Annotated in this window: 103 protein-coding genes and 1 tRNA gene (2 of these 104 only partly in view); 61 read left to right on the forward strand and 43 right to left on the reverse strand. The window is 47.8% G+C overall.

Features of this window, described 5'->3' with window-relative positions:
- The 5 genes from XMG48_RS04220 to phaR all read left to right on the forward strand — a co-directional run.
- Nucleotides 1–318: the end of a saccharopine dehydrogenase family protein gene (locus tag XMG48_RS04220; protein WP_173480821.1), read on the forward strand. 924 nt of this gene lie to the left of the window's left edge; 318 of the gene's 1242 nt are visible here — the last part of the coding sequence; the start codon falls outside the window, past its left edge; its stop codon occupies nt 316–318.
- Nucleotides 319–384: 66 nt separating this feature from the next.
- Nucleotides 385–1014, forward strand: coding sequence for a LysE family translocator (locus XMG48_RS04225; RefSeq protein ID WP_173480822.1), 630 nt, complete (start codon nt 385–387; stop codon nt 1012–1014).
- A 2-nt stretch (nt 1015–1016) separates the two neighbouring features.
- A complete protein-coding gene (locus tag XMG48_RS04230; RefSeq protein ID WP_173480823.1) occupies nt 1017–2171 on the forward strand; it encodes an MFS transporter in 1155 nt (384 codons plus the stop codon).
- An 80-nt stretch (nt 2172–2251) separates the two neighbouring features.
- Entirely contained in the window at nt 2252–2503 is a 252-nt protein-coding gene (locus tag XMG48_RS04235) for a DUF6489 family protein (protein WP_173480824.1), read from the forward strand.
- Nucleotides 2504–2519: 16 nt separating this feature from the next.
- Nucleotides 2520–2972, forward strand: a complete 453-nt coding sequence (phaR, locus tag XMG48_RS04240; RefSeq protein WP_173480825.1) for a polyhydroxyalkanoate synthesis repressor PhaR — start codon at nt 2520–2522, stop codon at nt 2970–2972.
- Nucleotides 2973–3025: 53 nt separating this feature from the next.
- Here the strand turns inward: phaR and XMG48_RS04245 are convergent, their stop codons facing one another.
- The 5 genes from XMG48_RS04245 to XMG48_RS04265 form a co-directional block, all read right to left on the reverse strand.
- Nucleotides 3026–4924, reverse strand: coding sequence for a hybrid sensor histidine kinase/response regulator (locus tag XMG48_RS04245; RefSeq protein WP_173480826.1), 1899 nt, complete (start codon nt 4922–4924; stop codon nt 3026–3028).
- 70 nt (nt 4925–4994) lie between these two features.
- Nucleotides 4995–6035, reverse strand: coding sequence for an alpha/beta fold hydrolase (locus XMG48_RS04250; protein WP_173480827.1), 1041 nt, complete (start codon nt 6033–6035; stop codon nt 4995–4997).
- Complete coding sequence (locus XMG48_RS04255) at nt 6028–6861, reverse strand: hypothetical protein (protein WP_173480828.1); 834 nt, start codon at nt 6859–6861, stop codon at nt 6028–6030. The genes XMG48_RS04250 and XMG48_RS04255 overlap by 8 nt, the downstream gene beginning before the upstream one ends.
- A gap of 49 nt (nt 6862–6910) precedes the next feature.
- Nucleotides 6911–7792 carry a LysR family transcriptional regulator gene (locus XMG48_RS04260; protein ID WP_173480829.1) on the reverse strand — a complete coding sequence of 294 codons (882 nt, stop codon included), beginning with the start codon at nt 7790–7792 and terminating at the stop codon, nt 6911–6913.
- Nucleotides 7793–7872: 80 nt separating this feature from the next.
- Nucleotides 7873–8034: a carbon storage regulator gene (locus tag XMG48_RS04265; protein ID WP_173480830.1), complete on the reverse strand. Its 162-nt coding sequence runs from the start codon at nt 8032–8034 to the stop codon at nt 7873–7875.
- Between the two features lie 234 nt (nt 8035–8268).
- Here XMG48_RS04265 and leuC point away from each other — a divergent pair, with 234 nt between their 5' ends.
- The 17 genes from leuC to XMG48_RS04350 all read left to right on the forward strand — a co-directional run bounded on the left by leuC (nt 8269) and on the right by XMG48_RS04350 (nt 27319).
- Nucleotides 8269–9693: a 3-isopropylmalate dehydratase large subunit gene (leuC, locus tag XMG48_RS04270; RefSeq protein ID WP_173480831.1), complete on the forward strand. Its 1425-nt coding sequence runs from the start codon at nt 8269–8271 to the stop codon at nt 9691–9693.
- Between the two features lie 20 nt (nt 9694–9713).
- Entirely contained in the window at nt 9714–10361 is a 648-nt protein-coding gene (gene leuD, locus XMG48_RS04275; protein ID WP_173480832.1) for a 3-isopropylmalate dehydratase small subunit, read from the forward strand.
- Nucleotides 10362–10574: 213 nt separating this feature from the next.
- Nucleotides 10575–11660, forward strand: a complete 1086-nt coding sequence (gene leuB, locus XMG48_RS04280) for a 3-isopropylmalate dehydrogenase (protein WP_173480833.1) — start codon at nt 10575–10577, stop codon at nt 11658–11660.
- 84 nt (nt 11661–11744) lie between these two features.
- Nucleotides 11745–12857 (forward strand): aspartate-semialdehyde dehydrogenase, encoded by a 1113-nt coding sequence (gene asd, locus XMG48_RS04285; protein WP_173480834.1) that lies wholly within the window; start codon nt 11745–11747, stop codon nt 12855–12857.
- A gap of 57 nt (nt 12858–12914) precedes the next feature.
- Complete coding sequence (locus XMG48_RS04290; protein WP_173480835.1) at nt 12915–13880, forward strand: Asd/ArgC dimerization domain-containing protein; 966 nt, start codon at nt 12915–12917, stop codon at nt 13878–13880.
- Between the two features lie 108 nt (nt 13881–13988).
- Nucleotides 13989–16637: a FimV/HubP family polar landmark protein gene (locus tag XMG48_RS04295; protein WP_173480836.1), complete on the forward strand. Its 2649-nt coding sequence runs from the start codon at nt 13989–13991 to the stop codon at nt 16635–16637.
- Nucleotides 16638–16640: 3 nt separating this feature from the next.
- Nucleotides 16641–17477 (forward strand): tRNA pseudouridine(38-40) synthase TruA, encoded by an 837-nt coding sequence (truA, locus tag XMG48_RS04300; protein ID WP_173480837.1) that lies wholly within the window; start codon nt 16641–16643, stop codon nt 17475–17477.
- Nucleotides 17478–17571: 94 nt separating this feature from the next.
- Nucleotides 17572–18198 carry a phosphoribosylanthranilate isomerase gene (locus XMG48_RS04305; RefSeq protein WP_371731431.1) on the forward strand — a complete coding sequence of 209 codons (627 nt, stop codon included), beginning with the start codon at nt 17572–17574 and terminating at the stop codon, nt 18196–18198.
- A complete protein-coding gene (gene trpB, locus XMG48_RS04310; RefSeq protein ID WP_173480838.1) occupies nt 18182–19396 on the forward strand; it encodes a tryptophan synthase subunit beta in 1215 nt (404 codons plus the stop codon). The genes XMG48_RS04305 and trpB overlap by 17 nt, the downstream gene beginning before the upstream one ends.
- A 12-nt stretch (nt 19397–19408) precedes the next feature.
- Nucleotides 19409–20212: a tryptophan synthase subunit alpha gene (trpA, locus tag XMG48_RS04315; RefSeq protein WP_173480839.1), complete on the forward strand. Its 804-nt coding sequence runs from the start codon at nt 19409–19411 to the stop codon at nt 20210–20212.
- Between the two features lie 21 nt (nt 20213–20233).
- Nucleotides 20234–21109 carry an acetyl-CoA carboxylase, carboxyltransferase subunit beta gene (gene accD, locus XMG48_RS04320; protein ID WP_173480840.1) on the forward strand — a complete coding sequence of 292 codons (876 nt, stop codon included), beginning with the start codon at nt 20234–20236 and terminating at the stop codon, nt 21107–21109.
- A 22-nt stretch (nt 21110–21131) separates the two neighbouring features.
- Entirely contained in the window at nt 21132–22403 is a 1272-nt protein-coding gene (gene folC, locus XMG48_RS04325; protein ID WP_173480841.1) for a bifunctional tetrahydrofolate synthase/dihydrofolate synthase, read from the forward strand.
- Complete coding sequence (locus tag XMG48_RS04330) at nt 22385–22975, forward strand: SPOR domain-containing protein (protein WP_217362025.1); 591 nt, start codon at nt 22385–22387, stop codon at nt 22973–22975. Before folC ends, XMG48_RS04330 begins: the two co-directional genes overlap by 19 nt.
- Before the next feature lie 84 nt (nt 22976–23059).
- Nucleotides 23060–23581 carry a CvpA family protein gene (locus tag XMG48_RS04335; protein ID WP_173480842.1) on the forward strand — a complete coding sequence of 174 codons (522 nt, stop codon included), beginning with the start codon at nt 23060–23062 and terminating at the stop codon, nt 23579–23581.
- Between the two features lie 19 nt (nt 23582–23600).
- Nucleotides 23601–25121 (forward strand): amidophosphoribosyltransferase, encoded by a 1521-nt coding sequence (purF, locus tag XMG48_RS04340; RefSeq protein ID WP_173480843.1) that lies wholly within the window; start codon nt 23601–23603, stop codon nt 25119–25121.
- Nucleotides 25122–25130: 9 nt separating this feature from the next.
- A complete protein-coding gene (locus tag XMG48_RS04345) occupies nt 25131–26360 on the forward strand; it encodes an O-succinylhomoserine sulfhydrylase (RefSeq protein WP_173480844.1) in 1230 nt (409 codons plus the stop codon).
- A gap of 11 nt (nt 26361–26371) precedes the next feature.
- A complete protein-coding gene (locus XMG48_RS04350) occupies nt 26372–27319 on the forward strand; it encodes a tRNA-dihydrouridine synthase (protein ID WP_173480845.1) in 948 nt (315 codons plus the stop codon).
- Nucleotides 27320–27524: 205 nt separating this feature from the next.
- Here the strand turns inward: XMG48_RS04350 and XMG48_RS04355 are convergent, their stop codons facing one another.
- From XMG48_RS04355 to cysD, 11 genes are all read right to left on the reverse strand, one after another.
- Nucleotides 27525–27938: an Hsp20 family protein gene (locus tag XMG48_RS04355; protein ID WP_173480846.1), complete on the reverse strand. Its 414-nt coding sequence runs from the start codon at nt 27936–27938 to the stop codon at nt 27525–27527.
- Nucleotides 27939–28134: 196 nt separating this feature from the next.
- On the reverse strand, nt 28135–28545 hold the full coding sequence (locus tag XMG48_RS04360) for a DUF2185 domain-containing protein (protein ID WP_173480847.1): 411 nt from the start codon (nt 28543–28545) through the stop codon (nt 28135–28137).
- A gap of 8 nt (nt 28546–28553) precedes the next feature.
- On the reverse strand, nt 28554–29189 hold the full coding sequence (gene nth / locus XMG48_RS04365) for an endonuclease III (protein WP_173480848.1): 636 nt from the start codon (nt 29187–29189) through the stop codon (nt 28554–28556).
- 3 nt (nt 29190–29192) lie between these two features.
- Entirely contained in the window at nt 29193–29903 is a 711-nt protein-coding gene (locus XMG48_RS04370; protein WP_173480849.1) for an electron transport complex subunit E, read from the reverse strand.
- The gene (gene rsxG / locus XMG48_RS04375) at nt 29893–30549 is read right to left on the reverse strand and encodes an electron transport complex subunit RsxG (RefSeq protein ID WP_173480850.1); all 657 of its coding nucleotides are present in this window, start codon (nt 30547–30549) and stop codon (nt 29893–29895) included. The genes XMG48_RS04370 and rsxG overlap by 11 nt, the downstream gene beginning before the upstream one ends.
- 2 nt (nt 30550–30551) lie before the next feature.
- Complete coding sequence (locus tag XMG48_RS04380) at nt 30552–31604, reverse strand: RnfABCDGE type electron transport complex subunit D (RefSeq protein ID WP_173480851.1); 1053 nt, start codon at nt 31602–31604, stop codon at nt 30552–30554.
- A 9-nt stretch (nt 31605–31613) separates the two neighbouring features.
- Entirely contained in the window at nt 31614–33686 is a 2073-nt protein-coding gene (rsxC, locus tag XMG48_RS04385) for an electron transport complex subunit RsxC (RefSeq protein WP_371731432.1), read from the reverse strand.
- Nucleotides 33683–34276: an electron transport complex subunit RsxB gene (rsxB, locus tag XMG48_RS04390; RefSeq protein WP_173480852.1), complete on the reverse strand. Its 594-nt coding sequence runs from the start codon at nt 34274–34276 to the stop codon at nt 33683–33685. The genes rsxC and rsxB overlap by 4 nt, the downstream gene beginning before the upstream one ends.
- Nucleotides 34277–34285: 9 nt before the next feature.
- Entirely contained in the window at nt 34286–34867 is a 582-nt protein-coding gene (gene rsxA, locus XMG48_RS04395) for an electron transport complex subunit RsxA (RefSeq protein ID WP_173480853.1), read from the reverse strand.
- Between the two features lie 116 nt (nt 34868–34983).
- A complete protein-coding gene (gene cysN, locus XMG48_RS04400) occupies nt 34984–36639 on the reverse strand; it encodes a sulfate adenylyltransferase subunit CysN (protein ID WP_173480854.1) in 1656 nt (551 codons plus the stop codon).
- A 10-nt stretch (nt 36640–36649) separates the two neighbouring features.
- Complete coding sequence (cysD, locus tag XMG48_RS04405; protein ID WP_173480855.1) at nt 36650–37567, reverse strand: sulfate adenylyltransferase subunit CysD; 918 nt, start codon at nt 37565–37567, stop codon at nt 36650–36652.
- 230 nt (nt 37568–37797) lie between these two features.
- Here cysD and XMG48_RS04410 point away from each other — a divergent pair, with 230 nt between their 5' ends.
- The 8 genes from XMG48_RS04410 to XMG48_RS04445 all read left to right on the forward strand — a co-directional run bounded on the left by XMG48_RS04410 (nt 37798) and on the right by XMG48_RS04445 (nt 46245).
- A complete protein-coding gene (locus tag XMG48_RS04410; protein WP_173480856.1) occupies nt 37798–38583 on the forward strand; it encodes a sulfite exporter TauE/SafE family protein in 786 nt (261 codons plus the stop codon).
- A gap of 32 nt (nt 38584–38615) precedes the next feature.
- Nucleotides 38616–40271 (forward strand): nitrite/sulfite reductase, encoded by a 1656-nt coding sequence (locus XMG48_RS04415; RefSeq protein WP_173480857.1) that lies wholly within the window; start codon nt 38616–38618, stop codon nt 40269–40271.
- The gene (locus XMG48_RS04420; RefSeq protein WP_173480858.1) at nt 40258–40737 is read left to right on the forward strand and encodes a DUF934 domain-containing protein; all 480 of its coding nucleotides are present in this window, start codon (nt 40258–40260) and stop codon (nt 40735–40737) included. The genes XMG48_RS04415 and XMG48_RS04420 overlap by 14 nt, the downstream gene beginning before the upstream one ends.
- Nucleotides 40734–41357 (forward strand): phosphoadenosine phosphosulfate reductase family protein, encoded by a 624-nt coding sequence (locus XMG48_RS04425; RefSeq protein WP_173480859.1) that lies wholly within the window; start codon nt 40734–40736, stop codon nt 41355–41357. The genes XMG48_RS04420 and XMG48_RS04425 overlap by 4 nt, the downstream gene beginning before the upstream one ends.
- A gap of 10 nt (nt 41358–41367) precedes the next feature.
- Nucleotides 41368–42801: a siroheme synthase CysG gene (cysG, locus tag XMG48_RS04430; RefSeq protein ID WP_173480860.1), complete on the forward strand. Its 1434-nt coding sequence runs from the start codon at nt 41368–41370 to the stop codon at nt 42799–42801.
- A 241-nt stretch (nt 42802–43042) separates the two neighbouring features.
- Nucleotides 43043–44413 (forward strand): hypothetical protein, encoded by a 1371-nt coding sequence (locus tag XMG48_RS04435; protein ID WP_173480861.1) that lies wholly within the window; start codon nt 43043–43045, stop codon nt 44411–44413.
- 72 nt (nt 44414–44485) lie between these two features.
- Nucleotides 44486–45943: a hybrid sensor histidine kinase/response regulator gene (locus tag XMG48_RS04440; RefSeq protein WP_173480862.1), complete on the forward strand. Its 1458-nt coding sequence runs from the start codon at nt 44486–44488 to the stop codon at nt 45941–45943.
- 38 nt (nt 45944–45981) lie between these two features.
- Nucleotides 45982–46245 (forward strand): GIY-YIG nuclease family protein, encoded by a 264-nt coding sequence (locus tag XMG48_RS04445; RefSeq protein ID WP_173481161.1) that lies wholly within the window; start codon nt 45982–45984, stop codon nt 46243–46245.
- Nucleotides 46246–46463: 218 nt separating this feature from the next.
- Here XMG48_RS04445 and nhaD read toward each other — a convergent pair whose 3' ends face one another.
- From nhaD to XMG48_RS04465, 4 genes are all read right to left on the reverse strand, one after another.
- Complete coding sequence (nhaD, locus tag XMG48_RS04450; RefSeq protein ID WP_173480863.1) at nt 46464–47708, reverse strand: sodium:proton antiporter NhaD; 1245 nt, start codon at nt 47706–47708, stop codon at nt 46464–46466.
- A gap of 181 nt (nt 47709–47889) precedes the next feature.
- Nucleotides 47890–49647, reverse strand: a complete 1758-nt coding sequence (locus XMG48_RS04455; RefSeq protein ID WP_173480864.1) for a DEAD/DEAH box helicase — start codon at nt 49645–49647, stop codon at nt 47890–47892.
- A gap of 162 nt (nt 49648–49809) precedes the next feature.
- A complete protein-coding gene (locus XMG48_RS04460; RefSeq protein ID WP_173480865.1) occupies nt 49810–50430 on the reverse strand; it encodes a glutathione S-transferase family protein in 621 nt (206 codons plus the stop codon).
- Between the two features lie 4 nt (nt 50431–50434).
- Nucleotides 50435–51301, reverse strand: coding sequence for a hypothetical protein (locus XMG48_RS04465; protein WP_173480866.1), 867 nt, complete (start codon nt 51299–51301; stop codon nt 50435–50437).
- A 112-nt stretch (nt 51302–51413) separates the two neighbouring features.
- On the opposite strand from XMG48_RS04465, the gene smrA reads away from it, so the two are divergent.
- Both smrA and XMG48_RS04475 read left to right on the forward strand, forming a co-directional pair.
- Entirely contained in the window at nt 51414–51995 is a 582-nt protein-coding gene (gene smrA / locus XMG48_RS04470) for a DNA endonuclease SmrA (protein ID WP_173480867.1), read from the forward strand.
- Nucleotides 51995–53923, forward strand: a complete 1929-nt coding sequence (locus tag XMG48_RS04475; protein ID WP_173480868.1) for a GNAT family N-acetyltransferase — start codon at nt 51995–51997, stop codon at nt 53921–53923. Before smrA ends, XMG48_RS04475 begins: the two co-directional genes overlap by 1 nt.
- On the opposite strand, the gene XMG48_RS04480 is transcribed toward XMG48_RS04475, so the two are convergent.
- Nucleotides 53891–54694 (reverse strand): MOSC domain-containing protein, encoded by an 804-nt coding sequence (locus tag XMG48_RS04480; protein WP_173480869.1) that lies wholly within the window; start codon nt 54692–54694, stop codon nt 53891–53893. The two genes, XMG48_RS04475 and XMG48_RS04480, sit on opposite strands and share 33 nt — an antisense overlap.
- Before the next feature lie 6 nt (nt 54695–54700).
- Nucleotides 54701–55162 carry a DnaJ domain-containing protein gene (locus XMG48_RS04485; RefSeq protein WP_173480870.1) on the reverse strand — a complete coding sequence of 154 codons (462 nt, stop codon included), beginning with the start codon at nt 55160–55162 and terminating at the stop codon, nt 54701–54703.
- A 105-nt stretch (nt 55163–55267) separates the two neighbouring features.
- On the opposite strand from XMG48_RS04485, the gene XMG48_RS04490 reads away from it, so the two are divergent.
- Nucleotides 55268–55579 (forward strand): DUF6482 family protein, encoded by a 312-nt coding sequence (locus XMG48_RS04490; RefSeq protein ID WP_173480871.1) that lies wholly within the window; start codon nt 55268–55270, stop codon nt 55577–55579.
- A gap of 43 nt (nt 55580–55622) precedes the next feature.
- Here the strand turns inward: XMG48_RS04490 and XMG48_RS04495 are convergent, their stop codons facing one another.
- From XMG48_RS04495 to metG, 3 genes are all read right to left on the reverse strand, one after another.
- Nucleotides 55623–57017 (reverse strand): NAD(P)(+) transhydrogenase (Re/Si-specific) subunit beta, encoded by a 1395-nt coding sequence (locus tag XMG48_RS04495; RefSeq protein ID WP_173480872.1) that lies wholly within the window; start codon nt 57015–57017, stop codon nt 55623–55625.
- An 11-nt stretch (nt 57018–57028) separates the two neighbouring features.
- Nucleotides 57029–58594: a Re/Si-specific NAD(P)(+) transhydrogenase subunit alpha gene (locus XMG48_RS04500; protein ID WP_173480873.1), complete on the reverse strand. Its 1566-nt coding sequence runs from the start codon at nt 58592–58594 to the stop codon at nt 57029–57031.
- A gap of 309 nt (nt 58595–58903) precedes the next feature.
- On the reverse strand, nt 58904–60928 hold the full coding sequence (metG, locus tag XMG48_RS04505; protein WP_173480874.1) for a methionine--tRNA ligase: 2025 nt from the start codon (nt 60926–60928) through the stop codon (nt 58904–58906).
- 151 nt (nt 60929–61079) lie between these two features.
- Between metG and trmA the strand changes: the two genes are divergently transcribed.
- The 5 genes from trmA to XMG48_RS04530 all read left to right on the forward strand — a co-directional run bounded on the left by trmA (nt 61080) and on the right by XMG48_RS04530 (nt 65143).
- Entirely contained in the window at nt 61080–62174 is a 1095-nt protein-coding gene (gene trmA / locus XMG48_RS04510; protein WP_173480875.1) for a tRNA (uridine(54)-C5)-methyltransferase TrmA, read from the forward strand.
- A gap of 64 nt (nt 62175–62238) precedes the next feature.
- The gene (gene apbC, locus XMG48_RS04515) at nt 62239–63066 is read left to right on the forward strand and encodes an iron-sulfur cluster carrier protein ApbC (RefSeq protein WP_371731433.1); all 828 of its coding nucleotides are present in this window, start codon (nt 62239–62241) and stop codon (nt 63064–63066) included.
- A 74-nt stretch (nt 63067–63140) separates the two neighbouring features.
- Nucleotides 63141–63707, forward strand: a complete 567-nt coding sequence (gene dcd, locus XMG48_RS04520; protein ID WP_173480876.1) for a dCTP deaminase — start codon at nt 63141–63143, stop codon at nt 63705–63707.
- 1 nt (nt 63708) lies between these two features.
- Nucleotides 63709–64353 carry a hypothetical protein gene (locus XMG48_RS04525; protein ID WP_173480877.1) on the forward strand — a complete coding sequence of 215 codons (645 nt, stop codon included), beginning with the start codon at nt 63709–63711 and terminating at the stop codon, nt 64351–64353.
- Nucleotide 64354: 1 nt separating this feature from the next.
- A complete protein-coding gene (locus XMG48_RS04530; protein WP_173480878.1) occupies nt 64355–65143 on the forward strand; it encodes a hypothetical protein in 789 nt (262 codons plus the stop codon).
- Nucleotides 65144–65153: 10 nt separating this feature from the next.
- Here the strand turns inward: XMG48_RS04530 and arsJ are convergent, their stop codons facing one another.
- The 3 genes from arsJ to XMG48_RS04545 form a co-directional block, all read right to left on the reverse strand.
- A complete protein-coding gene (gene arsJ / locus XMG48_RS04535; RefSeq protein WP_173480879.1) occupies nt 65154–66353 on the reverse strand; it encodes an organoarsenical effux MFS transporter ArsJ in 1200 nt (399 codons plus the stop codon).
- 4 nt (nt 66354–66357) lie between these two features.
- Complete coding sequence (locus XMG48_RS04540; protein ID WP_173480880.1) at nt 66358–67638, reverse strand: TolC family outer membrane protein; 1281 nt, start codon at nt 67636–67638, stop codon at nt 66358–66360.
- Nucleotides 67639–67767: 129 nt separating this feature from the next.
- Complete coding sequence (locus XMG48_RS04545) at nt 67768–68952, reverse strand: pyridoxal phosphate-dependent aminotransferase (RefSeq protein WP_173480881.1); 1185 nt, start codon at nt 68950–68952, stop codon at nt 67768–67770.
- A gap of 135 nt (nt 68953–69087) precedes the next feature.
- Here XMG48_RS04545 and uvrB point away from each other — a divergent pair, with 135 nt between their 5' ends.
- On the forward strand, nt 69088–71118 hold the full coding sequence (gene uvrB / locus XMG48_RS04550; RefSeq protein WP_173480882.1) for an excinuclease ABC subunit UvrB: 2031 nt from the start codon (nt 69088–69090) through the stop codon (nt 71116–71118).
- A 135-nt stretch (nt 71119–71253) separates the two neighbouring features.
- Here uvrB and XMG48_RS04555 read toward each other — a convergent pair whose 3' ends face one another.
- Together XMG48_RS04555 and XMG48_RS04560 are read right to left on the reverse strand one after the other, a co-directional pair.
- Nucleotides 71254–72225 carry a TauD/TfdA family dioxygenase gene (locus tag XMG48_RS04555; RefSeq protein WP_173480883.1) on the reverse strand — a complete coding sequence of 324 codons (972 nt, stop codon included), beginning with the start codon at nt 72223–72225 and terminating at the stop codon, nt 71254–71256.
- A gap of 245 nt (nt 72226–72470) precedes the next feature.
- Nucleotides 72471–72547: transfer RNA gene (locus XMG48_RS04560), tRNA-Val, on the reverse strand.
- 282 nt (nt 72548–72829) lie between these two features.
- Between XMG48_RS04560 and XMG48_RS04565 the strand changes: the two genes are divergently transcribed.
- From XMG48_RS04565 to recD, 8 genes are all read left to right on the forward strand, one after another.
- Nucleotides 72830–73441, forward strand: a complete 612-nt coding sequence (locus XMG48_RS04565) for a chemotaxis protein CheB (RefSeq protein ID WP_371731439.1) — start codon at nt 72830–72832, stop codon at nt 73439–73441.
- A 53-nt stretch (nt 73442–73494) separates the two neighbouring features.
- Complete coding sequence (locus tag XMG48_RS04570) at nt 73495–75579, forward strand: CheR family methyltransferase (RefSeq protein ID WP_173480884.1); 2085 nt, start codon at nt 73495–73497, stop codon at nt 75577–75579.
- 87 nt (nt 75580–75666) lie between these two features.
- Complete coding sequence (locus tag XMG48_RS04575) at nt 75667–76083, forward strand: DsrE family protein (RefSeq protein ID WP_173480885.1); 417 nt, start codon at nt 75667–75669, stop codon at nt 76081–76083.
- A gap of 36 nt (nt 76084–76119) precedes the next feature.
- Nucleotides 76120–77256 (forward strand): sensor histidine kinase, encoded by a 1137-nt coding sequence (locus XMG48_RS04580; protein WP_173480886.1) that lies wholly within the window; start codon nt 76120–76122, stop codon nt 77254–77256.
- Nucleotides 77246–77983, forward strand: coding sequence for a spermidine synthase (locus XMG48_RS04585; protein ID WP_173480887.1), 738 nt, complete (start codon nt 77246–77248; stop codon nt 77981–77983). The genes XMG48_RS04580 and XMG48_RS04585 overlap by 11 nt, the downstream gene beginning before the upstream one ends.
- Before the next feature lie 57 nt (nt 77984–78040).
- On the forward strand, nt 78041–81439 hold the full coding sequence (gene recC, locus XMG48_RS04590; RefSeq protein ID WP_173480888.1) for an exodeoxyribonuclease V subunit gamma: 3399 nt from the start codon (nt 78041–78043) through the stop codon (nt 81437–81439).
- Nucleotides 81436–85104, forward strand: coding sequence for an exodeoxyribonuclease V subunit beta (gene recB / locus XMG48_RS04595; protein WP_173480889.1), 3669 nt, complete (start codon nt 81436–81438; stop codon nt 85102–85104). Before recC ends, recB begins: the two co-directional genes overlap by 4 nt.
- Nucleotides 85091–86935 (forward strand): exodeoxyribonuclease V subunit alpha, encoded by a 1845-nt coding sequence (gene recD, locus XMG48_RS04600; protein ID WP_173480890.1) that lies wholly within the window; start codon nt 85091–85093, stop codon nt 86933–86935. The genes recB and recD overlap by 14 nt, the downstream gene beginning before the upstream one ends.
- Here recD and XMG48_RS04605 read toward each other — a convergent pair.
- Together XMG48_RS04605 and XMG48_RS04610 are read right to left on the reverse strand one after the other, a co-directional pair.
- Nucleotides 86932–87798, reverse strand: coding sequence for a ribokinase (locus XMG48_RS04605; RefSeq protein WP_173480891.1), 867 nt, complete (start codon nt 87796–87798; stop codon nt 86932–86934). The two genes, recD and XMG48_RS04605, sit on opposite strands and share 4 nt — an antisense overlap.
- 41 nt (nt 87799–87839) lie before the next feature.
- Nucleotides 87840–88064 (reverse strand): DUF2798 domain-containing protein, encoded by a 225-nt coding sequence (locus XMG48_RS04610; protein ID WP_173480892.1) that lies wholly within the window; start codon nt 88062–88064, stop codon nt 87840–87842.
- Between the two features lie 183 nt (nt 88065–88247).
- On the opposite strand from XMG48_RS04610, the gene XMG48_RS04615 reads away from it, so the two are divergent.
- The gene (locus XMG48_RS04615; RefSeq protein WP_173480893.1) at nt 88248–88913 is read left to right on the forward strand and encodes a GntR family transcriptional regulator; all 666 of its coding nucleotides are present in this window, start codon (nt 88248–88250) and stop codon (nt 88911–88913) included.
- 180 nt (nt 88914–89093) lie between these two features.
- Here XMG48_RS04615 and XMG48_RS04620 read toward each other — a convergent pair whose 3' ends face one another.
- The 6 genes from XMG48_RS04620 to XMG48_RS04645 are packed head-to-tail and all read right to left on the reverse strand — an operon-like array spanning nt 89094 to nt 93929.
- The gene (locus XMG48_RS04620) at nt 89094–89936 is read right to left on the reverse strand and encodes a class III extradiol dioxygenase family protein (RefSeq protein ID WP_173480894.1); all 843 of its coding nucleotides are present in this window, start codon (nt 89934–89936) and stop codon (nt 89094–89096) included.
- A complete protein-coding gene (locus XMG48_RS04625; RefSeq protein WP_173480895.1) occupies nt 89929–90285 on the reverse strand; it encodes a protocatechuate 3,4-dioxygenase in 357 nt (118 codons plus the stop codon). Before XMG48_RS04625 ends, XMG48_RS04620 begins: the two co-directional genes overlap by 8 nt.
- Nucleotides 90286–90294: 9 nt before the next feature.
- Nucleotides 90295–91167 carry an amidohydrolase family protein gene (locus XMG48_RS04630; protein WP_173480896.1) on the reverse strand — a complete coding sequence of 291 codons (873 nt, stop codon included), beginning with the start codon at nt 91165–91167 and terminating at the stop codon, nt 90295–90297.
- A gap of 15 nt (nt 91168–91182) precedes the next feature.
- The gene (locus XMG48_RS04635) at nt 91183–92241 is read right to left on the reverse strand and encodes a 4-oxalomesaconate tautomerase (RefSeq protein ID WP_173480897.1); all 1059 of its coding nucleotides are present in this window, start codon (nt 92239–92241) and stop codon (nt 91183–91185) included.
- A complete protein-coding gene (locus XMG48_RS04640) occupies nt 92234–92911 on the reverse strand; it encodes a 4-carboxy-4-hydroxy-2-oxoadipate aldolase/oxaloacetate decarboxylase (protein ID WP_173480898.1) in 678 nt (225 codons plus the stop codon). Before XMG48_RS04640 ends, XMG48_RS04635 begins: the two co-directional genes overlap by 8 nt.
- Nucleotides 92912–92921: 10 nt before the next feature.
- Entirely contained in the window at nt 92922–93929 is a 1008-nt protein-coding gene (locus tag XMG48_RS04645) for an amidohydrolase family protein (RefSeq protein ID WP_173480899.1), read from the reverse strand.
- Nucleotides 93930–94072: 143 nt separating this feature from the next.
- Here XMG48_RS04645 and XMG48_RS04650 point away from each other — a divergent pair, with 143 nt between their 5' ends.
- Nucleotides 94073–95284 (forward strand): LysR family transcriptional regulator, encoded by a 1212-nt coding sequence (locus XMG48_RS04650; RefSeq protein ID WP_173480900.1) that lies wholly within the window; start codon nt 94073–94075, stop codon nt 95282–95284.
- A 126-nt stretch (nt 95285–95410) separates the two neighbouring features.
- Nucleotides 95411–96355: a Gfo/Idh/MocA family oxidoreductase gene (locus XMG48_RS04655; protein ID WP_173480901.1), complete on the forward strand. Its 945-nt coding sequence runs from the start codon at nt 95411–95413 to the stop codon at nt 96353–96355.
- A gap of 173 nt (nt 96356–96528) precedes the next feature.
- Here the strand turns inward: XMG48_RS04655 and XMG48_RS04660 are convergent, their stop codons facing one another.
- Nucleotides 96529–97464 carry an AEC family transporter gene (locus XMG48_RS04660; protein ID WP_173480902.1) on the reverse strand — a complete coding sequence of 312 codons (936 nt, stop codon included), beginning with the start codon at nt 97462–97464 and terminating at the stop codon, nt 96529–96531.
- A gap of 110 nt (nt 97465–97574) precedes the next feature.
- On the opposite strand from XMG48_RS04660, the gene XMG48_RS04665 reads away from it, so the two are divergent.
- Nucleotides 97575–99380 (forward strand): EAL domain-containing protein, encoded by a 1806-nt coding sequence (locus XMG48_RS04665; protein ID WP_173480903.1) that lies wholly within the window; start codon nt 97575–97577, stop codon nt 99378–99380.
- 80 nt (nt 99381–99460) lie between these two features.
- Complete coding sequence (locus XMG48_RS04670) at nt 99461–101086, forward strand: alpha-D-glucose phosphate-specific phosphoglucomutase (RefSeq protein WP_173480904.1); 1626 nt, start codon at nt 99461–99463, stop codon at nt 101084–101086.
- 110 nt (nt 101087–101196) lie between these two features.
- Here XMG48_RS04670 and XMG48_RS04675 read toward each other — a convergent pair whose 3' ends face one another.
- Both XMG48_RS04675 and XMG48_RS04680 read right to left on the reverse strand, forming a co-directional pair.
- Nucleotides 101197–101775, reverse strand: a complete 579-nt coding sequence (locus tag XMG48_RS04675) for a 2-hydroxychromene-2-carboxylate isomerase (RefSeq protein ID WP_173480905.1) — start codon at nt 101773–101775, stop codon at nt 101197–101199.
- A 65-nt stretch (nt 101776–101840) separates the two neighbouring features.
- Entirely contained in the window at nt 101841–103049 is a 1209-nt protein-coding gene (locus XMG48_RS04680; RefSeq protein WP_173480906.1) for an MFS transporter, read from the reverse strand.
- A gap of 96 nt (nt 103050–103145) precedes the next feature.
- Between XMG48_RS04680 and XMG48_RS04685 the strand changes: the two genes are divergently transcribed.
- The 3 genes from XMG48_RS04685 (at nt 103146) to purK (ending at nt 105704) form a co-directional block, all read left to right on the forward strand.
- A complete protein-coding gene (locus XMG48_RS04685; RefSeq protein WP_173480907.1) occupies nt 103146–104039 on the forward strand; it encodes an AEC family transporter in 894 nt (297 codons plus the stop codon).
- 103 nt (nt 104040–104142) lie between these two features.
- Nucleotides 104143–104631, forward strand: a complete 489-nt coding sequence (purE, locus tag XMG48_RS04690) for a 5-(carboxyamino)imidazole ribonucleotide mutase (protein WP_173480908.1) — start codon at nt 104143–104145, stop codon at nt 104629–104631.
- A gap of 2 nt (nt 104632–104633) precedes the next feature.
- Nucleotides 104634–105704 carry a 5-(carboxyamino)imidazole ribonucleotide synthase gene (gene purK, locus XMG48_RS04695; protein WP_217363821.1) on the forward strand — a complete coding sequence of 357 codons (1071 nt, stop codon included), beginning with the start codon at nt 104634–104636 and terminating at the stop codon, nt 105702–105704.
- A 75-nt stretch (nt 105705–105779) separates the two neighbouring features.
- On the opposite strand, the gene XMG48_RS04700 is transcribed toward purK, so the two are convergent.
- On the reverse strand, nt 105780–106277 hold the full coding sequence (locus XMG48_RS04700; protein WP_173480909.1) for a phasin family protein: 498 nt from the start codon (nt 106275–106277) through the stop codon (nt 105780–105782).
- Between the two features lie 189 nt (nt 106278–106466).
- Here XMG48_RS04700 and murI point away from each other — a divergent pair, with 189 nt between their 5' ends.
- Entirely contained in the window at nt 106467–107279 is an 813-nt protein-coding gene (gene murI, locus XMG48_RS04705; protein ID WP_173480910.1) for a glutamate racemase, read from the forward strand.
- Nucleotides 107276–107569, forward strand: coding sequence for an HlyU family transcriptional regulator (locus XMG48_RS04710; protein ID WP_173480911.1), 294 nt, complete (start codon nt 107276–107278; stop codon nt 107567–107569). The genes murI and XMG48_RS04710 overlap by 4 nt, the downstream gene beginning before the upstream one ends.
- On the opposite strand, the gene XMG48_RS04715 is transcribed toward XMG48_RS04710, so the two are convergent.
- Nucleotides 107547–108527 (reverse strand): diguanylate cyclase, encoded by a 981-nt coding sequence (locus tag XMG48_RS04715; protein ID WP_173480912.1) that lies wholly within the window; start codon nt 108525–108527, stop codon nt 107547–107549. The genes XMG48_RS04710 and XMG48_RS04715 overlap by 23 nt on opposite strands.
- 142 nt (nt 108528–108669) lie before the next feature.
- On the opposite strand from XMG48_RS04715, the gene XMG48_RS04720 reads away from it, so the two are divergent.
- The 4 genes from XMG48_RS04720 to XMG48_RS04735 form a co-directional block, all read left to right on the forward strand.
- Nucleotides 108670–109725 carry an efflux RND transporter periplasmic adaptor subunit gene (locus XMG48_RS04720; protein WP_173480913.1) on the forward strand — a complete coding sequence of 352 codons (1056 nt, stop codon included), beginning with the start codon at nt 108670–108672 and terminating at the stop codon, nt 109723–109725.
- Nucleotides 109715–112930: an efflux RND transporter permease subunit gene (locus XMG48_RS04725; RefSeq protein ID WP_173480914.1), complete on the forward strand. Its 3216-nt coding sequence runs from the start codon at nt 109715–109717 to the stop codon at nt 112928–112930. The genes XMG48_RS04720 and XMG48_RS04725 overlap by 11 nt, the downstream gene beginning before the upstream one ends.
- Nucleotides 112931–113040: 110 nt before the next feature.
- Nucleotides 113041–113289 (forward strand): hypothetical protein, encoded by a 249-nt coding sequence (locus tag XMG48_RS04730; protein ID WP_173480915.1) that lies wholly within the window; start codon nt 113041–113043, stop codon nt 113287–113289.
- Nucleotides 113290–113503: 214 nt separating this feature from the next.
- Nucleotides 113504–115343, forward strand: the 5' portion of a protein-coding gene (locus tag XMG48_RS04735) for a hybrid sensor histidine kinase/response regulator (protein ID WP_173480916.1). It continues 935 nt past the right edge of the window; only the first 1840 of its 2775 coding nucleotides appear in the window; its start codon is at nt 113504–113506; its stop codon lies beyond the right edge, outside the window.

The raw sequence follows: 115343 nt of genomic DNA on the forward strand, positions 1-115343 counted from the left end.
CCCAACTACACCGGTAAGACCTGTATAGGTGATCAGGTGAAAGGAACTAAAGATGGTCAAGAGCGTGAAGTGTTCATCTACAACGTTGCTGACCATAAAGATGCCTACAATGAGGTCGGTAGCCAGGGTATCTCCTACACCGCTGGTGTTCCACCGGTTGCAGCTGCGTTATTGATTGCGACGGGTGAATGGGATTGTAAAACGATGGTTAACGTAGAGGAGTTGGATCCACGTCCATTCCTGAATCATCTTAACCACATGGGTCTGCCAACATGGATCCGTGACGAAAATGGAGAGCGTCCGCTCGATTTCTCTTAATATCGACTAGCTCCCATCAAGCCCAGATGTTATAACGAAAACTTGTTATCGCACTGGGCTTTTTTAATGCTTGAACTCTTCCCTTGGGCCGCGTTTCTGGTGGCCATTACCCTATTAACACTGACCCCCGGTGTCGATACGATGATGGTATTGCGACGCTCTGTAGGCAGTCGAAGCCAGGGGTTTTTAGCCAGTCTTGGTATCTGCTTGGGGCTGTTTGTGCACGGAACATTGAGTGCATTAGGCGTGGCTGCCATTCTGGCCAGTTCAGAAACACTGTTCTTTTACATGCAGATGTTAGGAGCAGGCTATTTGATCTATCTTGCACTGCAAGCGTTTAAAGATCTGTTCAGAGGACGCGCATTGATTTTGGAAACTGCTACTAATGAAAGCGCTCTACGCTCGGCCTTCTACCAAGGTTTTCTCAACAATCTGTTAAACCCGAAAACCTTACTCTTCTATATGGCTCTGTTACCGCAATTTCTGGTATCGGGCTATTCACCTCTCCTACAGTCTCTGATGATGGCGTTAATCCATTTTTGTATTGCCATGGTCTGGCAGGGTGGTTTGGTATTAGGTGTCGATCGAGCCCGTCATCTTCTGTTCAATAGAGGTGTGATCAGAGCCTTAGATGGCTTAAGTGGAACTGTTTATCTGATGTTCGGACTACGCCTCTTACTTGGTGAGCGTAGTTAACGATGCGCCTTGAGCTAAGACTTTCACTCTTCTACTACACCTTCTTTTCACTGTTAGGCGTGGTGATGCCATTTTGGGCTCCCTATCTTAGCCATGAAGGTTTCAATGCTGAGGAGATTGGACTTCTATTAGGCGCGTTTCACCTCTCTAGGCTTTATGCTCCAAGTATTTGGGGCTATGTGGCCGATCGTCATATGGAGCGCATGCGGGTTGTTAAACTGGGTGCACTGCTGGCCGTATTAGCCTTTGTTCCGGTGCTGTTCATTGAGGGGTTTTGGCCGCTGCTGCTTGCGATGCTCTGCTTCTCATTTTTCTGGAATGCGATTTTGCCGCAATTTGAAGTAGTTACCTTAAGTCATCTAGGTGAGAAGCGAGATCGCTACGGGAAAATTCGTTTGTGGGGGTCCGTTGGGTTCATTGCGGCTACCTTGATCGGTGGTGAGTTGTTCATAGACGATCAGATCGAGTGGGTGCCTATTGGGTTGTTGGTGGTATTAATTGCTATCTACTTTGCAACCTGGACGGTTCCCAAGCCGGCTGCCGCACCGATCAATTCCGCCAAATCTGTCTCTGTTGCAAAGGTGATGAGACGTCCTGAAGTGATACAGTTCTTTGCACTGATCTTTTTTGCACAATTGGCTCACGGCCCCTACAACGGTTTTTACACCCTCTTGCTGCAGCAAGAGGGGTATAGCGGCTTATCCATAGGTTTATTGTGGTCTTTAGGCGTTCTGGCTGAGATAGCGATGTTCGCTGTGTTGCACAAATTGTGGCAACGCTTTTCGCTCGTAAGTGTCTTTATGGCGAGTTTAATGCTGGCAGTGCTGCGCTGGTTAATGATGGCAACCCTGTCTGACTCACTGCTAATTATCATACTCTCTCAACTGCTACATGCTGCCAGTTTTGCGGTGCTGCATGCCAGTGGCATTCGTATTGTGCAGCAGCTCTTTCCCGCTGGAAGCGAGGGCAGGGCGCAGGCTCTGCACTCTAGCCTCGGCTTTGGCTTAGGTGGTCTGTTTGGTTCCATCATTGCTGGCTACCTTTGGCACCACTTCGGTTCTGGCGTTAGTTTCATCTTTGCGGCGGCAGCCAGCCTCGTAGCTCTGTTGTTGATATCCTTCGGTAAGTTGCCGGCAAAAGTGCAGCAAAATAGCTAAAAAGGTTTTTTTGCAGTGCGAAAATAAACGCGTTATGCTCAAGCCTACAGGCTTCTTAAAAGTGCTGGATGGAGATCGTTATGAAAATCAGTGTAGATGTTGATTTAACCCCAGAAGAGTTTCGCCGCACCCTAGGTCTACCCGATGTGTCCGAAATTCAAAAAGAGTTAGTTGAACAGTTTAGACAGCAGATGCTTAATGGCGCAGATGGTTATGACGCTCTCTCTTTAATGCAGCCCTATCTAAATTCAGGCCTAAATTCGATGGAGGCCATGCAAAAGGCTTTCTTCGGAATGATGACCAGCAATACCAGTGATAAAAACGATAAATAATTGTTGAGGTACTTTTGTGCGCATTCTTCGTAAATATACAAACCGCCGTCTCTACGACACCTCTCGCAGCTGCTACGTGACCCTTGAAGATGTGAAGCAGCTGGTAATGAACGGTGAGACCTTTCAGGTTCAGGATTCTAAAACAGGCCAAGATTTAACGCGCAACATTCTCCTGCAAATTATCTCTGAGCAAGAGGCTGATGGGGGCGGTACCTTGCTAACCAATCAGGTGCTTCAGCAACTCATCCGCTTCTACGGTGATAGTATGCAGGGCATGATGAGCCAGTACCTAGAACAGAGCATCAGCGCCTTTCTAGAGCACCAAGATCGTATTCGAGACCAGATGGAGACGATGATGGGCGCTGCCAATCCATTAACGATGATGAACAAATTGACGGATCAGAACATGGCGTTTTGGAATATGTTCAATCCAGCGGCTAAGCAAGAGGGTGAGAAAGAGGAGAAATAGCTCTTTTCTTGGGTTCTCATTCGCAAAAAAAGAGAGCTTTTGCTCTCTTTTTGCTAATTAAGTGCCTGTTCTATCTGATCCAATGAGATCGGCTTGGTGATAACCTCTTTGGCGCCTTTATTAATCATCTGGTCTGTCTCTTTACCCGTAATGGCCGCCGTGCATCCCAAAATCGTCCCTTTGAAATCTTGTTTCGTTAGTTGCTCGATCAGTTCCAAGCCATTCATTTCTGGCATGTTCAGATCCGTAATCACCAAATCAAAACTATCTCTTTGTACAAGCTGCAACGCCTCACGACCGTTATCAGCAACCTCTACATGTGCACCAACTTTACTTAACATCTTTTGGGTCAGTAGCTGAAGCGTCTTATTATCCTCTGCAATCAGAATTCGCATGTCTGAAAAGTTGATTGAATCTCTTATCTGCGATGAATTTTTAATCTCAGGTTCATTAGCGGCAAATTCCAGTATGAATTTTGCACCCCCTAGCTCTGAAGTGCTGTAGTCCAATTTAGCCTCAATAGCATTGGCAATCTCTTTTACGATGTACAACCCAAGTCCTGTACCGTCCGCGTCAGTTTTGCCTCGATTAAATGGCTTTAATAGATCCTCTAATGATTCTTTAGGGATGCCTACGCCGTCATCTTCAACAACGATTTGCAACAGGTTTTGATCGCTTGCTTGTGTCAGAGAGACAGCAATCTGGTGACCCCCGCTGTGAATCGACGCATTCTTGATTAGGTTTGTGCAGATTTGTCGAATGGCTTGTACAGGCAGTGCAAATTGACCGCACTCATGTAAGCTGAGAGTCAATTGCTGTTGGCGTTGAAGCAGAAGTCCATGAAGCGATGCGCAAACACCTTGAATAATGGACTCCGGAGTTGCTGTTTTAAATTGAACTACTCGTTTTTCTGGTGCGCCAATAAAGCGAAGATCTTCTAAAACGTCCAGTAAGTTGCTGGCAGTCGATTTTAAATAGGTATCGATCTCTTCGCGGGGTATCGATTCATCTTTAAGTAGCATGTTGATCGATGCAATAGGGGTACGCAATTCATGTCCAACCACTGCGAAAAACTGTTTTTGTTGTTCCTGTTTAGCTTTGAGTTGTTCTAACGCAAGTCTGAGCTCTTTCTCTCTTGCTAATCGCTCTGTTTGATCCAGTACCACGCTTACCCAATGTTCACTCATTAGACTGTCCGCTGGGTTACAAATCGTTCTCACTTCAACAGGGAACTCTTGATCATCATTCAGTTTATAGAGGGACTCATGAGATAAGCTTTGGTCATAAACCCTATTCTTGATCTGGTTCTCTGAGCTGAGTAGATCCATTGACCAGATTGGCACAGCCTGTTGAGCATTTATCTTAACCCCTGTTTTTTCTGATAGATAAGGGTTTATCTCAACTATTTTTTCGGTTGCAGTTTCGGTGCGGTGAATGCCGATTTCTAGGTCGCTGAATAGGTCAACGAGTCGTTCTGCACGCAAAGCATGAATACGCCAGTATTCCCGTTCAATGAGCGTTTGAAGGAGGCAGAGGGTCTCCTCTTTGATGTCATCAAAGTGATTGGGCTGGCTGTCATAGACGGCAAAGTGAGCAAGGGTCCCCGCAGTGGGGTGGTTGATCGGTAAGCCAAGAAAGCTCTCTAATCCTGAACCCTCTTTTTTGATGAAGTCTTTCTGGACATCACAGGGTATAGAGACCTCTTTCCCTTTATAAACCAGTGCACAGGGTTGATCGGTCATGCAGTACACCCAGGGTTCAGAAGGCTCCTCCCCACGAAAAGCGGCATGGCCTTCAATCAGCTCAGCGTGGCTATCAACTAACACACCTACAAAAACCAGAGAGGGTGAATAGGCTTCACTGAAAGCCTGTGTGATCTTATTCAGAATATCGTGATGATCTGCTGTTTTTGACAGTTCAATCAGGCGGTCTATCAATTGTCGGTTTCGCATCTATTAACTCTAGTAGGGAATTAGGAAATATCCATTAATATTTGCAAAAAATAGGCCAACTTTTTTGCTGCTAGGATGTTAGATGCGATTCGATAGCGCTAATGACCTTATCTCGACAGCGATCACTGATGAAGGCGCCGATGTGACCGGCAGGAAGAGCCAACTCTTGGTAGGGGGTGTTGGGAGTAATGGCTGTTTGTAACGCTTGGCTTGAGGCAGTTGGTACCAAGTGGTCTTTAGTGCCAAAGATATTCAATATGGGGGAGCGAATGGACGTTAGCTTAACGGCTTTTGAATCGACATAGAATGAGCCTTGAATCAGTCCATTCCCTTTAAAAAATGTCTCTGCAAACTCTATAGCGGCCCGGCCTGCTAGATCCGGACTGTCATTGATCCACTGCTCCATGCGTAAGAATAGCTCGGCGCTTGTCGGGTCTTGAATCGAGCGGCTCAGCCCCATCTCTTTTACGACACCCAGTTGCAGTGGTTTGAGCGCAGCGTAGATCTGATTGAGAAACTGACCAGGAAGGTTTCCATAGGCTTTAACAAGCTGTTCAATGTTCGTTTCTCGGACCATTTCGCTAAGTGTAAACCCTTCGACACCAGTATCCACGGGTGTAACCAAAGTGACCAGTTTACGAACACGCTCTGGTTTTAAACTCGCATAAGCGAGAGAGAAAACGCCACCCTGGCATATGCCCATTAGGTCAATCTGTTCAAAACCGGAACGCTCTATAACGCACTGCACGGCGCTATCTAGATAGTCGCCAATGTAGTCATCAAGCCCAATATGTCGATCACACAGATCGGGATAACCCCAATCGATTAGATAGATATCACGCCCTTTGGCTCGTAAATCTTGAACCAGTGAACGGTCGGGGGCTAAATCGAGAATAGTGGGTCGATTAACCAGCGCGTAACAGATAATCAGCGGCGGCTGTCTGCGTCGTCCAGACTGTTTAAAGTGCAGCAGTCTCATCTTATCGAGGGTTAACACCACCTCGGCTTTCAGTGAGCTATCCTCCAAAGGGGGGAGTTCACTGAGTACCGCCATAGCCTTAGCCAGCTCTTTTTGTGAATCGAGCAGGGCTTGGTTATACCGATTAGCCATTGTGATCACCTGATTCGAGGGCAGAGAGCCGCTTCTCTAACTGTCGAATGCGTCTGCGTTGTTGATCGAGCTGTTCAATCAGTCTATCGAGTTGCTCAGGTGAGGGGAGTCCCGCTTGTTCTGTCAGTTGAGTCAGAAGTTGTTTCCAAGCCAGTTTTAGATCGGCCCATCCATTCAGCCACCCGCTTTGAGCTAGCTGCATCGAGGGCTCTTGGAATTGAACCTGGTAGGTGCTGTCGTAGATCTTACCCCAGAGCTCAATCTGATCCTTGGCAGAGAGTGAGTCATCGAATTGCTCTTGCCAGGTCTGCGTTGCCTGCTCAGTAATTTGATTCATCTCTTCGGTCAGTGTTTGGCCTGCTTGCTGCCACTGCATAAAGGATTCGATCAGTTGGTTAAGTTTTTCAAACTGAGGAGTGTTCAATGAGGATTTTAATTGCTCAAATTTAGCGAGTTGCTCCTCATTAAAGAGTGTCGATAAGTGGGTGTGAGTGAACAACAGCGGCGCCATCTGCTGTGGCAAACTAGCTTGTTGCAGAAGCAGCTGGACATTGAATTGATGCAACTCCTCTCTTAGCTTTTTCAGTTGCTCACTGGAGTCGGTCGCTTGATCCTGCAGTGCTTCTACTACACTCATCATCGCTTTGGAGTTTTGAGCAAGCGTTTTGATCCACTGGGCATGATTACTAGAGAGTTGCTCAGGGTGCGTTTGGAACTGATCCATTAGATGGTTCCACTCATTTAAACGAGTGGTATCGATAACAGATCCTGTCTGCTCGAACTGCTGCAGCCATTGATTGAACTGATCTAGAAGCGGATGGTTCACGCTAAGCCCTTATTTACTCTTTGACTCATACTAATTCACCCTGATTCAGTTATGAACCCTTCTGCGCATCCTCTTTTAGTAGATTGAGCAGTTTGCCCGCCGCATTAGAGAGTGTTCTGTCACGGTGGTAGATAAACCCAAGCGGCCGTTCAATGGCGTCACTGTCGATCACCACCTTATGCAGGTTGTTATCAATCATCGATTCTGGAAGTAGGCTCCAACCTAGACCAACACTGACCATCATACGAATGGTATCAAGGTAGTTGGTGCTGATACCTAAATTAGGCGTTAAACCTCGCTGGGCTAACTGCTCGTGCACAATCAGCGAGGTGAAGGTATTAGGTGCTGGCAGAATACCCGGGTACTGGTTCAAGGTTTCAAAATCGGTTGAGCCATGCTTAGCGATAGGGTGGTCGGTAGAGACACAGTAAAAGAGTCGATCTAGCCACAACACCTCCGAGTAAAGACGTGGGTCTGACTCTGGTGAAAGCGTGATCAGTGCCAGTTCAATGTCACCATGAAGCACCGCCTCATAAGCGACCTCTGATTCGTAAAAACGAAGATCTAATTCTACCTCAGGGTAATGAGTGGTGAAGCTGCGCAGGGTGTTTGGCAAACGATGAAGGCTAATATGGTGGCTTGCTGCGACAGACAGACGACCAGAGATGTCGCCCTTTATATTGTCGACGACGCGTTTGGCGTCTTCTAATTCCGCCAAAATACGGCGTGCCTGGGGGAGCAGTGCTTTACCGGCATCGGTCAATGCTATGGTTCGGCCAATTCGATCAAACAGCCGAGCTCCAACCTGTTCTTCTAGTTGAGCCACGCGTTTGCTGACCGCTGACTGAGTTATAAACAGTCGCTGTGATGCTTGCGAGAAGCTGCCTAGCTGAGCGGTCTCAACAAAGGCTTGTAGGGTAGAGGTATCCATAAGCCTAAGCTTACAAGAGAGCGGTTGAAATAGGCATAAAAAAAGCACCACAGAGGGTGCTTTTTGATCAAAGACTTATCTCAGGATTCGTCTTCTTCTAGTAGCTCTTCGCGAACGATGTGCACATCTTTTGGTGCTTCTATGCCGAGACGAACACTGCCGCCACCTGCTTCAACCACCATTACTTCAATGTTGCCATCAATAATCAATTTTTCGCCGACGTTACGTGTAAGTACAAGCATGGATAAGAGTCCCTTCTTAGGAAAAGTTAATCTGTTTTTTTTATGTGTTACCAATGAAATGTAGACCATATTTTGAACTTTACAAAAAAAAGATTAATTTTTTTAAAAATAATTTAACTATTCTTATTTGGAATGGAAATTATAAATAATAAGAGTTTGTCTATTGAAAGAGGTGTGGATAAAATTTAGACACTTTTAAATCCTTACGGATAGGTCACCAACCAGGAGAGAGAGATGGCTGGTAAAACACTTTATGACAAATTATGGGATGCCCATTTGGTGCGTCAGAACGATGATGGCAGTTCATTAATCTACATCGATCGTCAAATTCTTCATGAGGTCACTTCACCTCAGGCTTTTGAGGGCCTGCGTATGGCGGGTCGCAAACCTTGGCGTATCGATGCTAACCTAGCGACGCCTGATCACAACGTACCCACCACTGAACGAGCTGGCGGCGTCGATCAAATTGTCGATCCCGTTTCTCGTATTCAGGTAAAAACACTGGATGAGAACTGTGACGAGTACGGCATTGTTGAGTTCAAGATGCTTGATGAGCGTCAGGGTATCGTTCACGTTGTAGGCCCAGAGCAGGGTATGACTCTGCCAGGTTCTACCGTTGTCTGTGGTGACTCGCATACCTCTACCCACGGTGCTTTCGGTGCGCTAGCGCATGGTATTGGTACTTCTGAGGTTGAGCACGTTCTTGCGACTCAGTGTCTGATCGCTAAGAAGATGAAGAACCTTCTGATTAAAGTAGACGGTGATCTTGGTGTTGGCGTCACCGCTAAAGACGTTGTACTTCATGTAATCGGTGTTATCGGTACGGCTGGTGGTACAGGCTATGCGATGGAGTTTGGTGGTTCTGCAATACGCTCGCTCTCTGTTGAGGGTCGTATGACTATCTGTAACATGGCGATCGAAGCGGGTGCTCGTGTGGGTCTAGTGGCGGTTGATGACAAGACGATTGAGTACTTTAAAGGTCGTCCATTCTCACCAACCGCGGATCAGTGGGAAGCGGCTGTAGCAAACTGGAAAGATCTAGTCTCTGACGATGATGCTCAGTTCGATAAGGTCGTTGAGATCAACGCCGCTGATATCAAACCGCAGGTGACTTGGGGTACATCTCCAGAGATGGTTGTTGCTGTCGATGGCACTGTGCCAAACCCAGCGAACGCGAAAGATGCAGACGAAGCGAACTCGATTACTCGTGCGCTTGAGTACATGGGCTTGAATGCAGACCAGGCGATTACAGATATCAAACTTGATCGTGTCTTTATCGGTTCTTGTACTAACAGCCGTATCGAAGATATGCGCGCTGCCGCTGCAGTAGTTAAAGGCCGTAAGGTTGCAAGCACAGTGAAGCAGGCGCTTGTTGTGCCTGGTTCTGGTCTAGTTAAAGCTCAGGCAGAAGCGGAAGGCTTGGATAAGATCTTTGTTGAAGCGGGTTTAGAGTGGCGTGAACCGGGCTGTTCTATGTGTCTTGCGATGAACCCAGATAAGTTGGGTAATGGTGAGCACTGTGCATCAACCTCTAACCGTAACTTCGAAGGCCGTCAGGGCTTCGGTGGTCGTACCCATCTAGTGAGTCCAGCAATGGCGGCTGCGGCTGCGATTACAGGCCACTTCGTTGATGTACGCGATTTTGAGTTGAACTCTTAAGTTAGGGCGGAGATAAAGATATGAAAAAGTTTACGACTCACACCGGTGTTGTTGCTCCGCTTGATCGCGTCAACGTTGATACCGATATGATCATTCCAAAGCAGTTCCTTAAATCGATTAAGCGCTCTGGCTTTGGTCCTAATCTATTTGATGAACTTCGTTACCTTGATGAAGGTCAGCCAGATCAAGACTGTTCTGGACGTCCTATCAACCCAGACTTTGTTCTAAACAAACCAGAGTATGCAGGTTCTAGCATTCTGTTAGCACGTAACAACTTTGGTTGTGGTTCTAGCCGCGAGCACGCTCCTTGGGCATTAGATGACTACGGTTTCCGTGCAGTGATTGCACCAAGCTATGCCGATATCTTCTTCAATAACTGTTTCAAGAATGGTCTATTGCCGATCATTCTTACAGAGGAAGAAGTGGAAGAGCTTTTCCAAGCCGTTGCTGCAGCACCCGGTATGAGCCTAACGGTTGATCTTGAAAATCAGAAAGTGGTTAGCCCAGACGGCAAAGAGTACAGCTTCGAAGTTGATGGCTTCCGTAAGCACTGTCTGCTAAACGGTTTGGATGATATCGGCTTAACGCTTGAGCATGCGGATGATATCCGTGCGTACGAAGCGAAACGCCGTGCAGAAGCGCCTTGGTTGTTCGACGCGATTAAGTAATTCGGTCGCCGAAAAGGCGGCGGGGTCTGACCTCCGGTCTGACCCCACATTCACGTTACGCTCGGTGCTCTGGAAGTCAATTGAAAGAGTCGGGTCAGACCAGAGGTCAGACCCGGAGCATTGAGAAAGATTAATTTACGCTCGGTAGTCTGGAAGACGCTGAGAGAGTCGTGTCAGGCTGAAAGCCAGACACGGTAAATATGGAATAGAAAAATGAACGAAAACAAAGTTTTGATTTTGCCAGGTGATGGCATTGGTCCTGAGATTGTTGCTCAGGCGCGTCGTGTGCTTGAACTGGTTAACGATCAAGATAACCTTGGTCTTGAATTTGATGAAGCACACGTTGGTGGTGCTGCGATCGATGCGACAGGTGTACCTCTTCCAGAAGAGACCCTAGCTAAGGCGCATGACTCCAAAGGCATCCTTTTGGGTGCTGTGGGTGGTCCTAAGTGGGATACAAACCCTGATTTTCAGATTCGCCCAGAGAAGGGGCTTCTAGGTCTTCGTACTCAGCTTGGATTGTTCGGTAACCTGCGCCCAGCGATTCTTTACCCACAGTTAGCTCACGCGTCTACTTTGAAGCCAGAAGTGGTTTCAGATCTAGATATTCTTATCGTTCGTGAACTAACGGGTGGTATCTACTTCGGTCAGCCACGCGGCATTCGCACCACTGAAGATGGCCTACGTGAAGGTTACAACACTTACGTATACAACGAAGATGAGATCAAGCGTATCGGTCGTGTCGCTTTTGAAGCGGCAATGGCACGTGGTAAGAAACTCTGCTCTGTCGACAAAGCAAACGTACTAGAAGTGACGGTGCTTTGGCGTGAAGTGATGGAAGAGTTGAGCGCTGAGTACCCTGAAGTTGAACTAAGCCACATGTACGTAGATAACGCTGCAATGCAGCTAGTACGTGCACCTAAGCAGTTCGATGTGGTGGTAACAGGTAACATGTTTGGCGACATCCTTTCAGATGCTGCTGCAATGCTGACGGGTTCCATCGGTATGCTGCCTTCATCGTCTATGAACGTGAAGGGTCAGGGTATGTTTGAACCTTGTCACGGTTCTGCTCCGGATATTGCGGGTCAAAACATTGCAAATCCATTGGCAACCATCCTGTCTGCCGCTATGATGTTGCGCTACTCGCTTGATAAGGGCGAAACTGCGGATCGAATCGAAGCCGCGGTAAGTAAGGTTTTGGATCAAAACCTGCGTACTGCCGATATCTTCTCTGAAGGCATGACGAAGGTTTCGACAACTGAAATGGGTGACGCGGTGATTGCTGCGCTAAGCGCATAATCAAACGTTAACCGAGAAGGCCGGTTAGATCCGGCCTTTTTTGATAGAGCTATTGAATAGCGAAAAAGTTTTTTGAGGGTAAATATGAATCGTGTAGGTTTTGTTGGCTGGCGCGGTATGGTGGGTTCCGTTCTTATGCAGCGTATGCAGGAAGAGCGAGACTTCGATCAGATCGTTGAACCGGTATTTTTCACCACTTCTCAGGTAGGTGCTGCTGGTCCAGACATTGGTAAAGAGATTGCTCCACTTAAAGATGCATCTGATATTGATGCGCTAAAAGAGATGGACGCGATTATTACCTGCCAAGGTGGCGACTACACGAAAGAGGTTTACCCTAAGCTTCGTGCTGCTGGCTGGGATGGCTACTGGATTGACGCTGCTTCTGCTCTGCGAATGGATGATGAAGCGATCATTGTTCTGGATCCAGTCAATAGCGATGTAATTGAGAAGGGTCTAGCGAAAGGGATCAAAACTTACGTTGGCGGTAACTGTACTGTCTCTCTCATGTTGATGGGTCTAGGTGGTCTATTTAAAGCGGGTCACGTTGAGTGGGTCTCTTCAATGACTTATCAGGCTGCATCAGGTGCTGGCGCACGCAATATGCGTGAGTTGATCACTCAAATGGGGCAGATTCGCGATGGTTCAGAAGCGCTTCTGAATGACCCTGCATCGGCAATTCTTGATATTGATCGTCAGGTTGTTAGCACCATGCGTAACGATCTAGCCGTTGATAACTTTGGTGTGCCGCTTGCGGGCTCGTTGATCCCTTGGATCGATGTACCTGTTGCCGATGGTCAGTCTAAGGAAGAGTGGAAGGGCTATGTTGAAACAAACAAGATTCTTGGCCGTAACTCTAACCCGATTGCTATCGATGGTACCTGTGTTCGTATCGGTGCAATGCGCTGTCACAGCCAGGCATTTACAATCAAACTGAATAAAGATCTTCCAATGGATGAGATCGAGCAGATGGTTGCTGAAGCGAATGATTGGGTAAAAGTGGTGCCTAATGATCGTCAGATCACTATGGAAGAGCTATCACCAACCAAAGTGACCGGTACATTGAGTATCCCTGTGGGTCGTCTTCGTAAAATGAAGATGGGCAAACAGTACCTAAACGCATTCAGTGTGGGTGATCAGTTGCTTTGGGGTGCTGCAGAGCCTCTTCGCCGAATGCTTCGTATACTTCTGGCTCAATAAGCGTAACGAATCAATTAACGGCCCGCTCATTTGCGGGCCGATCTTTTTGGAAAAGCTATGAAACTATTTTTTGTTGGTGTCTCATCTCTAGTAGCCGACCAGTTTTTTGAACTCTTCGAAGATCACCCTCTAGCGAGCGAAATTGAGCTCTCTTTATGGGATGACGAGAGCGAAGCGGGTCGTTCATTGATGATTAACGGGCACTCCACACTGGTGCGTCCCGTTGATCAAGCTCCGTTTGCTGAAGCGTCTGTGGTTATTCTGGCTCAACCTGAGGCGAGTGCAGATCTTTTGGAGCGCGCTTCCTTGGGTGCTACATTGATCGATCTCTACTCTAACCTGTCTGCTGAATCGTCTCAGTTGGCCGTCGCGGGTCGTGACCGTCTGGAGTCTGGCGAGTGGTATCAGCTCGCTGAGCCTGTGCTAGTAGCAGTCTACAAGTTCTGCCAGGCGATTAGCTCTAAAGTTGAGCCTCTTCGTATGCACATTGCCGCGACTTTGCCTGCCAGTGTTCATGATCGCAAAGGCGCTGAGGCTTTAGCACGTGAAACAGCCGCACTGCTTAATGGTCGTGAAGCGACAGAGCAGTTTTTAGATGCAACCCTAGCCTTTAATGCATTGGCTCAGCCGTTTGTATTGGACGAACAAGGTGAATCAGGGTTAGAGCGTCGTATTGCTGAGGGTGCTGATGCACTGTTTGACGATGCCGAAGTAACGGTATCAACCGTTCAAGTGCCGATGTTCCACGGTACCTCTGCAATGCTGATGGTTGAGACACAAGCGGACCAATCGGTCTCTGATCTAGTAGCGCTCATTGATCGAGATAATGCGTTGCGTTTCAGTCACAGCCCCAACGCCTCTACTCAATCGATGATTGGGCAGACTGAGTGTTTGGTATCGCGCCTGCGTGTCGATGCACGTGTGGACCAGACGATTCAAGCTACCCTGATGTTTGATGAGAACCGTTTCGGCCGTGCCTCAGCACTTTTAGAGCTGCTTGCTACATTGGTAACTAAGCACTAATTTAAAAAATCTGCCCGGTAAACTTGACCCATTACCGGGTAGCAACAATACTTCATTCAATAGAGAGAGATTAATCCTTTCGGATTAATAGAGTGGAGTGAAGTTATTGTGCGTCGTTTAGCACTCAGTATTGCCGTTTCATCCGCATTGTTAGCCAGTCAGGCTAATGCCCTAGGCCTAGGTGAACTCAATGTAAAATCTGCATTGAACGAGCCGCTTCAGGCTGAAATTCAACTGCTACAAGTTCGTGATTTAAAAGCATCCGATATTCGTCCTAAATTGGCTGATGATGACGCCTTCAGTCTGGCTGGCTTAAGCCGATCTGGCGTGTTGAGTTCGGTTGATTTTGACGTTGAGCTCAATGCCCAGGGTGGTGCTAAAGTCGTCATTAGTTCGGACACCCCTGTTCGTGAGCCCTTTATCAGCTTCTTGATGGAAGTGAATTGGCCCAATGGTCGTCTTGTTCGAGAGTACACCCTGTTGTTGGATCCTCCTCTGTTTGTAGAGGCTGCAGCTCAACCGACACCCATATCCGTGCCGTCCACTCCAGTAACTGACTCACTTCAGAAAGAGGGTCTTAAGGCTGAACCGGAAAAGGTTTTAAAAGCGAACCCGGCGCAAACTGTCCAAACCACACTGAGAACTGAGACCTCATCAGCGAATCAGGTTTATGTCGATGTAAATGATACCCTGTTTGCATTGGCTCAAAGTAATCTTCCTGATGAATCCGTCTCGGTCAACCAGATGATGCTGGCGATTCAGCGTCTAAACCCTAGTAGCTTTCCGACCAACAATATCAATGTTCTTAAAGCCGGTACGGTCGTCACGCTGCCCAATAGTGCGCAAGCGAATGAGCTATCAGTTAGGCAAGCGGCTATCGAAGTTCGCAAGCAGTATGAAGATTGGAAAAATGGCAGACGTTCCTCCGCTTCTGCAGCTATTGAGAAAGCGGACGTTACTCCAGTTGCTAAACCAGAGAGTGAAGCTCCCTCGGCTCAAACCTCTGAAGTGGTTAATCCATCAGAGGCTAAATTGAAGTTGGTCTCTGTTGACGAGACACAAGATCAACCTCTATCAACCAGCAGTTCAGAAGCTGAGGCTAGTCAGACGGTATCAGATTCAGTAGAGGTCCGAGCTGATAGCGAACCCTCTAACTCTGTGGTTGAAACTGAAGAGGAGGGAGCTTCTCTCTCTTTAGATCAAGATTCTGTTGCTACGCCCGTTGAATCAACGCCTCGCGAACAGGAGCTTCAAGCACTCAATCGAGACTTGGAAAATCAGCTGCTTGTAACTCAGGAGAGTGTCGAGAAAGTTGAACGTGACAATGCTGATCTCTCTGCAAAATTGGACTCTATAGCTGAGCAGCTACAGACCATGCAGCGTCTAATTGAGCTAAAAGATCAACAGGTTGCGCAACTGCAACAGCAGTTGGAACAGCAGATGCAGCTAGCTCAACAGCGTAATGAGGACCCAGTCGCTGCTGTGATCGACTATGTTCGAATGAATCCTGAAATCGTTGGTGGCAGTGCTGTAGCCTTTCTATTGTTGCTGCTGTTGTTAATACGATCTTCAAGAAAGCCTGCGCCTTATCGTGAACCCGCGAGCAGTGCGGCAAAAGAGGATGAGGTTATCTCTGAAGCGCCTCTAGTACCTTCAGCATCGTCGACCCCAACTATGGCTGTCGTTGAGCCATCAGCTGTTGAACCCGCTTTGGAAACGTCGATTGAGCCAGTCATCGATCCAAAGCCTGATTCTGATTCAGAGAGTATCGCTAAGGCTGAAGCTGAGATTCAGTCGATGATCGATGAGGTGCTTCGAGCTCGTGCCAGTGAGCAGGCGGCCCAAGCTGAGATGGAAGCGATCAGCGATGAGGTTGCTGAAGAGTCACCGCCAAATGAATCCGTTGATGAATCATCAAATACAGGTGATCTCGCTTCAGTTGAACCTCAGCCTGAGGTCATTGATGATAATGAACTGGAAACAGAAACAGAAACAAGTTCTGACGCTGATGATTTCCTCTCCAGAGCTAATGCAGCTATGTCATCACCTGAAGAGCAAGAGGCGATGGTTAACGAAGCCGATGAGTCGCAGCCGGAAGATGATGATTTAGAGGAGTTTCTTGACTCTGAGCTAGAAGCCTCACTGGCAGATGCCGATTCGGTTGAATCGATTGTGGAGCCTGTAGAAGAGGAGAGTGCAGAGCTGCAAGACCTCGATTTTGTTATCGAGCCGTTTGATTCAGAATCTGACGAAGAACCACAAGAGAGCCAAATTCCGGGCGTTGATATGCCGCAAGCAGACTCAATGGATGAACCAGCGCACACTGACTCCATTGATGAGGACCTGGTCGCTCTAGAGGCAATGATGGGCGATGCCAGCGTTCCCGATGAGGCATTTGATATCGAGGTGGATCAAGATGTTGAAGCTGACGGACAGTCTGACGATCATTGGGAATTTGTCGTAGAAGAGAGTGATTCTGGGGCGCTGGACGGGGAGATCGAAAAGATTTTCGATGAAGTTGATGGCGATCTAGAGGTGGTAGAAGAGATTAATGACACCGCAGAGTCAGAAGATTTTGATACCCACTTCTACAGTGGTGCAGATGAAAACGAAACCCGATTAGATCTAGCAAGAGCTTACATTGAAATGGATGATTATGAGGCTGCTCGTGATATCCTTGTCAGTATGAAAGACAAAGGCTCTTCTGCTCAGCAGCAGGAGGTCGCAAACCTCTTGGATCAATTGGATAAAGCTTAGTTAATGAGCGATATTGAAAACATCAAAGGGGCGACGGAAGTCGCCCTTTTTCGTTACGCCCTTGGGATTGAGTACGCTGGTGCAAACTATCATGGCTGGCAGATTCAGGCAGATGAAGGGGTTGTCACGGTTCAGGAACGTCTGCAGCAGGCGTTAGCAAAGATTGCGAATCACGATGTGCATCTGGTCTGTGCTGGCCGCACCGATACCGGGGTGAATGGCTGTTATCAAGTTGTTCACTTTGATACACCCAATCAGCGAATCGATCGTGCCTGGGTGATGGGTACGAATCGACACCTCCCTGATGACATTGCGGTGCTTTGGGCAAAACCGGTGTCGGATCAATTTCACGCCCGTTTTTCTGCTCAAGCAAGACGCTACCGCTATCTGATCTACTCGGCACCTGTTAAACCGGCGATTCTCTCTAGAGGGGTTACTTGGACTCACAAGAGTCTTGATGTTGGGCGAATGCAATCGGCAAGTCGTTGTCTGATCGGTGAGCATGATTTCAGCTCTTATCGAGCGGTTGCCTGTCAGGCGAACAGTCCCGTTCGTACGGTGCATGATCTGCAGGTTTATAAAAGCGGTGAGATCATTGTGATCGATATTCAAGCCAATGCTTTTTTACACCATATGGTTCGAAATATTGCCGGTGTGTTAATGAAAATTGGTTCTGGAGAGGCTGAGGTAGAGTGGGCGGCTGAGGTGCTAGAGGCCAAAGATCGTCGCAAAGGTGGGGTGACCGCTCCGCCTTGGGGACTCTATTTTTGTGATGTTGAATACCCTGAAGAGTTTGCACTGCCGAAGGGTGGTACAGGGCCATATTTCTTGGGCCATTAGACTGACTAACTCTCTCTGTTTTGGTAGACTTTCCAACCGATAAATTGAGTGATCAACTCAGTTGTCTTTAACGACCTAATTTAGAGCCTCTATTGTGCGAACTCGTGTAAAAATTTGTGGTATCACCAATATAGATGACGCGCTATCGGCCGTTGATGCTGGGTGTGATGCGCTTGGCTTTGTTTTTTACGCTAAAAGTCCGCGAGCTGTTACTCCTGAACAGGCTGCTGAAATTATTTCCAAGCTGCCTGCGTTCGTTACCAGTGTGGCTCTGTTTGTGAATGAATCTGCTGAGGTCGTTAATCAGGTTATCGCCACAGCAGGTGTTGATCTATTGCAGTTTCACGGTGATGAGAGTGCTAAGTTTTGTTCCAGATTCTCTCGACCTTACATCAAAGCGCTTCGCATGAAGCCGGAGTTAGATCTAACGGCTCAGTTTGAGACGTACGCATCCTCACAAGGGATTCTTTTGGATGCTTATACCCCTGGGATACCTGGGGGTACTGGTGAGATGTTCGACTGGTCCAGAATACCAACTGAACTGGCAACCAAGATTATTTTGGCGGGTGGCTTGTCGGCAGAGAATGTTGCTGAAGCCATCGCTCAGGTGTCTCCCTACGCTGTTGATGTGAGTGGGGGTGTTGAGGCATCTAAAGGGATTAAAGATTCAAATAAAATGACAGATTTTATGAACGAGGTTTACCGTGCCAACAACAGATAATACACAGGTACAGCTACCCGATGAGAATGGCCACTTTGGTCAGTTCGGTGGTCGATTTGTCTCTGAAACGTTAATGGGTGCTTTGGAAGAGCTTGAAGAAGTTTACAGAAAGCTCTCTAAGGATCCTGACTTTCAAGAGGAGTTTGATAAAGACCTCGCTCACTACGTGGGTCGTCCCTCGCCACTCTATTTTGCTGAGCGCCTCACAGACAAAGTGGGCGGTGCAAAGATCTATTTGAAACGTGAAGATCTTAACCATACGGGTGCACACAAGGTGAACAACACCATTGGTCAGGCACTTCTGGCTAAGTTTATGGGTAAGCCGCGTGTTATCGCTGAGACAGGTGCTGGTCAGCACGGTGTTGCCTCGGCAACGGTTGCTGCTCGTCTGGGTCTTGAGTGTAAGGTCTACATGGGTGAAGAGGATGTTCGCCGACAAGCGCTAAACGTCTACCGCATGAAGCTGTTGGGTGCTGAAGTGATTCCAGTTACTTCGGGCACTAAAACGCTTAAAGATGCGATGAACGAAGCGATGCGTGATTGGGTAACCAATGTCGATAATACCTTCTACATCATTGGAACTGCTGCAGGTCCGCACCCCTATCCAATGCTTGTGCGTGATTTTCAGTGCGTCATCGGGCGTGAAACAAAACAGCAGTGTATGAATCAGATTGGTCGTCTACCGGATGCTGTTGTGGCTTGTGTGGGCGGTGGCTCGAACGCCATCGGTATGTTCCACCCATTCATTGAAGATGAGTCGGTTCGTATGATCGGTGTTGAAGCGGGTGGTCACGGTCTTGAAACGGGTGAACACGCAGCACCGCTAAGTGATGGTCGTCCAGGCGTACTGCATGGAATGCGTACCTACCTGATGGAAGATGATAACGGTCAGATTATCGGTACACACTCTGTCTCGGCCGGTCTTGATTACCCAGGTGTAGGTCCTGAGCACAGCTACTTGAAAGATATTAACCGTGCAGAGTACGTTGCGATCAATGATGACGAGGCACTCGATGCATTCCGTACGTTGACGCAGGTTGAAGGTATCATGCCAGCACTTGAATCCTCTCACGCGGTTGCTTACGCCATGAAGATGGCAAAAGAGATGAGTCCAGATCAAGTGATTGTTGTAAACCTATCGGGTCGTGGTGATAAAGATATACATACCGTCGCAGGCATCGACGGCATTGAGATGTAATTGGAGAGTTAAATGAGTCGTATTGAAGCCTGCTTTGCTGCCATGAAGGCAGAGGGACGTAAAGCGATTGTCCCTTATGTAACCGGTGGTGATTCAAACCCAAGCGTTACCGTGCCTCTAATGCATGCACTAGTTGAAGCGGGAGCGGATGTCATTGAGTTGGGTGTGCCTTTCTCGGATCCAATGGCCGATGGCCCCGTGATTCAGTTAGCCTGTGAGCGTGCCCTTGAGCACGGCACCAGTTTGACCGATGTATTGGCAATGGTTGCTCAGTTCCGTGAACAGGATCAGACAACACCGGTGGTTCTAATGGGCTACCTTAACCCTATCGAAGTGATGGGCTACGAAACCTTTTCTAAAAACGCTAAAGCGGCAGGTGTCGATGGTGTGCTAGTGGTCGATATGCCACCGGTTGAGTCTGCTGGCCTAATGGCGGCAATGAAGGCTGAGTCACTTGATATCATCTTCCTCATTGCACCGACAACCTCTCCAAAACGTCGTAAGGCGATCTGTGAGCAGGGCAGTGGTTATCTCTACTATGTATCGGTTAAAGGTGTGACTGGATCAAAAGCATTGAATGTAGATGAAGTAGGGGTCTACATCAGCGATATGCGCCAGGATACAGATCTGCCGATCTGTGTAGGCTTCGGTATCCGTGATGGTCAGTCTGCTGCAGCCGTCTCTAAAGTATCCGATGGTGCCATTGTCGGTTCCGTGCTGGTTAATCAAATTGCAGAACTGGCAAACACGCCAGAGAAGATTCCTGCTGCAGTTGCAGGTATAGTTAAAGAAATGCGTCAAGCGATCGACGCTTAAGTCGATCATTTAGGGAGTACCATGAGTAACTGGTTGGAAAAGATCGTACCGTCACTGGCACGTAATGATGAGAAAAAACGCAACAGCATTCCAGAAGGGCTTTGGGAGAAGTGTCCAAAGTGTGAAAGTGTGCTGTACAAGCCAGAGTTAGATAAGACCTTACATGTCTGCCCTAAATGTGATCATCACCTACGTATTGGCGCCCGTCAGCGTTTGAACTACTTCCTTGATGAAGGGTCAACGAAAGAGATTGCAGCTGATATTGAGCCAATCGATCGTCTTAAGTTCAAAGACTCTAAGAAATACAAAGATCGTCTAACGGCTGCTCAGCGCGATACCGGCGAGAAAGACGCATTGGTTGCGATGAAGGGTACCTTAGAGGGCAACCCAGTTGCTGCGGTCGCTTTCGAGTTCCGTTTCATGGGTGGTTCAATGGGTACAGTTGTAGGTGAGCGCTTTGTACGTGCTGCTGAAGTCTCATTGGCTGAGGGTATTCCTCTGGTCTGCTTCTCTGCTTCAGGCGGTGCTCGTATGCAAGAAGCGCTATTCTCCCTTTTTCAAATGGCTCGTACATCGGCTGTACTTGAAGAGATGCGTACCAAAGGTATCCCTTTCATCTCTGTGTTAACTGACCCTGTCTACGGCGGTGTCTCTGCCAGCCTTGCTATGCTGGGTGATTTGAACGTTGCTGAGCCTCGTGCACTGGTTGGCTTTGCAGGTCCACGTGTTATCGAGCAGACCGTTCGTGAAAAACTTCCTGAAGGGTTCCAGCGCAGTGAGTTCCTTCTAGAGCATGGGCAAGTTGATATGATTATTGAGCGCGGTGAGATGCGTAGCCGTCTTGCTAAAATGCTTCGTCAAATGCAGGGCCAGCCTGCTCAACAACTCGCCGACTAAGCGCTCAGAAGACGATTGGGTTATGAGCAAATTGAGCTCAACTAACAGTTTGGAAGAGTGGCTCGAAGTCATTGAGGCCGCTCATCCGTCTGAGATTGATTTGGGTTTAGATCGTGTTGCTGAAGTGGCCGGTCGCCTGAATCTGGATTTTTCTCGCAGTAAAGTCATCACTGTAGCGGGTACCAACGGTAAGGGTTCAACCTGCGCGATGTTGGATTCTATTCTTCGCGCATCAGATTTTACCACCGGTGTCTACAGCTCCCCTCATTTTTTAAACTACAATGAACGGATAAAGATCAACGGATTAGATTCATCTGATGAAGTCATTGTTGATGCATTTTGTCGGATAGATCAAGCTCGAGAAGAGATCTCTTTAACCTACTTTGAGTACGGCACACTGGCTGCGCTGATCATCTTTTCAGACCTGGCTCTTGATTATGTGATTTTAGAAGTTGGGCTCGGCGGGCGATTGGATGCCGTTAACATTGTCGATGCTGACATCGCTGTGATTACCTCCATTGCGTTGGACCATATTGATTGGTTGGGCGACGACATCGAGTCCATCGCGCGCGAAAAAGCGGGTATTTTTCGACCTAATAAACCAGCGGTCTGTGCGATGTCACCGGCAGCTCGATCGATTGTTCAACACTCGGCTGAACTGAATGCTCCGCTCTACCAATTTAACCAAGATTATCGATTAGATGACGCTCAGAAGGTCTGGAACTGGTCGGGTGTCGATCTGAAGGGTGAGCATATCGCTTACTTTGATCTGCAAGTGCCTCCTTTGCCACTGATTAATGCTGCGACTGTCCTGCAAGTATTGACGCTGATTGCTCCTGAGGTTTCCATTGAGTCGATCGCTAGTGGATTAGAGAGTGTACATCTCACCGGTCGCATGCAGAGTGAAACAATCGGTGTAACCGAGTGTCTGCTCGATGTGGCACACAATCCGCAAGCGGCTGAGTACTTAGCGGATCGATTGCAGCAACAGCCAAAGCCGTCGAAGCGAACCCTAGTGCTGGGTATGCTTAATGATAAAGATCGACAGGGTGTGATTGAGGCACTGAGGCCGATCACCGATGAGTGGTACTTGGTTTCACTACAAGGACCGCGCGCCAGTCAAGCTGAAGAGCTTGTGAATCTGGTTGGGGCAAACAACCCTCATCAATGTTTCGCGTCTGTATCCGAGGCGCTTGATCAATTATCAAACTCTACTTCAGAGAGTGAGCAGGTTCTGATCTGCGGCTCTTTTCTAACCGTTACGGAGGCCCTGAGTTGGCTCAAGACGCATTAATTCAGGCAAGTATTCGCCGTCGATTGTTAGGGTTGGGAGCGCTCTTGGTAATCTCACTCTCTATCGCTCCGCTGATCTTCGATGCCGCAGGCTATAAAGAGCGTAAAATTGTGGATCGTATTCCTCCTGCACCGACCTTGCCGCCCGTTATGGAAGCGGCTCCAGCGGTTGTTTTGGATGATACAATCAACGAACCCGAGGTGATTAACGAGCCAGCGCCAGTGGCTCAGCCCGTTGTGATAAAAGCACCCCCTGTAGAGGTGGTCGAAAAGATGAAGCAACGTGCTCCTGAAGAGGTCTCGCCGGCAGAAGATATGCCAGCTTTGGATGAGAACGGAATTCCGGCGGCCTGGTCTTTACAGTTAGCAAGTTTCAAAGATGAGCGAAATGCTAAGTCTCTTCGCGCTGATCTGACAAAAGCGGGATACAAGGTCTATATCCGTCGTGCCAACGACCTAGTTCGTGTCTACATCGGCCCAGAAATGCAACGTACCCGTTTAGAGTCGCTAAAAGAGTCGATCAAAGAGCAGTACTCATTGGATGGTATGATTGTGCGCTTTACAACTCAGTAAGCGATGATAAATAGATCAAGAGTTCATTGGGTAAACCGATCCACTCTGATAAAATGCAGCTGTTTTTAACTTTGGATAGAGAAGATGATCTGGACTGATTGGCTAATTATCGGCATCGTTGCCGTGTCCAGTCTATTAAGCCTCAAGCGTGGATTCGTGCGAGAAGCTCTATCACTTGTCACTTGGGTCAGTGCTTTTATAGTGGCGCGTCTGTTTTCAACCAGTCTGAGTACCTATTTGGTTGATTACATCGAGACCCCATCCCTCCGTATGTTGGCAGCCTTTGCCGCTCTATTTGTATTAACACTGATCGTGGGTGCCCTTGTCGGTAAATTGATTACCGCATTGATCAGTGCAACCGGTTTGTCTGCAACCGATCGTATCCTTGGAATGGGCTTTGGTGCCGTTCGTGGCGGTCTGGTTGTTGTTGTCATTGTTGCTCTGTTGGGGCTAACCCCAGCCGTTGAGGATCAATGGTGGAAAGATTCTCAGCTCATTCCTCACTTCGTTTTGATGGAGGAGTGGACCAAAGAGACTGCAAAAGAGATAGGTGGTGTAATCTGGACACTCAGCAGTGATCCAGCCAGCGCCAGTGCCGTGAATTAGTTCGATATAGGTAGATCGGATGTGTGGAATAGTTGGCATCGTAGCCAAAACCTATGTTAACCAGACAATTTTTGATGCGTTAACAGTCCTACAACACCGTGGCCAAGATGCTGCGGGTATGGTTACTTGTGAAGGTAACCGCTTTTATCTGCGTAAGGATAATGGCTTAGTCAACGAAGTCTTCCGTACACGACACATGAAAAAACTGAATGGCGAGATGGGTATTGGCCACGTGCGCTACCCAACAGCCGGTAGCTCAAGCTCAGCAGAAGCTCAGCCATTCTATGTCAACTCACCTTACGGTATTGCGTTGGCACACAACGGTAACCTAACCAACTCTGAGCAGTTGGCTGATGAGGTGTTCCGTTCTGATCTTCGCCACATCAATACCACCTCTGATTCAGAAGTGTTACTGAACGTTTTTGCCCATGAGCTGCAGTTGTTGGGCAAGTTACACCCAACCTCTGAAGATATCTTCAACGTCGTGGAAACGGTCCATAAGCGTTGTCAGGGTGGTTATGCCGTTGTTGCGATCATCACCGGTCTGGGTCTGGCCGCTTTTCGTGATCCTTTTGGCATACGCCCACTGGTTTACGGTAAGCGTGAAACCGAAGCAGGCGTTGAATACATGGTGGCCTCAGAGAGTGTTGCGTTGGATACTGCCGGCTTCGAGATGGTGCGTGATGTGGCGCCTGGTGAAGCGATCTTCATTACTCAAGAGGGTGAGATCTTTACCAAGCAGTGTGTTGAAACACCCGTGCTTGCTCCTTGTCTGTTTGAGTACGTCTACCTAGCTCGTCCAGACTCGATCATTGATGAGACACCGGTTCACAACGCGCGCATGGCGATGGGTGTGAAATTGGCGGATAAGGTGCGCCGTGAGTTCCCAGAGCACGATATCGACGTCATCATTCCAATCCCTGATACCAGCCGTACAGCGGCACTTGAGATGGCGAAAAGCCTGAAAGTGACCTACCGCGAAGGCTTTATCAAAAACCGTTACATCGGCCGTACCTTCATCATGCCTGGGCAGACTCAGCGTAAGAAGTCGGTTCGTCAAAAACTGAACCCGATTCAATCTGAGTTTAAAGACAAAGTGGTTATGCTGGTTGATGACTCTATTGTACGTGGTACTACGTCCGCTCAGATTGTTGAAATGGCACGTGATGCAGGTGCGCGTAAAGTCTACTTTGCCTCAGCAGCCCCTGAAGTTCGTTACCCCAACGTATTCGGTATCGACATGCCCAGTGCCAGTGAGTTGATTGCACATGGTCGTACTGCGGAAGAGGTGGGTAAAGAGATCGGTTGTGATTGGATGCTCTACCAAGATCTTGATGATCTAAAAGCCTGTGTCACAGATCTTAACCCTGCGATTACTCAGTTCGATACCTGTGTCTTCAATGGCGAGTATGTCACTGGAACAGTGACCAGCAGTTACCTTGATAACATCGATGCTAAGCGCAACGACGGTGCTAAGGCGAGTGCTGATGATGAACAGACCGAAGGAAACGAGTCTACCAACCTACATAAAGCTTTTTAAGGATGAAGCATGGGAAGTAAGCAGTTCGAACGACCTGAAAGGATTCAGTTCAGTGATGATCACTACGCGGTAGAGACGCTCGCAGTTAGAGCGGGTCAGTGGCGTAGTGAAGAGGGTGAACACTCCGACGCAATCTTCCCAACCTCTAGTTTTGTCTACAGCTCAGCAAAAGAGGCTGCTGATACCTTTGCCGGCAACATCGAAGGCAATGTCTACTCACGTTTTACCAATCCAACGGTTCAAGCCTTTGAGCGTCGTATTGCGGCGCTAGAGGGTGGGGAGCGCGCCATCGCGACCAGTTCAGGGATGGCGGGCATTATGAGTCTCTGTTTGTCATTAATGAAACATGGCGATCATGTGGTCTGTTCTCGCTCTGTGTTTGGTTCAACCGTATCACTATTTGAAAAGTACGTGAGTCGAGCGGGGATCGAAACGACCTTTGTTGACCCTAAAGATTTAACCGCATGGCAAGCGGCCGTGCGCCCTACAACCCGTATGTTCTTCTTAGAGACGCCTAGTAATCCTTTAGCCGAGGTGACGGACATACAGGCCGTTGCTGACGTGGCACATGCAGCGGGCGCTAAGTTGGTGGTGGATAACTGTTTTCTAACACCCGCTTTGCAAAAGCCACTGTCGCTCGGCGCGGATATTGTCATGCACTCGGCTACTAAACACCTTGATGGACAGGGGCGTGTTGTCGGTGGCGTTGTGGTTGGTTCAGACGCTGATATGGAAGAGGTGTTCGGGTTTATCCGAACAGCGGGCTCTTGTCTGAGTCCATTCAACGCATGGGTTTTCCAAAAAGGCTTAGAGACACTTCCACTGCGAATGAGAGCGCACAGCGAGGCTGCACTAGAGATTGCACAGTGGCTAGAGGCCCAGCCTAAAGTAGCGAGAGTCTACTATTCAGGTCTCGCTTCGCATCCACAACATGAACTGGCTGCTCGTCAGCAATCAGGATTTGGTGCGGTACTTGGATTTGAAGTTGCGAGCGATACCCTGAGTCAGCAAGAGGCGGCTTGGTCGTTTATCGACGCAACCGAAGTCATCTCGATTACCGGTAATCTAGGCGATGTTAAGAGCACAATCACTCACCCTGCAACGACGACTCACGGACGTATGTCAGCTGAAGCTCGTGCAGAAGCGGGTATTCAAGATAGCTTGATTCGTCTCTCTGTAGGCCTAGAGAACGTTGACGATCTCAAGCGCGATCTACAGCGTGGCTTAGACGCCATTTAAAATCGACTTTTATGCGTCTGATTGTTGCGCCGATGGAGGGCGTTGTTGATTACAGCATGCGTCGCCTCATCGCTCGAGTGGGCGGCGCCGATCAGATGGTCTCCGAGTTTGTGCGCGTTAACGACACGCTGCTTCCCCCTAAAGTCTTTCATAAACTGATCCCAGAGCTGAAACAGGATTATTGCGGTTACGGCGATACCCCTCTGGTTGTTCAGTTATTGGGTTCTGATCCTGAATCCCTGGCTAAAAATGCTTTAACTGCACTTGAGTTGGGCGCGCCTGCTATTGATATGAACTTCGGCTGCCCCGCCAAAACCGTTAATAAGAGTAGGGGTGGATCGATTCTCCTTAAGGAGCCCGAGGTCGTTCATGATGCCGTTAAAGCGGTGCGTGATGCGGTTCCTAGCCATATCGAAGTCAGCGCTAAAATGCGCCTAGGGTATGAAGACAAATCATTGGCAATCGATAATGCGCAGGCGATCGAAGCGGCTGGTGCGAGCTATCTTACTGTGCATGCCCGCACAAAGGTAGAAGGGTACAAACCGCCGGCACACTGGGAGTGGATCGCCAAGATTCGAATTGCGGTCTCGATCCCGGTGATTGCCAATGGCGAAGTCTGGAACGTCGAAGACTATGACCGATGCCGAGAGGTCAGTGGGTGTGAGGATGTCATGATTGGGCGAGGCTGGGTCGCTAACCCACTGCTACCGCTTCAGATTAAAGATAGAAGCTACCCGACCGATTTGGATGAGTGTTGGCAGCTGCTAAAGCCGAATATCCTTGAGTTTTATGATGATGTCTTCTCGTTAATTGAAGAGCGTCATGTGCATGGTCGTATTAAACAGTGGTGCAATATGCTGGGCTGGCACTATCCGCAAGCCAAAGAGCTATTCCAAGAGCTAAGAACAGAGCGGGATGCTGTGAAGATTGGGGATGTTCTTAAAAGCCGACTCCAGTAATCAGTTTTGGCTTTCATAACAGATCGCGGTTTATCGCTTCGCGCTAATTCGCTCCTACATCTCGTGACGGTGACTGGCTTTCAGCCTGTCATCCGCTGGTAGATTTTGCTCTATCTTCTGGAAGAAGCGGCAAGGGTCGATGACAGGCTGAAGGCCAGTCACGGTTAAAAAACGCGGCAAATGCCGCGTTTTTTTAAGTCTATTCTTAGCTAATCTCAATCCGACGTGCTTTCATCGCTTCTGGAATTTCACGGATCAATTCAACGTGAAGCAGTCCATTTTCCATCGACGCATTTTCAACGCGGACGTGATCGGCTAGTTGGAATCTGCGCTCAAAGTTACGGGCTGCGATGCCTTGGTAGAGGTAGGTACGCTCTACTTGATCTTCCGCTTTGTTACCACGAATCACTAGGTTGCCGCTCTCGCTGGTAATCTCAATCTCTTCGCGAGTAAAGCCGGCTACAGCCATAGTAATGCGGTAAGAGTTCTCTCCGGTCGCTTCGATATTGTACGGAGGGTAAGCTGATTGTTCGCTTCGGTTAGCGGTATCAATCATGTTGGCTAGGCGATCGAAGCCAATTGCTGAACGGTATAGGGGTGTTAGGTCAAAATTACGCATGGTCATATCCTCAAATTAAGCAATATGTAGTTCAAAGTTAAACCACCCAATCGGCGTGGTTAGGAAGTGCAGTACCTCATGGTCACTGCCTACATAGATTATTTGGGGATAGTAACTAGAAAATTCAAGAGCGGAATTTAACTGAATCGCGACCCAAGGGAGTAGGGTAAAAAGGGTCGCGATTAATAGACATTAATCAGTGGGTTGTTTCGTTACCGAACTGATCCACATCATTGGTGATCTCGACATCGACGTTAGCACTTGGAATCTTATAGTCGTAGACACGCTCCCAGCCTTCGGATTCAGGTGCACGCTCCCAGACAGTGCCAGCGTTGTACTCAAGCAGGGGCTCTAAGGAGGGGTCTATTTTCACGACTTTCTCTGTGGGCATGGGAATCATATTCACCTGTTCGTTGGCTAGAAACTCATCATCTTCATACCCAGTGAATAGTCGCCATCCGGTATCATTTAGATGCTCAGGGACGGTTTTATACATAAAACGAACCGGCAACTTTTCATCAATTACTAAACGAGACATCAGTGTTAAAAAGCCATTTTTGGTCTGGTTGGTTTCACCTTGGTAGGGCTTGTTGTCATCGTTGCTCATAATGGATCCTAGTAGTCTGTTTTCTTTTTGAATTCACACAAATCTTCAATGTTACAGGCGCCACATCGAGGCTTTCTAGCGACGCAGACATAGCGGCCATGCAGTATCAACCAATGGTGGGCATCGATTAAATACTCCTTTGGCACAAGGCGCAGCAGTCGCTTCTCGACCTCTAATACATTTTTACCTGGGGCGATCCCGGTCCGGTTGGAGACACGGAATATATGGGTATCAACTGCCATGGTGGGTTGGCCAAAGGCGGTATTTAGAATGACATTGGCGGTCTTGCGTCCAACGCCTGGGAGCGCTTCAAGATCTTCTCGGTTGTCTGGAACCACTGAGTTATGAAGATCGACCAGCATATGGCAGGTCTTCATCAGATTCTCAGCCTTGGTATTGAATAGGCCGATGGTCTTAATTTTCTCTTTAAGCCCTTCAATGCCCAAATCAATGATCGCCTGCGGTGTGTTGGCGATAGGGAATAGCTTGCGAGTCGCTTTGTTCACTCCAACGTCAGTAGCCTGAGCCGATAGAAGCACGGCTGCCAGCAGCTCAAACGGCGAACTGTACTCTAGTTCGGTTGTTGGATGTGGATTGTCCGCTTTTAGTCGCTCGAAGATCTCGATGCGTTTTAGTTTGTTCATCGCTTAGCCTGTTACGCGGACCCGTTTCGAACCCGTACTTACGGGAGCTTCGGTTGGCTCAGGGATTGGTTGTCGCTCTTTGATTCGCTGATCAATCAGGTTTTTCAGTGCGATCAAAAGGCCTAAACCGAGGAATGCGCCCGGCGGTAGAATGGCAAATAGGAAGTTAGGGTAGTCATCTGCCAGTGTAATATGCCAGTTCGTTGCCATCTCTCCGAATAGAAGATCCATGTTGGCAAACAGAGCACCGGTGCCCAGTAGCTCACGCATCGCGCCGAGAATGACCAAGACCAGCATAAAGCCAATCGACATAAAGAAGCCGTCAATAAACGACTCTTTGATCGCATTTCGAGAGGCAAAGGCATCGGCGCGACCCATAATCACGCAGTTGGTGACGATGAGCGGAATGAAAATACCCAAAATGGTATAGAGTTCATAAGTGAAGGCCTGCATCAGTAATTCGATGGCGGTGACAAAGGCGGCAATAATCATCACGAAAATGGGTAGACGAACCGTTTCAGGTGTTAGCTTGCGGAACAGTGATACCGTCAAGTTGCTGCCGGTCAGAACGACCAGTGTCGCCAATCCAAGTCCTAGCGCGTTAACCACCGAGTTGGTGACGGCGAGTAGTGGACAGAGTCCAAGTAGTTGAACCAGGGCTGGGTTGTTAGTCCATAACCCATTCTTAATCAGTGTCTGTGTTTCACTCTGCATAGCTCTTCTCACGATTCGCGGGTGACAATAACAGATTCTTGTGGGTCTCAAAGTAGTCTAACGCAACGCTGGTTGCTTTGACGACAGCCCTAGGTGTGATCGTTGCACCGGTAAATTGATCAAATTGACCGCCATCTTTTTTCACGGCCCAGTTTGAATCATCTTGACCCTGTCGACGAGTCCCTCTGAAGCTTTCTATCCAATCTGATTTAGCTCTATCGATTTTATCGCCAAGCCCTGGGGTCTCTTTGTGGGAGATGACTCGCACACCAGCAATGGAGCTGTCCGCATTGATTCCGACAATCAGATCAATGTCGCCAGAGTAACCCTGAGAGGAGGTGACCGGTAAAATAACCCCCACTACCTGATCGTTTTGTATCGCTTGGTAACCAGTGGTCCCAGTCTCGACGTTCAGCTGTCCTGCATCCAGTTCAATGCGATGGTCATACAGCTGTTCATCAATGCTCGCAGGGAAGATCTCATAGAGTGCCTTCGATTCAGCTTCACGAACGTTGGCATCAATACGATCGACCGTCGTCACTTGGGTAATGGCGATCACAGCAGCCGACAAAACGGCAAATAGACCAATACCAACCGCGCTCTTAGAGATGGATTGAGTGGTGGTAGGGTTCTCATTGATCTCCATACTCACTCTCCTTTGGGTCCAAGACGTGCACGTTTATGGCCGTAACTACGCGGTTGGGTGTAGTGGTCGATCATTGGCGCCGCTAGATTCATTAGAAGAACCGAGAAAGCAACCGCATCAGGATAGTTACCCCAGGTTCGAATAATGAAAATTAACAATCCGATACCCATACCAAAAACGATTCGACCGCGGTTACTGGTAGCGGATGAAACCGGATCCGTAGCGATAAAAAACGCCGCTAACATAGTGGCACCCAGTGTTAGGTGGTTAAACGGGTCAACAAAATTACTGGGATCGACACCATAAGCGATGGCACTCACCAAGCCTAGGGTGACAAGAATGCTGACAGGGGTATGCCAAGTGAATACCTTTTTGTAGATCAGGTAGATACCGCCCATAAACCATGCGGCCGAAAGGGCGTGATAGGCTGCGGCACCCTCAATCAGGGTTTGATTGCTACGCCACATCTCTTCTGTCGTAAAACCATCACGGTTGCGCAGAATATCCAAAGGGGTCGCCCCGGTATAGGCGTCCATCATCTCTGATGATCCGGCAAAGATCAGTGACAGTGACTCCGATAGAGCCGGAATGGACCAACCCTCACTGCCACTTAATACGTAGGGTAGGTTCCAGCTGGTCATCTGAACCGGGAATGAGACCAGCAGTAGGGCGTAGGCGACCATGGCTGGATTAAAGGGGTTATTACCAATGCCGCCATAGACCTGTTTAGCAAATAGAATCGCAACAAACATCCCAACAATACCGATCCAGAGTGGTGCTGAGGGCGGTATGGAGACAGCCAGCAATAGAGCGGTTACCGTAGCGGAATAATCGCCTAGGTAGCGCGATACGGGCAGTCCGCGCATCTTCAGAGCAAGCGCTTCAAACGCGAGTCCCGAGATTAGGCAGATCGCAATCTGAATCAAAGTGCCCCAACCAAAGAAGAGGGTCAGCGCGAGTATGCCCGGAATCATCGCCAGAATGACTAACTGCATGACCCCAGAGCTGGTATTGCTGCGGGTAACGTGGGGTGAACTCATCCGTATCAGTGACATCTTTTTATCCTACTCGTACGGTTTAAGTTGTGATTCAAGTTGAGCGAAATGGGTCTTGGCTGACTTAAGATCGGTTTTCAGAGCTTCTTGCTCTGTCTCGTCGTCACTCTTACTGATTGCACGTTCAATCTTGGTCACAGCAACCTTCGCCATGGCAACATCAATGCGCAGCTGTTTTAGATCAATTCCTGCTCTCTGGGCCAGTTCAATCAGAGCATTGTCAGCGTCAGCGTGTGCTTTGCTTGCCTCTTCTAGGCGAGACTTCAACGCTTCGATTTCGCTTTCGTCTCTCTCTTCGGCGGCCTCTGCCTTCTTCAACTTGGTGCGCATGATCGAAACTTGTTGCTTCAGCGCTTTAAGATCCGGTTTAGCCTCTTTAGGTTCACTCTTAGCTGGCGTAGATTGGGCTGCTTCCGTATTAGAGCTGTTCTGCAAGGCCTGTTCAGCCTCAGTCGCTGCCTGTTTTAGTTTATCGACAGTCACTTGCAGAGTTTCAACGCCATCCAGACCTTTATCTTGGGCATTTTTGAGGGCGACCTCGGCTTTCTTCAATTTGGTTCTGGCAACGGCTGCAGCCGTTTTCAGTGCCGCTGTGTCATCTTGCGTAGTTTCACTGCTGGACTGCTTCTTCCGTTCTGCTTGTGCTTTAGCCGCTTCGGCTGCTCGTGCTTTACGTCGTTCTGCTTTCTCGATTGCCTCGCGTTCTAGGCGAGCTTGTCTCGCTTCGAATCGCTCACGAGCATGGTCAGCTTTGCGTTGTTCAAGCTCTTCTGCACGGATTTCAGATTTAGCAAAACGATAGAATTGCACCAGAGGAATGCTGCTAGGGCAGACGTAGGCACAGGCTCCACACTCTATGCAGTCAAACAGGTTGTGGTTTTTCGCCTTCTCAAACTCTTTGCCTTTTGCAAACCAGTAGAGCTGCTGCGGAAGTAGTTGTGCAGGGCAGGCCTGTTCACACATACCACAACGGATACAGGGCTGTGCCGCAGGTGCTTCTGGCATCTCGCTATCGGTCGCCGCGATCAGACAGTTGGTTGTTTTGATGACCGGAATTGAATCGGTTTCTGCGGCAACCCCCATCATTGGACCACCCATCACCAGACGATGCATGGCGCCCGGTTTTAGATCAGCCGCCGAAAGCAGTTCTGAAAAAGGTGTTCCAATCAGTGTCCAGAAGTTCCCAGGGTGCTCAACCGCCTCACCGGTTACCGTCACTATACGTTGTATTAATGGTTCACCATGATTGATCGCGCGATGCAGCGCCTGAGCCGTCCCAACGTTTTGCACCACAATGCCGATGTCAGCCGGTATTTTGCCGCTCGGTACTTCTACACCGGTTAACAGCTGAATCAATTGGCGTTCACCACCGGAAGGGTATTTGGTCGGAACCACGACGAGATCCAGATCGATATCAGCCTCAGCGAGCGCCTCATTGAGGGCGCGAATCGCGTTGGGCTTGTTATCCTCTATACCGATTAGGGTATGAGTTGGCTCCAACAGATGCTGAATGATTTTAATACCTTCTAATATTTCAGAGGCGTGCTCACGCATCAGCATATCGTCAGCAGTAATGTAGGGCTCACACTCAGCCGCATTGATAATCAAGGTGGTGACAATGTGATCTGAACCCAAGTTCAATTTCACATCGGTCGGGAAGCCTGCACCCCCCATACCTGCAATACCCATTTGGCGAATCTGGTTAACCAGTGCAGAACGCTCTATGCCCTTGTAATCAATTGCCTGATGTTCAATCCACTGGTCTAGGCCATCTGATTCAATCACAATACACTCAGCGGTTAGACCCGACGCGTGCGGCACGGGTTGTGCTTCGATCGCGGTAACGGTGCCGGAAGTAGGTGCATGCAACGACGCGCTGATGCGCCCTACGGGTTCAGCGATGATTTGTCCTTTAAGTACTTTATCTCCAACAGAGACAACTGGGTCAGCGGCTAGACCAAGGTGTTGCTGGGTTGGAATGACCAAGCTTTTAGGAATGGGCATGGTCCGCACTGAAGCGCGAGTAGACTGCTTCTTATTTTCTGGCGGGTGAATGCCGCCGTGAAAACTGAATACCTTCACGATGGATTCTCCTCAAAGCGAGGCTGTCTATCCGTCGCAATCAGATTATTGGTTTGAGGTGGTTCTGGCCACTTCCAGTTCAGTGTTGTCGTCGCCACTGGCAACATATCAATACAGTCGACAGGGCAGGGCTCAACACAGAGATCACAACCGGTACACTCATCGACAATCACGGTGTGCATCAGTTTTGCTGCACCTAAAATGGCATCGACTGGGCAGGCTTGTATACACTTAGTACAGCCAATGCACTCATCTTCACGAATGTAAGCGACCTTGCGAACATCCTCGACCCCGTGCTCTGAGTCCAGAGGAATAGAATCAACGTTAAGCAACTCGGCCAATTGGTCAATGGTGGTCTGCCCACCAGGTGGACACTTATTGATCGCTTCACCTGCTGCGATACCCTCAGCGTAAGGGCGGCAGCCAGGGTGACCACATTGGCCACATTGAGTTTGTGGTAACAGGGCGTCAATTTGATCAACAATCGGGTCACCCTCCACTTTGAAGCGGACGGCTGCGAAGCCAAGAATGACACCAAAAATCAGTGCCAGAATGGCGAGAACAAGAATGGCTAGTGCAACGCTACTCATGCGGCCACCTTAGAACTGAACCAGGCCAGCAAAGCCCATGAAGGCGAGTGACATAAGGCCAGCCGTAATCATACCGATGGCTGGACCTTTAAAGGCAACTGGCACCTCAGCAACGGCAATGCGCTCACGCAGCGCCGAGAAAAGAATCAGTGCCAACGAAAAGCCAACTGCAGCACCAAAACCATAACCAATGGATTCGATAAAGTCGTTCTGTTTGCGAATGTTCAACAGTGCTACACCCAATACCGCACAGTTGGTGGTAATCAGTGGCAGGAAGATACCCAGTAGCTTGTAGAGCAGTGGACTGGTTTTATGTACGACCATCTCCGTGAACTGCACAACCACAGCGATCACGAGAATGAAACTGACCGTCTGTAGATAGATCAGATCAAATGGCAGTAGCAGATAGGTGTAGACCAAGTAGCTGCAGACAGAAGAGAGCGTCAGTACGAAGGTGGTCGCGAGCGACATCCCCATGGCGGTCTCTAGCTTGTTGGATACCCCCATGAAGGGGCACAAGCCTAGAAATTGAACCAGTACAAAGTTATTCACCAGTACGGTACTGATTAAAATTAATAGAAACTCAGTCATCGTCTATCGCTATGGCGTTGAAAGCAAAAAGAAGCTTAATAAAAACGGTTTAGAGTGTACCCTAAACCGCCTCTATAACCCAGTATCAACGGTTGTTTCAGGTCAATTAGACGTCGCTAAAGTAACTTTAGTTCAGTCAGTGACTGCAGAATCAAATCTACCTGTTTTTCGGTCGGTAGGGTGATATCGAGATAAACCTCAGCGTTTGCATGCGGTCCAATGACAATATCACTTCCATCCTCGATAGTACTGAGAACAACGAGTCCTGCCTCTTTTAACAGTACTGCATCGTCTAGTCGGCTGCTCACCGCCGGTAGAAGGCCTCTATCGAAGAGACGTTTCTCCAGAGTGAACAGCACCGAATTTGTGACATTCGGTAGTCCAACAATCAGAGCGTTATGGCCTAGGCGACGAGCTCGAAGGCTAGCATCAACCACCGTTTCAGAGTGTATTTCGTTGTTCTCAATCGGCTGCTCAGCGTCAACCATCATGCCCGCGGCAATGGTTCTATTGGTTAAGCGGTCAATAACAACAAAGGATCCGGTCGAACCATTTTCTAGGTAGGGATCCATCTGAATCGCGCGATCGAGTTGCAGACTGACTTCTGCAATCTCATTAAGCGTCAATGAATCTGCAGGCAAGGCCTCTTGGCTATTCACATCCACTTTGAAATGAATATCAGTGACTCGACCAGAGGATTTCGCTGCTGTTGTTTTAATGAGAAGGTTGTTGCCTACCTTAAGGGGAGATTGGTCCATCCAGATCAGTTTGGCTCTAAAGGCGTTAATGGGCTCGACCTCATCATTCGCCAGCACCAGCGTGTCACCTCGTGAGATATCGATTTCATCTTCAAGCGTCAGCGTGACGGCCATCGGAGCGAAAGCACGTTCAAGATTCCCATCCATCGTAACGATCGATTTAACCTTGGATTGCTTATTACTGGGAAGGACTTTGACCTCTTGACCTACCTCTATGGAGCCTGATGCGATGGTTCCTGCATAGCCACGGAAGTTTAAGTTAGGGCGACTGACATACTGTACGGGGTAGCGAAAAGCCTCAGACGTTGCACGTCCAGTATCTACATCCTCTAGCAACTCCATAAGGGTTGGACCTGAGTACCAGGGAGTGTTGATGGATGGATCGACAACATTATCACCCTGCAGTGCAGATATAGGGCAGAAGTGAATATCGGATAAGCCCAGTTTATCGGCCAAAGCGAGATACTCTGCCTGAATCTCGTTAAAACGATTCTGATCGAACTCTACGAGATCCATTTTGTTGATCGCGACGACAATGTGTTTAATACCCAGTAGGGAAACGATGTAGCTGTGGCGACGTGTCTGTGTCTGAACGCCGTATCGGGCATCGACCAGAATAATCGCCAAATCCGCTGTTGATGCGCCGGTCGCCATGTTTCGTGTGTACTGCTCATGACCGGGTGTGTCGGCAATGATGAACTTACGTTTTGCAGTAGAGAAATAACGATAAGCGACATCAATGGTGATGCCTTGTTCACGCTCGGCCTGAAGGCCATCGACCAACAGCGCTAGATCAGGTTGATCGCCGGTTGTGCCAACACGCTTACTCTCTTTATTGATGGCAGCAAGTTGGTCCTCATAGATCATTTTAGAGTCGTGAAGCAGGCGGCCAATCAAAGTGGACTTGCCGTCATCGACGCTGCCACAGGTGATAAAACGGAGCAGCTCTTTATTCTCGTGCTGCTCAAGGTATGCGTTAATATCACTGGCAATAAGGGATGATTGATGACTCATAATATCTATCCTAGAAATATCCTTCGATTTTCTTCTGTTCCATGGACCCTGCACCGTCATGGTCTATAGCGCGGCCCTGCCTTTCAGAGGTGGTAGCCAATAGCATCTCTTGAATGATCTCAGGCAGTGTTGTGGCTGTAGATTCAACGGCGCCCGTTAATGGATAGCAGCCTAGGGTTCTAAAACGGACCGATTTTTGTTCAGGTACTTCACCGTCATTAAGTGGTAAACGCTCATCATCGACCATGATGGTCATGCCATCTCTCTGAACCACTGGACGCGGCTTAGAAAAGTAAAGTGGTACTAAAGAAATATTCTCTAAGTATATGTATTGCCAGATATCTAGCTCTGTCCAGTTCGATAAAGGAAAGACACGAATGCTCTCGCCTTTATTGATCTCAGTGTTGTAGATATTCCACAGCTCTGGCCTCTGGTTTTTTGGATCCCAACGGTGGTTTTGGTCCCTAAATGAGAAGACGCGTTCCTTGGCGCGAGACGCCTCTTCATCACGACGAGCACCCCCAAATGCGGCATCAAACTGATACTTATTTAGAGCCTGCTTAAGGCCTTGAGTCTTCATGATGTCAGTATGTTTTGCGGACCCATGGACAAAGGGGTTGATGTTCATATCGACGCCCTCCTGATTGATATGAACCAACAGCTCCATACCCGCATCTTTTGCCATCTGATCTCTAAACTCGATCATCTCTCGGAATTTCCAAGTGGTATCGACATGAAGCAGTGGAAAAGGAGGATTGCCAGGGTAAAAAGCCTTACGGGCTAAGTGCAGCATGACTGATGAATCTTTACCGATAGAGTAGAGCATAACAGGGTTATTAAACTCAGCAGCCACTTCACGAATGATGTGAATGCTCTCTGCTTCAAGCTGTTTGAGATGGGTCAAACGATCCGAGCTAATAAGATTCATAGCGCCTCCTTAATTTCGAAAACGCATTATGCATACCAATTTATATAACCCAAAAGAATATATAAAAATTAAGATAGCAGTTTTGGTTATATAAAATTTATCATCTATAAATATTAGCTATATAACTGATTCGGATAATATTACGACTAAATATTATTTTGAGTTATATAGAAAGGTATATATATTCCATTTCGTAATTTATATTCTTATCTTTATAACGGAGCAACCACATGGAATTTGGATACTCTTTTGCTGGCCTTTTGGTTGGTTTCGTTATTGGTTTAACCGGTATAGGTGGTGGCGCGTTGATGACGCCTATATTAATTGTCGGTTTTGGTGTGCCTTTAATAGTGGCTGTGAGTACGGATCTTCTATACGCCGCATTTACTAAAGCGGGTGGCATCATTAATTACGCAAAGAGACAGTTGGTCGAGTGGCGTGTAGCGGCACTGCTGTTGTTGGGGAGTTTGCCAAGCTCATTTTTGACGCTGATTCTTCTCAGTCAGGTTGATTCGGTGGCAACTCTCGAATCAACCATCAACTTAACGCTTGGGATCTCTCTGTTACTCACCTCTATTGCAGTCTTCTTTCGTGAGGCAATTCGTCGTTTTTCAGACAAGCAGTCCGATACGACTTTTGCGCAAACACTTGTAAAGTTGCGTCCCTATCTAACGGTGCTATGTGGTCTCTTTTTGGGTGGGTTGGTCACACTTTCATCAGTAGGGGCAGGTGCGCTAGGAACCGCCATGCTGATCTTGCTCTATCCGCGTTTTTCAATGGGTACGATCGTTGGAACGGACTTAGTCCATGCCGTCGTGCTCACGGCTTTCTCAGGGTTTGGTCACATGCAGATGGGTACAGTGGATTTGGAGCTTTTGGCCTACCTATTAGTGGGCTCACTGCCCGGGGTTTGGTTAGGCAGTCGATTAGGGGCGAATCTATCTCCTAAATTGATGCAGCCGATTATCGGCAGTCTGTTAATGGCGATAGGTATCCGTTTCGTTTTAGCGGTTTAAAAGAATATTTCAGTAAAGGGTTAGGGTAGACGATGTATATCTATAACGACGTTGATCAAAAGATCGTTGATGAGCGTGTTGAACAGTATCGCGATCAAACCAAGCGGTACCTAGAAGGGAACTTGAGTGATGACGAGTTTCTAGCACTCCGTCTGATGAATGGTCTCTATATCCAGAGACAGGCACCTATGCTTAGGGTAGCTATTCCCTATGGAACGATGACCTCGACTCAGTTAAGAGCTTTGGCTGCGATCTCTAGAAAATATGACAGAGGCTATGGTCACTTTACGACGCGTACCAATATTCAATTTAACTGGCCAAAACTTGAAGAGGTGCCTGATATTTTGGCGGATCTCGCAAAGGTTCAGCTGCATGCGATCCAGACTTCAGGCAACTGTATTCGAAATACGACCACTGATCACTTTGCTGGCGTTTCCGCAACTGAAATTTCTGATCCTAGACCCTGGTGTGAGCTGATTCGACAGTGGTCGACTCTGCATCCTGAATTTGCCTATCTTCCACGAAAATTCAAGATCGCCATTACCTCAGGGCCAGAAGACCGTGCAGCCACTCAAGTTCATGATGTTGGGTTGCACCTCATTAAGAACGCTCAAGGCGAGCTAGGCTTCGAGGTATTAGTTGGCGGTGGTTTAGGGCGCACACCGAAAATAGGTAAGGTGATTCGTCAGTTCTTACCCGCTAATGAGGTGATCTCGTACTTGGAGGCAATCCTAAGGGTTTATAACTTAAAGGGGCGTCGTGATAACAAGTACAAAGCTCGAATTAAGATATTAGTTGATGCGCTGGGTGCTGATGCGTTTCGTGATCTTGTCGAAGAGGAGTGGCAGCATCTCAAAGGGAGTGATTTGCAAATTACTCAAGAGGAGATTGAACGGGTCAGTGACTTCTTCACGCCACATGACTACAACGCTCAAGCGGCTGCTGACACGACATTGGATCACTATCTAGAGACCCATTCAGAGTTTAAACACTGGTATCAGAGAAATACGCATCAGCACAAAGTGCCTGGCTATCGTGCAGTGACCGTCTCCCTTAAGCCGCAGTTAGGGGCGCCGGGTGATATCACAGCTTTGCAGATGGATCTGGTAGCAGAGTTGGCGGATCGTTTCTCCTTTGGACAGATTCGCTCAACGCATCATCAAAATCTTCTATTGGCCGATGTTGATCAGAGAAACTTGTACTCCGTTTGGGTAGCGCTCAGTGATGCAAATTTAGCTCGTGCCAATATCGGCACGCTAACCGATATGATTGTCTGTCCTGGGTTTGATTTCTGTTCTTTGGCCAATGCAAAAACCCTGAACATTGCTCAGCAGATTAATGATGCGTTTGATGATGTTGATTATCTGCATGATCTTGGAGATATACGCCTCAATATGTCGGGATGTATTAATGCCTGTGCCCATCACCATGTGGGCCATATCGGTATCCTAGGCGTCGATAAGAAGGGCGAGGATTGGTATCAAATTACACTGGGTGGATCGAGCGAAGCCGATGCATCACTGGGTAAAGTGCTGGGACGCGCTGTCGCTGCTGATGAGGTGGCCGATACGTTAAAACGTCTTCTAGAAACCTATGTGGAACTACGAAAGGGTGATGAGCTGTTTATCGATTGCGTGCGCCGACTAGGCGTTGAGCCATTTAAGGAGAGAATCTATGCCGTTGCTTAAGTATAAAACCTTAGTCAGTGATGACCCTTGGGTTTTTCAGGAAGAGTTATCAGACGTTACAGAGTCATCCATCGTTGTACCATTTACTCAGCTTATTGAACACGTGACGATTGCACAACCTCAGGAACGATTGGGCGTCAGACTCAGCAGTGAGGAGTCACTGGATGATCTGATTCCACGTTTAAATCAGGTATCGCTGGTTGAAATCTATTTTGAAGCGCTACGCGACGGTAGAGGCTTCAGTTTTGCTCGCCTGTTACGTCGTGAAGGTTTCCAGGGTGAGATACGTGCCAGCGGTGAGGTGAGCCGTGATCGACTGGATTATCTCTATCGGTGTGGCTTTGACTCAGTGCTGTTGCAGGCTCCGATCGATGCTGAACAAGCCCAAACAGCCTATCAAGAAATTTCCGTGCACTATCAGGCTGATGCGCGAAACGACCAACCCATCTATAGGCAGACATTATGAGCTTAGATATTAAAAAGGCTAATCAACAACTCGCCGGTGCAACCCCTCAAGCGATTGTCGAGTGGGCACTAGAGCAGGGTGATAACCCGATTATTACGACCAATTTTCGTCCCTATGAGTCGGTCATTCTGCATCTAGTGACCTCCATTAAACCGGATATTAAAGTGCTTTGGGTTGACTCAGGTTACAACACCTCGGCGACCTACCGCTTCGCCGAAAAGCTAATCCAAGACCTAAATCTGAATGTGATTACCTATGTGCCAGCACAAACAGCAGCGCATCGTAATGTGGTCATGGGTGGCATCCCTGACGTGGATAGCCCACTGCATGAAACCTTTACACAGCAGGTCAAAATCGAGCCATTTCAGCGGGCTCTTACTGATCTGAAGCCGGACGTCTGGTTTAACGCCATTCGAAAAGATCAGACTGAGTTTAGACAGTCACTGGACGTCTTAAGCCAATCAAAAGATGGTGTGCTGAAGGTGGCGCCACTGTTTGAGCTGACAGAGGCTCAACTTGAGTCCTATCTGCTAGAACACAATTTGCCGAATGAGCATGACTATTTTGATCCAACTAAAGCGCTAGAGACCCGTGAGTGCGGGCTTCATACGCAACTGTAGAGCCACTCTTATGGAATATTTACCGCTCTTTTTTGATCTTAAAAACCGACCTGTTCTACTGGTAGGTGGCGGCGACGTGGCTTTGCGTAAAGCACGGCTATTAACACGTGCTGGCGCGCTCATTCATCTTATAGCACCAGAGGTGTGTGAAGAGGTGAAAATGCTGGTTGAGCAGAAGGGTGGTCAGGTTGAGCTAGGTAAGTATCGTAAATCTCTACTGCAAGGCAGAGTCTTGGTCGTCGCCGCGACCGATTATCAGTCGCTCAATGAGTCGATCTCTTTTGACGCGCGTTCTGCTAATGTTCCGGTCAACGTTGTAGACAGTCCTGCACTCTGTACGTTTATCTTTCCGGCTATTGTCGATCGATCCCCAATCGTTGTCGGTATCTCTTCGGCGGGTAAAGCACCGGTCTTAGCGAGAAATCTTCGAGCACGACTGGAGACTCTCATCCCTCAAGGCTATGCCGACTTAGGTGCATTGGTGGGACGGTTTAGACAGCAGGTGAAACAGAAATTTTCCACCGTTGATGGTCGTCGCCTATTTTGGGAGAAGATACTGTCAGGCCCTGTCGCCGAAAAGGTATTTGCAGAACAGCAAGATGAGGCTGAGCAGTTACTTAGGTCAGCGATTGAAGCGGCCGAAGATAAAGCACCAATGGGTGAAGTCTATCTGGTCGGCGCAGGGCCAGGGGATCCTGAACTACTGACCTTTAAAGCACTGCGTTTGATGCAGCAGGCCGATGTGGTGTTGTATGACGCCTTGGTCTCACCGGAGGTGGTGGATCTTTGTCGTCGAGATGCCGATTTAATCTTTGTGGGTAAACGCCGTGATCAACATACCTTGCCACAAGAGGGGATTAACGAGCTGCTAGTCAAACATGCGAAACAGGGTAAGCGAGTGGTCCGCCTAAAAGGGGGGGATCCGTTCATCTTCGGCCGTGGCGGTGAAGAGCTTCAAACCTTGTCAGAGCAGGGAGTGCCTTTTCAGGTAGTGCCAGGCATTACAGCGGCCAGTGCCTGCAGTAGTTACTCGGGTATTCCTTTAACTCACCGCGATTTTGCTCAATCCGTTCGATTTGTAACCGGGCAGTTAAAGAGCCGACAAGCAGAATTAGATTTCTCAGATCTATTAGCTACGAATGAGACGCTGGTCTTCTATATGGGATTGCACACTTTGCCAGAAATCTCTGCGGGATTGATGGGTGCGGGTCGTTCAGCCTCTACACCGGTCGCCATTGTCTCTCGTGGTACCTGTAAGGATCAAAGAGTGTTAACCGGTACACTATCGACAATATCCGATCTACAAGAGAGTGCCCAACTTCCCGCGCCATCCATCATCATCGTCGGCGAGGTGGTTAAGCTTCACTCAGAACTGGCCTGGTTTGGTGAGGTTCATCAAGAGGCTAATCATGCTTTAGAGCAGGTACAGCAACTTTCCGCTTAATAGTTTGTAGGTTGGCATGGCTTTTGCTTAACCCACAGTAGATAGGCATCAAAGTTAATGATGCTCGAAACTGTTTAGGTTAGGTGTTGGATTATTCATGCTGAACTATTGTTTTTATTTATGCGTCGCGTTTTGCAAATATTTTGCAAAAGCTAAATCCCAGTTGTTGTTCTCTCTACTGATCTCAATCCCATTAACAGCGACTTCGGCGTCCCATAAGCCAGTGGATCCTAATCGGATAATGATTCTGTTTACTGGCCACGAACAGATCCCTTTTCAGCAAGAGGTTTTTCAGGGATTTATTGATGAGCAGTATCAGCTGCTGTTTGATCAATCTGAGTTATTCAAAAAAGAGGTTTACATCCACCGATTGGATGCTTTCAGAAGTGAGCCGGATTACCTTCGTCACAATATCGATTCCCTTTATAAAAATTACCCTAAACTACCCGCGACGATCATCGCCGAAGGCAATTTTGCCCTGCGAGTCGCTCAGGGTCTCTCCAGTAAGCAACCCAATGCAATTGACGTTGTTAGTGTTAACACCAACATGTCTGCACTTCCCGGTTTTTCGAAAGGGGAGCTGTTTGATCTAGAGAAAACGCTGGATTCAATCCCAAGGCTATTTCCAAACATCAAAGAGTTGGTTGTTCTTGCCCCAGCCTCACGTAGAGTAGAGGTTGAAGATCTATGGGATTTTAACTTTGCTGATCAGTTTGATTTAACCCTACTTGATGAGTCGTTAAGTTTTGATGAGACCCTATCCAGATTAAAACAGCTTCCTGCAGATCGAGTCATTTTATGGGTAGGGCGTGGTGCTGGTTCGGTCTCGGATGATGGATTGCCGGTACAGCTAATTAAACCGATCGTTGATCTTGATGTAGCCCCTTTGATATCGATGCAGAGTTCAAGCCTTAAGGCCGGTGGTTTAGGTGGCTATATGACCCTTTCTAAAGAGCTGGGTCAAAAGATAGCACTATTGGCTTATGGTCAATCTGAAGGTTATGAACCACCTAAAAAGCGCTTCATTCTAGATTACAACGAGCTAGAGCGTTGGCAGGCTGATACGTCCAATCTTAAGGGGCCAGTCACAATCATCAATGAGCCTCTCTCTATATTTACCGAGAGACACGTTCAGACATACATCGGCTTACTCTTATTGATTGTTGCACTGTTGTCAGCTCTGTTTGCCTGGTGGATTTGGCATCAGTTAACCGTTCGAAATCGTCAGCTATCCAAGATAGAGGCTCTAGACAGACAACTCCATTTAGCATTAACCACCTCTAAATTAGCGCTAATAGAGGAGAACGTTAATCATCAGACGGCTCATTGGATAATTGAACCCCCTAATGAGAATGTTGCTCCATTGGTCGGTAAGGCTAGATTAAATGCTACTGAGCCTAGATATCGCAATCAAATTACAGAAGCGCTTACTCAAATAGGATCGGTCGTTGAGTACCCGCTCTTCATAGAGGCGTTGAATAGAACTAAATGGGTTAGAAATTCGACGATTGCGGAGCACACCAATGCAAAGGGTGAACTGATTCGAATTCAGCTGTCACAGGATGTAACGGATATTAAAGAGAAGGAGCTGGCACTTGCAGAGTCGGTCTAACGGACTGAAAAAGTACTGCAGCAGCTTAACGATGTTTCTGAATATGGTGATATAGGACTCTTTCACAGTGACTTGATTAACGGTGTCGTAACGGCGAATGATGTCTTTAGATCCCTTTATGATCTCCCTAAAGATCAGTATCCAACAATTACTCAAGAGGATATCAACACACGTATCGCTGCGGATAGTGGAGAGGATCAGCTTAAAAATCGACTCCACAATTGGCAATCAAATAATTTTCAAAAGATTCAGAGAGAGTTGTTACTCCCCTCTGGTGAGAGGCGTTACCTTGAGTTGAATGCTCGTCCTGAAGTGAAAGAGGGTGTATTGCAGGGGTTTAGCGGCGCAGTCATCAATCGTACAGATGATGTTCTGCTAAGACATCAACTTGAGGTTACGCTTACTGAGCGCAGTCAGGCTGTTAAGCGGTTAGAAGAGACGCTGCAAAAACAGAAACAGATGTTTGCTGTTATTGGTCATGAACTTCGAACACCGGCTGCGGCACTGAATATGATGTTGGAAGCGGACAATGCGGCGATTACAGAGTCACTTGGTGATATTCGCTCTACCAGTCAGCATCTGCTAGCGGTATTGGATGATTTACGATCGGTGGTTGAACCAGAACTGATTCAAGAGAGAGAGCTCTCTAATGCTCGTCCTATAGAGATAGTAGAGCGATCACTGACACCACTTAAAACGATGCTCGATAATCAACAGATTCGATGCTCGGTTAAATCGAATGATATGGCAGGTCATCAATTCAATCTCGATCAGCGGGGTATTCGACAGGTTTTAACCAACTTGGTTAAGAATGCCGTTGTGCACGGGCAAGGAGGTATGGTTCAAGTTCAGGTCGAAGTAATTACTCCTTCATCAGCCGATGAGGGGGCTATGCATCAGCTTCGTATCTCTGTTGAAGATGATGGTCGTGGTATTCCTACCTCTCAGTATGAGTCGATTTTTGAACCCTTTGAAAGAGGCGATACAGATGCGGATGGAACCGGATTAGGGCTCTCAATCTGTCGTGAGATCATTCAAGCGAATGGCGGAACTCTGAATGTAAAAGAGAGTGAGGCGCTAGGAGGTGCTTGCTTCACAATCAATATGCCGGTTGAGCCTAAGCAGTCAGCAACCCCGGATGAGACAGCATCGATGGTTTCACTCGAGGGATTGAGTGTTTTGATGGCAGAAGACAATTTGATGCTCAGAAAGCTTAGTGAAAACTTACTGCAAAAATTGGGGGCTAACCCTGTTCTTGTGGAAAATGGCCAACTGGCTCTAGATCTGTTTAATGAACAGAAATGGGATCTGATCATAACGGATATCTTTATGCCGGAGATGAACGGTTATGAGTTGGTCGAAGCGATTCGTGCGACAGGAAGTGATGTGAAGGTGTTAGGAGTAACCGCCGCAACGGTCGGTAACGAACGAGATCTGTTGTTAAAGGCTGGCGCTGATGTCGTTATGGGTAAACCGATCACCTCTGAATCTTTGCAAAACGCTCTGTTGCAGTTACAGCTAAGGGTGTGATTATATCTAGGCTCTAATCTTTATTGAGTGCGTTTGGCTTGTCTCACTGGTTTGTTTACGTCGTTCGTTGTTCCGATAAAACCCTCTATACAGGGGTAACCACGGATCCCACTAGACGACTCCGTCAACACAATGGTGAACTGGTTGGGGGCGCTAAATACACACGAGCTAGACGACCTGTGGAGCTTATCTGGCATGAGCAACATGCAGATCGTTCAAGTGCCACGCAGCGCGAATACGCAATTAAGCGGATGACTTTACAGCAAAAAACTCAATTAATAGGGTCGTGTCAGTTAGGATGATCTTAGCTAACTGAATGGAATTTTTTTCAGTTGAACTCCAGACCCATGGGTCTAAACTGAATAGTGAAAAGTCTGAAGCTGATATCCAGCAGTTGGCTTGCCTGGCCCGGGTTTGAAGGGTATTACGAGTCGAAATATTGCTTTCGGCCAAGCGGGCGGCAACTCACTGTTTAGAAGTTATGGTTAACAGTAAGAGTGTCGCCCGTTTTCATTCCGCGTTAAACAAAATAGCTACCTAAAAGATAACTGCTCAGGTAACCAACTAAAAATGCAATCGATAGATAGACGACGTAACGTGCATAGCTTCCGAAATTTAGGATATCCACTTTAGACATTGCAACGATGCCGGCTGCTGACCCAATTGCCAGCAGCGAACCCCCAACACCCACAGAATAGGTTAAGGATAACCAGTCGGCTTTTGACATCTCTACTCCAGATTTGAGCAGTGCCGCTGTCAAAGGTACGTTATCGACAAAGGCTGAGAAGACACCCATCGCAAAGTTTGCAACGGTGATGGGTAGGACCTGATAGATGCCTACTAAACTGTCTAGGGTTCCAATCTCTTTGAGCATCCCCACCAATAACAAAATACCCAAAAAGAACATCAATGTATCGAACTCGATGCGTCTAACGTAGTCCAACAGGTTTTCACGAGTGTCCTCTTCGTAGAGAAAACGGCCCAGCAGAAACATGGTGGATAGTCCAAAAAGGAAGGTCAAAACCGGTGGGATGCCCGCAACAATATTGAGAATAATGGTCGAAATAATGGTTGCTAGAAATATAACTGCAATGACTTTACCGACCTTGTCGTCCTTGCGTGGGGTAGGGGTAATAATCACCTGACCTACCAAGGGTTTAGAGAGCATGGCCGCTAACAGCATGGTGCTTACGAAGGCTGGTACTGAAAGTAGCAGTAGGTCAGTAATCTCTACCTTGCCGGCTAGAAATACCATTAATGTGGTCACATCGCCGGTAATCAGCGATACACCACCAGAGTTGACTGCAAATACAACCAGCACAGAGAGTCTAAGGGTTTTTCGTCTCTCTAAACCTAGCGATAGTACCAAGGCAATGGAGACCAGGGTGGCTGTGATGTTGTCACAAAGACTTGAAAAGACAAAGGAGAAGATGCCGACCAGAAAGATGAGTTTGCGTTCACTGATTTGACTGGGTAGTAGCCGATATATAAGCGTCTCAATCAGTCCTTGATGGTTTAAAAAGGCGACAAAGGTCATCGCGGACATTAAAAATAGCCAAAGCCCTGCGATATCTAAAAGGTTTTCATTGAGCATATCCCTGAGTTGCTCAGGCGTAACACCTTGTTCAGGAAACAGGAAGATCAATATCCAAGAGAGCGTGCCTAGAAACAGAGTCGATTTCGCTTTGTTCAGATGAATTACCTCTTCAAACACAATGGCTAACAGTGCAATCAGAGCAAAAGCGATGAGAGTGTAGTGGAGCATAGATAATCCTTATCAGATATTGGCAAAGCTGTGCCTCTAAAGGATCGTCAGTTTACTACTTTAGTTGGATTTGATTATTAATAAATCAACGTATTAGGTGGGTTTTTAAGACTGGTTTTGCATAAGCTTATAGTTGGGTAGAGGAGGATACTCAGCCCCTTAGGCTGAGTATCGGATACCGTTAGGCTTTTTCTGCGCGTGGTTTGCGATTGCCTTTAGGTTTGCTGTTGCGGTCGCGCGGTGGTCCTTTACGACGCGTTGGTTTACCTGACATCTCATCCTGCCATGGGCGAATCGACAACTGTTTGCCGCAGACACGAGCATCGGCAATTTTCTTCAATTGTGCATGCTTAAGATCATTTGGAAGATCAATCGTTGAGAAGTTCTCGCTGATGCTGATACGTCCAATCAGATCACTGCTGATATTCGCTTCGTTTGCGATCGCACCGACGATGTTACCCGGCTTAACGCCTTGTTGGTGGCCAACGCCGATCCAGTAACGGGTCTTACCTTCGTCTGCACCAGAGTCACGACGAGGTTTACGATCACCTCTTTCACCGCGCTCGCCACGATCAGAGCGTTCACGACGTGGGCGCTCTTTAAAGCTGGGCTCCTTCTCATCAAGATAGAAGGGCTTATCTTTATAGATAAGCTGAAGTGCAGCAGCGGCTAGGGCAGAGGCTGTGATACCGCTCTCTGTCACGAGCTCAGTGATCAGGTTATGGAAGTCAGCCGTCTGTGGTTTATCAATCGCATTAACAAGACGCTCTTTTAGGCGCTGTGAACGCAATTGGTTCAGAGCTTTAGCATCGGGAAGTTCCAGTGTTTCAAGTGTTGAACGTGTGTGGCGTTCAATCGACTTAAGCAAACGGCGCTCACGATGAGTCACAAAAAGAACCGCATCACCTTGACGACCTGCACGTCCTGTACGACCAATACGGTGTACGTATGACTCAACATCGTAAGGAATATCGAAGTTAATAACGTGGCTAATACGCTCAACATCAAGACCGCGTGCTACGACATCGGTCGCCACGACAACATCAAGTTTGCCAGACTTTAGACGGCCTACAACGCGTTCACGTTGTGCTTGCTGAATGTCACCGTGCAGTGCAGCTGCATAGAAGCCTGCCTGAATAAGCTGTTCTGATAGCTCTTCAGTTGCTGTCTTAGTTCTAACAAAGATCAGTGCTGCGTCGTGCTCATGCATTTCGAGTAGGCGAGTTAACGCTTGGAACTTAGAGAGGCCACGAACTTCCCAAACGCGCTGGCGAATGGTGCTGGCTGTCTCAGTCTTGCTTTGAATCTTTACGTGCACAGGGTTTTGTAGGTAACGCTCAGTGATCGTTTTAATTTCACGTGGCATCGTCGCAGAGAAGAGTGCGATCTGACGAGTAGGTGGCGTGTGTTCAAGCACCCACTCTACATCGTCAATAAAGCCCATGCGTAACATCTCATCCGCCTCATCCAGTACCAAACACTTTAGTTTGTCTAGGCTAAGAGTGCCGCGACGAACATGGTCCATGACACGGCCTGGTGTACCAATAATGACATGCACACCCTTACGTAGAGAGCGAAGTTGTGTGTCGTAACCCTGTCCACCATAGATTGATAGTGTACGTAGACCAGGGATGTACTTAGAGTACTTTTCGCAGGCTTCAGCTACCTGAATGGCGAGTTCGCGAGTTGGAGCAAGTACCAATACCTGTGGGTGGATCTTGCTAGTATCGACGTTCTGTAGAAGCGGCAGAGCGAAGGCGGCTGTTTTACCAGTACCCGTTTGCGCTTGCCCTAGAATATCACGGCCATCAAGAAGGGCTGGAATAGCGCCGGCTTGGATAGGAGAAGGTGTTTCATAGCCTACGTCAGAGAGTGCGTCGAGAATAGGCGTGCTTAAGCCAAGATCACTAAATGTGATCGGCTGATCAGTATCAGACATCAGATTTCCTGCTTTTAGGGGATCCCGTTACCCGCGGCCCATAAGTCAAAAGCAGGTGGAGGATCGTTGAAAGAGGCGCAAATTATACAGACTTTAGGCTAATAAGCCAGCTGTTTATTTTTTAAACAACCAAAAGGCCCGCCATGAAAGCAAGCCTGAACATTATGTGCTAGGCATCTCTAGCCCTTTAGAGACAAAGTCAAAGGACTTCATTCGCTCAATATAAGCGGCCACATTGGGGTATTGATCAGGTTCTATTTTTTGAAATTCAAAGCGATTTGCCCATGGAAATATTGCGAAGTCAGCAATCGACAGTTGATCACAAACAAAGTCGCGTCCTTCCAATTGTTTATCCAGAACACCCCAAAGACGATGCGCCTCTTTGCAGTAGCGATCAACCGCGTAGGGGATAGGTTCCGGTGCAAATTTATTGAAGTGATGTGCCTGTCCAAGCATAGGTCCAAATCCACCCATCTGCCACATTAGCCACTGCATCACTTGCCAGTAGGCTTTAGGTTCTGTGGGCATAAACTGGCCACTTTTCTCGGCGAGATAGAGCAGGATAGCACCGGTTTCAAATAGGGAGATAGCCTCGCCATTAGGACCATCATGATCAACGATGGCGGGTATCTTATTGTTGGGACTGATGGCTAGAAATTCAGGTTTGAACTGTTCATCGTTAAGAATATCGACTCTATGGAGTTGATATTCGAAACCACAGGCTTCAAGCATGATTCGGATCTTATGGCCGTTTGGTGTGCCCCAGGTGTAGAAATCGATCATCTGATTAGCCTCGTGTGAAGTGTTGGTAAATTTTAATCAGCTCCTCTTCACTATAACTAACAATCACCAACTGTTGACCGGGTTTAATCAGGTCTGGATCCTGACCCAGCATTCCCTGTTGGTAGTTGTAAATGTAGATGTCGTTCACCTTAGAGTAGAGGAACTCGCCTAAGAAAGAGGAGCGTTGATTCTCAAGCACTTCGTCAGCAAGTTCTGGAATCTCTGCGATGAGCGTTTGTCCGTTCTCACCACTGAGCTTGATCCCTTCACGGAAGGTGTTGGTAAGGCCACGCTGCAATATGCCCCAGAGCCCTTGCATGTCGTTGGGGGTTACCGCATGAATGTAGAAGACACTGCCGGCAGCGATGTCGGGATTAGATAGAAGCTCTTTAAGACGAATTTTGTCTCCGGGTGACAGTGTTTTGGTATTGATAACATTGTCTTCAGAGATGAGTTTCATCATCTGATCAGGCTTCACCGATTCATTGCTGACGAGTGGCTGCTTCACAACAAGGGTTGAGGTTTGTACACCCTGGGTTTGAGCCTCATCAGCGGCCTCCATAGCTGTCTGAATGGTCTCTACTTGAGCGGCCTCACTCTTCATGTTGGGTAGTTCTAGCAGTTGATCACCGGTAACAAAGTTATTCGCTTGTTTAATATCGAGCGCTTCATCTTTGGTCTCTTCGGTCAGTGTTTTAATGACCTTTTTGGCCGCTTTTTCTGTCTCTGCAAGGGGCTGTTGTGAGGGGGTGCTTTGTGGTTGCACACTTTCGCCGGTTTGGGAGTCAGTGGATATTTCCGGTTTGTTCAGGAAAAGGTAAGTCGATACTGCAATGATAATCAGAATAAGAGCGATAATGACGCGTTGCATAGTGGTGTGTCCTTAACAGGCGACTGATTCGAATCAGGGTTGTTATTCGTTATTACAGCAACAATAATCACTTTATTGACCGGTTTAAAGTCTTTCTGCCGGTTTTGAGGTAATGAGTGTGTCTGATCAAGAGATTACAAACGATTTCACATCGTTAATGCTAGGTGAAGGAGTTAAACCGATTAAGGCAGAGGCTAAGGTCTCTGCGCGCGAGCACTTAAGACGTGGTGATATGCAGGCTCTTGAACAGCGTCGACGTGAGGCCGAAGGGGTTGATGAGCGCTTTCGATTTACTGACAATCAACTGTTGAACCCCTTGGACCCTGTCGAGTGGAAACGCGATGGCGTTCAAGAGGGGGTCTATCGCAATCTCCGTTTGGGTAAATACACTGTCGATGCGCGCCTTGATTTGATTAACAGAACGCTCTCTGAGGCCTGTGAAGAGGTGCCTAATTTTGTAAAGGAGTGTTACCGATTGGGTCTACGCACAGTCATGATTACCCATGGACGTGGCAAGCATCTGCAGGCACCTCAGAACAAGATGAAAAGTGCACTGACACTCTGGCTGCCAAACATTGATGAGGTGTTAGCCTTTCATAGCTGTCAGCCCCAGCATGGGGGGCTTGCAGCGATCTATCTGTTGTTACGTAAGAATGAAGAGCAGCGCCTCGCCAATCTAGAGCGTCATCGATAGTGGCCATCAACGATCGAAAACTGGTTTGGCTTCAGTGTGAGTCAGAAGTAGAGGCAGGTCAGGCGATCAATCAGCTTAAGGATCAACTCCCTCTCAACTCTATGAAAGGGTTGTTAGTCGGTCAGTCGCAAGAGGGTTTTAGTTCGATTAGAGCCGATCGATTAGCGACAGAGCTTGGTCAATCCATTGACTACCTTATCTTCAATGCTTTTGACGGCTTCACACCTAATGCTCTGGCCCAAGGGGCGGGCCTTGTTCGGGCTCCTGGTGTACTGATTTTGATCACTCCTAAAGCGTCTGTTTGGCCCAATTATGCTGATCCGTTTTTACAAGCCTTGGGGCAGTCTGAAAGTTATTATTCAAACTACATACAATTATTAATCAATAGTTTAAATCATAGTAGTAATATTATTTGTGATATTGACGCCGTCGAGCTCAATAGTACAACTAGCACTCAATTATCTGAATCAATAGCCCTAACTGCTGACCAACAGGCTGTGGTGGATAACCTGCTTGATGACTGGTCTCTATCGACCTCTACCAGAGTTATTACAGCAGACAGAGGTCGCGGCAAATCCTCAGCTTTGGGCCATGCGTTAAAACAGTCTGATTGGGAGTCCAATCAGGTCATTGTGACGGCACCGGATAAGCGCGCCGTTTACTCTCTCTATCAGCAGAGCGATGAGTTTCAGCCGCGCTTCCTCCATCCTGCTGAAGCCTTACAGGAGCTGCGTACCAACCCCGATATTCGACTGTTGGTGATTGATGAAGCCGCCGCGATTGCAACGCCTCTGCTTGATCAACTGGTTGAAATTGCCAATCATCTAGCAGTCTCGACAACGGTTAATGGCTATGAAGGATTTGGGCGTGGTTTCTCTCTTCGTTTTCTACAACGTTTGGGTCTACAGCGAGAGGGTGTTAACTACTCCCAGCTGGCTGAACCGGTTCGATGGTCTCAAGGGGATCAGCTTGAAGAGACGATCAATGAACTGCTGTTTCTGACTGAAGGCGAGCCGTCTAAGGCGTTCTCAGGCTTTGATGACTGCGTGTATGGTTTAGAACTCGATGGCCTTGTTAGCCATCCTGATCGATTACAGGCGATCTATCAGCTTCTACACCTAGCTCACTACCGAACCTCACCCAACGACCTACGAGTTCTACTCGACTCCCCAGGGCAATCTATTTTCGCGACAGTGCAGGGCGGAGTGTTGGTTGGTGTTGCGTGGATTTCAGAAGAGGGTGAGCTGTCTGCTGAGCTCTCTGAGGCGATCGCTCAGGGTGTTCGACGGCCAAATGGCAATCTACTTCCGCAAACACTCATATTCTCTGAGGGTATGGTCACACTAGGTACCAAGCGCTTCTGGCGAATTGCACGTATTGCGGTCGTGCCAGATTTCAGAAGATCAGGGATTGCCGCAGCTATGCTCCGTTCTATTGAAGCGAAAGCGATTGCGTCTCAGATCGACTTCATGGGGGCTAGCTTTGCTGGATACCAAGAGGTGTGGCAGTTTTGGAACGCTTCTGGCTACAGAGCGATTCGTATGGGCGATCGTATCGATCCGGTGGCGGGTGAGCCCGCATTGCTGGTTATGAAAGCGTTAAACGCCAACGCCACAGACGATATTCAGTTTCTATGCGAGCAGGCAGTTTCTCGTTATCAATTTGAGATTGAGAGAGAGTTGAGGTCGGCAATGCCAGTTGGTTTTGAGGCTCTACCTAAAACGCTTGAGCAGAGAGCTTTATCGTCTCATCAGATTGAGTCTTTAAAGCGCTTTGCTCAGGGCAGTGCGCCACTCACACTAGTAAGACCTTGGATTGAGTTGTTAGATAAGGGGGTTGCGCATAACGAGGTTGGTCACCTTGAACTTAAACCGAACAAGCATCAACTCAAGGCTTTACGACATAGGGTGTCCCAGTTCATCGACTAGGGTCACTTTATCCCCAAGAGAGACCTTTCCAGGCTTTACCAAGCTAATATTTTGGCCAAAGTTGATCTCCCCATTCGGTCCAGAGTGAATTGCCTGCAGTGTGCGGAGCGGTTCCTGATGGCTATCTTTCAATCCAGTGATGGGATCGCGTGTGACTAAAACACAGCGTTCGCATGGCTTGCGACGTTCAAATATGGCCTCTCCGATTTGAAACCGACTCCAGCTATCTTCAATCCAGGGTATTGAACTGTCGATGACAAGGTTAGGTCTAAATCGAGCCATTTCAAACAGCCCGCCTGATGCATGGTTAAGTGCATCCAGTGAGGCGGTATTGGTCAGTAGAATAGGGTAACCATCACTGAGTATTGGGCCCCACTCATAGCGCTTTTCTGCAAGTTCTGTTGCCTGACTGTCGTTAAACACTAGGCAGACTTTGCGTTCGAACAGGGAATCCAGCGTCTTATTATTGAGCCTGATTCGTTGTACTGAGGTAATCCGACTCCAAACAGTGACGCTGAGTCTCTCCGATGAGCTGAAATCACCCTTCGCAATCATCTTGTTTTTGTAGAGGATAGAGAGAGTCTGACCGTCTGACTCGATGTTCAGATCCAGCAGAATCGGATCTTTTCTAGCTGTTATAAACCGCCCATCCTCTTCCGCTAGCATGAAACGACGGTCGCCAACGATCCCTTTAGTTTCTATGTTCGCTTGCTCTAAATGCACGGCCTGACCCGACTTGATCGGGTAGCGGATGATGTCGACGAGTTTCATCTCTGGTTAGTCCTTTAGAAGCGTCTCTTTGGCCGAGTTAATGCGAGAGGCAAGCCAATCACTGCCACCGCGATCAGGGTGGGCTTTTTGCATCAATCGCTTATGCGCAGCAAGGATCTCCTCTTTTGATGCTCCCTCTTTAAGACCCAATATTTCATAGGCCTCCTGTTTGCTTGGGTTTCCGGAGGGTTTAGGGCTGTTCTTTTGTTGCTGGCGTCGAGCCCTTAGAAAAGGGAGTAGGCGCAGCAACCAGGGAAACGCACTTTTAACAAAGGGAAGTAGGCCGGCAATCAGAGCGCCTAGCCAGTGCATCCTGCCGGTAATGGCTAAAAAGAGCATCACCAGCGCTAGGGTGATGAGTCCGGCTTGAAGCCAAGCTCTGCGTCGATGCTCTTTGGGTTTAGATCTCACCCAGCCGAGTATCAGCAGAATCAGTATAACGACAGCAATAAAAGAGATTGGATTCACAAGGTCTTGTCTCTGTACTTATATTGGGTTTGAAGGTTTGGCATGAATGCTTGGTCCGAAAGAGTATAGCTGACGTAACCTGAAAAGTAGATTTAAGGAAGCCATATGAAAGTAACTATCGAGCAGCTCAATCGTGAGCGTCCGGTTATATCTGAATTGAGATTGAAGTCCTTTGAATGTGAACACTATCTGGTTCAATTAACGACTGAGACTGGGCAATCAACCCTAGTTGACGACACTGGGCGCCCTCAGGTGTTTCGATCTCAGCTAGCGGCCAAGATTCCGTTCAAAGGATTAAGGGTTGAAAGGGCGGTGCTAGAGCATCAATCCTATTATGACGAAATGATTGGGTTGCAGGGCGACAAGGTTGAACCTCTGCTGGTTGATATCAGCCTTCCTGATAATGATTACTCATAAAAAAAACGGCACCCGAGGGTGCCGTTTTAGTATCAACTCTGGATTAGCTAATCGCTTTAAGGATTTGATCCAAACGCTCTTTAGCATCACCGAATAGCATGCGTGTGTTCTCTTTGTAGAAGAGTGGGTTATCGACACCCGCATAACCAGTACCCATAGAACGTTTCATGACAATGGTCTGTTTACCGTTCCAAGGCTCAAGTACAGGCATACCTGCGATAGGGCTGTCTGGTACTTCCTGTGCTGCAGGGTTGACGATGTCGTTGGCACCGATAACGATAGATACGTCAACGTTAGGGAAGTCTTCGTTGATCTCTTCCATCTCGTAAACGATGTCATAAGGTACTTTCGCTTCAGCAAGCAGTACGTTCATGTGACCAGGCATACGACCCGCTACAGGGTGAATACCAAAGCGAACGTTGATGCCTTTGTCGCGAAGTTTCTTAGTGATCTCGAATACGGTGTGTTGAGCCTGAGCAACCGCCATACCGTAACCTGGTAGGATCATGACCTCTTTAGCGTTAAGAAGCATGTCTGCCGCTTCATCCGATTCAACCGAGCGAATGTCTTCAGCATTACCCGCAGGGCCTGCTGGACCACCGCTTGAAGCTTTCTGACCAATACCACCAAAGATTACGTTTAGGAACTTGCGGTTCATCGCCTTACACATGATGTAAGAGAGGATAGCACCACTTGAACCGACTAGAGCACCGACGACGATGAGTAGATCGTTACCTAGCATGAAGCCCATCGCTGCAGCAGCCCAACCTGAGTAGCTGTTCAGCATTGAGACTACAACAGGCATATCAGCACCACCGATCGCTGCCACCATGTGCACACCAAATACCAGTGCGATGATGGTCATAACCGTCAATTCAAAGACACCGCCAGTTGCCGCTGTATCCATGTACTGAATCATGAAGTATAAAGCGATCACACCGAGTGCAATGTTGAATAGGTGACGACCTGGTAGTTGAAGAGGGCGTCCGCCAATCTTGCCGCTTAGTTTCAAGTAAGCCATGACGGAACCAGAGAAGGTCATCGCACCGATCAGAATGCCAAGGTAGGTTTCAACGGCGTGAATCGACTGAGCAACACCGGTGAGTGGTGCATGCTCTAGAGCATTCGCCCAACCCACAAATACGGCTGCTAGGCCCACAAGGCTGTGAAGAATCGCCACTAGCTCAGGCATAGAGGTCATTTCTACACGTTGCGCCAGAATGTAGCCAATGATACCACCGACAACAATACCACCGACCAGAAGTCCGTAGTTGTTAGAGACTAGGCCAACGATGGTAACACCGACAGCAATCGCCATACCCAGCATGCCATAGAAGTTACCGCGACGTGCAGACTCCTGATGCGCAAGACCGCCTAGTGCCATGATAAACAGGGCGCTGGCTGCAATGTAGGAAGCTGTAATAATTCCTGAAGTCATCGATTATCTCCTTACTTCCTAAACATGCGAAGCATGCGTTGTGTTACGGCGAAACCGCCCACAATGTTGATGCTGGTAATGAACACAGCCAATCCGGCAAGCGCCATCACCACTGGATTGTCACTTGAGATCTGAATTAAAGCGCCAATCACAATAATGGAACTGATTGCGTTGGTGACAGACATCAATGGTGTGTGCAGTGAGTGCGATACGCCCCAGATAACCATGTATCCGATAAAACATGACAATACGAATACGGTTAGGTGGCCAATGAACTCAGGTGGAGCAACAGAACCCAATCCAAATAGAGCGCCACCGGCGATCAGTAGAGGGATCAGGAACGCAAGTGGGTGAGCCGGTTTTTCAACCTCTGGCTCAAGCTCTTGCTTCGCTTTAAGGCCGACGTCCTCTTTAGGTGCAAGCGAGATACGAGGCGCTGGTGGTGGCCAAGTGATGTTGCCCTCTTTGACAACCGTCGCACCACGAATCACTTCGTCTTCCATGTTGATGTCGATTTCGCCGTTTTTCTCTGGGCAAAGTTCAGTCAACAGGTTCAACATGTTAGTTGCATAGAGCTGAGAGGATTGCGCTGCAAGACGGCTCGGTAGGTTGGTGTAGCCGATGATAGTGACATCGTGCTTCTTAACCACTTCGTTAGCGACGGTAAGTTTACAGTTACCACCCGCTTCCGCTGCAAGGTCAACAATGACAGAGCCTGGCTTCATGTTAGCGACCATACGCTCAGTGATCAGCTCAGGTGCCTCTTTGCCAGGGATCAGTGCGGTAGTGATAATGATATCCACTTCTGCAGCCTGAGCCGCGAATAGATCCATCTCTGCTTTGATGAACTCAGGGCTCATGGTCTTAGCGTAACCGCCAGAACCGCTGCCATCTTCGTCATCTTCGAAATCGAGCATCAGGAATTCAGCATCCATCGACTCAACTTGCTCTTTAACCTCAGGGCGAGTATCAAATGCACGAACAATGGCACCCATGCCTTTCGCAGCACCGATAGCGGCAAGACCAGCAACACCGGCACCGATAACCAGTACTTTAGCTGGGTTGATTCGACCTGCTGCGGTGATCTGACCAGTGAAGAAGCGACCAAAATGCTGCGCTGCTTCAACAACGGCACGGTAACCCGCGATGTTAGCCATTGAAGATAGGGCGTCCATCTTCTGTGCACGTGAAATACGTGGAACAGAGTCCATAGCCAGTGCATTGATACCATGATCAGCCATCTCTTTGAGCATCTCAGGGTTCATCGCTGGGTATAGGAAGCTGATGATGGTTTGATCCTTCTTCATCAACTCAACGCCATTGAAACCAAGTTCAGGGTGGGCTTTAGGTGGGCGAACCTTCAGGATAATGTCTGAATTACCCCATAGCTCTTTAGGATCTTTAATGATCTCTACACCAGCTTTCTCATACTCTTCGTCAGCATAGCTAGCATCTGCGCCAGCACCGCTTTCCATCGAGATGTCGAAACCCAGCTTTTGCATTTTAACTGCAACGTCTGGAGTGAGGGCGACGCGTTTTTCGCCTTCTTCGTTCTCGCGGGGTACACCGATTCTCATCGATTTCACCTCTCTTATAGTATCCACCCGAGGATGGCTGTTGATAACCCTGGCTCAGCATAGAATCTAAGCCTATATAATACGGTCAATTCATAACTTAATAGAATTAACCTAAAACTAATCTTTATAATCTACTACGAAAGTTATTAATAACCAAACTGAATTAACTTATACGGATTATTAAAATTTTTCAGGATGCTTAAGATTTAGCTTAATTCTCTTCTTATTGGGATGTGAATTGATCAACAAGAGGTAATAAAAAAGGAGCCGAAGCTCCTTTTAAATAGACGCACTGTTCGAAAACAGGGCTTACATGATGCGCATTCCTGGCTGAGCGCCGGCATGGGGTTCTAATATCCAAAGATCCTTACCGCCAGGTCCAGCCGCTAGTACCATCCCCTCAGACATTCCAAACTTCATCTTACGCGGTGCAAGGTTAGCGACCATAACGGTCAGTTTGCCTTCCAAGTCTTCTGGAGCATAGGCCGATTTGATACCTGCAAAGACATTGCGTGTCTCATCGCCTAGATCAAGCGTCAATCGAAGGAGTTTGTCAGCACCTTCAACATGCTCAGCTTTAGCGATGCGAGCGACACGAAGATCGACTTTGGCAAAGTCTGGAAATTCGATGGTCTCAGCAATGGGCTCTTTACTAGGCTCAGCCTTTTTAACAGGCGCAGCGGCTTGTAGATTCTGTTTTGAATCTTCGATGACCGCCTCGATCTTTTCAGGCTCTACACGCTGCATAAGCGGCTTGAACTTGTTGATCTTTTGGTCCAGTAGAGGTGTTTTAATCTCATCCCAAGCAAAGCTTTCAATATTAAGGAAGCCTTTAGCTTGTTCAGATACCTCTGGAAGAACTGGAGTTAAGTAACTAATGATCACTCGGAATAGGTTAATGCCCATGGTACAGCAGGCTTGAACCTCAGCCTCTTTACCTTCCTGCTTAGCCAATACCCAAGGCTCAGCTGCATCAATATACTGGTTGGCTTTATCGGCTAATGCCATGATTTCGCGCATCGCTTTGGCGTACTCGCGCTTTTCATAAGCATTTGCAATCGAATCACCAGCGGCAACTGCTTCGTTATAGAGCTCTGGTTGAGCCAGTGTGCTATCCAGTTGGCCATCAAACTTCTTAGTGATAAATCCTGCACAACGGCTCGCAATGTTGATGACTTTGTTAACTAGATCGGCGTTAACACGAAGACGGAAGTCCTCTAAGCTTAAGTCGATGTCATCAATACCTGAGCCCAGTTTCGCTGCAAAGTAGTAGCGTAGATACTCTGGACGTAGGTGTTTCAGGTAGGTCTCGGCCATAATAAAGGTGCCACGAGACTTAGACATCTTCTGTCCATCGACTGTTAGGAAACCGTGACAGAAAACCCCTGTTGGTGTTCTAAATCCTGCACCATGCAGTTCAGCAGGCCAGAATAGGGTGTGGAAGTAGGCGATGTCTTTACCGATGAAGTGATAGAGTTCAGCGCTGCTATCTTCTGACCAGTACTCATTGAAATCGACGCCATTTTTATCCGCCCAATTTTTAAAGCTAGCCATGTAGCCGATGGGAGCGTCCAACCAAACGTAGAAGTATTTGCCAGGGGCGTCAGGAATCTCAAATCCCCAGTAGGGCGCATCACGTGAGATATCCCACTGTTGAAGACCGGATTCGAACCACTCATTCAGCTTGTGTTTCATCTGATCCTGAACGTGTGTGTCTACCCAGCCTTTAAGGAAGGATTCGAAATCTTCAAGCTTAAAGAAGTAGTGCTCAGACTCTTTCTCGATCGGTTTTGCACCTGATACAGCAGAGTAGGCATTTTTCAGTTCAGTCGGGGCATAGGTTGCACCACACTTTTCACACGAGTCGCCGTACTGATCTTCCGCACCACATTTTGGACAGTCACCTTTGATGAAACGATCCGGAAGGAACATCTCCTTTTCAGGATCGTACGCTTGAGTGATGGTGCGACGAGCAATGTGACCTTTATCTCGTAAACGCGTGTAGATCAGTTCAGCAAACTGCTTGTTCTCTTCCGAGTGCGTCGAGTAGTAGTTGTCGAAGTTGACCAAAAAACCTGAGAAGTCACGCTGGTGCTCTTCACTGACTTTGTCGATCAATGCTTGAGGTGAGATACCCATCTGATCCGCTTTCAGCATGATCGGTGTACCGTGAGCATCATCTGCACAGACGTATGTACATTGATGGCCGCGCTGCTTTTGGAAGCGAACCCAAATATCGGTTTGGATGTATTCAACTAGGTGGCCCAGGTGAATAGGTCCATTAGCGTAAGGCAGGGCACTGGTAACAAGAATCTTGCGATTAGAATCAGTCATCTAGGTTAATCACTATCTACTACGAAAAAATTGAGCGTCGATTTTACGCGTTTACTTCGATTGATTAAAGGTCTCAGGTTTGGTCACTACTCAATGCACTGTTACACTGCGCCCCAATTACTCTTTTTAGACGTTTAAAGGCACCCATTGCATGTCATCTTTACCGGTTATTGATCCTGCCCTCTACGAACAGCAACTTGCTGAAAAAGCAGAAACAATGCAGCAGTTATTCTCAGAGTTTGATCTTCCCGAGCTCGAGCTGTTTCGCTCCCCACCAGAGAACTACCGTATGCGAGCAGAGTTTCGAGTTTGGCATGATGGTGATGAGATCGACTACGTGATGTTTGAACCGGGAGATAAGCGCAAACCGGTCAAGGTGACAGAATGCAAAATGGTCGATACGCGCATTGAATCGATGATGTTCGATTTTCTCGAGCGTTTAAAAGGTGACGTTGAGCTGCGTAAACGTCTATTTCAAATAGATTTCCTAGCGACCTTAAAAGGGGAGCTGTTGGTCAGCATGCTCTACCACCGCGCGATCGGAGAAGAGTGGATTGAGGCGGCAAAACCCCTTCGTGAAGAGTTTGGCATTGATATTGTAGGCCGTTCACGTAAAAACAAGATTGTGTTGGATCGTGATTTTGTTATTGAAACGATTCAGATCAATGGTCAGCCCTTCACCTACAAACAGACCGAAAACAGTTTCACCCAACCCAACGCTAAGGTGTGTGAACAGATGATCGAGTGGGCGTTGGATGCAACTCAAGATGCTAGGGGCGACCTGGTGGAGTTCTACTGTGGTAACGGTAACTTCAGTCTGCCGCTAGCGCAGAACTTCGATCGAGTTGTCGGTACTGAGATCTCTAAAGAGTCGGTACGCAGTGCGCAGTACAACATTGAGGTAAATGGTGTTGAGAACGTCTCTATTTTGCGCCTCTCTTCAGAAGAGTTTACTGAGGTACTTCAAGGCACTCGTACTTCTCGTAGAACCGAAGGGTTGGATCTGACCAGCTTTGATTTTCAAACCGTACTGGTTGATCCGCCTCGTGCAGGTTTAGATGCAGAGACCGTTAAGCAAGTGCAGACCTACCCGGCGATTGTCTATATCTCCTGTAACCCTGAAACCTTAAAAGAGAATTTAGAGATACTGTCTCAGACTCACGACGTGCAGCGTTTTGCTCTGTTTGATCAGTTCCCATACACCCATCATGTCGAATGTGGCGTATACCTTACTAAGAAGGTCTAGTTAATCGATCCTCTTTTTGAAATAATCCTACTAAATTACTTGGTTATTATGTTTGGGTGGTACCGTGTCTCAGAAACTTGAAAATCTTGCGGGTGTTAAAAAAATTGTCGCGATCTCCTCTGGTAAAGGCGGAGTGGGTAAGTCGACGGTCACAGCTAACCTGGCAGCTGCTCTATCTGTACAGGGTCTTCGTGTCGGCGTGTTGGATGCTGATATTTACGGTCCCAGCCAAGCAATGATGTTTGGTGTACCTGCAGGTACTCGCCCGAAAACAGCTGAAGAGAAGTACTTTATTCCCGTCGTCGCGCACGACATTCAGACTATGTCGATCAGTTATTTGATCGATGAAGATACACCTATGGTGTGGCGTGGTCCCATGGTAAGTAGTGCGCTTCAGCAGCTGTTGATGCAGACACAATGGGATGATTTGGATCTTCTGCTGATCGATATGCCGCCTGGTACAGGTGACATTCAATTGACGCTGTCGCAAAAGGTACCGGTCGATGGTGCCATCGTCGTAACCACGCCTCAGGATATTGCGCTGCTTGATGCCAAGAAGGGCATTGAGATGTTCCGTAAGGTCGATATTCCAGTGCTAGGCATCATTGAAAACATGAGCGTGCACGTCTGTTCAAACTGCGGTCATGTTGACCCCATTTTTGGGGAAGGTGGCGGTGATAAGATGGCAGAGCAGTATCAAACCAAGCTCTTGGGTCAGTTACCTTTGGCAAAGCCAATTCGCGTGCAGGCCGACTCGGGCACACCCATCGTCATTGCCGAACCTGAATCTGAGTATGCCAGCCTCTATCAAAGGGTTGCGGCTTCCGTCAGTGAAGTGCTTGCCAATCACACACAGGCTGAGGCGCCTTTCATCAACATCATGGATGATTGATGTGTAAAGAAAAGGCTCTATTTCTGGAGCCTTTTTTGCTATTATTTCGCGGTTTTCTTTTTAGGTGATAAGTAATGGGTATCAAAGCCGATAAGTGGATCCGTCGCATGGCGGAACAGCAACAGATGATTGATCCGTTTGAGCCGGGTCAGGTTCGTGAAGTGAATGGTGAAAAGATCGTCTCATACGGTACGTCTAGCTACGGCTACGATGTTCGTTGTGCTGACGAGTTTAAAATCTTCACCAACATCAACTCATCGGTTGTCGACCCTAAAGACTTCAACAGTGAGAGTTTTGTTAATGTGAAGTCGGATGTCTGTATCATCCCGCCAAACTCCTTTGCACTGGCTCGCACTGTTGAATACTTCAAGATCCCACGCGATGTGCTGACAATTTGTTTGGGTAAAAGTACTTACGCACGTTGTGGCATCATTGTGAACGTCACACCGCTCGAACCAGAGTGGGAAGGACACGTGACACTTGAGTTCTCAAATACCACGCCGCTACCCGCTAAGATCTATGCCAACGAGGGTGTAGCTCAGATGCTCTTTATTGGCGGTGATGAAGTGTGTGAAGTCTCCTACGGTGATCGTGGTGGTAAATACCAGGGTCAAACGGGTGTGACATTACCACGCACTTAATATGCAAGAACAAGTCGATAGTATTAAAGCCTTTTGGGATGATCTTGCGATCACCCTAGATGCCCTTCAACACGCCACACTCGAGCAACTCGCTGAGCAGGGTGAGCGTGTGCTTATGGATTACAGACCGACCCTGAAAGAGATCGACTCTAACCTGACGTTCCATTTTGAGCGTAATCAAGAGGATGGTCCTGTTCAGTTGGTCTTTGGTTGTGATGGCTACCCAGAGTCGATTCACAGTGTGTTAACACTGGTCGGTGCTGCGCCTAAGCTGAATGGCTTCCAAGTACGCGCTTTCAATGAGCGTCATGACCCTGTGCCACGCACCGTCGATCTGGGCGGAGAGCTCTGTGAGATCAACGACTACTGGTATTCACTGCGTACCATCAATGGCAAGTTAGAGCTCGCCATCTACATGGAAGATGCACCGACCGTGCTCGATATGGATCCGCGAGTTGAGGCAGTCATGATTCTACTGGATGCGCTGATTGGTGAGTACGAGATCATGGTGCGAATTTGGGCCTTGGATTGGTATGAACTTCCAGCCTGCCCACGTGATTTTGGACTATCGCCGCTATCCCAGCTCAGATCTGAATTTGATCAGATTAAATCTGACATTAAACCCATTGGTATCAATCTGCACTGATATGAGTGACAAGCTGACCGAACTGCTTGATGACCTTCGCGAAGCCTATCTCAAAGAGATGGAGGCTAACGGCCACAGCTACCCTTTTAAAACGGCTTACCAGCTAGCTCATAGACGTTTAGCCTTACCGGCTGACGAGTTAGTAGAGCTCATTCTATCAGCGCCACGCCTGTTGGCTTCACGTGCCGGTGATCTGATCGAGAGTGAAGAGGAGGGTGCAAACCCGACCATCGGAGCGATCATCAGTGCCAATCTTGTAGCGGCGGGTATGGATGGTCTAATGATGGTTGCAACCAAGCGCGACTGGTTAGAGCGTGATGAGCATGGGGATCTGTTGGTTGATGCGCATGAACTGGATCTCTGCAAACCCGTTTTAGGTGTCGATTACACGAAAACACCTAAAGAGTTTGTTCCGCAAACTGGCCGAAGTCAGCTCTCTGATCTGTTCGCGGCGGCTGAAACGGCCTTCGAAAGTGCGCTGAGCCGTGAGGCGATGGATGCCTATCAACTCAGTCTTAAAATTGCGTCGGACTATGCCGTCTTTGCTCCAGACGATTTGGCACCACTGTTGGCCGAAAACCCTTTAATGTTAGGGTTACGAAACGATGGATTGGTGGATCCCGAGATGTTCAATCAAGATCCACCTGCTGGCATGATTCTTAGTGCACACCTGACTGAGATGATGGTCGCTCAAATGGTGGATCATGCCATTGAAAAGGGCGCCATCGGAATGGATTCAGAAGGTCAGCCTCTCTTTGTTGATGATGAAGAGCCACCGACACTGCATTAAAAGGGTTGGGTTAGATTGGCAGTTTTCGGCTGAGCAGTGCCGCTGCTAAAACCATAATCGCAGATCCGACAAGGCAGGCGACTAGCCCTGCAACGCCCAATCCAGCCCACTGAAACAGTGCACCCGATAGCAGGGTGCCGATCAAGCGCCCCATGGCATTAGCCATGTAATAGAACCCCACATCTAACGAGACACCGTCTGCTTTGGCATAGCTAACAATTAAATAGCTGTGAACGGCTGAGTTGAGGGCAAAGATCAGCGCAAACAGCGCTAAACCCACCATTATGACCCAGGTGGGCTCGACCTCTGCGAAGAGTAGAGCAGCAATCGCGGTTGGAACTAGGGTTAACAGGGCTGCTAGCGTGACGGCTCGGTCACGACTGGGTGGGTGCTCTCTGTTATTCAGCAGTTTTGGCGATGACGCTTGAATAATGCCGTAGCCAATAATCCACATCGCCATAAACGCACCGGTTGCCTCTTCACCCCAGTTAAGCGTATCAGCAAGAAAGACGGGCAGCGCGATAACAAACCAGATATCCCGTGCACCGAATAGAAAGAACCGGGCAGCAGAAAGTCTATTAACGGAGTCACTTTTAGAGAATATCTCTCTGAATTTAGGTTTGTAGCTCGCTTTACCTAACTCCTTTTTTAGCAGCAGTAGAGAGCTGATCCAGACAATCAGTAAGACCGCTGCCATCGCGGTAACCGCCCCTTGAAACCCTAGCCAGACCAGCAGGGCGCCACTCATAAAGAAGCCCACACCTTTTAGCGTGTTTTTCGATCCTGTAAGCAGTGCGACCCATTTAAATAGAGAACTTTCGGCGTTTTCAGGAACCAGTTGCTTGATGGCACTTTTCGCACTCATTTTATTCAGATCTTTAGCAATGCCGGAAAGCGCTTGGGCGGCCATCACCCAGGGAATGGTGAGATAGACTGAAGGAACTGCCAGCATGGCTAGTGCGCCAATCTGTAAGGCGAGCCCAATGTTCATGGTCCTATTCAGGCCAATACGAGCTCCGAGCCAACCACCAACTAGATTGGTTACGACCCCAAAGAGTTCGTAAAAGAGGAATAGAAAGGCGATCTGAAGTGGAGAGTATCCGAGTTGGTGGAAATAGAGCACGACCAACATACGAAGGGCGCCATCCGTGAGGGTGAACGCCCAGTAATTACCCGTAATTAGCAGGTACTGACGGACAGCACCATTCATACACTTAACCTTCTAGCCAGCTATCAAGAGACTCAATGTCTGCAGGGCTTAGTGTACCTAGAGTAGATTTCATTTCTGTGACAAGCGCGATGTGATCGATACGCGCTTCTGCGTAGTCTGTTTTAGCAGCGTAGAGTGCGGTTTCAGCGTTAAGTACATCAACGATGTTACGTGTGCCGACTTCAAACCCTTGTGAAGTTGCTTCTAGAGCTTTTTCACGAGATTCCAGTGCGACTTTGCGAGCCTCAACGGTTTTAACGCTCGCTTCGATGTCACGCAGTAATTTACGAGTATCGGCTTTAACCGTTTTAACTTCACCTTCGTAAGCGAATAGTGCTTCAGTGTGTTTGTAGGCGTACTTGTCTTGGTTCGCAGTGGTCGCGAAACCAGAGAAGATTGGAATTGTAAGGGTTAGCCTAGTAGAGGAATCACCGTTTCTCTGTTCATAATCATTTTCACCATTAAATGCGCTATGAGAAAGTTCTACTGTAGGGTAGTGCGCAGATGCGTAGGCTTCTGCTTTGTAACCGGCTGAAACTTCAGACAACTTCTTCAGACGAAGTGCAATATTACCCGCCAACGCTTTCTCTACCCACTCTGATTCTGACCCTTCAGTAATGCCCTCGATAGGGTAACTCGCTTTAATCTTCTTAAGATCGACACTGCTAACGCCCGTCATTTTTTCTAGCGAATCGAGAGCGCTCTCAACACCACTTTGTGCTGTAAACAGTGATGCGCGCGCATCATCGTAAGAGGCGCGAGCTTCTAGCACATCAGTAATCGCAATCAAGCCCACTTCGAACTGTGCGTTCACCTGATCTAGACGGCGTTTCAATGCTCGCTCCTGCGCTTCAGCAACCTCTAAACCGTTTTTGGCTTTAAGAGCACCAAGGTAGGTGGAGACAAGGCGGAACATCAAGCCCTGATCAGCAGCCTCTATAGAGAGTTGCGTGATCTCGGGTATTTGTTTTGCTGCTTTGTAACCATACCAAGCACTCATATTAAAGAGGTCTTGTGATATGGATAGAGCTAGACCGTTTGTTGTCGTACCAGATGGTTCTGATTTAGTAGAAGTGCCAACTATAGCGGCTGATGGATATAACTCAGCCAAGGCTATATCGTAATCGGTATTTGTCGCTAGAGCCAATGCTCGACTCTCTTGGTAAGAGGCGTCATTTTTAAGGGCGCTGTTGTAAAGATCGGTCAAAACACCAGCCTGTGTTGACGCTGAAATCAGGGTGGCAATCGAAATCGCAAGTGACTGCTTTGTAAAGCGAGCGTTCATAAAAGATCCTGTTTAATTCGTTAAATGGTCATTGAAGGCTATATTAGCAACTTCTAAATTAATAACAAAGGTCTGTAAATAAAAAAACCGGATACGAGATCCGGTTTAGTGTAGTTCAGTTAGACCTGCTTAGGCGAGTGCTTTCGCAATTCGCTCAATCGCATCGGCCAGTATCTCTTTGCTAGTTGCAAAGGAGAGACGCATATTGCCCGGCGCGCCGAATGCAGAACCAGGTACCAGTGCGACACCGGCTTCCTGAAGTAGGTATTCAGCCAGTTCAATATCATCGTTGATATCTGAACGAGCATCGATGACACCTTGGAAGCTTGGGAAGGCGTAGAAAGTGCCATCGGCAGGGATGCACTCAACACCCTCGATTTTGTTCAGTTCTGAAACGACAAATTCATGGCGCTCTTTGAAAGCGACAACCATCTCAGCAACACAACCCTGATCGCCTTCCAGTGCAGCGCGAGCCGCTTCCTGTGCAATTGAACATGGGTTTGAAGTCGATTGAGACTGTACCTTTTTCATCGCGCCGATGAGTTTAGCGGGACCTGCAGCATATCCGATACGCCAGCCCGTCATAGAGTAGGCCTTAGAGACACCGTTTAATACGATGGTACGATCGTAAAGCTCTGGTGCTGCATTAAGAATGTTCACAAAGGGTTGGTCATTGAAACGAATGTGCTCATACATATCATCCGTCGCAATCAGAACCTCTGGGTGCTCTTTCAAAACATCAGCAAGTGCTTTCAGCTCATCAAGCGTGTAAGCAACGCCTGTTGGGTTTGAAGGGCTGTTAATAACAACAAGACGAGTCTTGTCCGTTAGAGCCGCTTTTAACTGCTCAGCAGTCATTTTAAAGCGCTGCTCCTGAGTCGTTGGAACAATGACCGGCACACCGTCAGAGACCAGAACCATATCAGGGTAAGAGACCCAGTAAGGTGCTGGGATAACCACTTCATCACCTTCATTGATCAGTGCCAGTGATAGGTTGAAAAAGCTCTGTTTACCGCCTGATGAGACTAGAATCTGGTTTGGCTCGTAAGAGAGACCGTTGTCTTTTGAGAACTTCTCAATAATCGCTTTTTTAAGCGCTGGTGTACCATCGACAGCGGTGTATTTGGTCATACCCTTGTTAATGGCTTCAATAGCAGCGGCTTTGATGTGTTCAGGAGTATCAAAGTCAGGTTCACCTGCACCTAGGCCAATAATGTTTTGACCAGCAGCACGAAGCTCAGCAGCACGGTTAGTGACAGCCAGGGTAGGTGACGGCTTAATGTTGTTGACGCGGTTAGAGAGTCGAACGTCCAATCGAAATATCCTCAAAAAACGAAATGTTCGTGTGGCTTTTATAAAGCGTTGCACATTATATAGGAGTTTGAGTTCCGTTATAATCCCCTGAAACCCTTATAACTCCGCGTTTTTTTAATATTTTAGGTCTGATGAATGAAAACTCCGTTTAAAGTCTCATCCAAATTTGAACCTGCAGGGGATCAGCCAACGGCGATTGCTGGCTTAGTGGATGGTTTGGAGTCCGGTCTTGCGTCGCAAACTCTATTGGGTGTGACCGGTTCGGGTAAGACCTTTACCGTTGCCAACGTCATTGCTGAAGTTCAACGACCTACGATCATATTGGCACACAATAAAACCCTAGCGGCCCAGCTGTACGGTGAGTTTAAGGAGTTTTTTCCAAACAACTCAGTAGAGTATTTTGTCTCCTACTACGACTACTACCAGCCCGAAGCCTATGTTCCATCGTCGGACACCTTCATCGAGAAAGACGCGTCGGTTAACGATCACATTGAGCAGATGCGACTCTCTGCAACTAAGGCTCTGTTAGAGCGAGACGATGCCATCATCGTGGCCACCGTCTCAGCCATTTATGGTTTGGGTGACCCTAAATCCTATTTGGCGATGATGCTCCATTTGGACCGAGGCGATCGGATTGATCAGCGCGGGTTACTGCGTCGACTGGCGGAGCTCCAATACACACGAAACGATATTGATTTGCACCGTGGTACCTATCGTGTCCGGGGTGATGTGATCGATATCTACCCAGCAGAATCGGATCGTGATGCGCTTCGCATTGAGCTGTTTGACGATGAGATTGAGGAGCTAGCCTGGTTTGATCCTTTAACCGGTGAAGTATTGCGTCGCGTGCCGCGTGCAACGGTCTATCCTAAAACTCACTACGTTACTCCGCGCGAGACACTGCTTGAGGCGGTCGAACACATAAAAGAGGAGTTGAGAGAGAGACTCAAACAGCTGCGCGATAATAAAAAGTTGGTTGAGGCGCAGCGATTAGAGCAGCGCACGCTCTATGATATTGAGATGATCCTCGAGCTAGGTTACTGCTCTGGTATTGAGAACTACTCACGTTACCTGTCAGGGAAGCCTGCCGGTGCACCGCCACCGACCCTGTTTGAATACCTACCAGATAATGCGTTGTTGGTGATCGATGAGTCTCATGTCACCGTTCCGCAGTTGGGTGCCATGTATCGTGGTGACCGTTCACGAAAAGAGACGCTGGTTGAGTACGGTTTCCGCTTACCATCAGCGCTGGATAACCGACCGCTTAAGTTTGAAGAGTGGGAGCATCTAGCGCCCCAAATGATTTTTGTCTCTGCCACGCCCAGTAAATATGAAGCGGCCAATGCTCAAGCGATTGTTGAGCAGGTGGTTAGACCGACGGGCTTAGTCGATCCAGTGGTTGAAGTGAGGCCGGCTCAAACGCAGGTCGATGACTTGCTTGGGGAGGTACGGAAAACCGTCGCTAAAGGTGAGCGAGTTATTGTAACTGTGCTGACTAAGCGGATGGCCGAGGATTTAACAGAGTATCTAGCGGAACATGATGTCAAAGTGCGCTATTTACACTCTGATATCGATACCGTGGAGCGTGTTGAGATCATACGAGATCTTCGAATAGGGGAGTTTGATGTACTTGTTGGTATCAACCTGCTGCGTGAGGGTATCGACATGCCGGAGGTCTCTCTAGTGACGATTCTTGATGCCGATAAAGAGGGCTTCTTACGATCGGATACCTCTATGATTCAGACCATTGGGCGGGCCGCGCGTAATGTAAATGGTCGTGCGATTCTCTATGCCGACCGAATTACCGGATCTATGCAGCGCGCGATGGATGAAACCGCACGCCGTCGTGAAAAGCAGATCGCATTCAACGAAGAGCACGGCATTACGCCAAAAGGTATTCAGAAGTCCGTTGCTGACATCATGGAAGGGGCAACCATTCCTGGTAAGAAGGTGGGTAAACAGTCAGCTCGTAAAGCGGCTGAACCAACGCCAGAGTACCAACTCTCTGCCAAAGCGATGTCGCCTAAAGAGCTCTCTAAAGCGTTGTCGACATTGGAAGATAAAATGTATGAAGCCGCTAAGAACTTGGAGTTTGAGAAGGCGGCTCAGTTGCGCGATCAGCTAGAGCAGTTGAAGCACTCGGCAATCGATACCGGACAAGACTAGCCTCTAAAATATTGGATCGGTCTGTTGGAGCGGTCTTGCAAAGGCCGCGATGGGTTAATCATCTCATCTTCGACAAGACTCCAACAACCAATAAAAAACCCCGCAAAAGCGAGGTTTTTATAACACAGAGACCGACTATCGCTTAGCGATACCCTCTTTACCAGGGAAGTCAGGTGCACACTCTCGTGCGTTCGGCATCTTCAGCCAAAGTCGTAGGAGATGACGCTTCTTATCTTCCTCTTCGTAATCTTCAAAGCCAGTACGAGAGTGGAAAATTGTATAGTTATTAGCAAACTGAATATCACCCGGTTCCATCATCATATCCAAGCGGATATCGGGGTCATTCAAGATCGAATCAACCAGATCAAAGGCTTCTACCTCTACTGGTGACAGTGGCAGTCCAGCTTTCTCTTGTGCAATTTCAATGTACTGGCGCAGATGCATCGCACTCAGTTTGCCTTTGTAGTAACTGAAAATTGGTACCGGGCCGGCATCACCATTATTGATGTGCTCCATTAGGAAATGGCGGTGCAACAGGCCAAGGTACTCGGTATGGTTTTCTTGAATCTCATTGAAAAGAGTAATGGCGCTAGACAAGCTGCTCATGCCGCCGGATTTGGCTTTGCGAAGACTTAATAGTCCGACAACGTCAGAGAGGTCTGCGTGGTAGGGTAGATACTCATTGGTTTCATAAACACGGACCGATTTAGGATCTTTTGCACCGATATCTTTCACGTGGCCGATCATATCGCCTTTGATGTTCTGTGATACAGGGATACCCATATGAAGGCCAAGGCCGTAGTAGATAATTGCGGTCTCTTCGTCAGTGTAACGCTCAATAGGTAGGCCGCGGATAAGTATGAAGCCTTTGCCATCCTCAAGCTCGGTATTGAAGTAGTTGATCTCTTCCGCAAGCTCGGTGATCGGGAAATCTTCTTTAGTGAAGTTAGGTGTAGTTAGGCCTTTCGCTTTGACTGCGGCAAGTCCTTTTTCAAGAATGGCGATTGACTCATCGGACCAGTGGTAGATCCAAGATCCATCATCTTTTATATCTTTGCCTTTCCAAGCTGATGGGCCTTCGAATTTCTCTTTAAGAATGACTGACACTCTAAATTCCTCTGTACGAAATAGTATTAATTATTGTGATAAAGCTAAGGCCAATAGATTAGGCCAAGTATTAGAAATAACTGCTGTTACAATTATGATTGTTTAAGTCTATAACAATATTCAACTTTTGTATGGGGTATAAGTTGGAGCGGTCTTGAAAAGGCCGCGATAGGGTATCGTCTCATCTTCGATAAGACTCCAACAGAAGAGCACAAAAAAGCCCCGCTGATGCGAGGCTTAATGTCTGGTACGACCGGGCAGATTCGAACTGCCGACCCCTACCATGTCAAGGTAGTGCTCTAACCAACTGAGCTACGGTCGTATTTGGCTGCGTATTTTATGGTGTGAAATTTATTCTGCAAGTAGTAAAGTGATGGATGCAGATTATTTTTTTATAACTTTCCCTTTTTTACATGATTCAACTATTCTGAATCTATAAACACTGATACTAGAGGTCTGTTTTGGATAATGTGAATGATTCTCGGCGACCTGCCGAGTTGTCTGATGGTTTAATTGTTGTAGCTTTGGGGGCATCTGCTGGTGGCCTTGAGGCGATTACAGCCCTTCTAAGAAGCTCCCAACCCAATAACATTTAGCCTTTGTTATTGCCCAGCATATGGCGCCTCAGCATCGCAGTCTGTTGGTTGAGTTGCTCTCTAAAAACTGTGATTACGAAGTGGTTGGCGCTGAAGATGGGGTCGAGATTAAACCCAGCACTGTCTACGTTAATACTCCCAATACCGATATCTCAGTGGTTGATGGTCGATTACATATCTCGTTACCTTCTGATGATGTGGGTGCTAAGCCCTCTATCGATAAGCTATTTAAATCGCTAGCTATCAACTACGGAAGCCGATCCATTGCCGTGGTTCTCTCGGGTACCGGCTCTGATGGTACGCAGGGATTCCGTGAAGTGCGTGATGCAGGTGGTATTACGATTGCTCAACAACCGGATACGGCTAAGTACAATGGCATGCCAAATTCAGCGATCCGTGCGCGTTTGGCTGATCTAATCCTTTCCCCAGAAGAGATTGCTAATTACCTATCCGACAGTCACCACCGTCCTGAGGTGTTGAAGTCTGTTGGTAAAGATGAAGAGACGGTTGTCTCAGTCGACACTCTTATTGAGCGTATTTTGACAGAGACTGGCCTGGATTTCCGTCAATACAAACGCGCAACGCTTGAGCGCCAACTTCAGCGCCAACTTCAGCGTTAAGGCTCAACTCTATCGATGATTATTTTGCGCATGTAGACAAAGACCCTGATGAGTTGGAGGTAGTTCAGCGTAGCTTTCTGATCTCTGTCACCAGCTTCTTTCGTGATGAAGAGGCGTTTGAAGCACTTGGTAAAGTTCTTGATAACATCATTAAACAAGCAGAACAGAGTGGTTCCATTCGTATTTGGGTTCCTGCTTGTGCTACCGGTGAAGAGGTCTACACCATCGCCATTATGTTGGCGGAGCGTCTAGGGGCAACTCTAAGAGGATTTAACGTTAAAATCTTTGCTACTGATATCAACGAGCTCAATCTAGATGTCGCTAGGCAGGGTGTCTATGTCGATGCTGCGGTAGAAAACCTTACACCTGAAGTGTTAAGTACCTATTTTGATCTAGAGGCTAATAAGTATCGGATTAAAAAGTGGGTTAGAGACATGTGTATGTTTGCTAGGCATGATCTAGTAAAAGACCCCTCTTTCCTCAGAATGAATCTTGTAAGTTGCCGTAACTTAATGATTTATTTGAATAACCCTCTGCAGGATCAGTTGGTCAATAATTTCCACTACGCTCTTAACCCTGGTGGCTACCTATTCTTAGGAAAGTCTGAATCCATAGGTTCAACGGGTGACAAACTGTTCGATTTTGTAGATAAATCGAACAAGCTCTACAAGCGTAAACCAGGTGCCGTCTCTTATGGTCGCTTCTCTGGTGCATTGGTGAAAGGTATTAACAATACGGTTCAGTCATTAAAAAACACCAATAATCCAACGCCAGCTCACCGGATAGAGGAGAAGGTCTTTTCAGCACTGATCGACAGTTTTGCCCCTCCTAGTATCCAGTTGAGTGATCAGTTCCAACCAATTAAGTACTTTGGGGATATCTCTCCCTACCTAAAAATCAATCCAGGTAAAGCTAACTTTGACATAGTCAGTCTGTCACATCCTCAGATACAGACCGAGGTTCGCGCTTTGATCAATAGGGTCTCCCGTGGCGAGCAGGACAAAATTGATCACATCGTGCGATTTAAGTTTCCTGATGATGTTACCTCTACCGTTAATATTTCGGTTCAACGCGTGGTTGATAACATCAGTGAAACTCAGGCCTACCTCATGAGTTTCAACCGTATTGTAGAGACTCCTGCCGCCAGCACCGATAATCCACCTAAGGCTTCTGCGGATGCGGGAGTGGTTGAAGAGTTAGAAGAGGAGTTACAACGTACTCGCGATCACCTTCAGGCTGTTGTTGAAGAGCTAGAAACCTCAAATGAAGAGCTTCAGGCTCTAAATGAAGAGTTGCAAGCGTCGACCGAGGAGCTGCAGGCTTCTAATGAGGAGTTGGAAACGACTAACGAGGAGTTGCAAGCCACCAACGAAGAGTTAACTACCGTTAATGACGAGTTACAGGCTAAATCGATTCTGTTGACTGACAGTAATGAAACCTTAGTGAATATTCAGCGTTCATTGGATATGGGTTTGATTGTGGTTGATACTGATCATCGTGTCGCCCGATTCACTCCGCAAGCGGTTCGTCTCTTCGGTATTTTGCCGGACGATGTAGGCCATAAGTTGACTAAGCTGCCTCGTCACATTGATGTTCCAGATTTTGAAAAGCTTCTGGATAATGTCATCCAGTCAGGCTCTCCTGTGCGCCGGGAGTTGGAAAGTAAGGGTGAAAAATACCTTATGAACATCAGCCCATATCGCCGTGATCAAGGAATTATTTCGGGTGCTGTACTGACCTTTACCGAAACCACCAAATTGAGTGAATCGATTGATCATGCCTCTCTCGTAGATGCCATGTTAAATGAGGTCGGTAAAGTTATTTCAGAAGGCGTTATGATCCTAGCACCAGGCTTTGCAAAGATCCTGCATGTATCTCAGCGCTTAGAGCAGATCACAATGCGTAACTCTGATGTTCTCTTAAGAGATTCTGAAACCTTCCTAGATATCGTTGATCATGGTGATAGGGAGCGTGTCGCTAATCACTACAAGGACAGTGAGACGCAAGGCTGGGACATGACCTACAAGATCAAACGTCGAGATGGCTCAATCGTCAAAGTTCATGACGTTGCTAAACGTGAAGAGGTTGATGCCCATGAGCACGATATCATCACTTCAATCATTAGGGTTATTGACTAGTGCTTGACTAATTAACCCTATGATTCTAAAAATGAAAGCCTCGGCAGTGCCGGGGCTTTTTTATAACTAAAAAAACAGGGTTTTACCATGAAAAAAACACTTCTACTCGCTGCAGCATTAGTTTCAACTTCAGCGTTCGCTGAGACTCAACGTCTCGCAATTCATGTTGATGAAAACGATCCTAAAGTAATGAACTTAGCACTAAACAATGCGCAAAATGTTAAAGCTTACTATTCAGCGAAAGGTGATGATGTGATTGTTGAACTGGTTGCCTATGGCCCTGGTTTAAACATGTATCTTGAAAATTCGCCGGTAAAAGAGCGTCTGGAAACTCTAGGTATGGATGAGAGTTTCAAGTTTTCGGCGTGTAATAACACTTATACAAAAATGAGCAAGAAAGCTGGCAAGGATTTGGTGTTGCTGAGTGAAGCCAAAAAAGTACCCTCTGGCGTCGTGCGTTTGATGGAGCTTCAGAAAGAGGGTTATGCTTACTTACGCCCTTAACGCTAAGGGGCTTCGGCCCCTCTATTGAGATTTCACATGCAGCTTCTGATTGCTGATGACAGCCCAACGTTTAGGGCGCAGCTTGAATTTGTAGCCAGACAAATTGGCCATAACCCTAGTGTTTTTGAAACCGGTGACCAGTTGTGGGAGCACATTCAATCACATGGGCTCACTCCCTCTCTACTACTACTCGATTGGGAGATGCCAGGTCTGTCAGGCCCAGACCTCTGTGAAAAGATACGCTTAGCTTATCCCCATCTAGCAATTCACATCATTCTTGTAACCAGTCGAGACGAGACAACCAGTCTTGTTGATGGTCTCTCTTCAGGGGCCGATGATTACGTAACCAAACCGATTAATCGTGATGAGCTAGCGGCTCGCTTGTCCGTTGGGCAGCGAAATATTCTGCTTAGACAGCAGTTGCTAACCATTAATGAGCAACGCATTGCCGCTGAAAAGCTTTCCTCTGTAGCACAGCTAGCCAGCGGGGCGGCACATGAGATCAATAACCCCTTAGCGTTTGTGCGATCTAATTTGGATTATGTTTCGAGTCAAACATCACTACTATCAACACTGAATGAGCTGCTTAACTCCTCTGAGACCAGCTTGCCTCAGTTAAGAGATTGGTTTAACAGGCACCACTTCTCTGAATTGATTGATGAACTCGAAGAGGTTTCCCGTGAGTCACTGCAGGGGGTAACCAGAATACAATCGATAGTCGAGGGGTTGCTCAGATTCAACTCCGAACAGGGTTTGCAGCGACAGTCTGTTGATCTGAATAGTTTGCTGACTCAGCTTCTACCTAAAGGAGCTACATTGTCGCTTCCTGAAGCCTTGTTTGTTGTGGCCGATCCAAAACAGTTAGAGAAGATGTTTGCCGCTGTAATAGAGAATGCTGTGTTGGCGTCTCAAGAGGTGAGCACGATCAGGATACAAGGTCGCTTAGTGGGTGGTGAGATAGAGATATCGGTTAAAGACAGCGGTGTTGGCATTAGTGATGAGCAGAGAGCGAGAGCCTTTGATCCCTTCTATACCACGCGATCTATTGGATCTGGATTAGGGTTGGGGTTGAGTTTGGCGCAGGGTATTGCACGACAACACAATGCTGAATTAACGCTAGACAGTCAGTTGGGCATAGGTACTACCGTGATCTATCGTTGTCATGCTGCCTAAAGAGATCTATCGTGGCCATGATGAGTTTGGCACTGTCATTGTTTTGGATGATGGAAACTGTCGCTATTTGAGCTTTGGTGAAACCGATGAGCAGAGCTGTATCCTTAAACAGTCTCCAGAAGTGCCTCAATATGCCTTTATAAGGGCGATGATCTATCCTCTTCTATATCTTTCTCCTAACCGTGCTCTCTCGCTAGGTTTGGGAGCTGGCTCTCTGAATGGGGCGCTTCACTCCATTTTGCCAAATGTGAAACAGGAGATTGTTGAGATCAGTCCTGAGGTGGTTGAGGTTGCTCACAGGTACTTCTATCTGCCTCGGTCTAAACGAATCAACATTGAGGTGTCTGATGCCTATGAATATCTGCAAAGACCAGTAAAACGTAAGTTTGATCTGATCACTGCGGATTTATACACCTCTGAGGGATTAAATGAGATTCAAGTTGAAGCGGTGTTTATCGATGCGGCAGTGGCACGATTAAGTCAAAAGGGTTGGTTGGTGCTTAACTGTTGGAGTGATCATCGTGAAGTGGAGATTTTAGACAGGCTGCGTGAACGATTCGATACTCTTTTTAGTTGTACTACGGGCGATGGTAACTGGGTTCTTTTTGCGACGAACGGGCCCGTTGATGTTAGCAGCTCTCAGATGAAGAGTCGGATTAAAGAGCTGAGTTCACGTGCTGGCTTTGCTGTAAACACCATCGCTAAACGAGTCAGACAAATCGTCTAAATGCTTGTTTTTTCTATCCTGATTGAGACAATGGGAGATCTTAATCAGGGAGAGTGAATGGATCAGTCATACGCCAGTCAAAACCGACCAGAACCGGGTTTGGTTATGCTTTACTCAAACCGTCAAGAGACTCTGAAATCAGTCTTGGTTGAGTGGCTTGCCAATCATCCGTTGGATCTTTTCGATAAAGAGGAGATGCTGGTTCAAAGCAACGGTATTGGACAGTGGATTAAGTTTGCCCTAGCTGAAGATAGAGAGCAGGGCGGTGTGGGTATTGCCGCTAACATCCAATTCTCTCTACCCTCTATGTTTATCTGGCGCGCTTATCGAGCGGTACTGGGTGAAGAAGCCGTTCCTAAAGTCTCTCCATTTGATAAACCACGCTTAAGCTGGCGTCTATTCAGATTACTCAATCGCTTACCTCAAACCGCACCTTTCGAACCTCTCATTCAGTTTCTGAAGGACGACTCTGATCAACAGAGGCGTTGGCAGTTGGCACAGCAGTTGGCGGATCTTTACGATCAATATCAGATCTATCGTGGCGATTGGCTGAACCATTGGGCAGAGGGTGGTGAGCAGGTTACTGACGCCCAAAATCGTTCATTACCCCTTGCGGCGGATGATTGCTGGCAGTCGCTTTTATGGCAATTCATCTGTGACGATTTGGGTTTAGAACAATCACTCTCTCGTCCTGTTGTACACCAACGCTTTTTGCAAATCTGCTCAGAAGGTCATGTTGATCGGACAAAACTGCCTAAACGATTGATCATATTTGGCGTCTCGTCGCTGCCTAAACAAGCCCTAGAGGCGATTGATGCCTTATCACAGCATATCCAGATTCTTTTCTGTGTTCTTAATCCTTGTAAGCACTACTGGGCCGATATCATTGATGGTCGCGACCTGTTAACGGCTAAGAATCGAAGACAGTTAGAAAAACCTGCAGAGGATCTATTCGCCATTGAGCATCCATCCCAGCCACTGCTAGCGGCCTGGGGTAAACAGGGGCGCGATTTTGTTCGTCTGTTGGATCTCTATGATGAGAGTCACTCTTTCCAGAGTCAGTTTGGTTTAAATCGAATCGATCTATTTGAAGATGAAGCCACACCTAAGAGTTTGTTGCACCAAATACAGCATGACATACTCGAGCTTGAGTCACCTCAGTTCGAACCAAGGGTATTAACCAGTGGTGATCAAAGTTTGCGTTTTGTTGAAGCTTACAGCGCACAACGCGAGGTAGATATCCTGCAAGATCAATTGATCGGCGCGTTGAGGGATGATCCAAGCTTACGTCCGCGCGATATCTTGGTCATGGTACCGAATGTGGATGATTATCGTGCTCAGATCGAAAGCGTGTTTGGCCGACTTTCAACCAGTGATGAACGCTTCATCCCCTTTAGCATTAGCGATCAAAGTCGCTCTTCAACCCACTCCATGATTGGTGCGCTCGAGCGTCTATTGACACTAAACACCCAACGCATGGGCGTTACGGTCCTATTTGAGTTGTTAGATGTGCCCGCAATACGGCGTAAGTTCCAATTTGACACTGAGTCTTTAGCGACACTTCAAGAGTGGATCAATGATGCGGGTGTTCGATGGGGATTAAATGCACAACATCGATCTCTATTGGGTGTCACTACTGGAATAGAGCAGAACTCTTGGTTGTTTGGCTTGCGCCGATTGCTGACCGGTTATGCCTTAGGCGAATCTGACGGGGTCATAGGCGTGGTGCCTCTGACGTCAGTTAAAGGGGTCAGTGCCAATGCCGTAGGATCGCTGGCGCAACTCTTAAGGGTGTTCTCTGAGTGGGCCAGTTTTATCGAGAATCACCACACACTTGATCTGTGGGTGGAGCGAATCGAGCACCTGATGACGCAGATATTCGATTGCATCGAACCTGATGAGCAGATGATTGAGTCGTCGCTGTTGACTGAACTTAAGGCGATACAGGAGCGAGCTGCTTCAGCTGAGGTTTCAGAACCTGTCCCGCTCCATCTGTTCAGTCAGCTTCTGCTTGATGCTTTGGATGCCCCCGATCTTAACCGTCGGTTTATGTCCGGCGGCGTCACTTTTGCGACCCTCATGCCAATGCGTGCGATTCCCTTTAAACGGATCTATCTACTGGGTATGCAGGACGGCGCTTACCCTCGACCCCAGGTTAGAAACGACTTTGATTTAATGGCTCGCTCGTCACTCTTTAGACCGGGTGATCGTTCTCGCAGGGACGATGATCGATACCTCTTTCTTGAAGCCTTGCTATCAGCGAGGGAGTCGCTTTCAATCAGTTGGGTAGGGCGCAGTGCGGTGGACAATAGTGAACGCCCCCCCTCGGTCTTGGTGGCTCAGCTACGTGATTTTATTGATGCGCATTGGGTCAATCCTGACAAGGCACTACCGGTATTAGACCTGTTAACCGACAAGCACCCTCTGCAGCCATTCGCACAGGACTATTTTGATCAAAACTCTGCCTTAAACACCTTTGCCCATGAGTGGCAGGCAGTGCATCAGCCTGATTCAGAGCTGAGCTCGGTTGCAGCATCGGTTGAGCTAGATCCGCAGCTGTCCATTGACGAGCTCAATCGTTTTTACAAAGCGCCTGCTCGATACTACTATCAATCACTGATTGGAACCTCACTGCCACTCCCGAAAGAGCAGTCACAGGAGAGTGAACCCTTCGTGATCTCTAAGCTTGATGATCATCTGCTCAAGTCGGCGGCATTAGAACTGCTCGGATACCCCAACAAAGAGGATCGTGAGGTCAAGATAGCATCTGTTGTCGATCGGTTAAAAGATCTGGGCACCTTGCCCTGGGGTGGTTACGCGGAAAAACCCGTTAGGGCCATAAAGAGCCACCTTGGATCGATCTGTCGACATCTTGATTGGCTCATCGATCGATACGACTGGCAGCAGCAGGACAGTCTTAAGCTTCATCTTGCGTTGAGTGGTGCGACTATTACCGGTGAAACTGGTGCTCTTTACCAGCTAGAAAAGCAGTGGGCCACTGTGGTTGAGCTTAGCGGAGCAGCCATTGAGAAAGGAGCGGTCAAACAGGATCGCATGTTGGGCAGTTGGCCAAAACACCTTCTCTTAAATGCCTGCTTAGGGCCTACGACCACTTATTTCATTGGTCCTGATGCTGTGACCTACCTTAGAGTAGTTGAGTCTCATGAAGCGATCCGGTTGCTTGAAGCCTTAGATCAAGCGCGTCGAGAGATGCTTGAAAGCCCCAAACCGATCGCGGCTAGAACCTCGCTGGCTCTGTTAAATAAGGGCGAGTCACAGGCTGCCACTCAGTTTGAGGGTGAGTTCACCTTTAATGAACGGCAACGTGAGCCTGAATTGGCTCAACTCTGGGAGAGTTTTGAACAGATCAAAGAGGCTGGATTAGCGGATTTTGCGGCGCGCCTCTACTCGCCACTGATTGATTACAGTGATATTTGGCGCGAGGGTAGCCGATGATTCCTATGCCACTGAACCCACTAGAGTTCCCATTCTCAGGCGCATCCTTGATCGAAGCGAGTGCGGGTACTGGTAAAACCTATACCTTGGCGGCCCTCTATGTTCGCTTGGTGCTTGGTCATGGCGGCGATCAGGCTTTCACAAGAGAGCTACTACCACCCGAAATTTTGGTCGTAACCTTTACCAATGCCGCGACTCTCGAATTGCGAGACCGTATTCGCAGTAACTTAAGCACGACAGCACGGGTGTTTAGGGAACTAGAGCAGAGTGACGATCACTTTACCTCTGCATTGATGCAGAGTTATCCCCCTGAGGAGTGGGAAGGCTGCGCATTGAAATTGGAACGCGCCGCTGACTGGATGGATGAAGCGGCAATTTTCACCATTCATGGTTGGGCGCAGCGCATGCTGACAGCACATGCGTTCGACTCTAATACTCTGTTTGATCTCCAACTGGGTGATGATGGCTTGTCCCAACTCGAAGAGGCGTGTCGAGATTACTGGCGTATTCACTGTTCAGTGTTAGAGCCCAGAGTGGCTGAACAGATAGGGATGCTCTTGAAGTCACCAGAGGCTCTCTACAGTTGGATCTATCGATCACTGTCAAGCGATGCCAAACTGCACTGGAAAGGGGAGCCTATTGATAAGAGTGTTGATCCTCGCACTGTCGCTCAGTCCATCAATGAGTGGCTTAACGACTTAGAGAGCTGTAGCACTAAACTGCTGACTATTTGGCGCGACAATATTGATCAGATTGAAGCATCACTGAGAGGCCAGTTTGAGGCTAAACACTTTAATGCTGGGCGAGTTAAAGAGCCTGGTTTCAGTGATCAGCTTCTGGCGATGCGACAGTGGGCCGTTGATGGAGAGGTGCCTGACAGTCCGGATTCATTGATTCAATATTTGACCTTTGAAGGCAAACTAAACAAAGGCAAGCCTCTGCCTGATCACCCAGCAGTGGATCTACTTTCTGCCTATACAGACCGTCTTCAGTGTCGCCCAAAACTCGAACCCATTTTACTGCACGCCTTAGACTGGGTATCAGAGCGTTTTACAACCCTCAAGGAGAGCACAGGTGCCCTCGATTTTGATGATCTTTTAGTCCTTCTAGAGAGGGGGCTTAAAGGGCCACTAGGGAGTAACTTAGCTTCCAGAGTGCGTGCACAGTATCCAGTTGCGTTGATTGATGAGTTTCAAGATACCGACCCATTGCAGTTCAGTATATTCAGTACGCTTTATCGAAATGTCGATGGTTGCGCGTGGATCATGATTGGAGATCCAAAACAGGCCATTTACAGTTTTAGGGGGGCTGATATTCATACCTATCTCGAGGCGAGAGAGGAGAGCCAAGATAAACTCTATACCCTTGGCACCAACTATCGTTCGAGTGAATCGGTCATTTCTGCGGTTAATGGACTCTTTGTCGATGCTGATCTCAAAGAGAAGGGGGCTTTTCTCTTCAGAGACGTCCATGGTGTGAATCATCTGCCGTTTTATCCGGTTAACGCCAACGGCTTAAAGAGCAGCCTAACCTCAAATAATCAGAGGCTCGATGGTCTACATCTGTTCTGCTTGGACGATGGCGAGTGCATTAATAAGCCTCGTTATCATCAAGCGCTGGCCACTCATACCGCAAGCAAAATCGCCTCGTTACTGAACCGGTCAGATGCTGGCGAACTATCAATGGGTGATGAGCCTATACAGCATGACGATATTGCCGTGCTAGTGAGAAATTTCACTGAAGCTAAAGTGGTAAGAACAGCACTCGATCAATCAGGTATCTCTTCAGTCTATCTGTCTGATAAAGAGAGTGTGTTTGAGTCACAAGAGGCGGAAGATCTTTGGCGAATTCTAAATGCTATAGCTCATCCACGGTCAAAATCGTTAATCATGGCTGCGTTAGCCTCGCCGGTTCTCTGCTTAACACGTGACCAACTCTTGCATCTGAATCAATCTGAGTCTGAGTGGGTCGATATTAGTCAGATCTTTGTTGAGCTCAATCAGATCTGGAAGCGAACTAATATTGCGGCCGTCATTCGAGCTCTGATCACCGAGTTTGATCTACCTCGTAAATTGAGAGCGACTCGAGGCAATAGGGTAGAGAGAAGTTTAACGAATCTATTGCACCTGGCTGAATTGCTTCAGAAACAGGTATCGGTTGTGGATGGTGAGCTGGGTATTATTCGTTACCTAGGCGAGCAGATCGTCAATCCGAGCGGTACAGGTGAGGAGCAGCTCATTCGCATGGAATCGGACTCCGGGCGAGTTCAAGTCATCACCATGCACAAATCCAAAGGGCTAGAGTATCCGATTGTATTTATCCCCTTTGGTGTCAGCAGCCAGTCCATAAAGGTGAGTGATAAGGGCTTAACCTATCGTCTTAATGGGCAAAAAGTTCAAGAACTGAATAAAGATACTCAGAAACACGAGAAGCCATTCAGTGAACGGGAGATGCTTGAAGAGGAGGTGCGGCTAATGTACGTCGCACTCACTCGAGCAAAATATGCCTGTTGGATAGGCTTGGGTGCCGTTGACGGTTTTGAGAAATCCGCAATGGCAAGCCTTCTTGGAATCAACGAGGCACTTCCTAAAAAACCGTCCAAAGAGGATCTCTACGACGCACTCAGTCAGGCCATTCTCAATGTGACCCAGCGAGATGGGGTTTTTCTGGAATCGGTCTCTGATCAAGTTGAACAAAGAGAGGTTAAAACGGATCGTCTGTTCTCACCCGAATGCCAACATTTATCTCTACCCGTTAATCGTGAATCTTGGTGGATGACCAGTTACTCTGCCATCGCAAGTCGCACTCAATCTCATGCAGTCGACTCTAAGATCGAAGAGAATTTGTTGGATCAATCGATTGCTGAAATGGAGCCGTTCGATCATTTAATTCGCTTTGATCAAGCCAAGACCGGAACCATTCACGCCTTTGAGCGTGGTGCGATTCCAGGTAATTTTTTGCATGAAGTATTAGAGCGAGCAGCAGAGCAGAGTTTTTCTCAAACCGCGACCCATTCCGAACTCATAAAGAGTGCCGTATGCATTGAGCAACAGCCAAGTCGATGGCATCAGAGTGGATTGATGATAGAGCAATGGCTTGAATCGATGCTAACCACACCCATTGTTCTTGGCTTTGAGCTGACACTTGCAGGCTTATCTCACTACCAAGCTGAGATGGAGTTTATCTTCAGTGCCCATCATCTCTCTGTCGCGGAACTGGATCAGCTCTGTATTGAGTCAATCTATCCTGAGTTAGAGCGGCCGAGATTGGAACAGCAGACGATCAATGGCCTGTTAAAAGGGTTCATTGATCTTACATTTGAAGTGAATGGGCAGTACTGGGTATGTGATTATAAATCCAACTGGCTAGGACCTGATGCCTCCTATTACACTGAGTCCAAGATGCAAGAGGCGTTGGTGGAGCATCGTTATGATCTGCAGTTGATGATCTACCTGCTCGCCCTGCATCGACAGCTGTTGGCCCGCGATGTTGAATATAGAGAGAATCCAGTCAAAGGATTTAATGAGAAAGTGGGCGGGGCACTCTACCTCTATCTTCGTGGCGTGCCAGAGGGAGAGGGGTGTTTAGCAATCAAGCCAAGCTATGAACAGATCGAGCGTTTGGATCAGTTGTTTAAACAGGGAGCAGACAGTGCAGCAAGTTGATTTATGGTCTGACTCAAACACTGATTTGAATCTAAATCAGATCTTAGAGCTTTGGTTGGAAGCAGGTTGGATTCGTTCTATTGATATGGAACTCGCACTTCACCTATCGGAACTGTATGACAATCAATCGGCATGGGCGGGTTTAGCCTTAGTCTTAGTCAGTCATCAGCTAGGGCGTGGGCACAGTTGTGTCGATGTTCACTCCCTCTATAAGGATCCTGATCGTTACCTGGCACTTCCACCGGAGTTTGCAAAATTAGCCGGTATACCTTTACCCAGTGAGCTGTTTAAGCAATTAACAAAGAGTGAGTGGCTTGACGCAGTTCATCAGAGTCCGTTGATGGGCCTGCCCGATGAGAATACCCCCCTAATATTTGATCATGAGCGTCTCTACTTAAGGCGCATGTGGCAGGTAGAGTCTCGCGTTGCAGAGCGGTTAAAACAGCGTCTATCGAAACCCTCCAGCAACACGGACTCGTTAGAAAAGTATCTGAACCAACTGTTTCCGAACGATGACGCCAGCATTGATTGGCAGCGAGAGGCCTGTGCAAAGTCTGCAATTAAGCGTTTTTCAGTTATTACCGGTGGTCCAGGTACCGGTAAAACGACGACAGTGGTTAAATTGCTGGCGCTACTTAAACGTCTAGCGGATGACCATGGTGATACCTTTGACATTGCACTTGCAGCGCCAACTGGCAAAGCGGCGGCACGTTTGTCATCCTCAATTGGGAGTGCACTTGAGCGCCTTCCAGAAGGTTTTGGAGAGGGGTTACACGCTCAAGTTGATACGGTCCACCGACTCATTGGTGTCTCTTCGGCTGGTCGAAGAAATCGTTATCATAAGGGGCATACTTTGGCGGTTGATCTGTTGATTGTAGATGAAGCATCCATGTTGGATATTGAGCTATTCGATGCGCTGCTTGATGCATTGAGTGATCGCACACAGCTTATTCTATTAGGCGATAAGGATCAGTTAGCCTCAGTTGAGGCAGGCTCTGTCTTGGCAGACCTCTGCCGTGTTGAGAGTGATACAAACCCAGAAGGCTTTGTTAGCCAACTTAAAATCAGTCACCGCTTCAACAGTGAGTCTGGCATTGGTCAGCTAGCCAAGGCCGTCAACCAGGGGTCTTTAACTGACTACCAAGCTGTTTGGCGACAGACCTACAGCGATATTCACTATCAAACGGGAGCTGACCTGCGTCAGCAGATCGCTGATCGAGTCTTAAGTAGCGATCCACAGATACCGGGTTATACGAGCTACTTAGGAAAACTCACTCAGCCATGTTGCGACCCACTTGAGGTGCTTAGGCTGTTTGACCACTTTAGGTTATTGACCCCTCTGCGTCGCGGACCAGAGGGTGTTGAATCGCTTAACCATATTTGTGAGACCCTATTAGCCAGAAAAGGGCTAATCGATCTGAGTCAAGAGTGGTATATCGGCCGTCCAGTAATGGTTACTGCCAATGATTACGCGGTAGGTCTAGCGAACGGAGATGTGGGTGTCTGTTTAGAGCGAGAGGGCAAGCCTAGTGTGGCGTTTATCAACGAATGCGGAGATGCGGTACGATGGATCGACCCCCTTCGTTTAGAGTCGGTAGAGACGGCTTACGCCATGACGGTGCACAAATCACAAGGCTCGGAGTTCAAGCACGTTGCGTATCTGTCACCTAGTCGAGCGAATCCTGTACTGAGTAGAGAGCTTCTCTACACCGCCATTACACGTGCCAGTTCACAATTTACTCTTATCGAGATGAACAGCAGTGTGACACAGCAGACAATCAGTACGCAGACCGATAGAGCCAGTGGGCTTTATCATCGCTTAACCGATTAAAGGGCTAATTCAATCTCTTCTAAAGAGGGAATAGCATCCGCTGTCCCTGGGCGTGTCACCTGTATCGCCGCACCGGTAACCGCAAAGTGAAGTGATGCTTTAAGATCCCCGGTTTGGTCATAGCGCGCGAGGAAAAGCCCCAGAAATGTGTCACCGGCCCCGGTCGTATCAACGGCGTCGACAGTGGGTGAGGGCAGTATAAACTCATCCTCTGAGCCTATATATCGAACACCACGACTACCCAGTGTCACTAGAATATGATCAACGCCGCACTCTTTAATCGGGCGGTTCAATGCGCGCTCTAAATCCTTGGCCTCAATCTCATTGACGACCAACATATTGATTAACGGGAGCATCACTAGGGTCTTATCTGCGTCGAAGGGGGCTGCTGAATAGCAGAGCTTCATCCCTTTAGCCTTTGCGCATTTCATGAAGTGTTCAGTTTGCGAGGTCTCGTTTTGACAGAGCGCCCAATCAGACGCGGTTGCATCCTTTAAGCCCTCATCTACCATCTGTTCGGTAATAGCAAAGTTAGCACCTGGGTAGACAAGGATTTGATTCTCAGCCGAATCTTCATCGACCATAACAATGCCATGACCTGTTGGCGTTTCCGACATAAATAGGTGGGTCGTATCGATATTTAACGCTTCTAATTGGTCGAAGTATCGTTTATCTGCAGGGTGCATCGCACCTATATGCTTAACGCGACCACCCGCTTTAGCAATGGCAACACTCTGGTTTGCACCCTTGCCACCCAACCCCTGTGTAAAGTTATTGGCTGCGAGTGTTTCACCCGGCCTAACTAGGTGGGGCAGTGAGTAGAAGTAATCTATGTTGACTGAGCCTAGGTTGTAAATGGCCATTCACGAATCCTTATTGAGTTCAGCCAACGATATCTAAAAACCTACTTAGTGCAAAGCTTTTGCGTCAGTGCAGCCACTCGGCGACCAAAAATTAGGATCACAGAGAAGGCAATCGGCCAAGCAACCAGATAAGCGTAGCCCCAACGAGCCATAAAACCTTCACCTAAACCGGTATTCACCGTGGTAATCACAAAGGTCATGATCGTTACCATCACCAGAGACATTAACACTGATTGAATAAGAGGAGCGCGTTTTTTAGGAAACATAGATAAGCCTATTAATTAGTAAATTCTAATATTGGCAATGATACGGGATTAGCTTGTAAATATTAAGAGCAGAATTCTACATATCTAAGAGATTAAGACCTACTTAAACAGTTAAATGCTCAATAGCTTTAATTTTCAAGATAAGAGAAAATATAGGCTAATAGATACAAATGGAGCCTAAGGGTGGAAAACCAAGAAACCCCGTCAACCTACCAACAACTGCGTACAGATATTTTAGAGGGCAATATAGAGCCTGAATCGAAGTTATCGATTGCTGTCTTAGCTAACCGTTATGGATCCAGTGCGGCTCCGGTTCGTGAGGCACTCTCAAGGCTCGCCGCAGAGGGGTTGGTAACTCGTCGTGGTCAGCGTGGTTATTGGGCTGCACCTATTTCAGCGGATGAGTTTGTTGAGGTGAGTCGTCTGCGGGAAATGCTTGAAGTGGATGCTTTTAAGCAGTCGATCAAGCTAGGTGATCTCGATTGGGAGGCGGCCATTGCAGGAGCACGCCACCGCGAATTAGCGGTTAAGTCACAGTCTGCTGGGCAAGAAGATGATCAGGTACTTGCGCGTACTCGTGAGAATCGCCGTTTTCACATGGCACTCATTAGCGCCTGTCCCTCTGAGTGGCAGTTACGCTTCATATCGACGCTGTATGATCAGGGTGAACGCTTTCGCCGTTTGGCATTAACCAGCCAGCCATTGAATAAACCATCAGGTAAAGATGAACACGAAGAGCTTATGAATGCCGCATTTGCGCGAGATATTAAAACGGCTACAGAACTGCTTAGACTGCACATCCGTTCATCCAATGAGAAGGTGATGAATACGCTCTTTCCAGAGCGGTAAAAGCAAGTCGCGGTTTGTCGCTTCGCTCCAATTCGCTTCTACAGAAGAGCTACGTAGATAATTTTTTCCGAAGTCCTACTGTAGGAGCGATCTCAGCCCAGCTGAGACCGCGAAAATAATCCGAATCATTTCGGCAAGAAAAAAGCGCCAACAGGCGCTTTTTTAGACCATCACGCAGAATCAATCTTTAGGCACAAGAAGCTGTACACCAGCCGCAGTGTTTGATATTGGAGCGATCAAGACGTTAACCAACTCATCAACAGGGCCAGAACAAGCACCGCGCATTGCTAACCACATGGCGAGCTCGACACCCTGTGCACCGGCAATTTCCGTGAGTTCATCATTGGTGTAGTGGGTCAGTGACTCTGGATCAGTGACCAGTTTATCCATACACATCTGGTCGAACTCAGTATTTAGGTAGCCTGCACGCTCGCCATCTAGCTGGTGCGATAGACCGCCAGTACCCAGAACAACAACTGTCTGGTCACTATCCCAAGAGCGAATGGCATCACCTATCGCTTTACCAAAAGCATATGAGCGTGATGGTTTAGGCATAGGGTGACGTTCACAGTTAATGGCGATGGGAATCACCTTAGTGCCTTTGTAGGTATGGCCTGGGTAGAGGACAGACATAGGAACTGTCGCGCCGTGATCCACTTTGATGTCCTGACAGACAGTTGGATCAAAGTCGTTTTCGATCAGGTGGTTAACGATGTGCCAAGATAGATCTGTTTCACCCGTTAGAGGTGGAATTGGTTTGATACCCCAGCCCTCATCAGCGTTGCAGTACTCGTCTGCACAGCCGATAGAGAAGGTTGGTTTCTTATCCAAGAACATCTCAAGACCGTGATCGTTGTAGAACAGTACAGCGATGTCTGGCTTGTTCTCGTTGATCCATTCGCGAACTGGTACATAAGCAGCGAATAGGTCTTTCCAGTAAGGGGTGTCCTCAATGCCGCGATCAACTGCTACACCAATAGCAGGAACGTGTGATGTGCCGATAGCACCTAAGATTTTAGCCATTCGTTTTGCCCACTCCCTGACTGTCTAAATATGCTTGGAACTCTTCAGTCGTTTGGCCGGTCATGATGCCGCCAACGTCCTGTACGTTAAGCCCAAGCGTGCCTGCAAATTTTGCAAGGTAGTAGATACTGCCGCCATTACGAAGTAGAGCGATGATGTCGCGTTTTAGGATCGCCTCTTTCTGTGCAGGGTTCAGCTTAAACTTATCGCAGTAAGCCGCTTCGTCTTGACGAAACTCTTCGCGACAGCTCTCCTCGTTGAAAGAGAAACACATCTTATTGAGGTTGTAGCCGAGTTTTGCTGCTACGCCATCAAATTTGTATGTTCCTTCAATGATCGGTTCAATCATAAGAACTCCTTATCGTTCCCAGTACAAACGCATTGGGTTGTCGATCAATAGTTTACGCTGTAGCTCTTCAGTTACGGCAATCTGTGGAATCACGTCAACCAGTGCACCATCATCAGGTGTGTGTGATTTCATGTTCGGGTGCGGCCAGTCTGTACCCCAAAGTACGCGATCTGGGAAAGCTTCAACGAGTGCACGCATGAACGGCACAACGTCAGAGTAGTCCGGTGCCTGTAGCGTCAAACGCTCAGGACAGCTGACTTTCGTCCACACCTTATCGTTGTTACGCATAAGATTCATGAAACGCTGGAAGTCAGGGTGATCAACACCATTAGCCACGTCTGGACGACCCATGTGGTCAACCACGATGGTTGTGTTTAGCTCGTTAAGGAACGGGATTAGATCTTCTAGATCTGGCGCTTCAAAGTAGACAACGATGTGCCAGCCTAGTGGTTTGATCTTCTCAGCGATCGATAGGAATACCTCTTTAGGGGTTGTATCGACTAGACGTTTAACGAAGTTAAATCGAACACCGCGGACACCCGCTTTATCCATCGCTTCAAGTTCTTCTACCGTGATCGCTGGGTCAACGACCGCTACACCGCGTGCTAGATCGCCTGCAGTCTCAAGTGCGTCAACCAGTGCTGCATTGTCTGTGCCGTGACAAGAAGCCTGAACGATCACGTTACGACTGAAACCAAGGTAATCACGCAGAGCAAAGAGTTGATCTTTAGATGCATCGCAAGGTGTGTATTTACGCTTGGGGTGGTATGGGAATTTATCCGCAGGACCAAATACGTGGCAGTGTGCATCCACTGCACCAGCAGGCGCTACAAAGTCAGGCTTTTTAGGGTTGTCGTGAAACGGGCGGTAATCTGCATCCATGTTCTTTATTCCTAATTATTCAGCGAAAACTTCGCCATCAAATAGTTTTCGCGCTGTGCGTAATAGTGCAGCGCTTTTCGGTTGGCCATCCTGATCGATATCAATAACGACCGTCATTTCTCCGATCGGGTGCTCAACGGCTAAGGTTTTTCTAGTGCCTTCAGGTAGAGTGGCCACTGAAGCGGCAGGTGAGTTCGGCAAAATAGCTGCCGTAGCAACGCTGACTGCACCCAATACACCGATAGAGGCGTGGCAGCGATGAGGGATGAATGTACGTGTAGATAGCGCACCACCATCGGTTGCTTCGCTCACCATACTCATCTTAGGTACAGACTTCTCAGTCACATCGCCGAGATTCATCATTGGACCCGCTTGTAAGCGAATGGCTTCAAGCTTGGCGCGAAGGTCGCTATTAGCTTCTAACTCTTCACGAGACTCACTGCCTGTAATACCCATATCCGATGCCCGCATTACGACTACTGGCATGCCGTTATCGATCAGGGTGCATTCAACACCGTCGATCAGATCAACTGCGTTACCGGTAGGAAGAAGGGCGCCACAAGATGAACCCGCTGTATCAAGGAACTCTAGAGGGACCGCAGCCGAAGTGCCTGGTACGCCATCAATCTTTGAGTCGCCTTTATAGGAAACCTGGCCGTTTGGTGTAGCTACTGTCGCGATAGCGATCTGGCCCGTGTTCTCCATAAAGATACGAACCTGAGTCTCATTGCCCGTTGCTTGAACTAGGCCACGCTCAATGGCGAAGGGACCGATACCTGCCAAGATATTGCCACAGTTCTGCGCATCGGTAACGATTGCTTGATCAACAAATGCCTGTAAAAAGAGGTAATCGACATCGGCGTCGTCACGATCAGAAGCGCTAACAACGGCAACTTTCGAGGTCAGTGGGTCAGCACCACCGAGACCATCAATCTGGCGTGGATCTGGAGAACCCATCATGCCAAGAAGAAAAGCGTCTCGTGCGGTAGTATCTGAAGGTAGGTCGCTCTTTAGGAAGTAACCGCCTTTAGATGTACCGCCGCGCATCCACATGCAGCGAATGCCATTAGACATACTTAAGGCCTTTCTCTTCAAGGCGAGGGCGCATGTTGTAGATATCAAGACCTAGCTCACCATTCGCCATGCGAACACGCTTCTCCTCTTCACGAGCTTCACGCGCTAGCGCCTCTTTAAGAACCTCTTCGGCTTCATCGCGGCGAACAACACAGACGCCATCATCGTCAGCAACAATGATATCGCCTGGGTAGATCAATGCTTCAGCACAGACCAGAGGGATGTTCACTGAGCCCAGAGTCTCTTTGATGGTGCCCTTGGCGTAAACAGCTTTAGACCAGACTGGGAAATCCATCTCTTTAAGGATAGCAGTATCACGAACACCGCCATCAATGATTAGGCCCTGTACGCCACGCGATTTAGCTGAGGTCGCCAGTAGATCACCAAAGAAGCCATCTACAGAAGGTGAAGTTGGCGCAAACACCATGATGTCGCCGGGTTTACACTGCTCAATAGCAACATGCATCATCCAGTTATCACCGGCAGCACCAGAGATTGTCACTGCACTGCCTGCAATAGAGCGACCTGAGTAGATTGGGCGCATGTAGTGTGCTAATAGACCGCGACGACCCTGAGCTTCATGAACGGTTGCAACGCCCAATTTAGCTAGACCTGCGATTACTTCTGAATCAGCACGTTCAATATGTTGAACAACTACGTTCTCTGCCATAATCCTCTCCTTAAACCTTCAAACGACTGAATACACGTTGAGCATTGCCAGAGAAGATCATCTCTTTCTGCTCAGCATTCACTTTAGTTGTCGCGTCGATGTATTGTTTAGTGTCATCAAAGTAGTGACCTGTCTCTGGATCGATACCACGAACCGCGCCGATCATCTCTGATGCGAAAAGGATGTTTTCAGTTGGGATGACATCTAGAAGGCAGTCGATACCTTTCTGGTGGTAGACACAGGTATCGAAGAAGACGTTATTCAATACGCGCTCTTCAAGTTCGAAACCTTTATCCAATGCCATTCCGCGGAAACGACCCCAGTGGTAAGGAACTGCACCGCCACCATGAGGGATGATGATCTTAAGTGTTGGGAAGTCTTTAAATACATCAGACATCATCAACTGCTGGAATGCCGTGGTATCAGCACCTAGGTAGTGTGAACCTGTCGTATCGAAGTTGTGGTTGCAGGCAGCTGATACGTGGATCATTGCTGGAATGTCGTATTCACACATCTTCTCGTAGATAGGGTAGAACTCTCGAGCCGAAAGGCGGCTGCCATTCCAGTGGCCACCTGATGGATCTGGGTTAAGGTTAATACCAATAAAACCCATCTCTTCAACGGTACGAACGATCTCTGGTACAGATTTAGCTGGATCAACACCTGGAGATTGAGGCAGCTGAGCAACAGGAACAAAGTTCTCTGGGAATAGGTCACAGACACGACGAATGAGATCGTTTTGGTTTTCAGTCCAGAATTTAGAGGTGTGTTCATTACCCACATGGTGAGCCATCCAGCTAGCACGAGGTGAGAAGATAGTAAGATCAGTGCCACGCTCTTGCTGAAGTTTTAACTGATTGTTGATGATCGACTCGCGGATCTCATCATCAGTAACACCAAAGTCGCCTTTTTCACCAACAAAATCTGGATTCTTTTCTACTTCTGCTTTTTGAGCTTCACGCCAAGCGCCAACACCAGGAGGTGTGGTTGTGTAGTGACCATGGCAATCGATAATCATGTCTCAAACGTCCTTTTATAATGAATTGGATTTCTATTTTTCTATCCTCTCTATATCGCCTTTTTTAAGCTATTTAGTTTTTACTTTTTAGGTATTTGTTTTTGATATAGGTATTTAAATCACATCAGGTTACAATGACCCTTATGTTCAAGAATCTTCCTAACATACGACATCTTCGGGTATTCATTGAGGTCTCCAATGCAGGAGGTATAAGTCAGGCTGCAGAGCGTGTCTTTCTCTCTCAACCTGCGATGACTCAAGCCATTGCGAAGTTAGAACGCTTGCTGGGTGTAAAGCTGTTTGAACGCCAGTCCAGCGGGATGTATCTGACTGAAGCTGGTGGCGTCTGGGAAGCGAGGGTCAACAGCGCCTTTGCTATTCTAAGATTAGGTCTGGCCGATGCACTGTCGTCCATGTCGAATCGTCGTATGGAGACGATTGAGCGCATCATGACGCAGCTGACGACGACCCAATTAAAAGCACTAGTAGCGGTTACCGATGCGCAAAACTACAGCGTTGCAGGTCGTAATCTGGGTGTATCACAATCTTCACTGCATCGATCAGCTCGTGAGCTCGAGTCACTCATGGGGCTGTCGCTGTTCGAAAAGACCAGTACTGGCATTGCGGCAACACGAGCGGCCAAAGTGTTCTCCAAATCAACCAAGTTGGCCATTTCAGAGATTCATCAGGGGCTTCAAGAGTTGTCAGGCCTTGGTGATGGTCGTGAAGTGGGACGGATGCGCATCGGCAGCATGCCACTAGCACGCACCTCTCTGTTGCCCAAAGCGATTAATGAATTTACCAAAGCTTATCCTGGTATCACTTTAGAGTTGGTTGATGGGCCCTATGAAGATCTTTTAGCCCATATCCTTCAGGGGGATGTGGATCTCTTGGTCGGTGCGTTGCGTTTCCCGATCCCAACCAGTGATATTGTTCAAGAAGAACTCATAGCGCCTCCATTAGCAATTGTGGCACGCAAAGGGCATCCCGCTCTCAATATAGATCAGATTACTCGAGAGGACCTTCTTAACTACGGTTGGGTTATCCCAAGAAGTGGGGCGCCAACCCGCAACCTATTTGAAGAACTGATTCTGCAAGGTGAGGAGAGGGAAGGTCTATCCATCGTCGAAACCAGTTCCCATGTGCTGATTCGAGAGCTGTTACTTGGCGGTGATCGACTCACATTAATCTCTCAGCATCAGTTGGAATTTGAGTTATCCAAAGGGGATTTGGCGGTGCTTCCTTTTGAGATGTCAGGCACTAAACGCCCAATCGGCATTACCCGTCGCAGCTCATGGAACCCCACTAATGCCCAGCAAAAATTTATTGATCTACTGCGGCTGGCCGTATCTTAGAAGCGGTTTTGTCTAAGCTTACATTCACATTTTTGAATGACGTCTAGAATTTTTAACGGTTCTATGAAAGATCCATTTTGATAATCTTAGGGACAATATTTATCCATTCGAATTAGGGAGACACTAATGAGAGTTTGTGTTGCAGGCGCTATGGGCGCATTTGGTCTAAAACACTTAGATGCATTGAGTAACATTGAGGATGTTGTTGTGACGTCAGTCGTTGGTACTAAACCTGATGCCATTGCTGAGTTTGCTAAAGAGCGTGGTATCGCTCACGCAACAACAGATCTTGCTGAATCGCTTGCGCGCGATGATGTGGATGCGGTCATTCTTGCAACACCGACTCAAATGCACGCCTCTCAGTCTATTCAGTGTCTTGAAGCAGGCAAGCACGTCATGGTTGAGATTCCGATGGCGGATAACATTGAAGACTCAATCAAACTGGTGGAGGCACAAAAGCGCACGGGTTTGGTAGCCATGTCGGGTCAGACTCGCCGCTTCAACCCAAGCCACCAGTGGATTCATAACAAAATCCAAGCGGGTGAGCTTAAGATTCAACAGATGGATGTTCAAACTTACTTCTTCCGTCGTTCTAACAAGAACGCTCTGGGTAAGGCGCGCTCATGGACGGATCACCTGCTTTGGCACCACGCTTGTCACACCGTGGATCTATTCCAGTACCAGACTGGCGAGAAGTGTACAAAAGTACAAGCGATGCAGGGTCCGATTCACCCAGAACTTAACATTGCAATGGACATGTCGATTGGTATGAAATCAGAGAGCGGTGCACTGTGTACACTCTCTTTATCTTTCAATAACGACGGTCCATTTGGTACTTTCTTCCGTTACATCTGTGACAAGGGTACCTACATCGCCCGTTACGATGATTTGGTTGATGGTAACGAGAACCCAATTGATCTCTCTGGCGTTGCTGTTTCTAACAACGGCATCGAGCTTCAGGATCGTGAGTTCATTTCTGCAATTCGCGAAGGCCGCGAGCCAAACTCAAGCGTTCAGCAAGTATTGCCTGCGATGGAGACACTACACCAGCTAGAACAGCTTTTGGATTAAGTGTTGGCTTGTCGTTAAAAAGGCCGCTGTAGCGGCCTTTTTGTTGTCTTCTTCACTGGAAGACGCTGAGAGAGCAGGTGACAGGCTGAAGGCCAGTCACTGGCACGAAGATGTCAAGGCAAGCACCGGTGACTGGCTTCAGCCTGTCATCCGCCCTCAAATTACGCTCCAACCTACAACACAAACGCCAAAACAGTGTTTAGCGTCGCGTAAGACGCGACCGTAGTCAGCAGCAATGAGCTGGAAGCCGTCTTTGCTGCGCCATAAGGTGCAGCGAGAATAGGGTAGATGGTGAACATGGGTGAAGCGGTGATGACAATTAGAGCTATCTGCCATTGTCGATCAAAGTCCCACCAGAGGGTAATCAGCAGAAGGGCTAGAGCAGGTTGAATCAACAGTTTTGCCCCTGCAATCATTCCTAAAGTACTCAAATCATCGCGAATAGAGTTTCCTACTAAAGATCCTCCAATAACGATCAGTGCTGCGCCACCAGCCGCTTTTGCGAGCACCCCTAAGCTTTCGTCGATGAACAACGGCAGTTGAAAGCCGCTCAACGATAAAATTAAGCCAACCGCTATTGCGATGAGTATCGGGTTGTTGATCAGGCGTTTAAAAATTGAGCTTAGTGAGCCTAACAGCGTTTTGTCTTTATGATCAGCTGAGAAGTACTCAGTAGTCAGGAGCGCTAACGGAAGCACCACTAGGTTTTCGACCAGTATACAGACAACTAATACTTGAGCGGCCATATCGGGCATGACCTGCAGCAGAATAGGGTAGCCAACAAAAATACTGTTGGGCATAGCGGCCCCAATGGCTAATGCTGATGACTGTTTAGCATCACCTTGTCTGACGCTCCGAATCAGACCCAACGAAATGAAGAAGGTAGCGACTGCGGCAATAGCATAAATCGATACGTAATCGCTATTAAAGATATCAGCAGGGCTATTCTTAGATAGATTGCCGACAATGATCGCCGGTATGCAAAAAACCAAAACAAAGCGGGCTATCCCAGGGATAGCCTCCTTAGACAGTGCGTTATATTTAACGGCTAAAAACCCAAGAGCCATTAACGTAAAGAGCGGTGCGGTAATCCCGAGAACGTTCATCATCTAAACCTGTCATCAAAGAGGTTCTATCTTATCGAGCCCTGAGACTTGGTGGTAGCGATTCGCCCCTGATTACCATAAAATCAATAATCTATTCGAAAAAGTGATGGCTAATGCAAGTTCGAGATTACAACCGCAGTAACTGGTTCAAGAACCGTCGAAGCCTGTTTAGGTTGCTGATTAATGCGTTGCTGTTGATATCATTAGCACTTTCACTTTTATCTCTGCTTCAGCAGCTTTTCACAGATTCATTGACGGGCTCCTACTTTTACCCGCTCACTCTCTCTTTGTTAGTCATCCAATATTTTGTGCACCGTATTCATTTAAGCTGGGGTGGAGCTGTAGCTTTCCTTACTATGGGAGCTGGTTCAATATCGCTAGCCTTAGTGTCGGATGATATAGCATTAGCCTATTTGTCAGGTGCGCTTTTGCCAGTATTGCTTCGCTTTGTATTGGCTCAAAAATGGGTATTACTCTTCATACCTATCTGGCTCTCTCTCCTCTTATTTATTCACTCCTATCGAGTACAAGAGGAGCTGATTTCTGAGCTCTATACCCATCTAATAACGCTCTCTTACTCCTTGCTGGTCTATGGTTCAGTAGCGGTGCTGTTTAATCGTATCTACTCTCTTGTTTTTTATAAAGAGTGTAAAGAAAACAGCGACTTAACGTCTGAATTTATAGACAATTATCAAATTCATCAGCATTTTGATTGGCTCAAAAATAAGAATCCTGACGGTGTTGTAAGAGTCTATGGTGTCTACATTAAAAATATCTTGGATAGTGTAGGAAAAAGTTCAGAAAGTTCGATTGAATTTAAAGAGAGCGTTACTCAATTTAATCAGTTGTTAAGGGAAGTTTGTCCTGCAGGTGCATCCATTGGCAGGCTTGATAATGGGGTTTACGTTCTGATGTCAGAGCGACGGTTTTGGAACGCATTTGAGCGTGGACTTCGTCAGTTAAAAAAAGAGGCCACGGATCTCTCGCCGATTGTTGTTTCAACCGATACCCCTAATGACTCAACTGATCTGGATAGTGCACTGCATAACTTGGATACAGTATTTGTGCGTGCCACCAAAGAGAAAACAGATTTTGCTCGATTCAATTTGAAAGATCGTGATCATCTTAACGGCCAAACAGATATTCAATCTTATGAAGTCTCTCAGGCATTTGCTAACCATGAGATACAGATGTTCTTTCAGCCTAAGGTCGATATTAAAGATAACAATAGACTGGTAGGTGCGGAGGCACTGGTCCGCTGGATTCACCCTGAGAAAGGTTTGCTAACACCAAAAGATTTTGTCGATCTTCTTGAGTCCTCCCCATACAGGCTTACATTTATAAACAGTGTCGTTGAGCAATCCGCACATTTTTGTGAAACAATGAAACAGTCGGGTCTACCGATCTCGGTTTCATTTAACTTAAGCGCTAATGATCTTCAGGATTTGCGTGTCACCTACGAGTTGAGTCAGGTCCAAGAAAAGTACGGTTTTAGTGCCGGAGAGTTACAGATTGAGCTATCTGAACAGGAGACAGACGTCTCTTTGGATAACTTAAAGCGCTCCTTAGATGCCGTGAAAGAGCTAGGTTATTCAATCGCTTTGGATGATTTCGGTACCGGTATGAGCTCACTCGCCTATTTTCAAAACCTACCCGCCGATACCATCAAACTAGATAGAGCCTTTATCAAAGACATTCATCTAAACCCCTCGTCTGAGCATTTAACGAAAATGGTCGTATATTTGTCCAAAGCGGAGGGGCTGACAGTCGTAGCAGAAGGGGTTGAGAACGCCTCGGAGGCAGATAGACTGCTTAAATTAGGTGTTGATCAGGTGCAGGGGTTCCTATTTGGTAAACCGATGCCGGCTACTGAGTTTCTTCAATATTACGGCTTAGAATTAGTTGAAGATGATGTTTAAAAAGCGGCATATATCTTGCTAGTTTTTATCTAACTCTTTCCAATCGTTAATGGTTTAAACCTAATCTATATGTGGTCTTAATGAATAGAAAAGTCATCACAACAACACCTTACTCTGGTCAGAAACCAGGTACGTCTGGCCTTCGAAAAAAGGTTAAAGTATTTCAACAACCTAACTACTTAGAGAATTTTGTTCAGGCTGTTTTTGACTCTTTAGAGAGCTGCCAAGGCCAATCACTCGTGATCGGTGGTGACGGTCGTTATTTTAACCGTGAGGCAATTCAAACCATTATTAAAATGGCGATCGCCAATGGCTTTGAAACCTTAATCGTGGGTCAAGCAGGAATTCTTTCAACGCCAGCAGCCAGCTGTGTGATCCGTAAATATGGTGCAGTCGGTGGACTGGTGTTGTCAGCCAGTCACAACCCAGGTGGCCCTGATGAAGACTTTGGCATTAAATTTAATCGTGCCAACGGTGGCCCTGCAAGTGAGACCCAGACGGACAGTATTCACCAAACGACGGAAACCATTACTCGATACTTTACGATTGATGCTGAACCTGTAGATCTTGATAGTGTTGGAGAGGTTAGCATTGGAAATGCGCTGATTAAGGTGATTGATCCTGTCACAGATTATGCCGATCTGATGGAGGAGTTGTTTGATTTTAAAATCATGAAACAGCTCTTGAGCGGTTCAAATTTCACATTTCGTTTCGATGCCATGCATGCCGTGACTGGGCCTTATGCACAAGAGATATTCATCAACCGGTTGGGCGCACCAAAAGAGAGCGTTATCAACGCGATTCCAAAAGAGGATTTTGGTGGTCATCACCCCGACCCCAATCTTGTACATGCAGCCGAATTGGTCAAACAAGTCAATGAACAAGGGTTAGATTTCGGTGCCGCTTCGGACGGGGACGGCGATAGAAATATGATCATTGGCAACCATTTTTATGTAAACCCTTGTGACAGTTTGGCTGTATTAGCCGCGAACGCACAAAAGATTCCCGCCTATGAAGATGGATTGAAGGGTGTCGCTCGCTCAATGCCAACCAGTCGTGCAGTTGACCGTGTGGCTGAAAAACTCGGTATCAACTGTTATGAGACTCCTACCGGTTGGAAATTTTTTGGCAACCTGATGGATGATGGCCGTATCAGCTTCTGTGGTGAGGAGAGTTTTGGTACCAGTTCAGATCATGTTCGCGAGAAAGATGGACTTTGGGCTGTTCTATGCTGGATCAATATTCTGGCCGCGACCGGTCAATCGGTCTCTGATCTGGTTAAAGATCATTGGTCTCTATTCGGAAGGGATCTATTTACCCGCCATGACTATGAATCAATCGATTCAGACAGTGCAGCCAATATGATGCAGCAGCTAACAGCCTCTTTGGATAGTCTTGCAGGAGAGACCTTTGATGGCGTTACCCTGACTCTGGCCGATCAATTCAGCTACTCAGACCCTGTTGATGGCTCCGTCAGTCATAATCAAGGAGTTAGAATGCTGTTCGATAACGGAGGTCGTATCGTTGTTCGGCTATCTGGAACCGGTACGGCCGGTGCTACGCTGCGTGTCTATCTAGATCAGTTTACTCAGGATGAGTCGATTACTGACACACAAGCAGCTTTGAAACCTTTAATCGAGTTGGCGAATCAGTTGATCGGTATTAAGCAATTTACAGGACGCACAGAACCTGACGTTATTACTTGATAGAAGGTGTGGCCCTATGGATCGCGGTTTGTCGCTGCGCTCCAATTCGCTCCTACAATTTAACGCTCCGTTTGTAGGAGCGAATTGCCCGAAGGGCAAACCGCGACAATTTAACTTTTGGCTCTTTCGATCGCCTGTTCTAGACGATCCTGTCCCCAGAAGGGTTCTCCATCAACGATGTAGAAGGGGCTGCCAAAGACACCAGCCTCAATGGCTTCGTCAGTCTCTTTGTCCAACTGATCATCTAAGCCTTTTGATTGCTCTAATAGAGCTGAATCAATACCCAGTTCATCGAGAAGTCGAGCTAACACAGCGTCCTCTGCAATATTCAGATCTCTCTGCCATACGGCACTTAAGAGTGCTCGAGCCAAACCTGGTACATCCGAGCCTGCATCTCTAACTGCAAGTAGTAGTTTAGAGGCAGGACGACTATCCACTGGGAAGAACTTTGGCTTAAGATTAATGGTGATTCCGCGTTGTTTTTGAATCCGAGCGAGTTCAGCTAAACGGTAAGCTTGACGTTGAGGCGATCGCTGAGGAACCGGCACACCCCCTGTTGCAGCAAATAGACGGCCAATATCGAATGGGTGATACACGACCTCAGCGGGTGCTTGTGTATCCAACAGATCACCGGCTAGGCAGGTAAAGGGTGAGATCGGTGATAGGTAGTAATCTATTCTGTGGCTCATCAGTATTTCCCTCTGTTTTTTATCGTCACGAAAGATACATCCTTGTGGTTCCTAAAAACCGAACTTTAACTCTCTTTGGTTACGAAAGAGGGGTGTGGTTTTTCATCAATTGGCCAGTGAAGTAGTACAGCCATCAAACCAAAGAAGATACCGGCCCACCAGATGTACTCATAATGGCCATAGGTTTCATAGAGATAGCCGCCTAACCAGACTCCAGAGAAACTCCCGACCTGATGACTAAAGAAGACGAAACCATACAGGGTGGCCATGTATCGTGTACCAAACATGTTCATAACGATACCGGACGTAGGTGGAACGGTTGCTAGCCACAGCAGCCCCATGACTGCACTGAAGATAAGCACCGATGTCAGCGTGATAGGGAATATCAAGAAGAGGGCGATCGCAATCGTTCTTCCTCCGTAGATTGCCACCAGTAGCTTCGATCGTGAGTGCTTGCGACAGATATTGCCGGCCCAGAACGCCCCAGCGATATTGAACAGACCAATCAATGAGAGAGACCAAGCACCGACCTGATGCGCGAAGCCTAAATCTGATAAATAGGCTGGCATGTGCGCTGTAATAAATGCGACGTGAAAGCCACAGACAAAGAAGCCAAATACCAGAAGCCAGTAGGATTTGTGACCAGCGGCTAATCGCACTGTTTCAGCAAATCCTTGATCCGTCTCTTTAATGACAGAACTTTTTTTAGCATTCAGAGGAATGGCTAACAACATCATCAATAGTGCGATAGCCGTTAGAATATGCAGTGAGTTGATCCAGCCAAAATCAGAGATAAACATCTGAACCAATGGAACAAGCGCAAATTGACCAGCAGAGCCACAAGCGGTGCCCAAACCGAGTACCCAGTCACGTCGTTCTGGTGGAACGGATTGAACTAAAGCAGGAAGAACGATGCCAAACGAAGTGCCGGCGACGCCAGCACCCACGAGAAACCCTAATCCTGCATTAAGCGTGAAAAGATCCGACACACCAGCTGTTAGATAAACACCTAGGGCATAGACCAGTGCGCCACCAAACAGGACGTTGCGATTTCCGAAACGGTCGGCAAGCCCGCCAGTGAAAACCGACATAATTCCCCAGCTCAGGTTTTGCAAGGCTAGGGCAAAGCCTATGATGTCACGCCCCCAGTCGGTTGAAGCCTCAATAGGACGCATGTACAAACCATAACTCGACCGTATACCAAAGGAGATCATCAATAATAGGCAGCCACTGGCGATCAGGAAAATCGTTGAAGGGGAGAGTCTCTGAGTCATGTTTGATCCAGCTTAAAGAAGAATCGCTCAATGATAGTTGCCTATCTATTTGCGGACAACTGTATAATCATCATCCAACATTAAGATAGTGACTCCATGTTTACAGCTTTTATCTCTGCTATTACTCCGGTTTTTTTGATCGCCGTCCTTGGTTTCTTTCTGGCACGAAAAACGGACTACCTAGAACACCCTGGTTTGGCCATGCTCTCCAGCCAGATCGCCTTGCCCGCTCTGGTGTTTACCTCGGTGACTCAGATGAAAGTTCCCGTCACAGAGATGGGGTATTTGATGGGAGTGACCGCTCTCTGCTTAGCGGTCGGTGCTACTCTGATAGCCATTTTTTGCAAGCTGCTTAACACCTCACCGCGCTTCTATCTCTCGACACTGGTCAACCCCAATACGGGCAATTTAGGTATTCCACTGGTCTTTGCACTGTTGGGGCCTGAGGCTCTGGCATCTGCGGTCATCATTTCAACAACTGTGACGCTTAGTCACTGGACATTAGGAACCACCGCCATGTCAGGCCAATACAATTGGCGCTCACTGGTCACCAATATGCCTCTGTTAGCACTCTTGTCAGGTGCAATCGTGGTATCGATGGATTTGACGATTCCTGTGCCTATCAGTCGTGCTTTAGATTCTATCTCCGGTATAGCCATACCGATTATGGTCATGTTGTTAGGCCGCTCATTAGCCCGTTTAAAGATAGGGGGTGCCCGTCAGGTTGGCATCATTGCAGGTTTATCCATCTACCGACCCTTGTCGGGTTTTTTGATTGCCTGGCTGGTTGTATCCCTAATTACTATCGATACCACTGCAGCGCTCTCACTGCTTATTCAGATGTCGATGCCGGTTGCTGTGATGAGTTATGTTCTAACGGTTCGATATGGCGGTCCTGTCGATCGTATTGCCGCTCTTACCATTACCAGTATTCCTGTTAGCCTTGTAATACTGGTGTTGATCTTCAACTTTCAGTCAGCACTGGTTTAAAAGGGTAGGTCTGGCTGACTCTTTCTTGCTATAATTTCACGCTTATTTTTTTGTCGATACCGACTGCCTATTTTTCGAGATCAAACTCGATATGGAGAAATGAATGAGCGCCCGCGTTGCAATAGTTATGGGGTCTAAATCAGACTGGCCAACCATGGAAGAAGCCGCCAAGATGCTAGATGTACTGGGTGTCGAGTACACCGCTGAAGTGGTATCGGCACATCGCACCCCAGATAAGATGTTCCGCTTTGCTGAACAAGCTGCCGACAATGGCATCAAAGTTATTATTGCCGGTGCTGGTGGTGCGGCTCACCTCCCAGGTATGATTGCTGCTAAAACCATTGTGCCTGTGCTGGGTGTGCCTGTGCAGAGCAAGGCATTGAGCGGCCAAGACAGTCTTCTATCCATTGTTCAGATGCCACGTGGTATTCCTGTTGGAACCCTGGCTATCGGTGGAGCAGGTGCATTTAATGCCGCGCTACTGGCCTCTCAGATGCTAGCAACAACCGATGCAGAGCTCGCCGTTCGTCTGCAAAATTGGCGTAATGAACAGAGCCAAACGGTTCTAGATAATCCAGATCCACGAGGTTAAGCATGCAGTTGCCACGTATTGTCATTGCCGGTAATGGTCAACTAGGTCAAATGCTTCAGCAAGCAGGTGCACCCCTGCAGCTTGAAGTACAACCTATTCACCCGATAGGTGATCAACTGGTCGAGTTGAATGACGACGACGTTATCTCGGTAGAGATTGAGCACTGGCCTGAGAACCCTGTCGGTAATCAGCTTAAATCTCACCCAAACTTTCGCAACGATGCGGCTCTATATCAGGTCATTGATCGTTTTCGTCAGAAATCGACCTTAGATCGCCTTAATGTCCCAACGGCCCCTTGGGTTGATTTAAACAGTGCCGATGCATCCATTGCCGAGTCGCTATCCTCTCTGGGTGAGCGTGCCGTCGTAAAGGCTCGTATGGGTGGTTACGATGGGCGTGGTCAATGGCGCTGGACGCAGGGTGATGAGATTCTTGCTGAATGGGATGGCATTGCCATCGCTGAAGCGATGATCCCGTTCTCACATGAGGTGTCGTTAGTTGGCGCACGAAATGCACAGGGTGAGAAGGTCTTCTACCCATTGACGCGTAACTGGCATCAAGACGGCATTTTGCGTGCGAGTATTCCTGGGTTAGATAATGACCCTGCGATGCAAGCAAGTGCTGAAGGTTGGCTGGGATCGATCATGGATGACTTTGACTACATCGGCGTCATGGCGATGGAGTGTTTTGTTGTCGATGGTGAATTATTGGTTAATGAGTTAGCGCCACGTGTCCATAACTCCGGACACTGGAGCCAAGAGGGTGCTAGTGTCAGTCAGTTTGAATTGCACCTAAGAGCGCTTGCTGGTTTACCTTTGATCACCCCTGAGTTTCGTGGTGTCTCTATGATGTATAACTTGCTTGGACGAGACTGGAAAGCAGAGTGGCTGGCGGTACAGGGCGCTCATGTGCACTGGTATGGTAAAGAGATCCGTCCTGGTCGTAAGGTAGGTCATCTCAACATCGTTAAACCGACTGTTTCCGCACTAGTTGAAAGCTTGTCCGAACTCGAGCCTCACTTGGATGAGGGTGAAGCAGTGGTGGTTGAGTGGGCAAAAGCTCAGCTTAGCTAATTTAACAAGCTAATCTCTAAAACTAAAAAAGCCGCTTGAGGTATCTCAAGCGGCTTTTTTGTATCGACTGATCGATTAAGCAGTTGCTTTTGGAGCAGCCGCTTTACGAGTTGTTTTTGCAGCTGGTTTAGCCGCTTCAACTGAAGGCATGAAGTTTGAAAGATCAAAGTTTTTCATGTCGAATTTAGAAAGGTCGAACTGTGCTAGATCGAATTTCGCTAGGTCGAACTTAGAGAACTGAGCCATCGCTTCTTCTGTCATCTCTTGAGTAGACTTTTCGAAGATTTCAGTCAGTTCAGCTTTTGCAGCCATTAGAGCAGAGATCTCTTCTTCAGCAACAGTGTTTAGTTTTGCTTCCATCTCTTTAAAGAAAGCAACCTGAAGTTCTAGAGCAGCTTTTGGCTCTTTTGATTCAGTCAATGCTTTAACATGCTCAAGACCACGGTTTAGCATCTCTGTAGCAACAGTTTGCTGCATGCCGAATAGTTTTTCAGCAGTTTGTTTGTTGATTTCAGCTGCTTTAGTGAAAGGAGCCATCTGTGCTTTGAACTGGTTCATCATTTCGTTGTACATGGTGACCTCCGAGGTCTTTAAGTTTCTATCTAAAAAGTTTGTTGCACTGCAACATTTGACGCCATATTAGACATTGACTAAAAAACAATCAACACTTTTTTGTGCATTGCACAAAAATAATTATTCTGACCATCTCATATCATTCTGCGTTAAACTTATTCGTAACTTTAGATCTGTATTTGACGATTAATGAATCCATATGAACACGCTCCGATTGGAGTCTTTGATTCAGGAGTGGGCGGGTTAAGTATCTTATCCGCTTGCCTTAACAACCTACCCAATGAGTCCTACCTGTATATCGCTGACAGTGGCTATGCACCCTATGGTGATAAGAGCGATGCAGTGATCCGTGAGAGGGTGGTTCAGATCGTCTCTTACCTCATTGAGAAGGGCGCCAAGGCGATTGTGATCGCGTGTAATACAGCAACCGCTGCTGCTGTTCACGAGTGCAGAGAGCTATTCTCCTTACCGATCATTGGTGTTGAACCCGGACTAAAGCCTGCCATTAAGATGAGTCAGTCAAAACGCGTTGGCGTTCTGGCAACTCAATACACGGTAGAGAGTCAGAAGTTCCAACGATTGGTCTCCCAGCTTAAACAGCAAGCAGAGTCGATTACAGCACTTGGCTGCCCTGGATTGGTCGAATTAATTGAAAACCCAAACACCACCAATCAACAACTCAGCACACTACTAACCACTTATATTGATCAGTTTGAAGCAGCCGATATTGATACCTTAGCGCTTGGATGTACGCATTATGGATTTGTTGAGAAAGAGATCAGCGAGTTGTTCAGTCATCCAGTTAAGGTGATCGACACATCGGAATCGATCGCGCTCGAAGTTAAACGTCGTTTAACTGAACAGAAATTACTCTCTCTCTCCAATCAAGCGGGTAAATTAGAGATACTGACCACAGGACGAGACAGAGAGGCTCTCTCTGAGTTATCTAAACGTTTAATCCAATTTGAGGGGGTCGTCACCCCTGTAGAGGTATCCAAGTGATTGAGTTTATAAAAAAACTTCTCCGTTCAGACCCTGTTGAAGAGCCGGTGGCTTCGGAGTTTGAATACAAAGGGTTCAAGGTTTCAGTCAAACCGAGAAAAGTGGATGGCGGCTATGGTGTGGGTGGCATGATCTCCAAGGAGATTGATGGCCAATGGTTGGAACAGCCGTTTATTCGTGCTGACAGCATGGCATCAAAAGAGATCTGTGTAGAGGTCACCATGAACAAAGCAAAAATGACGATTGATCAGATGGGGGATGCACTGTTTAGCAAATCTGGCCATCGGTAAGGGCTTCTTCAGATTTTTCAGAGTCAGAGTGTATTACAGAATCATACATCACGACCTGATTTCGGCCTGAGTGTTTGGCTGCGTAAAGTGCTTTGTCACTATCGCTGATCAGCCCCAGCATGATCTCTTTTGTTGTCATTGTGCTGATGCCATCAAAGGTCGCAATTCCGACACTGACGGTTACTCCTAAAGAAAGATCGCTCTCTAAGAAGGGCGTTGATTCAATCACCTCTCTGAATCGCTCGAAAATCGCTTTAGGATCTGATTCAAGCGCCGTACAGCAGACAACAAACTCTTCACCGCCGTATCGTGACACTAGATCATAGGGTCTAAATGTCTCTTTCATTCGATCAGCAAACTCTTTAAGCACTCTGTCGCCAACGGGGTGTCCATAGGTATCGTTTACCCGTTTAAAAAAGTCGATATCGCAAATGGCCAGTGCTAATGGCTCACCGGTTCGTTTAGTTCGTTCAATTTCATTATCAAGATGCTCGATCAGAGAGGCGCGATTTTGCAAACCGGTCAGCTCATCATGCTCTGCCTTGTAGGCGAGCATCTCATTGGCAATATTGAGTCGATTTTGCAGCTCTAAAGTTCGTAAACCAACGCCCAGTCGTGCGCGCAACTCAACGGGTTTAGTAGGTTTGCTGATGTAGTCGTTAGCTCCGGCTTGCAGTGCAGTTGCCAAGTGCTCTTGATCGGAGTGTGCAGTGACCAACACAATGTAGGGTGGGTCATTACTCTCAAGCGCTCTGATTTTACGACAAAGCTCTATGCCATCCAGATTGGGCATCTCCCAATCAAGAACGAGCATACGTGGAGGTTCTGCTTCTGTTGTCAGAATTTCAAATGCCTCTTCACCATCCTGCGCGGTCATTACGTCAAAGCCCCAACCCTCAAGTTGGCGCTCCATCAGCATTCTTAAGACTTTATCGTCGTCGGCAATCAGTACTTTCATAATCTCTGTTAATAGATTGAATTTCATTCAGTGTAGCAGGGCATTCAGAAAGTACAGAAAATATTAAAAAATCTTTTATATTAGTTTTGCCTAATATATTATTACCGGAACTTAACCCTTATAAACGAATAGAGTGTTTGATATGCAGATCAGAAAGGCCGTTAACCTAGCAGTGACCGCGTGCACCCTAGTGACAACCATTTCACTAACGCAACTGGCTTCAGCCCAAGAGCTAGCGTTTACTGAGACCAAAATTATTCAGCAACCGATCAAGGTCGAATTCGACGGGACTGTGGAAGCGGTTAATCGAGCTATTGTTGCCGCACAAACTTCTGGTCGAATTCTAGAATTACCTTTTGATTATGGCGATTTTGTTGAGCAGGGCAGTGTGATAGCTCGCCTAACACAGAGTGAACAGCGCGCAGGGCTGGATGCTGCAAGAGCTTCTCTCAATGAAGCACAAACCGCTTTTGATGAAGCTACTCGTCAATTGGATCGTTTAACCGCACTGTTTGAGCGCAAATTGGTCGCGATCGCGCCTGTAGACAGCGCTCGCCAACAACGTGATGCAGCCAAAGCAAGACTCGATGCAGCAAAAGCTCAGGTTTCTAATGCCCGTGCTCGTTTTGATTACACTGAGGTAATCGCGCCCTATTCAGGTGTAGTGGTTAACAAGCTAGTTTCTGAAGGGGAGACGGTACAACCAGGTACACCATTGATAGAGGGGATTGCACTGGATAGATTACGTGTTCGAGTTCAAATCCCGCAAGCCAACCTGGTCGATGCCAAACAGAGTCAGTTTGTTAATGTTGTGTTGGGTGATCAGGTTGTAGAACCTGTCGATCAACGCTTAATTCCGACAGCCGATCCACTAAGTCATACCTTTACACTGCTTCTAACGTTACCAGCGGGTGACCCTGCTCAAATGCCGCTTCCAGGTGAGTTAGCACGTGTTCAATTTACCATTGATGAAGAGCCTGTGCTGACTCTGCCTAAGTCATCTATAGCGACTCGTGGTGAAGTGGAAGGTGTTTATGTGGCTTCAGGCGATTCAGCCCTCCAATTTAGATACATCAGAACCGGTCAAACTGCTGGTGAACAGGTAGAAATTATCTCTGGTCTCGCAGAGGGCGAAACCGTAGCACTTGATCCTATTAAAGCGGCCTCAATTTATAAGGAGGCGAATCGTGCAGAGTAATGACACTCAAACACTGGGCATATCGGGACGAATTGCCAAGAGTTTTTTAACGACTGAAATTACCCCGCTACTGGCGATCGTGGGTCTTCTGCTAGGTCTTTTTGCCGCGCTGGTGACACCGCGTGAGGAGGAACCACAGATCAACGTCACCTTTGCCAACGTGATGATTCCTTTTCCAGGCGCAAGTGTTGCTGAAGTAGAGTCGCTTATCACCACATCTGCAGAGCAGGTGGTGTCAGAGATCAGTGGCGTCAAAAACATCTACTCTGTTTCCAGCCCAGGCATGGCGCTGTTGACGGTTCGTTTTGAGGTCGGCGAGCCAAGAACCGATGCGATTGTCCGTCTCTATAACGCCTTCTACTCGAACAGAGATATCTTCCCGCCGAATATGGGTATTGGTGAACCGGTCATCAAACCTAAGGGCATTGATGATGTACCAGTTCTAGCTGCGACCTTATGGAGTCGTGATGAATCAGTTAGCAGTGCCGATCTATTGAACGTCGCTCATACGATTCAGTCTGAGCTTCAGCGAGTTGAAGGAACCCGCGATATCACTGTGATTGGCGGCGCTAACCGTGCCATTCAGATCGACTTCGATCCAGTCAAGATGGCGGCACTCTCGGTTACTTTGGATGATGTTCGCGCTAAGTTGCAATACGCTAATGTGACAGCCGATACTGGTGATCGCGTCAAAGCGAACAGCGCCATTCGAGTTCAAGCAGGTCAACTACTTCAGGATGTCTCAGAGGTTAAAAACCTAGTGATAAACGTTCGAAATGGCGCACCGGTTTACCTTCGCGACATTGCTAATATCTACGATGCTCCAGAACAACCGAATCAATACGTCTCTTTTGGTACTGGTCAAGCGGCTGCAGAGCAAACTGCTGTTACACCTGCGATCACCATAGCAGTTGCCAAGAAACCGGGTGAAAACGCGGTTGAAGTCGCGGATGCATTGATCAAACGATTTGATGCGATTCAAGGCATCTATGTACCAGATAATATTGATACAACCATTACACGTAACTATGGTGAGACAGCTGATGATAAGGCGCAAACCCTAATCAAAAAGCTGATTTTCGCTACGCTGTCGGTCATCGTCCTAGTGCTATTTGCACTGGGTGTTCGTGAAGCTATTGTGGTGGGCATTGCCGTTATCGTCACCTTGGCTATTACACTCTTTGCCTCATGGGCATGGGGCTTTACCCTTAACCGAGTGTCGCTATTTGCGTTGATCTTCTCGATCGGCATTTTGGTTGACGATGCCATTGTCGTTGTAGAAAACATACACCGTCATATGTCGATGGGTGTTAAATCACTACGTGAAGCGATTCCCCTTGCAGTCGATGAAGTGGGTGGCCCAACAATATTGGCAACCTTTACTGTCATTGCAGCCCTACTGCCTATGGCCTTTGTCAGCGGCTTGATGGGCCCTTACATGTTGCCGATTCCGATCAACGCCTCAACAGGTATGCTGATCTCACTAGCCGTCGCCTTCATCTTGACCCCTTGGCTCTTTTTGAAGCTGTTTAGACGTCATGTTGAAACAGGTCATTCAGCGGACCATGGCCACTCTGAATCTCGCTTCAAAGGTCTATTTGTTAAGCTACTGACACCGATGCTGCGTCAGGGTAAAGGGGCGTTAAACCGCTACCTATTGCTGGTATCGATTCTGGCGATGATCGGTGGATCCGTCTACTTGGTTGTTAATCAGTCGGTCATTCTTAAGATGCTGCCCTTCGATAACAAGAGTGAGTTCCAGGTCATCGTTGATATGCCAGAGGGAACTTCTCTAGAGCAGACGCAGCGTGTCTTAACTGAGTTGGCAGATGATCTACAGGCACTTCCTGAACTGAAAGATTTCCAAATCTACTCAGGGTCTGCCTCGCCGATTAACTTCAATGGCTTAGTTCGTCAGTACTACCTGCGTTCAGCACCTCATATGGGTGACATTCAAGTGAACCTCAGTGATAAGGCGTTACGTGATCGTAAGAGTCACGAAATAGCGCTTGAAGCACGTGCTCTGCTTGCCGACACGGCTAAGCAATTCAACGCCAACGTGAAGGTCGTTGAGATGCCGCCAGGGCCTCCGGTTATGGCACCTCTAGTGGCAGAGATCTATGGTCTGGATAAGCAGGGTCAAATTGACCTAGCCAAACAAGTTCGCGCGCAATTTGAGTCTACCGAAGGGGTAGTCGATGTCGATGACAGCATTGAAGCCCAACAGACTAAAGAGATCTTCACGATTGATCGCGTTCGTGCCGCGCACTTTGGTGTAGCAGATGCGACCATTGTTGCGGCACTAAACAGTGCGATCCGCGGTGAAAGCCTGGGATACCTGCATGATGACCACTCACGCGTTCCCGTGCCATTAACGCTTAAGCTGGGTGACCAAGATAAGGCAAACATCGCTAAGATTGAGTCTATTCAAGTTCGATCAGATAAAGGCACCTTGGTCTCTTTAGCTGATGTTACTCAGCGTATCGATACGCAAGTAGAGCAGAGTGTTTACCATAAAGATCTACTGCCTGTTGTTTATGTCACCGGTGATGTGGCAGGTGATACTGATAGCCCGCTCTATGGTCTGTTTGAGATTGAATCGAAGCTGGATGACGTCGCACCCAGTGGTAATCCTATTGATCGTTTCTTCTTCTCAGAACCTTCTGATCCCTATGAGTGGAGCTTGAAGTGGGATGGCGAATGGCAGATCACTTTTGAGACCTTCCGTGACATGGGTATTGCCTACTCAGTCGGTCTGATCATGATCTACCTACTGGTCGTTGCTCAGTTCCGTTCATACGGTATTCCATTGATCATTATGGCTCCGATTCCTTTAACGATTATCGGAATCATGCCTGGTCATGCGATATTGGGACAGCAGTTCACAGCGCCCTCTATGATCGGAATGATCGCACTCGCTGGCATCATTGTCCGCAACTCCATACTCCTGGTGGATTTCATTCAGCAACAAGTGAAAGAGGGCATGAGCTTCCAAGAAGCAACGATTAATGCGGCTGCAGTTCGCTCGTTACCCATTGCACTGACCGCAGTCGCTGCGATGATGGGTGGCTTCTTTATCATTGACGATCCAATCTTCGGTGGTCTTGCAGTTTCATTGATCTTCGGTTTGATGGTATCAACCATACTGACCTTAGTCGTAATTCCGGTGGTCTACTACCACTACCATTGGAAGAAACATGCTTAATTGATGTTTGATTTGAAAACCCGGCTTTTGCCGGGTTTTTTATTTTGCAAAAGTTGGCACGCCATTTGCTTAACCTAATCAATCGCACCAACAATAATAAGGGGATTGATATGCAACTTTCACAAAACGATTCAAATTACTTAGCAAGCTTCGAACTAGAAACGCTGATGATGGACGCTAAGGATCTTAAAGAGGCAATGTCTAAAGAGATCGCCATTCTTAGTGATAAGGGTAACTACTCGTTAAGAGCCATTAAACGAAGCTCACTGCGCCTATTAGCTTACCAAACAGCTTTGCACAGCCAACAAAATTCGATAGAACGATATGCACGCGTTCATGCACCACTATTGGTGCATTAAGTCTGGCTGGCAATTAACGACCCTTCTCGGTCATTTCCAATCCACTCCGAGGCCTCTGTGTAGTCTTGTTTATGGGCTAACGTGGGGGTTAGTACACTTAGATTCACCACATGGAGTGCTTGATTGTCTGCAAGCAGTTCGGGGGCTCATTCCTGCTTCGGTCTTTTCAGAGTTAGCCAGCCATTGATCAGGCCAAGCTACATATGTGACATTAATGTCTAAAGGTGGCCCAATTCTTGCTTGTCACTGTGGCGTACAAGCGTCAGCCATATTTCTAAGAAAACTCGTGCTGAGCGCTAATTTATTGAAATATGCAATGCAATATGCGTTGCGTTTTGCTAATGAGTTTGCGGGTTTAACATTGCTTATGAGTTCACCAAAGTTTTTTCTGAGTGCTATTTGGGCCACATTTCTATGGTTGTTTTCGGCAGCCTCACTGGCTAACGCAGGAGAGAAACCATCCGGCATTCTGTTGGTGAATACGCTTGGGCCTGATCCGTTCACAACGCAGTTAATTAGCGGTGTAGAGCGTTCGATTGCGACCGAAAACAAGGGGCGGCAATTGTACGTGGAGAACTTGGATGCCTTGCGTCATACATCTTTTCCATTGGAAGAGACCGCTGAGTATCTACAGAGCAAATATCGTGATACGGATCTTCAGGGTGTCATCTTTTTTGGTCATATCGCTCGGCAGTTGGCTGAAATGCATCCCAATCTGCTCAAGAATGTGACCAAAGTCACCGACAACCTTGCTGGGCGCGCCACAGAGGTTCAGTCTGACCTAGTTTATGTCGATTACCTATTTTCCCCATCGTCATTCGTTGACGAAGCTCTTCGTCTGACTAAACCAGAAACTGTATATTTGCTGGGAAGTTCCAGAGATCCGGTGGGTGCTGCCGGATTTGACGCTCTAAAAGCAGTCCTAGCAAGCAGATCTCTTAATGTTGAGATACTGCATGATCAAAATGGTAAGCAGTTGGAGCAGCGGCTTAACTCGATTGGATCTGACAGTATCGTTATTGCAGTCCCCAGATTCTCTCCAATTGAATGGGGTCTTCAGCCTATTGGTGAGATGCAGCGGTTAGTCGCACAGCTTAGCGTTCCGGTCCTCTCTACAGTTTCGGTATTGATGGGTACTGGCATTTTAGGCGGAAAGCTCTTCTCGGTTCTTGGCTTGGGAGAGACGCTCGGGACTGCTGCCCTGGGCGGAGATCCCAGTCTCCTCAATCACCCAGCCCTTTATGATGGCGAAGCGCTATCAAGGCACGGTTTCACAAAGGGCGACCTGCCATCGGATGTTGAGCTCAGTCGACCGTTGACGCCAACATTATGGGAGGCGTACCGGTACGAGGCAGCTACAGTGTTCGGAATGCTTGTAGGGCTAGGCGCTTACTCGCTCTATTTACGTCGACGCGTTGCTGCGGGCTATCGGGAAAAGCTTAATTACCTTGTAGCACGTAGCGCACTGGTCAGCGATCTGGAGGCAAAGAACTCGCGGATTGAGGCGGCACAGCGTGAGACGGATCTGTTGCTAGCGACCGCTGAAATTGTGCTGTTTGAGCTGGATATCGAATCGGGCACTGCCCAATTGGTAGCTGGCCAGCACAAATTGATTCCAAGGAATCAGCCATTTGATCATGTTCAGATGATTCATCGTCTCTCTGCCTCGACCGAGGTTAGGCAGGCTTTGAAGAATACCTTTGCAAGCGATAATGCCAGTTACACCGCGCGTGTACAGTTCGAAACTGGTGATAAGCCGGTATGGGGTCAGGTGGTTACGGGGAGCCAATATAAACGCGAGGGTAGAGCTAAGCGGTTGTTTGCGCGGCTCGATGTGACTGAGCTTCAAGAGAAAAACGAACAGTTGCGCTCGGCTACTGAGAAACAAAAAGAGCTATTTGCCGTGATCGGTTATGAGCTGCGAACCCCCGTAGCTGCGATTGACATGGTGCTAAATGATACCGACCTAGACCTCGCTGAGCGTCTGACTAGTATTCGCGAGATATCACGCAGCCTGCTTCACATTCTGGAGGATTTGCGCACAGTTGTAGCCC

It is taken from the genome of Marinobacterium sp. xm-g-48, from assembly GCF_013282925.1.
Taxonomy (GTDB): Bacteria; Pseudomonadota; Gammaproteobacteria; order Pseudomonadales; family Balneatricaceae; genus Marinobacterium_E.

Excerpts from the sequence above, each read along its gene's own strand:
- XMG48_RS04225 (WP_173480822.1), top strand. The coding sequence starts at position 385 with ATGCTTGAACTCTTCCCTTGGGCCGCGTTTCTGGTGGCCATTACCCTA.
- XMG48_RS04230 (WP_173480823.1), top strand. The coding sequence starts at position 1,017 with ATGCGCCTTGAGCTAAGACTTTCACTCTTCTACTACACCTTCTTTTCA.
- XMG48_RS04235 (WP_173480824.1), top strand. The coding sequence starts at position 2,252 with ATGAAAATCAGTGTAGATGTTGATTTAACCCCAGAAGAGTTTCGCCGC.
- XMG48_RS04245 (WP_173480826.1), bottom strand. The coding sequence starts at position 4,924 with ATGCGAAACCGACAATTGATAGACCGCCTGATTGAACTGTCAAAAACA.
- XMG48_RS04250 (WP_173480827.1), bottom strand. The coding sequence starts at position 6,035 with ATGGCTAATCGGTATAACCAAGCCCTGCTCGATTCACAAAAAGAGCTG.
- XMG48_RS04260 (WP_173480829.1), bottom strand. The coding sequence starts at position 7,792 with ATGGATACCTCTACCCTACAAGCCTTTGTTGAGACCGCTCAGCTAGGC.
- XMG48_RS04265 (WP_173480830.1), bottom strand. The coding sequence starts at position 8,034 with ATGCTTGTACTTACACGTAACGTCGGCGAAAAATTGATTATTGATGGC.
- leuC (WP_173480831.1), top strand. The coding sequence starts at position 8,269 with ATGGCTGGTAAAACACTTTATGACAAATTATGGGATGCCCATTTGGTG.
- leuD (WP_173480832.1), top strand. The coding sequence starts at position 9,714 with ATGAAAAAGTTTACGACTCACACCGGTGTTGTTGCTCCGCTTGATCGC.
- leuB (WP_173480833.1), top strand. The coding sequence starts at position 10,575 with ATGAACGAAAACAAAGTTTTGATTTTGCCAGGTGATGGCATTGGTCCT.
- asd (WP_173480834.1), top strand. The coding sequence starts at position 11,745 with ATGAATCGTGTAGGTTTTGTTGGCTGGCGCGGTATGGTGGGTTCCGTT.
- XMG48_RS04290 (WP_173480835.1), top strand. The coding sequence starts at position 12,915 with ATGAAACTATTTTTTGTTGGTGTCTCATCTCTAGTAGCCGACCAGTTT.
- truA (WP_173480837.1), top strand. The coding sequence starts at position 16,641 with ATGAGCGATATTGAAAACATCAAAGGGGCGACGGAAGTCGCCCTTTTT.
- trpA (WP_173480839.1), top strand. The coding sequence starts at position 19,409 with ATGAGTCGTATTGAAGCCTGCTTTGCTGCCATGAAGGCAGAGGGACGT.
- accD (WP_173480840.1), top strand. The coding sequence starts at position 20,234 with ATGAGTAACTGGTTGGAAAAGATCGTACCGTCACTGGCACGTAATGAT.
- folC (WP_173480841.1), top strand. The coding sequence starts at position 21,132 with ATGAGCAAATTGAGCTCAACTAACAGTTTGGAAGAGTGGCTCGAAGTC.
- XMG48_RS04335 (WP_173480842.1), top strand. The coding sequence starts at position 23,060 with ATGATCTGGACTGATTGGCTAATTATCGGCATCGTTGCCGTGTCCAGT.
- purF (WP_173480843.1), top strand. The coding sequence starts at position 23,601 with ATGTGTGGAATAGTTGGCATCGTAGCCAAAACCTATGTTAACCAGACA.
- XMG48_RS04345 (WP_173480844.1), top strand. The coding sequence starts at position 25,131 with ATGGGAAGTAAGCAGTTCGAACGACCTGAAAGGATTCAGTTCAGTGAT.
- XMG48_RS04350 (WP_173480845.1), top strand. The coding sequence starts at position 26,372 with ATGCGTCTGATTGTTGCGCCGATGGAGGGCGTTGTTGATTACAGCATG.
- XMG48_RS04355 (WP_173480846.1), bottom strand. The coding sequence starts at position 27,938 with ATGCGTAATTTTGACCTAACACCCCTATACCGTTCAGCAATTGGCTTC.
- XMG48_RS04360 (WP_173480847.1), bottom strand. The coding sequence starts at position 28,545 with ATGAGCAACGATGACAACAAGCCCTACCAAGGTGAAACCAACCAGACC.
- nth (WP_173480848.1), bottom strand. The coding sequence starts at position 29,189 with ATGAACAAACTAAAACGCATCGAGATCTTCGAGCGACTAAAAGCGGAC.
- XMG48_RS04370 (WP_173480849.1), bottom strand. The coding sequence starts at position 29,903 with ATGCAGAGTGAAACACAGACACTGATTAAGAATGGGTTATGGACTAAC.
- rsxG (WP_173480850.1), bottom strand. The coding sequence starts at position 30,549 with ATGGAGATCAATGAGAACCCTACCACCACTCAATCCATCTCTAAGAGC.
- XMG48_RS04380 (WP_173480851.1), bottom strand. The coding sequence starts at position 31,604 with ATGTCACTGATACGGATGAGTTCACCCCACGTTACCCGCAGCAATACC.
- rsxB (WP_173480852.1), bottom strand. The coding sequence starts at position 34,276 with ATGAGTAGCGTTGCACTAGCCATTCTTGTTCTCGCCATTCTGGCACTG.
- rsxA (WP_173480853.1), bottom strand. The coding sequence starts at position 34,867 with ATGACTGAGTTTCTATTAATTTTAATCAGTACCGTACTGGTGAATAAC.
- cysN (WP_173480854.1), bottom strand. The coding sequence starts at position 36,639 with ATGAGTCATCAATCATCCCTTATTGCCAGTGATATTAACGCATACCTT.
- cysD (WP_173480855.1), bottom strand. The coding sequence starts at position 37,567 with ATGAATCTTATTAGCTCGGATCGTTTGACCCATCTCAAACAGCTTGAA.
- XMG48_RS04410 (WP_173480856.1), top strand. The coding sequence starts at position 37,798 with ATGGAATTTGGATACTCTTTTGCTGGCCTTTTGGTTGGTTTCGTTATT.
- XMG48_RS04415 (WP_173480857.1), top strand. The coding sequence starts at position 38,616 with ATGTATATCTATAACGACGTTGATCAAAAGATCGTTGATGAGCGTGTT.
- XMG48_RS04420 (WP_173480858.1), top strand. The coding sequence starts at position 40,258 with ATGCCGTTGCTTAAGTATAAAACCTTAGTCAGTGATGACCCTTGGGTT.
- XMG48_RS04425 (WP_173480859.1), top strand. The coding sequence starts at position 40,734 with ATGAGCTTAGATATTAAAAAGGCTAATCAACAACTCGCCGGTGCAACC.
- cysG (WP_173480860.1), top strand. The coding sequence starts at position 41,368 with ATGGAATATTTACCGCTCTTTTTTGATCTTAAAAACCGACCTGTTCTA.
- XMG48_RS04435 (WP_173480861.1), top strand. The coding sequence starts at position 43,043 with ATGATTCTGTTTACTGGCCACGAACAGATCCCTTTTCAGCAAGAGGTT.
- nhaD (WP_173480863.1), bottom strand. The coding sequence starts at position 47,708 with ATGCTCCACTACACTCTCATCGCTTTTGCTCTGATTGCACTGTTAGCC.
- XMG48_RS04455 (WP_173480864.1), bottom strand. The coding sequence starts at position 49,647 with ATGTCTGATACTGATCAGCCGATCACATTTAGTGATCTTGGCTTAAGC.
- XMG48_RS04460 (WP_173480865.1), bottom strand. The coding sequence starts at position 50,430 with ATGATCGATTTCTACACCTGGGGCACACCAAACGGCCATAAGATCCGA.
- XMG48_RS04465 (WP_173480866.1), bottom strand. The coding sequence starts at position 51,301 with ATGCAACGCGTCATTATCGCTCTTATTCTGATTATCATTGCAGTATCG.
- smrA (WP_173480867.1), top strand. The coding sequence starts at position 51,414 with ATGAGTGTGTCTGATCAAGAGATTACAAACGATTTCACATCGTTAATG.
- XMG48_RS04480 (WP_173480869.1), bottom strand. The coding sequence starts at position 54,694 with ATGAAACTCGTCGACATCATCCGCTACCCGATCAAGTCGGGTCAGGCC.
- XMG48_RS04490 (WP_173480871.1), top strand. The coding sequence starts at position 55,268 with ATGAAAGTAACTATCGAGCAGCTCAATCGTGAGCGTCCGGTTATATCT.
- XMG48_RS04495 (WP_173480872.1), bottom strand. The coding sequence starts at position 57,017 with ATGACTTCAGGAATTATTACAGCTTCCTACATTGCAGCCAGCGCCCTG.
- XMG48_RS04500 (WP_173480873.1), bottom strand. The coding sequence starts at position 58,594 with ATGAGAATCGGTGTACCCCGCGAGAACGAAGAAGGCGAAAAACGCGTC.
- metG (WP_173480874.1), bottom strand. The coding sequence starts at position 60,928 with ATGACTGATTCTAATCGCAAGATTCTTGTTACCAGTGCCCTGCCTTAC.
- trmA (WP_173480875.1), top strand. The coding sequence starts at position 61,080 with ATGTCATCTTTACCGGTTATTGATCCTGCCCTCTACGAACAGCAACTT.
- dcd (WP_173480876.1), top strand. The coding sequence starts at position 63,141 with ATGGGTATCAAAGCCGATAAGTGGATCCGTCGCATGGCGGAACAGCAA.
- XMG48_RS04525 (WP_173480877.1), top strand. The coding sequence starts at position 63,709 with ATGCAAGAACAAGTCGATAGTATTAAAGCCTTTTGGGATGATCTTGCG.
- XMG48_RS04530 (WP_173480878.1), top strand. The coding sequence starts at position 64,355 with ATGAGTGACAAGCTGACCGAACTGCTTGATGACCTTCGCGAAGCCTAT.
- arsJ (WP_173480879.1), bottom strand. The coding sequence starts at position 66,353 with ATGAATGGTGCTGTCCGTCAGTACCTGCTAATTACGGGTAATTACTGG.
- XMG48_RS04540 (WP_173480880.1), bottom strand. The coding sequence starts at position 67,638 with ATGAACGCTCGCTTTACAAAGCAGTCACTTGCGATTTCGATTGCCACC.
- uvrB (WP_173480882.1), top strand. The coding sequence starts at position 69,088 with ATGAAAACTCCGTTTAAAGTCTCATCCAAATTTGAACCTGCAGGGGAT.
- XMG48_RS04575 (WP_173480885.1), top strand. The coding sequence starts at position 75,667 with ATGAAAAAAACACTTCTACTCGCTGCAGCATTAGTTTCAACTTCAGCG.
- XMG48_RS04580 (WP_173480886.1), top strand. The coding sequence starts at position 76,120 with ATGCAGCTTCTGATTGCTGATGACAGCCCAACGTTTAGGGCGCAGCTT.
- XMG48_RS04585 (WP_173480887.1), top strand. The coding sequence starts at position 77,246 with ATGCTGCCTAAAGAGATCTATCGTGGCCATGATGAGTTTGGCACTGTC.
- recC (WP_173480888.1), top strand. The coding sequence starts at position 78,041 with ATGGATCAGTCATACGCCAGTCAAAACCGACCAGAACCGGGTTTGGTT.
- recB (WP_173480889.1), top strand. The coding sequence starts at position 81,436 with ATGATTCCTATGCCACTGAACCCACTAGAGTTCCCATTCTCAGGCGCA.
- XMG48_RS04605 (WP_173480891.1), bottom strand. The coding sequence starts at position 87,798 with ATGGCCATTTACAACCTAGGCTCAGTCAACATAGATTACTTCTACTCA.
- XMG48_RS04610 (WP_173480892.1), bottom strand. The coding sequence starts at position 88,064 with ATGTTTCCTAAAAAACGCGCTCCTCTTATTCAATCAGTGTTAATGTCT.
- XMG48_RS04620 (WP_173480894.1), bottom strand. The coding sequence starts at position 89,936 with ATGGCTAAAATCTTAGGTGCTATCGGCACATCACACGTTCCTGCTATT.
- XMG48_RS04625 (WP_173480895.1), bottom strand. The coding sequence starts at position 90,285 with ATGATTGAACCGATCATTGAAGGAACATACAAATTTGATGGCGTAGCA.
- XMG48_RS04630 (WP_173480896.1), bottom strand. The coding sequence starts at position 91,167 with ATGGATGCAGATTACCGCCCGTTTCACGACAACCCTAAAAAGCCTGAC.
- XMG48_RS04635 (WP_173480897.1), bottom strand. The coding sequence starts at position 92,241 with ATGTCTAATGGCATTCGCTGCATGTGGATGCGCGGCGGTACATCTAAA.
- XMG48_RS04640 (WP_173480898.1), bottom strand. The coding sequence starts at position 92,911 with ATGGCAGAGAACGTAGTTGTTCAACATATTGAACGTGCTGATTCAGAA.
- XMG48_RS04645 (WP_173480899.1), bottom strand. The coding sequence starts at position 93,929 with ATGATTATCGATTGCCATGGTCACTACACAACCACACCTCCTGGTGTT.
- XMG48_RS04650 (WP_173480900.1), top strand. The coding sequence starts at position 94,073 with ATGTTCAAGAATCTTCCTAACATACGACATCTTCGGGTATTCATTGAG.
- XMG48_RS04655 (WP_173480901.1), top strand. The coding sequence starts at position 95,411 with ATGAGAGTTTGTGTTGCAGGCGCTATGGGCGCATTTGGTCTAAAACAC.
- XMG48_RS04660 (WP_173480902.1), bottom strand. The coding sequence starts at position 97,464 with ATGATGAACGTTCTCGGGATTACCGCACCGCTCTTTACGTTAATGGCT.
- XMG48_RS04665 (WP_173480903.1), top strand. The coding sequence starts at position 97,575 with ATGCAAGTTCGAGATTACAACCGCAGTAACTGGTTCAAGAACCGTCGA.
- XMG48_RS04670 (WP_173480904.1), top strand. The coding sequence starts at position 99,461 with ATGAATAGAAAAGTCATCACAACAACACCTTACTCTGGTCAGAAACCA.
- XMG48_RS04675 (WP_173480905.1), bottom strand. The coding sequence starts at position 101,775 with ATGAGCCACAGAATAGATTACTACCTATCACCGATCTCACCCTTTACC.
- XMG48_RS04680 (WP_173480906.1), bottom strand. The coding sequence starts at position 103,049 with ATGACTCAGAGACTCTCCCCTTCAACGATTTTCCTGATCGCCAGTGGC.
- XMG48_RS04685 (WP_173480907.1), top strand. The coding sequence starts at position 103,146 with ATGTTTACAGCTTTTATCTCTGCTATTACTCCGGTTTTTTTGATCGCC.
- purE (WP_173480908.1), top strand. The coding sequence starts at position 104,143 with ATGAGCGCCCGCGTTGCAATAGTTATGGGGTCTAAATCAGACTGGCCA.
- purK (WP_217363821.1), top strand. The coding sequence starts at position 104,634 with ATGCAGTTGCCACGTATTGTCATTGCCGGTAATGGTCAACTAGGTCAA.
- XMG48_RS04700 (WP_173480909.1), bottom strand. The coding sequence starts at position 106,277 with ATGTACAACGAAATGATGAACCAGTTCAAAGCACAGATGGCTCCTTTC.
- murI (WP_173480910.1), top strand. The coding sequence starts at position 106,467 with ATGAATCCATATGAACACGCTCCGATTGGAGTCTTTGATTCAGGAGTG.
- XMG48_RS04715 (WP_173480912.1), bottom strand. The coding sequence starts at position 108,527 with ATGAAAGTACTGATTGCCGACGACGATAAAGTCTTAAGAATGCTGATG.
- XMG48_RS04720 (WP_173480913.1), top strand. The coding sequence starts at position 108,670 with ATGCAGATCAGAAAGGCCGTTAACCTAGCAGTGACCGCGTGCACCCTA.
- XMG48_RS04730 (WP_173480915.1), top strand. The coding sequence starts at position 113,041 with ATGCAACTTTCACAAAACGATTCAAATTACTTAGCAAGCTTCGAACTA.